Raw genomic sequence first — 115,343 nt, 5'->3', positions numbered from 1 at the left:
CGGATCTTAGCCCAGCCGGATTTGTACTTGTTGCGGTATTTGGCAATCTCTGACTCGGGAGCATGCAGTGGCCAGTGGGGCGCAGTATAGGCCAGGTAAAGGAAAAATGGAGCCGTGCTGTCTTTTTGCGCTGCGATAAAGTCTGTGGCATAATCCGAAATAGCATCGGTCATATAAAAGCCTTCACCGGGCGTGTAGGGCTCGCCATTCAGGGTCATTTCCAGTGGCGCTCTGCCTGGCCGGTAAGGGTCGAGATTGTAGTAACTCGAGGCACCATTAATAAAGGCAAAATACTGATCAAAGCCCCGGTCGCCCGGCCAGTGGGGGCGGTGTTCGCCTACGTGCCATTTGCCGGACAGGAGGGTGGTGTAGCCGGCATCTCCAAGCGCCTCTCCAAGGGTCACACAGTTTTGGTTTAGGTAGCCCTGATAAGCTGGCAGCTCGGGCAGATCGAAGGTCATGGAACCCATTCCTGCCTGATGCGGGTATAGCCCGGTGAGCAGGGAAGCCCGGGTGGGGCAGCAGCGCCCGGCATTGTAGAACTGCGTCATCAGCAGCCCATTGCCCGCCAAACGGTCGAGGGTAGGGGTATTGATTTCTGAACCCATACAGCCGAGGTCGGAATAGCCCATGTCATCGGCCAGGATGATGATGATGTTGGGACGCTCGTCGGTTTGTGTGGTGTCGGAGGCCTTCTCCTGACAACTGCCCAATAACAAGAAAAGGCCTGCAATCCAGCAAAATCTATAGTGCATCGGTTCCGGTTTTTAGTTTGTGGGCACCAGTAGGAGGGCATCAGCGGCAACGGGCCCGTTAGCGGTACCGGCATTTAGCGTAAGCTGGCATTGCCCGCCCTGCTCAAAGCTGTAGCTGCCTAAATCGACCCAGTCCCTTTCGTGTACCTGAAGATCAATCGTTTTTTGAGTTTGACTCTCCTGATGAGTGATGGTGACGGGCAGCGTGGTTGCCCATTCGGCTTCCATGCCACGTGGCCGGCTGGGAACATAGAGATACAATTGGTATTTCCCGGGCCTTTCCACAGGGGTCTGAAAGGAGAATTGAGATGCCTCACTCTCTTTCGGGTCCGTCATGGCGTAGTTCGTTTTGTATTGTCCCATCCACCGGCTTGTGTCCTGCCAGGTGCCTACTGCTTCCACCTGACCGGCATCAGTATTGTCCACCAGGATGTCCGGGCGGGTGCCGTTGAGCAAGGGATCGGTATTCATGAGGTCCACGATCTTTTGATGGTCGACTTCCTGCACGGTTTTTTGCCCTTCAATCGCGAGTTGGGCAGCAATAGCCGTGACCTGCCCCATCACCATGAAAACCGGTTCCATCCGGATAGAGCCATAGGCGATGTGGGAAGCAGACAGGGCAACCGGAACCAGCAGGTTGGTACATTCAGAGGCTTTCGGAGTCAGTGCGGAATAGCCGATGGGGAAGGGCGGAAAACCACCGACTTCCACATTGCCTTCATTCTTGACCATCGCCTTGCCATCTTTGTGGATGACTACGCGATCACAATTGTGGGAGTCCATGGTGTAGGCGGCCAGCCCGATAGGATCCTGAACGACTTCATCCCCCAGGCAGTGGTGTTCAGTCATAACTGTTTCTCCAATCATACGTCGCGCTTCACGCACGTACATCTGATGGGGGAAATTTCCGTTATCGGTAAACTCATCCTTGGCCCAGCCCCAGGTATTCAGGTCGTCCTGTACGCGTTTGGGTACACGTGGGTCAGTTGCTAAAAAGTAGCACAGGCCTTTGATGTAGTCCTCGTGGTCTTGCCGGATGGCTTCGCGCTCTTCGTAGGAGGCTTCGGGGTAGTCCCAGTTGGCACCGATATGGTCTGTGGAGAAAGCCCCCCGGTTATTGATGTCGGTTTTGTGGTTGGGCATACGGTTGATGATGAAATAGGTGCCGGCGTCATGCCGCTTTTTCCCTTTAGCTTCTCTCGATTCCAAAAGGCGAAGCAGCAGTGCGTATTTTTCCGGATTGTATCCTTCCGGTCGGGTCTCGGAAAAGGGCACCTGATTGTCGGGATCGTCCGACCAGCAGAGGCGGAAGTTATACGCCTGTACTTTTTTATCGCCGGTGCCATCGGGAGACAGGGGCTCGTCATTAATGCCCCAAAGCAACCCGCTTGTGGAGTCTCCGGCAACAACATATGGATCAATGCCATCCTCGAACTGATGGTATTTACGGAGTTGAACGCCATTCAGGGTCTCGTTGTAGGTGCTGTTGGCTTCTCTGCCAATCGTGTAGGAAACGCCCGCGGCTGCCAGTAGGTCACCCTCATAGGTGCAGTCAATGAACATCCTGGCGGAAACCTGCTTGCTTGCGCCACCGGCTGTCAGATCCTCCACGGTGATTCGTTGGATATTTGTCCCTTCTTTTTCAGCAGATTGCAGGCGGTGCTGCCGCCATACGTCCACTTCCACCTCAGCGATATATTCTTCAAAGGTTTTTTCAGCCAGAGAAGGCTCAAAGGTCCAGGCTTCAAAGATGCCGTAGTGGTCGCCCAGACGGCGGTAAAAATCACGGCTTAGGCCGGTGACGGCATGTTTGTTGCCAATATCTGTGGAGCCCAGACCGGAGGACGAGAGGCCTCCCAAATGAGTGCCGGGCTCAATGAGCAGGGTTTTGAGCCCGAGTTTGCCGGCAGCATGAGCGGCAATCACCCCGGCAGAAGTACCGCCGTAAATGCAGACGTCATATTCCGGAGATTCAGCGGTAGGCTCATTGCTACAGCCAAAGAGCAGCAGGCCCATAATTGGAAGGAGAAGAAGGAGTCGGTTCATCGCAATGGTTTTTTCTACTATCAAGTGGGTTGCCTGCGGGGCTTGTAACCTGAATAGCTGTAATTTACGGTTACCCTTTTGAGTTAGCATTAACCTGTAAAAAACAAGATCTATGTATAAAATAGGTATCGTTGGTGCCGGTGCAGTCGCCGACCTGCATGCACAAGCCATTGCCTCCCTGCCCAATGCACAACTAACGGGCTGCTGCGACGGAGGCTCCGGACGTGCTAAAGCGTTAGCAGATCAATATGGGGCTGTTGCCTTTGCCAATTACCAGGCACTGATCGAATCGCCGGAAGTTGATGTGGTGCTCATTGCCACCCCCAGCGGGCTTCACCTGCAACCAGCTATTTTGGCGGCAGAGGAGGGCAAGCCGGTTCTCTGTGAGAAGCCACTCGAAATCACCACCAACCGGATTGATGAGATGATTGCGGCTCATGATAGGGCGGGCACTGTCCTGGGCTGCATCTTCAATTACCGTTATGATGCAGTGGTTGGGCATATCCGGCAGGCTTTATCACAGCAACGCCTGGGTAAAGTTACCTACGCGGCCGTCCGGGTGCCCTGGTGGCGCGATGAGGCTTACTATGCCGGTTCCTGGAAGGGCACGCAGGCCCTCGATGGTGGTGGCGCGTTGATGAATCAGTCCATCCACATGGTAGACCTGCTGCAGCATTTGATGGGCCCGGTGCAGTCCTTGTTCGCCTACACCGATACGCTCGCGCACGACATTGAGGTGGAAGATACGGCCGTAGTGGCCCTGCGCTTCGCTAATGGCGCATTGGGGCAAATTTACGGCAGTACCGCTGCCTACCCCGGGCAGCCCCGCCAACTAGACCTGATGGGGACTAAGGGTACCATTCAACAGGTGGAAGACAGCTTATCAGTCTGGGCTTTCGCCGAACCTTTACCGGAGGATGAAGCTATCCGCTCCAATTTTGGTCAGGCCGGCACAAGTGGGGCTTCCAACCCGATGGCCATCCAATACGCGAATCATGCCCGCTGCATCGCTGAGTTTTTGACGGCGCTGGAAACAGGAACACCTTTTTCGGTTGATGGAAGGGAAGCCCGGAAGTCTGTGGAAATTTTGGAAGCGGTTTATCAGTCTCAGGAGGAAGGGCGGTCGATCCATTTATAAAGCTATAAGACGATATCAGATCTATGATTTGAAGAAGAACTTGAAATGCGCTAACTTGGTTTAAGATATTGGCAACGATCAAAAAAATTGAGAATGGTAGCTGATGAAAAAATAAGAAAAGAAATTAAGGATAGGGTAGAAAGAATGTCTTCGGATAAGCTTAATAACCTGCTTGAATATATAAAAGCATTGGAATTGCCAGGAAAAGAAACAGATACTAGGGTTCTCAAATATTTTGGTGTTTGGAGCGATATAGATGAAGACCTGTTTGAAGAGTTCACAGAACGTCTTCCAGAAAAGAGATTGCAGGAATCAAAAGGGAATCTTTGAGAATGGAAGAATCAATACTAGATACAGATACGCTATCCTATTTTTTGAAGGGGGACGAAACTGTTGCAAAAAAGGTAATCCAGTATTTAGAGGAATATGAAAAACTGTTGATTTCAATAATTACATACTGACCTTTCGCACGCGAAAGATTTGGAAAATTGATTAATAATGTTAGGGCAGTTATCTTGCAGCTCAAAGGAGCGCAAGATGAAAGACCCAAAGTTACTTGACTTGTATTCGGACTACCTGCTGGCATCGTTTCGCATGGCGACAGCCACCGGCTTGTCCGAGCTGACCGATCAGGCACTGAGCCATGACAAGATCAGCCGTTTTTTAGGGCAGGAAGCCTTCACGGCAAAGGACTATTGGCGTTGCATAAAGCCTTTGGTACGTAAAGTGGAGCACCCGGACGCGGTCATCAAGATAGATGACACGATCGAGGAGAAGCCGCACTCTACGGAGAATGAAGTGGTCACTTGGCACTGGGACCACTCCAAGAAGCCGAAAGCGGGGCACACCAAAGGGATCAACATCCTGAATTTCCTTTACCAGAGCCCACAGGGCATAGAGCTGCCTGTTGCTTTTGAGATCGTGCGCAAGTCGCAAGAATACGTGGATGCCAAAAGCGGGCAGGTAAAGAAGCGCAGCCCCCGCAGCAAGAACGAGATGCTGCGCGACCAGCTTTTTGCACTTGTCAAATACAACCGCGTGCCCTTCCGCTATGTGGTATGGGACACTTGGTTTGCTGCCAAGGAGAACTTCGAGTTCGTGCATTATGAGCTGGGCAAGCATTTCATCAGTGCCTTGAAGAGCAACCGCAAGGTCGCCCTTAGCATGGAAGACAAGCTGGAAGGCAAGTTCCACCGAGTCGACGGGCTAGAACTGCAAGCAGGCCAGGCCATTACTGTTTACCTCAAAGGGCTGGATTTCCAAGTCCAGTTGGTCAAGCAGGTCTTTATAAACCAAGACGGCTCAACTGGAGACTTGTACCTGGTCACCAACGATCTGGTGCTAAGCGGCCCAGCTATCTGCACAACCTACGGGACACGCTGGGGAGTGGAGGTATTCCACAAATCGCTCAAACAAAACGTGGGGCTGGAAAAGTCCCCCACAAGCACGAGACATCCCAGTGCAACCATGTTTTTGCTGCCATGATTGCCTGGACTAAACTCGAACTGCTGGCTGCAAAAGAGCAGACCAACCACTTTGCCCTAAAAACCAAAATTTATGTCAATGCCCTCAGGGCGGCTTTTCAAGAGGTGCAAAGGCTCAAAGCCTATGTCCCTAAAATTGGACCGCCGGATGGGCTAGCCACCCCTCTTTTGGGGTAAGGCCTTGATTAACTTGTTCATGCGAGTGCTTTTTCAGTGCCATGCACTGAGTGGGCTTGCTGTGCCAAGCACCCTGAGTACTGCTAATTTTTTCAATTATCATAACCTTTCGCGTGCGAAAGGTCAGTTACATACTATGAAATCAGAAGTGGACTGGAATATAAGGAGGCTAATAAGCAGCTTTTGAAGTTCAAAGCATTTGTAGACGAGAACTGTGAAGTCATAAACTTAACTGAAAAATCGGTTGAAATATCGTCCTTCGAGTATGGTGAACTTAGGAGAAACGGTGAAACAATAGGTACCTCTGATTTACTGATAGCCGGGATAGCGATCGAAAAAGGATTGACTCTGATTACCAATAATATGAAGCACTACATACCGATAAATAAGCTTAAAGTATCAAACTGGAAAGGTTAGGGGGTGTAAATCATTAGTGTCAAAAGAAGCCTAATAAGGATAGAAGATTAACGCCTTTACAGATTTCATTCCGGTCGCGGCACCACTTCATACAGCCCCACCTCCGGCCAACCTGCTTCCGTAATCGCCTTATAGTAGATGTCAAATGACTCCCGGTCGCGCTGCCAGCGCCACTGTCCGAGGGGCGTGTGGACGGGGTAATTGTCAATCTCTTCCAGCATGGAAGCAGTCTCCTCAAGACCGTCGTAAATCTGCCGCTGCAATTCCAGGGTACGGTATTTCGGTCCTTTGCACCAGAGCCGGTAACCGAAGACGGCCTGCGCTGCGCCCCTCCTTTCTTTGGCAACAATCAGGGTACGGTTGAAGGTGTGATAGAGCCGTTGTGCGGCGGTCGTATCGGGAATGAGCGGCAGCGCTTTTTCCACCCTTTTCAGGGCCTCTTCAGCCAGCCGAATGCTGTACGCTTTTTCCGTAAGGATATCCTGATAGTATTCGTGAGTGAGCGCTTCATTTGGCGAAAGCCATGCGCTGTCTACTACCCAGGAGAGGTCTTTCCGCATGCCGGCGGTATCGGTTTTGTAGGCGGGGAAGGACAGGGCGTTAAGGATGTCTTTGTAATGGTGCAATCGTTTGTTGACGTCATGCCCAATCCAGGTATACTGATCATCCGGCGCAAACCATTCTCCGGTGGTGTGGGTCTGATAATGCCCTTTTCGGTGGTAATTGAGGCGGGAGTGGTTGGCGGTGTGGGTGCCCAGGGTGTAAAAGGTGGAGAGGACGATGGACAGGGCGCTGTCAAAGGCGGGCTTAAGCAGTGGGGCTACTTCGGCTCCGTAAGTTTGGGTGATAAATGCGGTGGTCAGACTGTCGGTATCTTTGTTGAGATTTTGTGCCAATTGGGAAAGGACAAACAGATTGAGTTCGCCCGGCGTGCCCACGGCTGCTGTTTCTTCAAAACGGTCGGTACGGGCACAGTAGCCCACTACGTTTTCAAACTGCGCATAGTGCCGGAAAGCATCAGCGAAATAGTGGGAAAAAGTATTGGCAATCAGGTTTTCCCCGGCGTATTCCATACCGCAGTCGTATTCAATGACAACCGGAAAGGGAATATCCGTGACGTAATCCTGGTAAGGATAGGTCAGGAACCAATCATGAGGCGTCATTTTGATCATGACAGTGATGTCGTCGCGCTTGATCTGCTTCAAAGCATTTAGAATGATTTCGCGCTCAAACTGATTGTAAATGAAGGTGCGGATGGTCAGCTTTAGCCCGCGCTGATCGATGAAGTAGCCGCCCAGGGAGTCGACCAGGGCCGCCAGCTTTTCGCTTTTGGTTTTCAGCTTTTCGGAATGCTGGTAGATCACGTAGCTGCCGGTTTCGATGAAGGTCAGTACGATCCCATCCAGATTTGGGGACAGGTCGAGCAGGCTGTCATAATCCTGGTATACCCACTGCCAGAATTTGGGGTCGTCGAGGTTCAGTTGTTGCTGCAGCCCGCCCTCAAATTTGGTAGTGTGATGAGTGAAGTCTTCATTGGCCTGTGCCTCCACCTTGAACCGGTCGGGGTAGTAATCCAGGGGATAAAAAGCGTGGTCCCAAACGTAGACATTTTCAATGCCGCGTTCGTGGGCCGCATCAATGAAAAAGTTGGTGGCTTCCCGGTTTTCCGGCTTGCGAAAGTCCTTCAGGTCATGCACCAACTGGTAGTGGGACAGTTCGATGTGGTTGATGCCATATTCTACGGCTTTGTCCAGGGTCTTCAGCCCGTTCTCCCGGTGAGAAGAAAGGATGTTCCAGCCCCGGTAAGAAAAGCGCTCCCCGGACTGCCCGTTTTCCGGAGCGGGCTGACAGCTTTGGAGCAGAGTTAGAGCCAGTATGATCAAGCTAAAGAACAGGATTCTTGGATTCATTGCTTTTTCTTTTGAGCCATGCGTTGTTTTAGGGTGGCTTTGTCGTAGGCGCCTACACTATCCGCCCAGGTTTGGTACTGCCGGGCCATAGCTTCCACTTTTTCAGGGTGTTCTGTGGCGAGATTATTGATTTCTGTGGGGTCCGACGGGAGGTGGTAGAGTTCCCATTCCCCTTTTGAGTCTTGTCCGGGCAGCCGGCGGGCGGAGACAAGCTTCCAGTCGCCGTCCCGGACTGCCCGGTTGAATTGATGCTCCCAGAACAGGATTCTGCCAGAGTTATCTGGTATGCCTTTGAGTACTTTGGACAGGGAGTGCCCGGCAGTGGGCGTAATGTTGCGCTGACCAATCTGAGTAGGGTAGGGAGCCTCTGCGATATTCGCTAAGGTTGGCAACACATCAATAATATGCCCCACGAAAGTCCGGTCGATTTGACCTGCTTGTATCTGCTCCGGCCAATGCGCAATAAATGGCGTGCGCATTCCACCCTCATGGAGATAAGATTTAAACAAACGAAAAGGGGTATTACTGACATTCGCCCAAGGCAATTCATAGGCTGGGAAGGAAAAGGGGGCACCAGCCTCCCCGTCATTTGGGTAGGTGATCCACGGGCCCAGGGGGTCTTCCTGACAGGCGCCGTTATCGCTGAGGAAAAGAATTAGGGTGTTGTTGAGCTGGACGTTTTCGCGTAATGCCTGCACTACTTTCCCTACGCCGAGGTCGAGCCGGTGCATCACAGCCGCGTAGAGTTCCATTTTGTCTGACCATTCACTTCGGGCGGCTCTGGAAAGGGTATCCCAGTCCGGAACGGTAGAGTAGGGCTCGGTCAGTTCCACATCGGGCTCAATAATCCCTAATTCCTGCATCTTTTTTAGCCGGTTTTCGCGGATCGGCGCCCAGCCATCATCGTAAATTCCATCGTATAAATCCCGGTCTTCCGGACGCACGTGCAGGGGCCAGTGGGGGGCGTTGTAAGCCAGGTACATGAAAAAAGGTTGTGCCCTGTCGTGCCTTTGGATGAAAGCCGCTGCGGTATCTGAAAACGTATCTGTGGCGAAGAAGTCGGGTGAAGTCCGGTACGTGCTGCCGTTGTACCGCATTTCCAGCGTATCCTGATTTTTCGCCCAGGGCCAGTCATTGAAGTAGCTCATCGCGCCCTCAATGAGCGTGAGGTACTGATCGAAGCCCTTATTGCCGGGCCAAAAAGGTTCGGTATTGCCGACGTGCCATTTGCCAACCTGATAGGTGGCGTACCCCCGTTGTTGAAGCACTTCGGCTATAGTCGTGGCATTTTCAGTAATCCGCCCCCGGTAACTGGCCAGCCCTTTATCCTGGTTTTGATGCCCCATGCCCGCCTGATGCGGGTACAATCCGGTAAGGAGGGCAGCACGGGTAGGGCAGCAACGGGCGGCATTGTAAAATTGGGTAAGCCGCAGCCCGTTGTAAGCCAGGCTGTCGATATTTGGGGTGGCGATCTCACTACCGAAGCAACTGAGGTCGGAATACCCCATGTCATCCACCAGGATGAGCAGGATGTTGGGGGGAGAGGTTACCGTTTCTGTTGCCGGTGTGCAGGCATTTAGCAACAGCAAAATACTGCTGAATGCAAAAAGCCGGTTGGATCTTCGAAGTTTTTCATCCATGAATTTTGGTAGTTTTGATCAGGGCAACCCAGTTACTTTGACGGTGATACGACCCTTTTTCTTTTTGAAGGCTTGTGACTGCATGCGGACTTCAATGCGTTTGAGGTTAGGTACGACCTTGTCCAGTTTGGAGGGCGGCGGGTCGAGCGCTACCACCGCCAGTTCAAAATCCGCCGGCGCCGTCACTTCGAGCTGAATCTGTTTTCCATCAATGGTGAGGGTGGCGGTCTGATCGTCCAGTTGCACCTCAGCATCAGTTATCCATTGCCAGGTGAGGGATTGGGTGTTTTCGGAAAGTTCCACTTCATCCTGAATGAGCAGTTCTGAGTCACTTATCTTTTTGAAAGTCCGGATTGCACGCTTAAGTTGGTTGCCGTACAAGGGGGACAGGTCAAAGGCTACCTCAGGACTTTCGGGATTAAGGTCAGAATCGTGGATGAGGGCACGTCCGGTAGCCTGGTGCTTAGCCTCATTGATGGTTAGGGTGCTGTGACCGAAATTATTCTTGGTCAGGAGGTCCCAGCGGGGAGAATCCTGTGCCCGGTTCCAGAGTGCGCCCACCCCAATGGTACGCTCCAACTCGTAGTAGTCCTGATTGCCCAGGTCAATGGCAAAGCGGGTTCGTTTCCACTCCAGAATAAAGGAGCCGGCGTCCATATTGGCATGGTTGTCGTTGGCACTGCCGCCTTTGGCAGCCAGGTAGAGCCCATCGGGTTGCTTTGGGGCAAAAACGACCAGAGGGGCATCGCCCTGAGCCAGCCACACGGGCTCCCGCTTGATTTCGGGCGCATCTTCGGACAGGCGCAACAGATTGAGCAGGTAGAGGGTGGAAAACCGACCCTTTGATTGCTGCTCAGGTGGCGGGATGTCCGCTATCGCCTGGTCAAGGGCTTCTTCCGGAGGGCGGAAGCCTTTGCGTTGCCCAAACCAACTTAGCAGCCCGATATGCTGAAAGTTATGGTACCCTTTTGTACTGGCATCAAAGTAGTTGTAGTAATCACCAGAGGGCCCGGCGGTCATTTCGCTGAATTCGGCACTGCGGGCGACACCCGGCACTTCCAGAAAGTCGAACCCGGTGCCCACAGCTGATTCAAAAGCGGAAACCGTAAGCGTCAGGTAGTTAGTAGCGTAAAACCAATAACCGGGGCCTTCGTTGTAGGCACCATCGGGCTGATAGGGCAGGAGTCCAAGCGGAAAACGCTCCACGGTCCTGTTCAGGGTATAGGAAGCCAGGTCGGGTTCTTCTTCAAAAACAGCAAGCGCTGCTATAGCCAGTCCACCGTGGCAGACCAGGTTCCAGTTGTGTTCGGAGACCCACCACCAGTTTTCCCAGGTGATGCCTATGCCGGGCTTGATGGCTTTTTCGAGCAGGGTCTTTTTAGAGACCTTCAGAATATCCGGAGCCATATCTTTTCCGCACCAGTCTAGGGCGAGCCCCACGGCCGTGGCCATTTCGGCAGCATCCAGGAAATGGCTGGGGTTCCAGTCAGGGAAGTGGGCCACGGTCAGGAGTTCGGCTTCCAACCGGTGCAGATATTCTGGTTGCTGCTCCATACGGTAGACCATGGCGAGCGCGAGCATGCGCTGAAGTGCTTCCCGGGAGACACTGAGCAGCCTTCTGCCTCGTTTCTGATAAGTCAAAGGCGGCTGCTGAAGACAATAATCTGCATAGGCTTTGATGTGTTGGTAGAGTTGCTGAATGTGGGCATCGGTTGTTAGCTTTTCAGCGAGCAACTGCTGCGTTTCAATATCGAAAATGAGTCTTGGTGTCTGAGGTTGGAGGTGTTCCCGCAGCCACTCTTTGCTAATGGATTCATTGGTGACAACCTGCCCGTGAACGGCTGTCGTGGAAAGACTCAGTATCAGATACAGACCGATACCGAAAAGGTATTGGAAATTAATTCTTACAGCTTTGTGCATCATCTTTGGTAGAACTTCGGTTTACTAGAGTTTATTAACGCAAATTTTGTATGTCTCTGACTGGTCTTTTTCACCAGCCCTGCATCTCGTCCTCACCTTCGTAGCTTAGGCTACGAGGTTCCGGGCGTTCTTTGATCTGGCAAAAAATACTCATCCATACCCTATACAAAACCTACCTTAATAAACTCTACTGAATATTTTGGTTTTTGAACTTCGGGATGTGCTTCCGGATGACGTCCATTTTGTACTCTGGCGCCTCATCGTAGAATCCGTAGTAATAGTAGAGTAGCAGGTCTACGTCCATTTTTAGGATACCGGGCAGTGCCGCGTCCATTTTGTCGACTTCGGCTTTGCTCATGCGCTGATTTTCTACCAGCATCATGGTCTTAAGGTCATTTTCCCGCCCCGCTTTGATGTAGCGCTCTCCGTATTTGGGCAGCACTTTGGTGTCCCGGTTAGTGATGTTTTCGGTCTTGGTGAGGGGGTAGGGTTTGCCATCCGTGCCGAAGTAGTCGAGGTGGCGGATGGTCGCCGAAACGTTGATAACAGTATCGTCCCGGCAGGCCTCATCGAAGTGGACAATGGTGAGGCCGGGTTGCCGGGCTTTTAGTTCAGCATTGATATCAGAAAAGAAGTCCGCGAAGTCTTCCATGTATTTGACGTAGTCTCCTTCCGGATTGTCTTTTAGGGCCAGCTCGGAGTAGTCCTGCCATTCCCACCAAGTGGATTTGGGCTCGTCCCAGATGATGCCATCAAGATCGAACTGCTCCAGCATCTTTGAGGTCGTCTCAATAAAGTAGTTTTTGACCTCCGGGTGGTAAAAGCTGCTGAGGATCCCGTGGGTTTTACGCACAACCGGAGTGCCGTCTTTTCTGAGTACAGCCGTTTCCGGATGATGGTAGCCAAAGAGCGGCGGTTCGATCGGCTGACCGGCGGTGATGCCGGCCATGCGGGAGGGCACGGCAAAAACCTGCATGTCCCGCTGATGCGCTTCTTCAATGATAAAGCGGATATTGCCTTCATTGTACTTGATGTCACTTTCGGTGATGCCAATGCATACGATATCGGTGCCGAGGCCTTTCATTTCATCCAGATCGTGGCGTATATTTTTAGGTACAAGCGTGAAATAGCCTGCGCCGAAGTAGTAGGCGCCCAGAAGCCGGTCACTATCCTTTGAAGGGTTTGCCGGCACTGCGGTTTCCGCCCTGGGCTCAGTTGGGTTGCAGCTTTGTGTGAGCATTCCGGCAAACAGTGCTAAGCACAGCAAAAATGATTGCTTTAAAACGGAGTTGTCCATTCAGAAACGATTTTGTCCTTTACAACAGAAGGTCGTTTCAGTTATGGATTGTCATCAATAGAGATGCTATGTTAGAATCTCTAATCAAACCGGTCATGGTTACTCTATCAATTTGTAGCCTGGTACTGAATAGTAGCATTATTCAGTTCGATTTTTTGCACTGTAGGGGAAGAAGGTGCTGCTTCCGGGATGATCAATCTGCCACCGTTGAGGTTTTCGCCCCAAAAGACGCCAAGCTCGGTCTGTTTCGGTTGCTGATAATCATAGCGAAATTTCCGATTAAAGTCTCCATTAATGATGCGAACAGGTATCTGCCAGCCTTCGGGGACTTGATATTCAGGCCAGGTGATGGTAAGTCCTTCCAGTTGGAAGTTATCGATATTTTTAGCTACGATCGCGGCTTTGGCAGTGAGCACTTCCGGCAAAGTAGTTGGAAATTGGGCGCTTTTTATATCTGAGCCTGCCGCTGTAGGGTCTTCCACAAATGGATAGCGAAGGTGCAGGTTCCGGATGCGGACATCAGAAATGCGGTCCGGTTCAATGGAGGTAAGCAGGATGCGGCCATCGGTTTCGCAGCTCACTTGCTCAATGCTGACGTTACGGATGCGCCCTACCGGAGATTCGGGCGTTCTTTTGGCGATCATCAGCTGAATGGGGCGGTTCAGGACAAGTGGGGCTTTGGTACTCCCCGTGATATTGCTAACCAGCACATCTTCCACCGTGCCACCGTCCCGCACGTAAATAGCAAATAGTCGGGAAGCGGCACGTACAGCGCAGTTGCTAAAGGTGATCCGGCGATAGTCGGCGTAGGATTCGGTGCCAAGCTTCAATGCTGCACAGAGGGTTTCCAAAGTGCAGTTGGTTACGGTCACGTCCTCGCAGGGCTGCCCGTCTTTCCAGGTTTTCAATACAATTGCATCATCGCAGGTGGTAATGTCACAGTTGGTGACCCGTACCCTCTGACTGCCGGTAATGTCGATCCCATCGGCATTAGGGGCAAAGAGGTCATTGATGATCCGTATGCCGTCCACCACCACGTCCTGACTGTGCATAATATGGCAGGTCCAGTTGGGCGAATTGGTCAGGGTAATATCGCGAATGGTAATATTTTCAGAATCAGCAACCTCCAGCAGGGCATTGGGGCGGGGCGTTTTGGCTTTGATCCACTGCGGTGGTGGAGCGGCCGGGGTTTCCCAATAGAACTTCCCCTGTCCGTCGATGGTACCTTTGCCTTCGATGAGGACATTCTTTACCCCGGTTACGGAGACGAGGTAGCGCCTTTGTATGGCCTTCCCATGCTGATCAGTCCCTTCGTGGGTGGCGTAGGCATCGAGTTGGTCGGTACCAAGGAGGGTGGCACCACCCTGGAGTTCGAAGATGATATTGTCGCGCAGTTCTATCCCGCCAGTGAGGTATTTGCCAGGTGGTACGATCACCCTTCCGCCCCCGGCTTCTGCAGCTGCATCAATGGCAGATTGAATAGCCAGAGTGGTCAAAGTTATGCCATCGCCCACTGCGCCGTAATCGGTAATGCGGAAAGCACCATTTTGAGCCCCTGCCTGATTGAAAACCGTTGTAAGCAGCAGGGCAATGAAAAGGAATAAGTGGGATCCGGGGAAAGTATGGGGGCGCTGTCCATTACACGTTGGCATATTGTAAGTTTTTCTAAGGTATAATTCGTTACATCTTTAGTTGACCCGGTGGATAAGGTTTGATGAACACAGTTTACCTCAGAGTGACCTTTTTTAGCCTCCCTTGTAATGCCTGCCATGCCAGGCTGCCCTCTTCAATTCATAAACGAAACAAAGGGAATCCTCAAATTGCCGTTCTTCCAAAAACTCAAACCCAAGCCGCTCGTAGAACCGATGGGCCTGGGTATTCGATTTTAGGGGGTCAATCAGAATAGAAGTCACGTCAGGGTTGGCGAAGCATCGTTCTATAGCTAACTTCATCATGATCGTGCCATAGCCCTTGTTGAGGTTATACGCTTCGCCTATCCAAATATCTATTGCCCTTTTGTTTGGCTCTACCTGTCCCCAGTACTTAGTCTCCTCCTCCGCAGGGTCAATAATCTGAATTATGCCAATGGGCTTTGTATTGAATTCAGCCATCAGTTGTTCTCTCCAGGTAGGGCTCCGTTGTAGCTCCTTTTCCCATTCCCAATCGCTGTCAGGGTCGCAGGCAATGACGTGAGGTTTGGTATCCCAGTATTCAAGTAGGCCCTGGTCTTGTGGGGTGGCTAATCTTAGTGTTATCATGGGTCTCATTTTTCCAATTTACCGGGCTGGTTCCTGGAGCGTTATCTGTCACCAGGGGAGGCTTGGTAGAACCAGCATAGTTGGAAGACTTCGGATAACCGGTCTACCCGGTGAAGCCAGGCATAGTTGTACTTTCTGCTCAACCGGGGGGTACGACTTTGTCTGTACCTCTCAAGAAACGCTATAAACTAGTCCTCTACCACCTGACTTCCCCACCAATTCCCACCGTCAAAATCCGGGGAAAGGATTTGCAGCCGTTCCTCCTCCAAACGGGGCAGGAGCTCGTTTTCGATACTTTGCAGGTAAGCTTGCTCATTTTGGGCATCGTATAGCGGGTCTTTTCTGGGGAACAGTGCGCCTACGCTGTTTAAGTAATCAAACAACTCTTTGTGCAGGCGTTCTGCAATTTCAGGATGCTTCATCACCAGGTTGTGCTGTTCTTCCAAATCCGTCGATAAATTGAATAATTCCTGTTTGTCGCTTTCGTAGTATTGGATCAATTTCCAATCGCCTCTGCGGATGATAGAAGAAGGTTCTCCACCTTGATTCCCGTAGTGCGGATAATGCCAGATCAACGGGCGTTCTGGTAGCTCTTGGCCTTTCAGCGCAGGAACCAGGCTGATCCCATCCTGGTGTTGATGGGGTAGAGCTGAAAGCCCTGCCAGCTCTAGTAAAGTCGGGTAGAAATCAGTGCCGGTGGCAGGGGTGGTGATTTCAGTTGACTCTGCTTTCATCCAGGGAACTTTAATTAGGTAAGGCTCCCGTATGCCCCCTTCGTACTGATAACCTTTGCCGCCACGGAGGGGCAGGTTGGAGGTGGAAAAGGCATCTCCGGCAGCAACACCGCCGTTATCGGAAGTGAAGACTACGATGGTGTTTTCTGCAAGGCCCAGCTCATCCAGTCCTGTTAGCACTTTTCCAACCGCTTCATCCATGGTTTCCACCAGCCCGGCGTAGATGGGATTGTCCTGCACTTGCCGGATGGGCAGGAAGTGGCCCATTTTATAAGCGCTCGGCGCGATGCCCTGCCGTTCAGCTTTTGCGCGGTATTTCGCCCATTTTTCCTCCGTGGTTTGTATGGGGGAGTGGACGGCGTAAAAGGACAGAAAAGCGAAGAAAGGCTTACCAGTAGTATCGGGATGATGGCTGCTCATGAAGGCAACAGTCTCGTCTGCGAGGCGTATGGAGAGATTTTCACCATCCTTTTGGTTGTCAAGGTTAGGATTGGTCCAGGGCGAAAAGTACCCGCCGATGGGCGAGCCTTTTTCCCAGCCGCCTTTGTTGATGTCGAAACCGTGGTCTTCCGGCCAGGACCCCTTGCTGCCCAGGTGCCATTTGCCAGCGAAGAAAGTACGATAGCCTGCCGTTTGCAATACCTCTGCAAGGGTCGTATCTGCCGAATTTAGCGCCTGATCATATTTGGCCGGCAAAAGAGCAGTAAAACGCCCGGCGCCCCTCCATGTCGTATCTGACCACGCTCCTATATAATCAGTAATGCCATGCCGTGCCGGAAACTTCCCCGTCATGATACTGGCCCGGGAAGGGCTGCAGACCTGACAGGTAGCATAGCCATTGGTAAACTTGAACCCTTTCTTCGCAATCCGGTCAATATTTGGCGTGTCATAGTATTCAGAGCCATTGTAACTAGCGTCTTTCCAGCCAAAATCGTCGGCGAGGATGAAAACGATGTTGGGTGGCGTCTCTGATGTGTTGGTAGGGTTTTCCTGATTGCAGGCTACCAGGACGAGCCCTGCAAATACCAGGAGCCATAGGTGAGATCGTTGTTTCATGCCTGAGTAGTTTTGCTATGTTTGGTAAAAGGTACTTAGATTTTCTCAAAACGGCTCTTCAAAAGACGGACAATGAGCCGTTACTCTCAACAGGTGATGGAGTCCCGCCGCTCCCGCTGTACATATTCAAATTCAATGAAGTCTTCGAGGACCACCCGGGTGGGGTTCATGATGCGCCAGGTATTCTCGCCTCTTTCTTCCGGCACCCGGGCCACATCAATGTAAGTTTGACAAATGGCGTGGTCATCTGCGTGGGTGAGGCGTAGCCCCGGGCGCCAGTCGACGCGTTGGCCCATATCCAGCAGCGCCCGGAAAACAGCCTCGTTCCGGGTCGTCTCATAAGCGGCAAATACGCCGGCGTAGAACGCGCCATTGGTCCAGTCGTAATCCTTGTGTTTGGGATGGTCCAATTGCCAGAATGTGGCTTTTTCCATGGTGCGTTTGATGTGCTGCACGTCGAAAGAATTTTGGGCCGGCAGAGGGGGAGAGAAAAGGAGGAAAAAAAGATGGAATAGGTAAGTTTTGTCTTTCATAAGTAATGTTTCATCAAATTGGAAAGTGCTCTTGTGTTTCTATTTATACTCTAAAAATGCTGTGACTGAAGTATTTTGATCCGCCACAAACCGAATCCACCGCGCCTGGAAGTCTGCCGGAAAGGGATGGGTATACGCTTCGCCAGGAGGTACTGTGACCTGCTGATATTCCATCCACGGACCATGGCCAATGGGCTCCACTTCAATGGTAAAGGTAACAGGCTCAGCCGATTGATGCGAAAGCTCAAGGCTGCGGCGGTCGTAAAATCCGATGAGGTAAGGGTCGGAAGGTTCATCGGCCTGAACTGCTGTATTTTTCCAGGGGCCGCCTTGCCCTGTGGGCTTGCCGAGTTTCCAAAGGTCGTCAATGGCGCCCGCCCAAACGGCGGCTTGCTCATCATCCGAAACGATCACATGCTCATTGCCTTTCCCGGCTGCCGGGTCAATTCCTGTCATGACCAGCAATCCACGGTAACTGGCGTAATCATGGATGCGGAAGGGGTGGGAAGCCACTGGCCGTACCTTGGCAAAGCCATCAGCGTTTTCAGCCGGAAGCTCGTAGAAGGTACCGTGCAGGTTGAGCAGGTCACGTTCGGTGGCAACCTCCCGGGCGATCCTTAAGACTCCCGCATTCGTTAATTCGGAAAATTTGGGGTCTCCGAGTGGGAACCGCCATCGCCTTCCGGAATCGTCGACCACCAAAACGGAGCTTTCCTCCACCGTAACGACATTTTGGGGGATGGCAAATTGCCCGGTGATAAAGTCCAGCGTCTTCGGATCTTCTTTAGGTTGCAGCTCCAGCTTTTCGTTGAGCTCGTAGTAGCGGTAATCATCGGGCTGTGTGCCTGAAAAGTTGGTGGCGGCTACGCCCAGGCTCTTGCGGTTGTCGCCCAGCCCGTAGAGCAATCCGCCGAGCACCTTGGATTGGTCAGTGGTGGCCAAACCTTCAAACATGGTGGCTGCCTGTGTGCTGCGCTCTTCTTCATCTGCGTAGTAGAAATGGGCGGTGGCCATAGTTGCCCGATCTGCTTTCACCCGAATCCATTCTCCACTTTGATTCCGATCGAAAGTCACGCGGGTGTTTTCGCCCGGTTTTAGTGTATGAGAGATCAGAGGCTGCCATTGCCCTGTTCCATCGGCATCGGTTTCAAAGGTAAAGGTCGTTGCCTCATTGCCTGCATTGTGCAGCCAGCAGCTGCGCTTCGGCCAACCGGCAAAGAGGAAGGGCTCGGATGTTATGTTGGCGGCTACCGATTCGTCCAGCCATACGGCTCCGGCTGCGGTATTGGGGCCGAGTTGGTCGGGCGTATCAAAATCGGTGAACCAAAGGTTGGAATTGGATTGCCCGGGGCCTTCAATGCCACCCTTTACTTTTCGTTTGTTGAGAAACTCTTTTTTGGCCGAATCATCGCATCCAAAAACCAGTTGGCCTTTCCAGCGGGCAAAGTCGCCGATGACTTTCAGGTAGGCTGAACGCGGGCGTACTCCTGCACTGTTACCAGCCGTGAAGGTCTTCGGAAAGCGCCAGAACATCCCGTGCATAGTCATCAGATAGTCGGGCTGGTCTTTGGTACCCACATCGCGTATCCGGGGCCATTCGGTATTCCAGCCGTGCGCGCCATCGTAACTGTGGCTGGCTTTGGGCAGGCGGTAGAAGCTCCACCCGGTATCTGCATCGCGTGTACCGAGCAGGACAGACTTGTGGTCCCAGCCAGTGGCCCAAATAGGATCGGTCTCAGGGTTTTCATTGCCTTGAATTCCGCCCGGGCCGGTCACTTCCACAAATTGGGCTCTTCTAACGGTTTTCCAGTCTTTGCCATTCCATTCCGCTAGGACGCCTGAAGGGATGTCAAATTGCTTCAGCGCTTCCTCGGAGGGCTCCCCGTTGTTGGAGTAGACCAGGACGCCTTGTCCGGAGTACAGTCCTTTGCCGTGGGCACCGGGCAGTAAAGTGCTGTATTGGTCGCCTTTCAGCCCATTCGCATCTTCGTAGAGTTCTTTCACCTCCAGGGAGTGGACATCGACTTCGTAGAACCCCTCCTCCATAGTACCGTAGTAGATCTTATCTTCCGGTTGCTCCAGGTGACGCGCATTGCCGGTATGCCTTCCCGGCATTTGTGGGTAAGGGATAGTCCTGACCTGCCCTTGCTGGTCAATCGCATAGGGCCCGATGAACAGCTGCTGGCTTTCGGGATGGATCATACGGTTGGCGGGGGTACCGCCGATGCTTTCTTTGCGAACGATCTGCTCCAGGTCGGGCGTAATTTCGTAAAGTTGATCCGATGAGCCATTGGGCAGATGAGGGCCGTAGGTGATGACCCATAGCTGGTCGGCCCATGGGACAACTGCTCCGGTACCGCATTCGCCTTCCTGATTGTAGTAGGCGAGGTGGGGGTAGATGCCGCTGAGTTGAGGCAGTGGCTTGGCTGTTGATGCTTCCTCATTACAAGAACTAAGCAACAACAAAGAAGCCATAAAAAGTAAAATCCTTTGCATCATCATTATTTTGTTATCCGGTCGAAATCTTTTTTCCTGTCCATTGAGGTTGATTTTTGATCATGTCCGTAACGGATCAGTCTGTGCAAATCTGACGCTGCTGATTTGTTAACTGTCAGAAAGGAATTCGGGAAAGATCGACACCCAATACCTTTCTGGCTATCTGATGAATGGCTTTTGGGGCACCCTCGAAATGATAGGTAGCATGGATATGCGTCATAGCTTCCCCCGGCTGAAGGGCCTTCGCGCTGGAGGACGATTCCAACTCAAAAAACGGACCCAGCCAAAACCGATCTTCACCGCCCACCGCATTGATCTTTGGTTGGATTGCTCCGGAGGCAATCAGCTTGTGGTTGATCCAGCCGTAGCTCTTCCCTTTTTCACCCTGAGCAGTGCTTGTCATCACGCGCCCCTGATAGTCGGGTACAATGGCTATCTGAGATTGGCCATCGTTTTCTTTTAGGAGGACTGTTTTCTTATGGGCTTTCAGAAAATGGATATCGTATCCGAACGTACCTTCCCCAGGCTGTTCATCGCAAGCCACGATAGAAAGCAGAGACAGGAGCCAGATTAGGGTTTTTATTTGCTTCATGGATTTATTTTGTATAAAGTTCAAAGGTCAATCTATTGCCCTCACCAACGGTTTGAAGCTCCTTAAAGCGTTTCTTTAACCCTTCTCCTAACTGAAAGGACTTTAAGCTGGCCTCCCCATGCAATACTTTCAGGTCTACCACCCAGTTCCCATTCTCATTTGAAATAAGGCAAGTGCCCCAGGCAGACCCGTTCGACCAAAACCACTTACCGGTCTTGGGATGGAACTGCATAGACTGCTCCACCGCTGAGAACTGAAAACCACTCTGTGCCAAAACACCTGCCCAGGAAGCCATTGCCCGCGCATAATGATGCCCGCATTCTGCTTCATCAAAGGGGTTACGTTTGCTGCCGTCGTAACGGCTTCTGATATTCCGGATCACCTCTAGCCCTTCGGCTTCCATTCCTTCGTAAAGCATGCCAATAGCGGCCGTGTACTCAAAGCCGGTCATCACTTCCGACCAGTAGGGAAAGGGCACCTCAGGACGCCCGCCTTTCGGATAACTCACCATCAATAGGGCTTTTTCATCGCCCATAGCGTGGGACCGCATGTTGTTGAAATGCTCGAACAGGGTTTCCCGTTTGTTGTAGCGGTTGATACTTTGGAGGGTGGTTTTAAGATTTTCGGGCTTGGCCAGATAGCCCAGCCCCACCACATGCGCCATATACTGCCCCACGAGTTGGTCAATCAGACAGCCTTCCTCCAGTTGGTACTTTGGGTGCTCCAGATCTTCACTGCCCATGCCGCCCATCAATCCTTTGGCGATGTCATCGAGTGATTTCGGAACTTGTAGCTGGTGGATATAATATTCTCCGCTAAATAGGTTTTCATCCGTCCATTGGCGGCCGTATTCGAAAAGCGTTTGGCACTTCTTCGCCAGGTCCTTTTCACCTAAATACTTCGCCATCTCCTGCATGGCTTTGAGCGCACCGAGGTACCAGAACTGCATCTGCGGATTGGGGCCGAAGTACTCCACATCCATGGTGTTATGCTGTACCCCTTCCATCACACCGTCCTGATCGCCGTCCCAACCTCCTTTTATCCAGGCGAAGGTAAAGGCAGACTTCACCTGCGGCCAGTGCTTTTTCAGGAAGGCATCATCTCCGGAGAGTTGCCATTCCCGGTAAAACTTCATAATCGCACCCATTTGTCCGTCGGCAGCGGCTTTTCGGTAGAGGTGGGCACTGTCAAGGGGTAAATTCACCCGAAAGCTCATGAAGCCGTCTTCACGCGTGGCATGCCCGAATTCCACTTCCCGCATGCTGCGCGCCAAATCCGCAAAAGTAAAGGCAGTGGACTGTTCGTAATTCCAGACGTGCGTGCACGAACCGAAGCAGGAACCAAAGCGGTCGAACACCCCTTCCCAGCCAAACATCTTGCCGTCTTCCGTGCGGAAAACCGTTTGCGAGCGCAGGGTGCTGAGGTTAAATAGAGCAGCTTCCTTCACCACTTCGCTGTAATCGCTCGCCATCAGCGCCTCCACAAAAGCAAGGGTTTTGTTGGTGAGCTGTGGCAGTCGGGGCAGGGTTTGTTTGATAACGGCCCAGGCGTCCGCGTACTGCGTGGTGTAGTAATTTCCAACCCTGACCACGGGCTGCACCTCGCTCCAGCTGCCCCAGGACTGCCGGTTGGGGAAGTGCCAGGTGAGGTAAAAACGGTAAACTTTGGTTTGCCCGGCTGGCACTACCTGTTTTACGGCTAAGGAAGCCATGGGATCGGGGTCGGCAGATACTGTTTTTTCCGTTAGCATTCCATCAGCACTAAAGTCGTCCCAAAAGTCGAGGATGCCGCGGCTCCAGGCGTTCTTTTCGGAACTGGTCCGATAACTAACCTGATCCATTGGTGCGGATGTAGTCAGGGCTATTGTGCCCCATGCCGGATGGAGGGTGTCTACGTCATTGGAATGCATAAAAATACCTGAAAATCCATCAGCTGTCCGGTAAGTGTTGGCATTACTTTTAGCACCTGTCGGGATATAATCACCTTTCCAATCGGTAATGTACTCCCTTCCGTCTTTGCCGATAAAGTTGCGAATACTTCCTGCAATGGCCACTTCCATATCCTGTCCGGTGGGATTGTGTACTTCCATTTCAAAAACGGCCATTGGGATGCCCGAATCATCGGAATCGCCCGGGATGAAGGGATTGTAGCCCACGATTTTGACCGTGGCAGGAAAAACGCTGTCTTTAAGGTTGACGATGCCGAAGGGGTAGGTGGCTTCAAAGGAGGCTTCGCGGAAACGGGGCAAGCCGTGGTGGTTAACGGGTCGCCCTTCTGCATGTTGGTACTCCGAATCGTAGAGGGGCCCCATTAAGCCTTTGGTTATGGCTTTCCCTCCTTTGGGTTTGGCGTAAATAGCAAAAAAGGGTGCATCATTGCCATCGGTGACGGTGCTGTAGCCTTTCGCAGGTACGTTCATGATTTCCCAGTCGCGCAGTTCCCCGCGTCCGCCCAGGGATACCGTGCCGGTTCCAATACCACCTAGTGGCAGGGCTACCCTAAGCAGGTGGTCGGCATCGTAAGTTTTAAGTATTGGTATACGCTCACTAAGGAGGGTTTTTTGTGCCTGAGTTGGAGGGGGTAGAAGGCAGGCCAAAAAGCAGAGGAAAATCAGAGGGCTTAAGTTGTAATCTTTCATGGTTGAAGCTTATAGTGCCTTTGTGGTAAAGTGGTGCCCCCATTGTGCGGGACATTCCAGAACGGATTGATTGGGAACAGGGGTAAGCTGCTGCTCCTTTTGGTCAACCCGATTGGAGGCGCCAACAGTCAGTATGCCATACCGGGGCGTGTACATTCGGATGATTTCAAAGGTACCACCATATTCCAGGTGTGGTTCGCATTGCGGAATCCGCCCGGCCCATCGGCTGTAGCGGCAAACAGGTGGGTGGGCCTTCCGTTTTGTATGAGGAGCTGAGGGCGCTCGAAGGACCCCTGCACCGTTTGGGTGCCATCGGCCCACTTTACGGTCCGGGGGTAAGCTTTAGGATTTTTACCCAGCGTCCACTGCGTCAGGTCTTTGGCGGTTAGGAAAACGCCCGCGTGCTTCTCTCCGGTGATGGAGCCTTCCATATCCTTCGCCAAAATGTAGTAGGTACTGTCCTGTTTCCAGATGAAGGGATCTTCCACGATAGCAGTGGAAATGGGCGCTTGCAGGACTCTCCGGTAAGGGCCTAAGGGATGGTCTGCCCGGGCATAAGCCAGGCGGTTGCCGGTACCGCGGATATGAGTACGGTAAATGAGGTCAACACTACCGTCCTCGTTGATGTAGGGTGCAGGATTGGTGACGACTACACTGTCAAAACCGGTGGGCTGAGGTGCAAGTATAGGCGTATCTAACCGCTCCCAGGGGCCATCCAAAGAGGTGGATCGTGCGACACCAATGCGAATGTTCTTATAAGCGGGCTTCTTGTAGATTTGCCGGATTCTGCTCAGGGAGTCCCCATCCGGGCTCTCCCCTTCGTAAGTAGAGCCGATGTAAAAGAGATAATAGGTATCCTCCCATTGCTGTATAGTCGGATTGTGGGTCATCTTCCCATCCCAGTATCCGGGGCGGCGGGTCAGCGCCACATCCTTAAAGCGGTAAGGGCCTTCCGGCTTTTCACTCACGGCATGTACCACCTGAGAGTGGTACACATATCCCTGATTGAACGGATATTGTTTGGGCCAGCGGGAAGCAAAAAGATGGTATTGCCCGTCAGGCCCTTTGATGGCGGAAGCGCCCCAGATCCAATAGTTGTCCATGTTGAATCCACCGTCTTTAACCGCCGGCAGCAGCAGGTTGGAAAAATCAGTAATTTTTGGGCTTTGCTTCTCCGGATTACTGCAACTCGCCAATAAGCATATCAAGACCAGATTAAATAGGGGAAATCTACTCATTTTGGGGAATCTGTTAAGAGGACAAATAACAGACCTGTTCCTAAAGTCTGCTTATTAGGTTGAGAATCGTTAGGTTCGGTAACCTTGGCTTTGATATTATTTAGTCGATTATTCGATACATAGTACTGCTATTGTCACGGATCGTGTGATAAGCCCGATGAGAAAGATGAAGTAATTATTTGGCTTTTGATATCTTTAAGCAGTCGAAGACACCAAATTAACAAGCCATGAAGTTAACATTGAATGTGTTATGCTGCCTTCTTCTTTCTGCCCCGGTATATGGTCAGCAGAATGATGGTACGCTGCAGGAATTATTCGCAGAACTAAAGCAGAAAGATAGCCTGGTTTTCAATCTCGGTTTCAACGAATGTGATACGGCCCAGTTAAGGGCATTGATCAGTGATGATTTTGAGTTTTACCATGACCAAAGCGGACTCCTGGATTCAAAGGAAAACTTCATCCGGAACATCCCCAACCTGTGTAATATGAACTACAAGCCCACTCGGGTTTTGGTGGATGGAAGCATGGAGGTTTTTCCATTGTATTCCAAGGGGGAGCTGTACGGTGCCATACAAAAAGGGGTGCATGAGTTCTACGGAGAAGAGCCAGGCAAGCCTAAATATTTGACGAGTACGGCTAAATTTAGCCATGTTTGGATCCTTGAAAAGGACCAGTGGAAGTTGAAACGGGTACTGAGTTACGACCATAAATCCTCTGGGAAGTAAAAACAAGCAGATCATCTTGTAAATCGTAAACTATAACCTTTCCCTTTTATTTCACTTTTCAAATGAACCGTTAACGCTATGATTAAAACAGAGCACTTCGAAAAAGTGGAGGTCAAATCATCGGAGGAACTAAGGCAGTGGCTACTGAAAAACTACCCTCAAAGAGAAAGCGTTTGGCTCGTAACCTACAAAAAATCAGAAGTTGGGAAATACGTTTCCCGGGAAGAAGTGCTGGATGAGCTTTTATGCTTCGGCTGGATTGATGGCATCCGCAGAAAGCTCGATGAAACACGTACCATGCAGCTTATCGCGCCCAGGAAAGCGCAGCATTGGGCAAAAACATATAAAGATCGTGCGCAAAAGTTGATGGATCAAAACCGTATGCACGAGGCGGGGTTGCAGTCCATTCAAACGGGCAAAGAAAGCGGGCTATGGGATTTTATGGACGATGTGGATAATCTGGTTGTCCCGGATGATCTAAACGCAGCACTTCAAAAAATAAAGGGTGCTAAAGACTTTTTTGATCGAATCAATGATTCAAGCAAACGGTTCGTCCTGCGGTGGATCAAACTGGCCAAAACGGAAAAAACAAGGAAAAACAGGATCAACAAAATCGCACATCTATCCTCCATTGGAGAAAAACTGCCTGGGAGTTGATACGAAACAGTTTCGATTTACTTTTGGCGAGTAGTTTACTAACTCACGTACTTTACTTTTTCACAAAAGGCGCTGTCCCTAATATCTTCCCATTCTCTAACGAACGTATGTTTAGGTGATAAAGTCCCGGAGTAAGCCCGCTGACTACAATGCCATTGCCGGTAGTATCTCCGGTTTGCCAGAGCAAGAATCGACCATCTGTAGAATATATTTCTGCAACAGTATGTTCCCAACTCGTATTTGATGGCAAGTCCACAAAGATCTCTGAGGTAGCAGGATTGGGAAATACCGTTAATGGGGGGGTAATACCTATGCCGATCGTCTCACTTTCAACCAGTAGTCCCTCGGCATTAGTTCGGACAATCAAGCATTTGTTTCCTACCCCCTGCTCGAAGAACCATCCTGCAAAAGTAATATGATTAGCTGAGGCAAGGATGTCATTGCCGGCTCCATTAATGGTTAGCCCATCAGTGCCTTCAATAATTCGCGACCAAATACTATCCCCGTTTTGATCTATTTTGAGTAATACTGGACCGCCACCGGTTGCCCAACCGCAGAGCACCATCGCTCCATCAGGTGTCTCCGTAATGCCATACGCAATTGCTCTGCCGGGAAAGTCGTAAGAACGTGTCCATAATTCTTCACCCCCGTAGCTCACTTTTTTGATTACCATCTGTCCCTCGGCGATTCCAAATTGCCCTTTTCCACCAACCACTACAAGCCCATCAGGTAGCAAGAGTGCATCCTCAAAATACTCGTTATCTTGGTATTCTCTTGTCCAATATTCCTCCCCGGCAATGCTCATAGCTTTCAGGAAAGAACGGACATTACCCGATAAACTAGGGCCATAGCCGCCCACAAAAATTGTATCTCCCTGACCCTCTATAAAGCTGATCATGGTCTCATAGTGGATACTAGAATTCTGAAAGGTATGGGACCACATCATACTATCTGCCTCCATATTGTAACGCCAGACAAATCCTTTTTCGCGGAAGGAGTGTTCCCCATCCATCGTACCTCCCAGGATATAGTCGCCATCATCAATAACATGCAGCCCGGACTGCAATTGTAAATTTGGAATATTAAGAACAAATGAGTCTACTGTATTACCTTGCAGATCAGTTTCATACAACATTGTATAATGATAACCAATCAAAGTATCAGTAGGGTGGGTGACATTACTTAGGACAAACCCTTGTTGACCAGGGCGCTTCTCAAGGTTGTCAGTAGGCGAGCCATGACTATTGAGGTAGTCTTGTGGTCCGTACTGTTGCTGCCATTCATATTCACCTTCAGCGTTCACCTCGATTAGAAATGTACCGTTGAGCCCACCAAAGACTAAAAATTCCTCATTTTCCAGTGGAGCTAATTTATAGGCGACTCCGGGAAAATCTGATTTTACGAAAAGGGGTTGGCTAACTCCCTTGAAGGTGAGAGAAACAAAGAAAAGCGCAAGTGCAAGAACAAGAGATTTCATGGTGAGTGGGTTGAGTTACATACAATAGACTTGATTCGTCTGGATCATTGCAGGGTTAGAATGGCTATTTCCTTCCCACGCTATGCTTTTTTTTAGTCACTTAGCTCAGGATAAGCTCCTAAAAAAGCCAGCGCATGTTCGAAGATAGCTCGTTTTTCCTACTACACTGACCCGATGCATCAAGTCTAATCATCCTAAAATACAAATTTTCGATGAAAATAAGTTGTATTGACCAGCAATAGGTAAACTCCATTACGCTGAAAGACCTTAATCCTCCGGTTTTTAATTTTTAATCTTTAGCACGTATTTTTACCGATCCACCTTACGACTTCGCCGCCCGTTGTTAATCATCATGGCTTTCTAAAGCTTAAAATCTGCCCCGCTGTTTCTAATTCCTTTTTGATACCAGCATACTCCACATCCTGAACATCAATGTTGTTTTCAATCGCATGTTCAGCAATCACGGCAGCACTCTGACCCAGATATTTCTAAAGCTTACCAGATCGCCGTGATCCTGGAGCATGATAGGTGCTTCGCCATGAGGAATGTAATAGGGCGTGCCTTTGTACGCTGTGCTGCCATCAAGTTCAACGGCGTTCTGTACCACTATCCCGTTATGGATCACGGTCAGTTTAGCTTTGTTTTCAACAGCGCCGTTCTTTTTGAATGTGGGGGCGGTAAAGATAATATCGTACGTTTGCCATTCCCCTTTTGGGCGTGAAGCATTGACCATTGGAGGGTACTGTTTATAGACCGAAGCTGCCTGTCCATTGCTGTAGGTTCTGTTTTTGTGGGAATTCAGTACCTGTATTTCGTAGCGTTCCATAAGGAAGATGCCGCTGTTGCCACCTGCCTGACCTTCTTTATTATTGTCAGCTGGAGTGCGCCATTCAATATGTAGCTGAATACTGCCAAATTTCTTTTTGGTGGAAATGTAGCCTTTTCCGGGATTTACAGTCATTGCCCCTTCATCCAGCGCCCATTCTACTTCCCCACCATCTTTTGAATGCCATTCTGAAAAATCTGTTCCATCAAAAAGGATTAAGGCATCCGAAGGTGGAGCGCCGTATGTTTCTCCGGGAGTAATAACTTCGGGTTCATTGTCCCAGAATTCCGTCATTGCCGGATTTACATCCGATCTGTCGATTTTTTGGGCAATGGCAGCTACCGAAAAGAAAATGGTGGGAACGAGAAAAATAATAAACTTGATCCGCATGGTTTGCTACTATTTTAAATGGTGAATCGATAACCATATGGTTTCTAATCAATGATAACTTTAGGTTCTTTCAAGGGGGGCATGATTTAGCAAAGCTGTCAAAATACTATTTTTTTGAGCTTACCGCTTTTTTTCTCCCATAATTGGCCAAAAGGGACTTGGTTTATGCTCCTTCCTGATGATAGCCTCAAATTCCTCAACCAAATCCGCACGCTCGTAGTGCCAGTTGTACAACTCTTCGGGGTCTTCTTCGAGGTTGTAGATTTGCAAGGGGCCACCCATCCATTCCTTTACCCCTTTCCATTTGCCCATGCGCACCGCAAATTTAGCATTAGGCTGGTCCATATAGGGAAATTACCAATAGAGGTAGTCACGAGCCAGCGTATCGGCTTTGCCCGTAAGCAGGGGCACCCAACTTGTACCATCGGTTCTTTGGGGTGTATTTTCTGCCAATTCCCCCGCCGTAGCCATAAAGTCGTAGTAGGCCACAGGCTCTGCACTGACTTTTCCAGCCTCAATAACCCCTTCCCATTGGGCGATGAATGGCACCCGAATCCCGCCCTCAAACAAGTCGCGCTTCATACCCCGAAAAGGGCCATTGGAGTTGAAAAATGGCACATCGTGGCAGAAATGGCGCTGCCCGTTGTTGCTCATAAACACGATCAGTGTGTTTTTGGCAATGCCCAGGGAGTCCACTGAATTAAGCAATTGCCCCTGACTGATTGCCTTGTTGCCTGGAGCAGGCAATAGAAATGATTGAAAGTAAAAAAAAGAAATATCTCATTTGTTAATCGTCTATTTTCTCAAAAATCAAAGCATCAGCAAACACCAACCCCTGGCTCCCTTTTGTGCAGATATCGAGAAAGCTTTCCTGACCTCCTGCTAAATGAAATTCTCCTATTGTCCTTGACTCGGAGGGATGCCAGTCCAACTCCTGTAAGCCTTCATTGGTCATGATCCGCACCCGAAGCATTTCAGTGGCTTCCTCGCTGTAGGGCAAGGTAGGGTGAGCATCGGGATGCAGTGAGATAAGGTATCGCCCCGCTTGCAGATCGGGCTGGTAGCGGGCGAAACCTTGTACTGCTGTGCCTGCCCACATGCGGTAGCTGCCATGCCCTTGGAACCATGGTTGTCTTTAATGAAGTCCTCAATATCATTCACGGCATCGAAAAAGATAGTAACACCATTGATGTGATAAGGCTCGTAGTATGACTGCTGTGCCGAAACGATGCGGTGCAGGGTGAGGGGCTGACCTTCGCAGAGTAATGTAGCTTGCATGCGGTATATGCATCCGCTCCGCCACTGGTTCTCAGGAAGATCATAGATATAAACGGGTTCGGCTGCTGTCTTTTGCAGGACAAAAGTGCGCATCTGACCGCTTTTCAATTCGTACACGAGTGTATCCCCCCAGTCCATTTCCACAGCTTTTAGGTAGCCGTCTGATACGTAGGAATAGGTGTGAGCCACGGCCACGCAGGAAAAAGAACAGAAAAGTAAGATTAGGGTATAAGACCTGCTTTGTGTAAAAAGCATTTTGCTCATCTTTTCCAGGTTTAAAAGTTGCATATGGCTGATTTTTAAGGATTTCGAAGATTCAGTCTTTGGCTGCGAAGTACGGGCGACAGGCTATTAAAAGCTTCCTGTGCTGCTGCTTCGGAAAGGTCTGCTTCCTTTTCCTCCGGCAGGTTCCGGCAATCCACCAATCGCTCCCCCTTGTGGTGCAACCGCCACTGCCCATCAAAAATCGCAAAGTCATCTTTGATAGCGCCGGTTACCCATGACCGGTGCTGTTCCTGCTGCCCGTTAAGTACCGGATGCAAAGAGCGTCCATCCATTGTGAGCTGAGAGGGCAGAGGTACGCCTGCCAGAGCACAGATGGTTGGGAAAAGGTCGGTCATGTCGACCAGTGCCGCATTCGTAGTGCTATCGGACAGACCAGGCCCAGCAATCAGAAGCGGCACATGCATTCCCCCTTCGTTTAGATCCCATTTGCCACCGTGGACGAGCCCGGCGCGCGTGGAGCGAGGGGTCTGAGATTGAGTGCCATTGTCCCCGACAAAGATGATGTAGGTATTTTCAGTAATGCCCAGGCGGTCTACAGCGGCCATCAGTTCTCCTGTGATCTGATCAAGGTAGGTGATCATACCGTCCAGGGAAGGATCGGTTCCGTTAGCCCGGTCATCGGGCGTATCAATGATGGGGACATGTGGTAAAACCATATTGTGCTGTATGCAAAAGGGTTGTCCCCTGTTAGTGGCTTTGGTCATTTCTTCAATGACATATTGAGCCATAAGGTCAGGTCCAAATGAGATAGTGTCCACCGGAACGATAGCGCCGTCCTGATTGTACGTGGCGTTCCAGTATCGCTTGGTTTTGGCACCGTCTTTCCAGATTTGCCAGACGCACCAGGACTCAAAGCCGGCCTGCTTGCAGTGGTCAGGATGGTACTCCAGGGTGGCCAGCTGCCATTTGCCGGTAACGGCAGTATGGTAGCCTTGTGCCCGGAGCAATTGGGCATAGCTGGTAAACTGCTTAAAATCAACTGCTTCCCGGGTGCCCTTGTGCACAGGGAGTACCTCCGTGTAGCCATGCCGGTGGGCGTACTGCCCGGTGTAAATGCTCATGCGGCTCGGGGTGCATACCGGGCTGGTGTAGGCACGTTCAAAACGAACACCGGAAGCAGCGAGACGATCCAGATTTGGAGTATGGACTCCGATACCCCCGTAGCAGCCCAGCTTTTCATAGCCCAGATCATCGGCTACGATTAGCAGGATATTGGGCGGTAAGGTATCCTGGCTAATCCCCGCCTGGTAAAACATGACCAGGGCAGCTAACGCCAGTATTTGCTTTTTCATCGCAGGTTATTTTTGAAGGGGTGGAAGTGGAGCGATACTGGCTTCGAAGGCTGCCATCCTGGCTTTTAGCCCGGCTACTCTATCAGGGTACCGATCTGCAAGATTCCGCTGTTCACCGGGATCCTGAACCAGATTGAACAGGAGGTCATCTTCGTGTGGCATAGGCTCGCCGCGGGCGCGGTCCGGATTGGCCAGTTTGAGCTTCCAGGGGCCGGAACGAACGGCATTGAGCTGATCAAAGCGGTAAAAAAAGAAATCGCGCTCAGTAGTGGGTTTCAGCTTCAGCAGGTCTGTCCCATTTAGCTTGAGCTCCCTGGGCAGCGTGTAGCCGGTGATGGCCGCAAAAGTAGGCAGCCAGTCGCACATGATTCCAGGCATGGTGACAACCTCACCTCCTTCAAAATATCCTTTTCCGTAAGCAATAGCAGGTACTCGAATCCCGCCCTCAAAGGTGGTCTGCTTCCGCCCCCGCAACGGCGCATTGCTGCCACAGGCTTCCTTATTCCCCCAGCGCTGAGGCACCTGCCGGGCACCGTTATCACTGGAAAAGACAATGATAGTGTTGTCGGAAAGCCCGAAGTCTTCCAGTGCCTTTAGGAGTTCGCCCACGCTGTTATCCAGTTCCTGTACCACATCGCCATACAAGCCATACTGTGAGGAACCTTCAAACTCCGCAGAAACGAAGAGGGGCTCATGCGGGAAAGTATGCGGCCAGTACAGAAAAAACGGCTCTTCCTGGTGCTTCGCTACGAACTGAATAGCTTCGGCCGTATACCGCTGCGTGAGCGTAGGCTGATGCACCGGCTGATCGATGATAGTGGTGTCCCGGTACAGGGCGAGTAATTGTTTGGGCTTGTAGTTGGGCTTCCAGGGGCGGGGCCAGTCCATGTCATTGGAATACCGCAAGCCGAAAAAGTAGTCAAATCCATGCTGACTGGGATGGTACTGCGGCTGATGCCCCAGGTGCCATTTGCCGATACAAGCGGTAGCGTAGCCCTGCGCTTTGAAGAGCTCAGCCATAGTGAAGGTAGCTGTATCCAGCCCGCCTTTGCTCCAGGGGAAAAATACGGGCCCAATGCCATTCCGTATGGGGTACTGCCCGGTAAGCAGCCCGGCACGGGAGGGCGAACAAATAGGAGAAGTACTGTAAAAGTCAGTATAGCGTACGCCCTTTGCAGCGAGTTCGTCCAGGTGTGGGGTATGTATGCTGTCGGCACCATAGCAGCTGAGGTCTCCGTATCCCAGGTCATCAGCGTAGATGAAGATGACATTGGGCCGTTGCTCCCCATTGGGTTGAGCGAAGGCAGTGGCTGTAAGCAAAAGGAAAAAGAATACCGCGCCAGCTTTGTAAAAGGGTATATTATGATTCATAATTTGTTCTTTTTAGTATACTCACGCACAAAGTAAAACGCTTCACAATTTTTACGAATACATCCATCTACAGCCTATTGGTTCCTGTAGTAAGTTCGATGGCGCCCGTTTCCGTAATCAATTCACCGGTAGTGCCTGCTGGTAATTCGACAGTTCCGATTAACTTCCCGTTTTCCTTTTTGAGGGCTAGCTTTATATTCCCTTTAGGGTGGGGGTGCGTACATTGTAGCGTTTGGCCTTCTCCCAGCTGAGGCGCGACCCGTACGGCCTCAAACCCGGGCGCAGCTGGCTTTACACCCGCAGTAATGGTGTACAAATGGTAGTTTGGGCTCGCTCCCCAGGCGTGGCACTCTGAGCGGCTGCGCAAGGTGGTTTCCGGCCAGGTGGTGACCCCGGCGCGAAGCATCGTTTTCCAAATGCCCAGATTGTCAAGGTATTCCTGCCCTAATCCGGCAGCTTGCAGTGCTTCAAGCTGATAGAATTGCCAGTAGACTGTGGGCTGTGTCAGGGTGGTATCGGTCAGGGCGCGGCGCATGAGCTGAGCGGCGGCTTCCCCTTGTACAATACCGGTGAGTATAGCAAGATGGTTGGTATGGGTAGAGTAGTGGATGCCCTCCGGGGTGTCGGTATAGAGTTGACGACTGCTGTTCCAATAGTACTTCGGGATTGCTTCCATAAGGCCCTCGGCTGCACTCTGATACTGATTGTAATAGTGGAAGTCGCCGGCGTAAGTTTCCAGCTCCATCGCCCACTGCAAGGCAAGTAATAAATGGAGGTCAACCAGTGCCGAATAGCCGTTGTCATCAAAGGGCGCTTCGCCTCTTGGGAATGCCCAGTCCACGAAGTTGTGGTAATCAGGCCGCCGGACAGTACCATCCTCTCGCAGCCGGTCCAAAAAGTAGCCCAGTAAAATGCGGGCAACCGGCAGCTTCTGCCGGATGAATGACTTGTCGCCCGCGTACATCATATAGTCGTGCAGCATCCCAATCCAGTACAGGCTGTAGTTGGGGATGTAGTAGGTGGAATTGGTCGGGTAGCGGGCCGACAAAAAGCCCTCGCTGTTGAGCGACCAGGAAAATTGCTCGATGGCGTTTTTACCCAAACTGGCATCCCCAAACAGCACATAGCTGACCAGTGCCTGCACCCGGGTATCGCCTTCAAACTGACTCTCCTCGTAGTAGGGGCAATCCATATAGGTATCGTGAGCACAAAGGCGGATGGTCCGCTCCCCAACCTCAAGAATCTTGTCGAGTGTATCCTGCTCAGCTTCGGGAATTCCTTCTATACGGAAGGAGGCTTCTGTGGTAAAGGGGTAAGTGGAAAACCGGCTGTAAAAGTCTTCGATAACCAATGGCTCTTCCTGAGTTTCCACAGTCATTTCGATATACCGGAACGCCCGCCACCAAATCGGTTCGTAAAGGCGCTTTTTGCCGCCATCCGCTGTAAATTGATCGTAATAGCCGATCAGCTCTTTGCCCGCTATTTCGCCGCGGTGCCCCTTGTTACGGTCTTTTACAGGGCCGATGTTGGGAGCTTCCACATATTCCAGCCGGATGCTCGCGCCCTTGCCGCCACTGACTTGCAGTACCGGGTAGGCTGTGGTCATCACGCCCTGATCAAATACCAGTATAGTTCTTGTTTTGGCCGGGATGGTTACCGGGGCGGCTTTTTGAGGAAAGCTTTTCGGAATGACAACCCCTTCACTGCGCCTTACGCTTTGGAACCGCTGATCGGTTAGCGTTTCGTGCGGGAGGGTGCGCGGGGTCAATTTCCAGCGGCTTGCCCAAATACAGGTTTTGGCGAAAGCGCTCTCCACCCGCTGGGCTGCCGGCCATTGGCTATCGTTATAGTCCAGGTCGCTCCAGCCCCAGTAGAGCTGCTGCCCATCCACCATTTCCCGGGAGCCACCACCGTAGTAGCCCTGCACCTGACTGCCGTCCACCAGATTGGGGGAATAGGAGGGGTCGTAGATGGCTTTCCAGCCTTTGCCGGTATTCAGGAACCGGAAGGATTGGTCGTCGGCAGCCAGCACAAAGCCGGTCTGTACACTCATTTGAGCGTCCGGTGGATGGGAACCGTAGTTGAGCACTTGCACCGCCAAAACGTTCTTTCCGGGTTTCAGATAGGGGGCGATATCGGTAGACTCATAATACCAGTGATTGAGGTCGCCCCGCTGTGGCCCGTAGGTTACCCGCTCCCCGTTTACGAAGAGCTGATACCGGTTATCCCCGCTGCTGTGCACTATCAATCGTTCCGGGACGGTGTCCAGTTCAATGGTTTTGCGGAAACGGTGCATGGCGTAGCTTTTCCAGGGGGCATTTGCTGGTGCAATCCACTGTGCGGGCCATACCTGAGTAAGATCTTCCGGCTGCGCGGGTAAAAACGGGCTGCACGAAAAGTAGGCCAACGCCGTAAGCGCGAGGGTGGTTAGTGTGCTTTTCATAGCATCAGTTTTTTGCTTTAATCTTTTTTCATCCAGTCCAGCTGCTTCCTCGGGTATTCCCCATCGTTGGGTTGTGGCGGGCCGGGGGTGCTGCGCCCCTGTTCGATGTATCGAGTCAGAAGATGCTTTAATGAATCTGCCAGGGCGGCGTGCTGATTGATCAGATTGTTTTGCTCTACGGGATCAACAGACAGGTTGAAAAGCTGAAACGGAGGCAGGGTGTCTATACCGGCATCAAGGGGGGAGGGGACGGACCAACCACCCGAGCCCGGGCAAAGCGCCAGCTTCCAATCGCCCTGCCGGATGGCAAATTCTCCTTCGATGCTGTGATGAACGGTAGCCGTTCTTTGGTAGCCCGGTTGCTGTTCGAATAAAGGAACCAAACTATAGCTGTCCTCTCCGGCATTTTCCGGTAAAGCCTGTCCGGTAAGTTCAGCAGCGGTCGCCATCAGGTCGGTCAGGCAGATGGTGGTGCCGGAATGGCTTTTTGAAGGAATAACCGCAGGCCATTTGGCAATGAAGGGTACCCGGTGCCCGCCTTCGTAAATATCAGCTTTGTGCCCCCGGTAGATGTGGCTGGGTTGGTGCCTCTTTTCCGCCAGTTCTTCGAACTTTGCCCTCGGCGAACAGCCATTGTCGCTGGTGAAGATGAGCAAGGTGTTGTCGGATATACCGGTGGCTTGAAGGGTGGCGTTCAGCTGGCCCATATAGTGGTCGACCATCATCACAAAGTCGCCGTAAGGGTTAAGCCCGCTTTTGCCTTGCCACTCCGCCGAGGGTAGGATGGGCGTGTGTGGGGAAGGCAGTGCCAGGTAAAGAAAAAAAGGCTCCGGTTGTTCTGCCCGCTCCCGGATGTACTGCATGGAGCGCCGGAAGAAATTTGGCGTGACCTCTTCGTGCACAAAATCAGGAGCGGTAAGCCCGTCCCGCCAGAAGCCCTGATAGTCTTCGTTGGCTGTTCTTTCCATTGGCACGGCTGTGGGCATATGGTTCTCCACGTACACGTAAGGTGGAATGTCCAGTGAAGCGATGTGCCCGAATGAATAGTCAAAGCCAATGCTGTTGGGCCCATTTTGGATAGGCTTGGAAAAATCTATTGCACCATGCTCATCTTTTGCCCAGTCCCACCCCAAATGCCATTTGCCAATAAAGGCGGTATGATAGCCGGCGGAGTCCAGCAAAGCGGCCAGCGTCAACCGGTCTTTAGGGATGAGCGGGGGCGAATCGCCCCTGAGTACGCCTCTTTTTAAAGTGGACCGCCAGTTGTAACGCCCGGTCAGCAGGCTGTAGCGGGTAGGGGTGCAGACCGAAGAGGAGGTGTGAGCATCCGTAAAAATCATGCCTGCCCGCGCGATACTATCTAAAGCAGGCGTACGTATCTTGCTCTGAGGGTTGAAGGCTCCAACATCCCCGTAGCCGAGGTCATCTGCCAGTACGATGATGATGTTGGGAGGATCTGCATACTCTTTTGTTTCGGTTTGAGCGTTTTGGCAGCCCAGCGTTAGTATCACTAAAAAAGGAATAATGATCCATTGTGTTTTCATGGCTATTACGGCTTATGGACAATTTGTTTTTTCGCACCCTTCGGATCAAAATCCAGAAAGCGTAATCTTTCATTTTGGACATCCTCCATATAAACGGCGGGGCGTTCGTCCGGCTGATCTAAGGTAGTGGTAATATTATCCAGTGTTAGGTTTTTCACGTGCCGTAAGTAAAGAGCGTAGGCAGGATAGTTAGCATCTCTTTTAAACATGCCGGGCCAGGGATGGTGGCTGGAGTTTTCCGGCAAATCCGAAAACACATCGCTGGCTTTTATGCCTCCTTCATGTTCAATGTGTATATTTTGCAGTGTTAGGTTTTCGATGTAATGACCGGGAAATCCGGTTATTGTGCTGGTGTAGCGGTTACTGGTTTTCTTGCAGATGATGTTTTGGATTTTGATGTTTTTCATCTTCCCGGGTGGAGGTGTGTTAACGCCATCCTTATACAGCCTTCCACGGTCGCCCAGTTTAATGAAGAAGGGGGCATAGCATTCTTCCATCACAATATTGGAGATAATAACACCGTCCATAGTACCTCCATCGGTGATTTCCAAGGCAATCCCGGAGCCGTTCATCTGCTGCCGGAATTTGTCGAAGTGTTTGGGTTCGTAGGAAGAACGTACGACACAGTTATTAATAACAATATTTTTGAAGCCGCCCGACGATTCCGTACCGGTCTTAATAGCGGTGATTTTACTGGCAAAAATACAGTTCTGTACCGTGATATTGATACAATCCCGTGCGCCCCGCCCTTTCAAAATGAAGGCATTATCATCTGTATCCAGGATACAATCGCTCATCACCACATCCTGGCAGCCATCCAGGTCGATACCGTCTCCGTTGGCGTTATCATGAGCATGGATTTTTACGCCCCGGATATTCATGAAATCGCAGCCCAGATAGTGCTGTGCCCATTCCTGTGGCGCATAAGAAGTGATGTCTTCAATCCGGACATTGGTGCAGTAATAGAGCATAATGGTCTTAGGGCGTGGTGGTTTGTGCCATTTGCTCCCGTCATCGGTAAGCGGGTACGCCCGGAAATCCTCGCCTTTGCCACCCTGTCCGTTGATTATTCCACTGCCTGTAACTGAAATATTGTTGACCTGATTGCCCATGATGATGCCCGAGACTGCCGCTGCAGGCCCACCCTTAGCTCCATAAGCTTTTTCATCTGTAATCCATTGGTAGTCTTTTTTGCGTACGCTACCGAGCAGCGTTGCACCTGCCATCAGATGCAGTTCCACATTGTCTTTCAGGAAAAGCGATCCGGTCAGAAACTGACCCGGCGGGACGATGACTTTCCCACCACCTTCAGCGGCTGCGGTATCGATGGCAGCCTGAATGGCTTGAGTATTGAGGGTAATGGAATCCCCAACTGCTCCAAAAACCTCGATATGGTATTCGTGAGCCAATGCTGATGGAGTGGGTTGGGCCCTACAAACAGCAGAAGCCAAAAGTAAAAGCAGAAGAATTGGGATAGGTTTTTGTATACGCATTATTCAAGGTATTTTTCTGGTAGCGTGAAGGAATGAGTCCTGGCTTCCCATTCGGTATAAAGGGACATCAGCTCCTGGTACTTTTCAGGCTTTTCTGATGAAAGATCATTTTTTTCAAACGGATCAGTCGCCAGATGATAGAGGGCCCAGCCTTCCGACCAGGTGGTTTTCAGAAGCTTCCAATCTTCGGCTATGACTGCTTTGTTGCCCATGTGCTCCAGGAATAGTGGGCGCTGGGGCGAAAGCAGGGTGTCCGCCTGGGACTTCAAAACCGGGCTCAAATCAATGCCCTCTGGTTGATACTGCTCCGGAGCAGAGATGCCGGCCAGCGATATCGCAGTGGGCAGCAGGTCGATTACGTGCCCTTCCTGCCGGGAAATGGCGTGTAAGCCCTTCGTGAGGTCCGGGTAAGAAATAATACAGGGCGTGCGCATGCCACCCCAGTAGGAAGACTTTTTGTATTGCTGATAGGGAATGTTGCTGACCCAGGCCCAGGGCTCCAGATAGGAAGTGTAAGAGCCTCTTTGCCCAATTGGAACATCCGGGTCATTCAGTCCCCGGCGGGAGATATTGGCATCGGTAGCGCCATTATCAGATACAAAAACAATGACGGTGTTTTCGTAAAGCCCCTTATCCTTCAGTGCCTGCATCACCTGGCCAATACCAATATCCATACGGTAGATCATGGCTGCGTAGACTGCCATTCTTCTGGCCCATTCCTGTTGTTCGGTTTTAGAAAGCGTATCCCAGTCCGGTATGCTGCCGGGCTTTTGGGGCAGTGACAGGCCTTTTTCAATAAGCCCCTGAGACTGCATTTTAGCAAATCGGTCCCGGGCTATTTCATCCCACCCCGCCAGATAGCGCTCTTCAAATATCTTGACATCCTCTTCCAGCGCATGTATCGGCCAATGCGGAGCGGTATACGCCAGATAAAGAAAAAAGGGCACTTCCGGATTGTGCTGCCGGATATAACTTACAGCGGTATCCGAAAAGGCGGTGGTCATGTAAAAACCCTCAGCCGGGGGCTCCCAGCGGGTATTACCATTGACCATTTTTCGTTCCCTCTTCTGTTGTTTGATCAGCTCAAAGTAGCTCGATGCCCCGCTGATCAATCCGAAGTACCGGTCAAAACCATATTGCAGCGGCCAATACTCCGGTGCTTCCCCAAGGTGCCATTTGCCGACCATGTAATTTTGATAGCCGGCTGGCTTTAGCGCGGAGGCAATCGTCACCTGATCTTCAGACAAATAGCCCTGATATGGACCTGGCTCCGCATTTGGCGGCCAGTCAACCATACAACCCATTCCGGCCTGATGCGGATACTGTCCGGTCAGCAGAGCTGCTCTAGTCGGACAGCAGCGGGAGGCATTGTAAAACCGGTTGAAGCGAATGCCATCCCGGGCGAGCTGATCGAGGTTCGGCGTTTCAATTTCTCCGCCAAAGCAGCCTATATCCGAATAGCCCATATCATCTGCCAGAATATAGATGATGTTAGGAGAAGGATTAGATTTGTTTTCAGCAGATGGGCTACAGGTACTCATTAATGATATAAGAAGTATGAATAGGCAAGGCTTTATACTGCTGTTGAAAATTGCATTCATAATTGTCGGTGATTAGATGATCGCCCCCAGCGTATTCCAGTTTACAAATCCCGGGTGGGTAAGCCCTTTGCCTGTTTCCGGGTCATAATACTCATGCAGGTGGTTGTTCGTCCGAATATCATCGGCTAAAGTTTTGGTAATGCGGGAGGCAATGGTTGTTGCTGCTTCCTCAAAGCCGTAGGCGCGCAGGCCTTCGCAGACCATAAAGTTGTTCACCACCCAGACCGGTCCCCGCCAGCAGGATGGGTTGGAGCTGACCCTGACTTCATAGGCAGGCTCATTTTTGGCCAGGGAGCGCATGCCAGCAGGGGCGAGCAATTTGGATTCGTCTATGAGATGTCGCTCTACCATGATCCTGGCCCGCTCCGGAGCGGCAGCACCCGCCCAGATGGGCATCAGGGAAGTCCAGGATTTAAACTTCAACGGTGTAACCCAAGTCACTTCCTGATTGACTTTTCCAGGACGATGGTAGCCGACATCAAGGTTGTAATAGCATTGGTCTATGGGGTCCCAAAGGAGTTTTTCAATGTTTTCCTGAAGCGCGTGGGCTCTATCTTCCCAGAAGCTCACCTCCGTTGGCCGAACTTGCCTGGCAATAGTCTCCATAGTGCGGTACTCCCTGAACATCATGCTGTTGAGATAGACGTCAACTGAAGAATTTAGTGGGCGGCAGTAGACGCCGGGATGATCATCCACCCCACTGCCGCGGTGCGACCGAAAGGTGAGCAACCCCAATTCAGTCCCCTGGCTTTCCTCCCAGTGCAGGCAGTGCTTTTTCAGGCCCTCGTAGCTCTCAGCCAGCAAGCTTTCTTTCCCATTGTACTCAAAGGCCATCAAAGCGAATTGTGCCATCAGAGGTTTGGCGCTGTTTTTATCGCTATCAGGAGGGCGTGTGGCTCCGTTTTCTTTTTTGCTCCATTTGGTAATGGCATACGGAATGGAGCCATCAGCCCGCTGGAAGTCGAGAAAGTTACGGATACAGCCTTCGGCTACTCCACCGACTTTTTCTTTCCAGGGCTGAAGGCCGCGGAGGGAGAAGTAGGCATCCCAGTCCCATAAAATGCCCTTATAAGCGGCACCGGGATCGATAAAAGGGTGTTGCATAGCGCCAACCGGTGGGTGGATACGGTCGGGAAAAGATTGCTCGATAAAGTCACGGATAACTTTCCTGTTTTGGTTGTCTTCGATCTGACCGGGATCAGGCCATGGTAGCGGAAGCATGACGATACTACCTGCGGTGGCAGCTTTATTTAAAAAATTTCTTCTGGTCATATTGGATGGTGTTTATCGGTATGGGCCTTACTGACCTGCATGGATTGACCATTCAGAATAGCTTCCAGGTCACCGGCAGTCAATCAACACATGAATACTCTCGCGGTCTGATTTGTCATCCCGCAGTGTAAAAGCTTCTCCCACTTTTTCCAGCGGGAAGCGGTGGGTGACCATTTCCACGGTATTGACAAGCCCGTCTTCTACCAACTGAAGGCCTTCCTGCCAGAACCGGCGCATATCAATGTCCCGCTTGGGTTCGGTAGAGTAAATATCCACGCGCTTTTTGTGCATCTTAAAGAAGTCAAAGGGCTCCTCACAGGGGCCAATGCAGCCATACGTCACAATACGGCCCCCGAATGCACAAGCATTAAGCGCATCCACCATGCCCGCGCCTTCCAGGAGGCAGGGAATGACCACGTCGAAGCCATCGGGGAAGTCCTTCCCAACGATATCCATCGTGGGGGTGTCCTCGGACGGGATCTGATACGTATGGGTAGCACCGTACTTTTTTGCCAGTTCCAGCTTGGCCGGGTTGAGGTCGGTGACAGCCAGGTTTTTGGGGCTGAACAGGCTGATGACTTGTGTCATGACCAGCCCGCTAACGCCCTGACCAGTGATGAGCACACTGGTATTGGACTGAATGTTGGACAGCTCCGCAGCGTGCAGAATACCAGGGAGCACTTCCAGAGAACTGATTTCTTCGTCCGGAAAATTATCGGGTACGACCTTCACGTTGAAGGGCGTACAAACGATGTATTCCGCGAAAGCGCCCCACACATATCGGCAGGAAACCCGTTGCCCAACCTTTAAGGTATGCACATTTACCCCTACTTTATCAACTACACCGGAGACCTCATGCCCGAGCCTGCCCGGAAAGGACACAAACTCCGGTCGGCGGATGCCCCGGTAGGTTTCTATATCCGAACCACAAATACCCACATAGTGCATGCGGATACGTATTTCATCGGGCCCGGGTTCCGGGATTTCAGCGTACGCCATTTCTATCTGTCCGGGCTCTTGCAAAACGGCAACCCGTTGCGCATTGGGGTGGCTGGCCTCCACGAATGAAAGGTCCGCCAGTTGCATTTTAGATGCCATGGGTTCTTATTTTTTTACGGTAGTAGTGGTAGAAAATGGGCCGGCTTGTTTCGCGTAGTCAACTGCTCTCACCTTAAACTGCCAGCCATCGGCTTCTTCTGTAGGGTAGGCAAAGCCTTTGCCCAGCAGGTGGGTGGGGTTCACTTTTTTAAACCCGGATGCGCCCGGTGCCTTGCCATAGACCTCATAACTCAGCAGATTGCGGTGAGGCTGCTCGTCTTCCCACAGCAGCATAACCATGTCTTCGCCGTTGTTGCCTTTGTAGAGGTTGTAATTCAGTTGGTTGGGTGCATTGGGCCCGGTTTTGGATTCCGGGGCCAGAATGATGACACTAATGCCACTCGATGGGAAGTCAATGGACTTGGAGAATTTGCCGCCACTTGTTTTGACTTTTTCGTTTTCGGTAATTGCCGGCTCCATAGTGGCAGCCATTCCCAGGTACTGCTCAGTGGTGGGGTCCTCCGGGCTGCCCATTGCGGTCCAGGTGCCGTAGGGGTTGGTATGCTCATCATCTACCCGGTAATGAACCATTTGGTAGTCTTTTCCGGTGAGGCCTTCAAGTTGCAGGGTTAGCCGGGCACCCTGACTATTTAAGGCTTCCTGATGTTCCGGAGTGGGCTTCATGGTGGGCTTCCAGTTCAATGCTTTCAGGTCTAGCTCGGGTTTGTTGAACAGCATCGCAATGACGGTACCATCAGCTCGTTTAGTCACCATTCCACCAAGGTTGGGATATTGCTCATCATCAATGCCCTGCACATCGTAACGGGTGTCGCCCAGCAGCTGCATAAGGGTCATGACGGTAAGAGAGGGTTGCTTGATGAGAAAAAATTGCTTAACCGGCGTCCGCTCATCTTCTTCCTGTCCTACTACCCTGGCCCCGCCCTGACGGGCGCTGCCCCGGGTATCCTGATCGTTGTCGCCGGGCAGAAATCGGGCGAGTTGTGTGCGTTTGCCCCAGCTACCGAGGAAGCCATGGTCATTACTCAGTATTCGGTAATCGATATCCAGAGAGTCGATAATCAACCGGTTGTGGAGTTCCACAGATTGAGCGATAAAGGCACCGTACCATGGGCCCGTCCGCCAGTAGAAGGGGATGCCCCAGCCCGCAAGCGGGTCAGCTTCGTCATTAAAAACGGGAATACGCTCTCGGAATTGAGGGTAGTCGTTCTCAAAGTAGCGCCAGTTACCCAGCTCATCTTCAATCATTTTGTGGGGCGTATTCTTGCGGTGGGTCGACACAAAATCAATCCGCACGCCCTGCTCACCGGTGAAGTAGTTTTTGCCGTAAGCGCAGTGCTCCAGCAGAAGTTTGAACCAGGGCTTCACGCCTCTGGCATTGCCTGGACCACCGAACTTGATGTCTGGATCTGCTTCCCGCAGCCCTTCGCTGCAGGCATCATAATAATGCAGGAATTTGACGTACCCCTGATTCCAGAAGTGCCAGACATCGGGCTCATTTGTGTTTTCAAACCACCAGCTTTCCACCGTTTCTTCCCCGTAGCGGTCGATGAGGTGGCGGGCCAGATCACGCACAAAGTTTTTCCAGCCATACAAATCCTTGGGGTCACCAAAGTCCAGCTCCCGGTCAGTTGGGTTGCCCATGAGCTCAAAGATGAGGCGGAACCCCCGGTTGACCATAACATCCAGCTTACTGTCCAGCCCGCTCCAGTCGTACGTGGGCCTGGGCGTGCCAAAACCTTCGACCTTCACATGATCAAGCAAATAGTGGGGGCGCAGGAAGAGAATGGATTCCGAAGCTTGCAGGTAGTCCAGCGTCATATGCATATCCGGGTAGTCGAGCAAGTCAGAGGGTGAAAACCCCGTGCTGCGCCAGTACTTTTCAAAGGATTTACCCTCTGATCCGAGGTCAGCGGAGAAATTGATCTTGGGAAGGTCCTGAAGATGCGCACTTAGTGGCGTTAGTAAGAAAGCCAGCAGCGCCAAACGGCAAATGATAGTCATAATGGGTTACAGCTTTTTAATGTTCTGGTCTTTGCTTTGAAGATGAAATTCAAGACCTATTGTAATCGGAATTTTATGTCTAGAGTATTTTACTTAGTAGTTGCCCTGATTGGCTGGCCGTTACTGACCGGTGCTCAGGCTTCTGTCAGGACTGTGTTTTTGCCGGACAGTAAACCTTTGTATTTTCAGTACATCAGTGCAGGCCAGTTTACAATGGGTAGCCCGGAATCTGAGCCGGGGCGTGACCGGGATGAAGGGCCACAAAAGAAGGTGGATATAGAAACAGGTTTTTACCTGGGCACCTACGAGGTCACCCAGCAACAGTGGTTATCCGTAATGCATTATAACCCGGCTGTTTTTAAGCACCGGCCTAACCATCTGCAGTTTCCGGTAGAGTCGGTCTCCTGGTCAGAAGTACAGCTATTCCTGGAGCAGCTTAATTGTATGGGGCTGGGGCATTTCCGCCTGCCTACCGAAGCGGAGTGGGAGTACGCCTGCCGGGCGGGCACAGATACGCGTTTCTATTGGGGAGAGGAGGAGAACTGGACCGTCCACCGCAATGCCTGGGCCAACTCCCGGTCGATGGCAGAAATCCATCCGGTAGGAGAGAAGCCACCGAACCCCTGGGGATTGTATGATATGTCGGGTAATGTGTGGGAGTGGACTTCAGATAAGTATCAGCCCTACGACGAAAGCCGCCCACCGGTCGATAGCCTCCGGGTATTCCGGGGCGGCAGCTGGTTTGATTTTGAGAATGCCGTCCGTTGCGCTAATCGCCACAAGCATGGCACCGCGCAGGGGTATCCGGCCATTGGTTTACGATTAGTATATGAGCCTAATGAATAAATTGAAGTGGTTAATGCTCAGCCTGCTGCTGAGCAGTACTTTGCATGCACAGGGAATCCGCACCTTAGAGCTGGGAGAAGGCTTGGCCATAACTTTCGTCCGCATCCCGGCGGGCACCTTCGAGATGGGCAGCGAACCTGATGACCCCCACGCCCAAAAAGATGAATTCCCCCTCCATAAGGTCACGCTCACTAAAGATTACTTTATAGGGCAGTACGAAGTTACCCAAGCGCAGTGGGAAGCCGTTATGGGCTATAACCCTTCCACCTTTAGGCATCCGGATCGCCCGGTGGAGATGATATCCTGGAACGATGCTCAATTATTCATCAGGAAGCTGAACGCATTAGGGAAAGGAACCTTCCGCCTGCCCACCGAGGCAGAATGGGAACGGGCCTGTAAACTGGGCGGGTACTCATTTCGTGACGATGAAAGGCAAATCATCCCCTGGCAATTGCGGCAGTACGGCTGGTTCCATTCTCAGTCAGAAGGGCGCAGCCACCCGGTGGGGCGCAAGAAACCCGGAGCCTTCCAACTCTACGATATGATGGGCAACGTCTGGGAATGGTGCAGCGACTGGTACGGTCCCTACCCGGATTCAGCACAAACCAACCCTGCCGGGCCAGAAACGGGTGATATAAAAGTCTACCGGGGCGGCAGCTGGTTCAATGAGCCCGCAGCGCTCCGCCCGGCTAACCGCCACCGCCATCCGGTGGATGTACGGTTTACGAATGCGGGGTTGCGATTGGTTATGGAGCCTTAGGTGGAGGTTGGTTCCGGGTGCCGCCTAAGGGAAGGCTGAGGATGAGGTTGAGACCGCCCAGGGAGCGACAGCTTGCTGTCGCCGCCAGGAAGACCACGCTTAGCTTCTCAACCTCAACCTCAACCTCAGCCTCAACCTCAACGACGATCCCCATTATTCCACCCGGATCAGCGCCACACGGCTTTTTCCATCATCTTCATTGTTGATCTCCAAAGGCTTACCGGAGCCGGGTTGCCGCACTATGCTCCATTCTGATTGGTCAATGTCCAGCCACCGCAGCGTAATAGCATCTGAATCGGGTAAATTGAGGCGCACAGCCCCGGTTTCGGGGAAGTACACCGCATAAGTTTTTCCGGATATGCCAATAGCATATGCCTCATTAGGGCTGGCATTCATCAGGATTTCCGGCGTGGCGGTGGCTTCCCAAAAGGGTAGTGCATCGCAAAGCATACGCATGCTTTTGATATTAGCCTGAGCGACTGCTTCCAGCCCATGCCCGGAGTTGGGCCGGTGAAAGCGAACAGAAGCGGCGCCGAGAAAAGCGCTCCGCCAAAATCGCTGTACCCCGTCAATGGCGCTGCCGTGTTTGTCTTTTCCGTAAGTTTTAACGGTATTTAGTGGCTTGGGGTGGGAAAGGGCAGCTACTTTTTGGCGGTACGCCCGGCCGTTATCGTAGTGTTCCTGCCCCTTTTTGTGGTTGTTTTGGGAAATATCCAGGAAAGTAAAAATATCATCGTGGAACAGGTTGGTGAGGTGGTCCGGGTGGTCGAGGTCATGTGGGTCCCAAATTTCGGTAACGTGGACGGTGCGCCCGGCCAGTTTGGCTTTCGCCCGGATGTAGCGTGCCCAGAACAGCGGCCAGGTAGCGGTTACGGAAGTTTCATTATCGATGCAGTACAGGACGTTATCGTGCTTCAGGCTGATGTCCAGCAGCTGGTCCACAAAACGCTGCTGATAGGCAAGTAGCTGGGTGTTGTTGTCCATTTCCGGCACTGACCAGAAAAAAGGGTTCTCCCGAAATATAGGGTGGGTGGAAACCGTATCCGGCAGACGCGTACGCCTTTGGTTGAGGGTGCTGTTGTTTTTGGGGTTGAAAGGGTTATCCAACCAGGGCTCCCGGTAGAAGTCAAAGGTGGCCCAGACTTCCACCTGAACGATGATGCCCCGTTCATCTGCTGCTGCCAAAAAATCGGCAAAGCGCTGCCAGTATGCCGGGTTGAATTCGCGTAGGTTGTACAAGCCATCAGCTCCTTTTGCGAAGGCCCAAATATTGCCCTCGTCCCGGGAAGACATGGTGCAGCGGACGTAATTCCCGCCCAGGGATTGCAGCAGATCCAGTTGTTCCAGGTAGTCCGGGCTTTGAAAGAGGTTGTCTTCGTTGGAACCGCCAATGAGCATCACAGGCTTGCCCTTGTAAGTCCAGTACCAGGGATTATCCGGATTGATGTCGATGGGCTGAGCTTGTATATAAGACAGATATAGGCTGAACAGCGAAAGAAGTAGCAGATTTCTCATAGGGTAGGTTTTAATCCTCTAAAAGTAAGTTGGTGAGCAGTGCTGACTTTCCCGGACTGTCCTAACTGGTTTAAGGTTCCAAAATATGGTCTAGAGCAACTGCCCTGACCATCTCATGAGCACCTTCAAAAATGGTTAGCTGTAAGTTCTTAAACTGTTTCCTCAGGTGGATGAGGCGGTCGCCAAGGAAAAGGGGCGGCTGGGTTTGTGGCGGCTGATAAGTTCGCTGAGCTAAAAGGTGTACCAGTTGCCCTGCACTTACCTGATCGGCCGGTTGCCCGCCCCACTCTTCCACCAATTGATTGTAGAAGTGTACAGACTGCGTTACGGGCACTGAGCCCTTGTAGCCATCGTGAATGCCGGCATAAAGGTACAGTTGGCTCTGATGGCGTTCCGGGTGTTCGGTATCCATGAAAATAGGGGATCGCCGGTGGGCTTCCGTAGCATTGAAAGTCAGGGAGTCACTTTGTGTCACGGCTTCCAAATGCCCGGCATATTTCAGCTCCCGGCTTTTAGAAGACCAGTACCAGTCCTCCAGATTACTGATGGGTACCCAGGCCGAAAAGCTCCGGATGGGATGCCGGCTTTTTCGGTACATCAGGAGCGTAGCGTACCCGCCACCACTTGCGCCTATAATATGGATCGCATTTGTGTCCACCCCGCCCTGATCAATGGCATACTGAATGGCATCCTCCAGGTCAGCTATCACCAAAGAGCTGCCGCAGGCTTCCGGACGGGTATTTGGGCCACGAAAATCAGGATGGATGTAGTTCCAGTTTTTATTAATGATTTCCTCCACCAGCCGGTCACGCTGATTGTAATCGCCACTCCAGGTATGTAGGCTGACAATGAGTGGCTGAGGTTCTGGCAGGGCGCTTTTGAAGTAGTAGGCTTTCTGAAACGTACTGTCCGCCGTACTGGGAATAAATACCCGCTCTACCGATGCAGGCCAGCTGTCTCCTCTTGGGTCGTCCCACTCCGGCGGTGACTGCCCCTTCAGCAGGTTGATAGACAGCAGGAGTATTCCTAAACTGAGGAGCAATGAAATAGAACTGCTAGTCTTCATCAATATTCAGTCTTTTGACCTCAATAAATTCGAACTTTGGCCTCGGATCATCCTGCGTAGGGGTGACGTTGAAGTTGCGGATCACTAACCCTTCCACATGTCGCGCAAAAAGACCGTGGGTGGGCAGGTACTTCCGGGACTTCAGCCCCTTGGTAAACATGGTGATTTCCGGATAGCGTTTCTCGTTTTCAGGCACCTCATTGAACAGTTCATCCGCGCCCGGAGCTTCGTTGTACGCTATGTCGATGTTCTCCAGCGTTACATTCTGAATGTAGTGCCCGGGAAAGCCCGTGACCGAGGAACTAAACGGCCCGGCATTGGTAATCCTGAAGTTGGAAAGGTGGATATTGCGCATCTGCCCCGGTGGAGGTTCAGGGGCGTCATCCGTATGCTTGCGGGCCCGGTTGCCCAGCTTGACAAAAATGGGGGCATAAACGCTGTCTGCCCGAAGGTTATGAATCCGAATGTTTTCCATCGTTCCCCCATCGACCAACTCCAGGGCTACGCCTGTAATAACCCGCCAAAGCGTTCCGGTTTTGTAGTGGACGCTGTCACTGGCGGAGATGGTAATGTTGGCAATATCGATATTGCTAAACCCGCCGGTGGTTTCTGTGCCGAACTTCAGCCCGTGGCAGTGGGATTTGAGGTCGCAATTACGGACGGTAATGTTTTCGCAGGGCGCCGGGCCGGTACTTTTGAACACCAAAGCATCATCGTGGGAGTCGATGCGGATATTTTTAATACTGACATTCCGGCAACCATCCACATTCAGCCCATCGTTGGTAAAGTTGCCATGGTTGATGGCGGTAATGCCTTCGATGTGCAGGCCTTCGCAGTTGAGGTAGTGCTGTAGCCATAGCCCGGCGCTGGTCAGGGTTAGCCCTTCTATTTTGACGCGCTTGCAGGAAATGAGACGCATGCCCAGCGGTTTGTCCCGGCCATGTTCCGCGGCTTTGAACTCCGGAGCATAGCTATTGCCATGTATCATGCCTCGTCCGGTCAGGGCGATGTCGGTAGCGCTCTCAGCGTAGATAAAGGCTTTACGGCTGTAGCGCTCCGTATAGGAACGGATGGTGCGCTGTTCCATGTCCGGATAGTCGCTCAGATAGGGACTGCCGAGCAAAGTGTCCCCGGCAGTAATGTGGATTTCAACGCCACTTCTGAGGACAAGCGTCCCGCTTAAAAAGGTGCCGCCGCTGATGAGCACCTTCCCGCCACCGGCTTCGTGGGCTGCATCTATGGCCGCCTGAATGGGCTGGGTATTCACCGTGGCTCCGTCTCCTTTTGCACCATACTCCTGTACGGCAAAGATCGTCTGTGCCTGAGCCAAAAGGGAAAAGGGCAGGGCGAGGGTAGTAAGTAAAATCAGAGTTCTGAATCGCTTCATGATCAGGTGTTAAAGTCCGCGAATGGCAATCCCGCTCAGAAAAGTGGTGCCGATTTCCGGTTCCAGGTCAATCCTCAGTCCTTGTTGCCCGGTGGCTTTCGCCTGGAAGGTAATAGCGGTAGCCTGAACGTCTTCCAGTTGCACAGCAGAACGTACCCTTTCTCCGTTGGCGCTGATGTGGAACAGCCGGTCTGCAACTACTTCTGCTTCGTCTCCCTCTGCACCGAGATTGTAGGCCAGCTTCTCCCGGCCGGACTTGCTGTATATTTCCGCAAAGTGGAGGGTGACTTCGTACCAGCCATCCGGCACATCTGCCCGAAAAGTAGTGAAGGTATCGCGGTGCGTCTGGTAAATGGGCTCATTATCGGAACCGAAAACCTCCTTGTCACTGCCTACCCGGAACCCTTTCCAGCTCATCAGCGCAGTACCATCCACATACCCGAAGGACCCCGGCTGATAGGCACGCTCAGGGAGCCACGCTTCTTTGGTGAGCATATCTGTGTAGTGAAAGTGTGCCCCCAGGTTCATGCGCAGGTCAATTTCCTTGACGGAAAGATTGCTGAGGTTTGACGGGATGGCGTGTGCGTGAAATTCACTTTGCCGGGACAAGCCTTTGCCTGCGCTGACCTCAATAAGGTTGTTGCCTTCCCGGAAAGGGACCCCGACCACGGTGTGATAATTGTCGGTTTCGAAAGTGCCCAAGACATTACCATTCACCACCACTTCAACGGCCGGCTGATTGGAGAAGATCCAGACCGGTTGGGTGAAGGTGTTGGTTTCATCCGCAAAACCGACTCGGTAGCCCCAGTCCTGACTGCCAATTTGCAGGTAAGACTGTTGCGATAAAGCCGCCTGATAGTACAGGTAACTGTCCTTGGGCGTCCGGTCGTGGTGCAGTATGCCTTTGCTATTAATGTGGGGCACCGGGTCTTTTCTGCCCTCGGATCCAAAGTCGGCAAAGTTCCAGATTGCTCCGCCCATCACGTGCGGGCGGGCGACGATCTGCTGGTAATAGCTGGCGTGGATCATCGTTTGCCATTCCACGGTAAAGTCAAAGCGTTTGGGGTTCGCAGCGTGGATGCGTGGGTCACTGCCGCCCCCGTATTCGGCCACGATAATGCCCTTGTCCGGATGGTCTTCGTGAAAACGGTCGAGAAATTCACCAGCCTTTGGCATATTTTCGGAGTACCAGCCGTAGTAGAGGTTCCAGCCTACCACATCCGTGATGTCATTCATGCCCGCTTCTTCGTACAGCTCATAGTTGCCATGATGGGCGATGGTCGTCCATCGGGCGGGGTCTTCTGCTTTTGCGACATCGTTGAGATGGCGGGTGAGCTTTTCCACTGCTTTCAGGTAGTCGGCTTCACTAACACCAGGATTGTCCTTTAGCCCGTTTTTTAAGCGGAGCAGTACTTCATTCATGAAACCCCACATGATGACTGCCGTGTGGTTATGGTGCTGCCGGATCATCTCCTGCAGGTTGCGGGTGCTGACTTTAGTAAAGTCTTCGGAAACGGTGATGGAATTGACGATGGGGATTTCTTCCCAGACCAGAATGCCGAGTTCGTCACAAGCCTCAAGCAGGGCCGGGTCTTGCGGATAATGCGCAATACGAATAAAATTGCCGCCCATGGCTTTCAGGATTTCCATGTCCCGGCGGTGGAGCTGGTCTGGTAGGGCATTGGCCAGTCCGGGATAGTCCTGATGCCGGTTGACCCCGATGAGATCAAGCGGCTCCCCGTTGAGTAGAAAAGCCCGGTCCTCGTTCATTTCAAACCAGCGGAAACCGTATTTGCTGGTGTAAAGGTCAATGGTTTTCCCTTTTTCATCGAGGAGCGCGACTTCCACCCGGTACAAATTGGGCTGTGCCGGCGACCAAAGATCGGGCTGACTAACCATGACCTCCATTTCTGCAATGCCAGGGCTGTTGCTGACTAGTTTAATCGGTGTTTCTGCTTGCGCGACCTGTTCCCCGCTCTTATCGAAAACTAAGGTTTGGAGAGCGAGCTTGGCGCTTTTGGCTGACTTATTAAGGACACGGGCTTTTACCTTTAGGGAGGCCGATCGTTTAGATACCTTCGGAGCGCTTAGGTAAACGCCCTTTGTACTGCCATCGAGCCGGTCGAAGTGCCGCTCTCCTTTACGGATGAGGTAGACATCCCGGTAGATGCCCCCGTAGAAGGTGAAATCGCCCGACATCGGCGGAATAGCCGGGTCGTGCCGGCTGTCTACCCGCACGGTGATGGTGTTCTCTGCATTCAGTTGGACATAAGGCGTAATATCCACCGCAAAAGCCGTATACCCACCTTTGTGCTCGCCTGCCAGTTGATTGTTGACATAAACCTGGGCCCATTGATAAGCACCTTCAAACTTGAGCAATAGTTGATCCTGCCCGGTTTTCGGCAGAAAAATCCGCTTTTGGTACCAACCCACTGACCTCAGATAACCATCCGCATCGTCGAAGGCGTCGAGCCGGTTCCAGGTGTGGGGCTTGTTGACGGTCGTCCAGGTCTCGGAGCCTGGCAGGTCGTTGAGGTTTGTATCTTCCTCTAGCAGGAATTTCCAACCTGCATTGAAAGTGGATTCCTGCGTAAAAATTGTATTCGTAAAAAGCAGGCTGCTAAGGAGAAATAGCCAGGTAGGTTTCATATCAGATTGTTTTCGGTGCTTCCGTTTTAAATTGATCAGGCAGACTGTCTAATCCCTGGGAGCCGCTTTCCCCGCCGGCCAGTAAATGGAAGGGGAGCGGGCTTCCGCAAGATAGGTTTCTATGGTTTTGATAATTTTTTTGTTTTTCCGGCTGACATCGTTGGTCTCCGTTGGGTCATCGGTGAGGTTGTACAATTCCAGCTTGCCATCCAAACCGTGCCGTACCGCTTTCCAGTTTTTCCAACGTACCGCCTGATCGAAGCCTTTCTCATGAAACTCCCAGTATAGGAAGCGGTCGGAAACCGGCATGTTTTCTCCAAATAGAACCGGGGAGATATCCATACCATCAAGATCCTTAGGTGCTTCAGCGCCTGCGACAGCCGCCAGGGTAGGGAGTACATCCGGGAAATACCAGGGATAGTCGCTGACCTTGTTTGCAGGTACGCTTCCCGGCATCCAGGCAATCATTGGGGTCCGAATGCCGCCTTCGTACATGTCGCGTTTGCGCCCCCGCAGCGGGCCGGAGCTGTCGAACAACCCTTCGTACCGGTTGGCAGCTCCATTGTCAGAGCAGAAGAATACCAGGGTGTTTTCTGCAATACCATGCGCTTTGAGCAGGTTTAGCACGCGGCCCATATCGCTGTCGATCATGCTAATCATACCGGCAAAGTGTTGCTGTTTGTCTGTCCAGTTTTTGTCTCGGTAAAGATCAACGTATGGCTGTGTGGCGGCGATTTCGCTATGCGGCAGACAGTAGGGCAGGTAAAGGAAGAAAGTGGTATCATGATGCCGGTCGATAAAGTCCAGTGCATAGTCCGTGAACAACGGGTGCGTGTGCTGCTCCCGTTGCCCATTGATATTACCGGGCAGCTTCAGCGTGTCCTGATTTTCCCACATAAATTCCGGGTAATGGCTGTGCGCCCGGCGCTGATTTAGAAAGCCCATCCATTCATCAAAGCCCTGCCGGTTAGGTTCGCCGGTGGTGTTTGCCTCTCCCAGTCCCCATTTGCCAAACATCCCCGTGACGTAGCCGGCCTGTTTGAGCACTTCTGCGACCGTTGTGTCTTCAGGCCGTAGTGGAATCCGCCTGGGCTTGGGGAGCTCCGGGACTTCCACCGCTGAAAAGTTGCCCCGGATCAGCGTATGCCCGCTATGCTGACCGGTCATCAATACGGATCGGGAAGGCGCACATACCGGCGCACCGGCATAAGCCTGCGTAAAACGCGTACCTTCCCGTGCCATTTGATCCAGAAAGGGCGTGGGGATGACCTCCTGCCCGTAACTGCCCAGGTCCCCGTAGCCAAGGTCGTCGGTCATGACAAAAATAATGTTTGGGCGGGGCTTGTCCGGCTGAGCTGTAGCGGAAATGCCCAGCAAAACAAATAGTGGAAAGATCAGTCTGCTCAAAGCTTTCAGTTTTTTAGGAGGTAGATTACAAATGGCTGGTGTCATCTTCCTTTCTCCCAGCATTACAATTTCTTAGTATTTTGACCTCAAAATAAAAAAGTATGAAACAGGACTGGATAGCCGGTAAGGGCGCTATCGTTACCGGTGGTGCATCCGGCATTGGGCGGGGCATCGCACTGGAAGCTGGTAAAACGGGTGCAAAAGTGATTGTTGCCGACCTAAATGCCGAAATGGGGCAGGAAACAGTGGAAATGATTGAAGCCGAAGGTGGGCAGGCGCTTTTTATCCCCACTGATGTGACCGACAGCCGGTCACTGGCAACCTTTGCCACTCAGGCCGCTGCCTACGCACCGGTCTGCTACCTGGCGAACTCGGTGGGGCTGCAAACGTACGGCACGGTGGACACGACTTCGGAAGCCGATTGGGACCGCACTATAGCTGTCAATCTGAAGGGGATGTTCCTGGCCACCAAAGCTATCCTTCCGCTCATTCGGGCAAACGGGGGCGGGGGCGTCGTCCACATCAGCTCCATACAGGGCAAGCGCTGCCAGAAAAATGTGCTGGCGTATTCCACATCCAAAGGTGCTGTGATCGCTATGACCCGCTCGATGGGCATTGACCACGCCGCTGAGGGGATTTACATTAATTGTATTTGCCCGGGCTCCATTGATACGCCTATGCTGAGGTATGGTGCCGGTGAGCACGGCCCGGCAGACGAGGTCATCGCTGAATGGGGACGCAATCATCCCATCGGGCGGGTAGGGCAGCCGGAGGAGGTGGCCAAAACCACGCTTTTCCTGTGGAGCCCGGATTCTAACTTTATTGTCGGGCAGGCCCTGAACATAGACGGTGGTTTGGGTAGTATTATTTTTTAGCTTTTCATTCACTTTGTCTGAGCGTTGATCATTAATAACGGGCAGGCCCTAAATCATAGATGGTGGTTTGGGTAGTGTAATATTTTGATTTTTCATTCACTTTATTTGAAGCATAGTCTTTAATAACGGGCAGGCCCTAAATATAGATGGTGGTTTGGGTAGTGTGATTTTTTAGCTTTTCATTCACTTTGTCTGAGGGTTGATCATTAATAACGGGCAGGCCCTAAATCATAGATGGTGGTTTGGGTAGTGTAATATTTTGATTTTTCATTCACTTTATTTGAAGCATAGTCTTTAATAACGGGCAGGCCCTAAATATAGATGGTGGTTTGGGTAGTGTGATTTTTTAGCTTTTCATTCACTTTGTCTGAGGGTTGATCATTAATAACGGGCAGGCCCTAAATATAGACGGTGGGCTGGGTAGTGTGATTTTTTAAGCCTTCAGGAACTTCCGCCGGGGATCGTTAGTTTGGTAGAAAAAATTAACTTTGCGCCAAACGAATCCAAGCTCAAATGGACTTTCTGAAAGAACTGGAATGGAGGGGGATGTTACACGATGCGACCCCCGGCATCGAAGAGGTATTACAATCGGGTAAAGTTGCCGGCTATATTGGCTTTGACCCCACCGCCCCTTCACTGACTATCGGCAATTATGTGCAGTTGATGCTGCTGACCCTGTTTCAGCGCTCCGGGCATCAGCCGGTTGTGCTTATGGGGGGCGCTACGGGGCGGATTGGCGACCCTTCCGGAAAAGATAAGGAACGCGAGCTGAAGTCTTACGATGAGCTGGACAACAACCTGCAGCATCAGGTACGGCAGATGGAAAAATTTATCAACTTCACAGAAGGCGATAATAAGGCAATTCTGGTCAACAACCTGGACTTCTACAAGGATATGAACATCCTGGATTTTCTACGCGATGTGGGGAAGACCCTGACCGTGAATTACATGAGCTCTAAGGAGTCCGTAAAGAAACGCCTGGAGACCGGGCTGTCCTTTACCGAATTCAGCTACCAATTGCTGCAGGCTTACGATTTTCAGCTGTTGTTCAATAAGCACAACTGCATTCTGCAAATGGGCGGTTCTGATCAGTGGGGCAACATCACAAGCGGCACGGAGTTCATCCGCCGTAATCTCAATGAAAAAGCCTACGCTGTCACTACGCCACTGCTGACCAAAGCCGATGGCAGTAAGTTTGGCAAGTCCGCCGAGGGCAATATCTGGCTGGATGAAGAACTTACCACGCCTTACCAGTTCTACCAGTTCTGGATCAACGCTGCGGATACTGATGTCCCTAAGTTTACCCGCTACTTCACCTTGCATACGCGGGAAGAGATCGAAGCCCGTGAAGCCGAGCATGCAGAGAATCCACAGGAACTCAAGCGCCTGCTGGCTGAAGAGCTGACCATCCGCATCCACTCTGAGGAGGCCTACCGCTCGGTGCTCAAGGTGACGGAATTGCTCTTCAACCGAAAGGCAGGCAAGGAGCAACTGCTTGATTTGTCGGAAAGCGAACTGAAGACCGTAGCCGCAGAGATTCCAAGCTTTACCTTACCGAAGGAGGCTTTGGCAGGCGGTGCCAATATCGTAGACTTACTGGCAGAGCACACCCAGGTGGTGGCTTCCAAAGGAGATGCCCGCCGCGCGATTAAAGGCAATGCCATCAGTGTGAACAAGGAGAAGGTGAGCGACCACGATGCGGTTATTACCCATGAGGCACTGCTGCATGGCAAATACCTCATGGTCGAAAACGGTAAAAAGAATAAATTTATTCTTGAAGCAGAGTAATGGAAAGCACTGGGGTTGAGTAGGTTAGCTTGACCCCGGTTTTGCCTTCGCTCTAATCCTGAAATCCCAAATTCATATGCTATGCCCGGTCCACGGAAAATTCCGATTTATCAGATTGATGCTTTCGCCAGCCAACGTTTCAAAGGAAACCCCGCTGCCGTTTGCCCACTGCATTCCTGGCTGCCGGATGCTACCCTGCAGGCTATTGCTGCTGAGAATAACCTATCGGAAACGGCTTTTTTCATTCCCGGAGGAGAAGCGGACTATGAACTGCGTTGGTTTACCCCGGCAATTGAAGTGGACCTGTGCGGGCATGCGACCCTGGCTGCCGCACACTGTTTGTTTACCCACTTAGGGCACCCGCATAAAAGTATCACCTTCGGTTCCCGCAGCGGCTTGCTCACGGTGACCAGGGAAGGGAAGGAGTACATGCTCGACTTCCCGGCAGATAATATTGAAACCGTGGTAGCCCCCCGAGCCCTCAAAGACGCACTGGGCACGGAGCCCGTGGAGGTGCTAATGGGGCGGGACGATTTTCTGGTCGTCCTCGAATCAGAAGCAGATGTCGCTCAGCTTGCTCCCGACCTGCGGTTGCTCAAAGAAGTCCGCTGCCGCGGCGTAATTGTGACGGCACCCGGCAGTACCACCGATTTTGTTTCCCGCTGTTTTTACCCGGCTGCGGGCGTTGACGAAGACCCGGTTACCGGTTCTGCACATACGACGATGACCCCATACTGGGCAGAACGCCTTTCGAAGCAGGAGCTCACTGCCCGTCAGCTGAGCAAAAGAGGCGGTCATCTGCGCTGTACTATGCTGGGAGAGCGGGTGGCCATTTCCGGTCCGGCTGTTACCTATATGGAAGGTGAAATTTTTATTTAGAAAACCGCTGATGCTATGCACCTGAGCGAAATCCTTATGCACCTTGGCGAGGACCGCCACAACTACTTTAACGCGGTTTCTCCGCCGGTCATGCAGACCAGCAATTTCGCGTTTAATACACTGGATGATTTTCGGCAGGCTATTGCTCAGGAGGCTCAGCAACCGGTCTACTCCAGAGGGGTTAATCCTACTGTTGCCATTTTGCGCAAAAAGCTGGCTGCCCTGGAGCACGCTGAGGATGCGCTGGTTTTCGGCAGCGGAATGGCTGCCATTTCGGCTGCAATTCTGGCACATTGCAAGGCAGACGGGCACGTTGTATGTGTAGCCAAGCCCTATTCCTGGACCCACAGTATACTGGTGAACTATCTGCCCCGGTTCGGAGTGTCCCACACCTTTGTGGATGGTACTGGCCCGGAGCAAATCGAAGCCGCTATTCAAAGCAATACCACTTTGCTTTACCTGGAAAGCCCCAATTCCATGACTTTCGAGCTGCAGGATCTTGAGGCTTGTGCGGCTATCGCCAAAAAGCATGGCATTCCTACCTGCATCGACAACAGCTATGCTTCGCCGGTATTTCAAAACCCCATCGACTTTGGTATCGATATGGTCGTCCACTCCGGCACCAAATACCTCAACGGGCATAGCGATGTCGTATTTGGAGTGCTCTGCGGCAGCTATGAAACCATTGGGCGAGTCTTCGCCGGAGAATACATGACCCTGGGCGGCATTCTTTCCCCACACGATGCGAGCCTGGTCATCCGCGGGCTGCGGACCCTTGAGCTTCGCATGCAGCGTACCCACGAGAGTGCTTTGGAAATCGCCCGTCAGCTGGAAGGCCACCCTGCCGTAGGCAAGGTCCTGCATCCCTGGCTGTCCTCATTTCCTCAGTACGAACTGGCCCGGAGGCAGATGACCGGAGCCGGAGGCTTGTTTTCCTTTTATCTGGATGCTGATACTTTCGGTCAGGCGGAGCGCTTTTTTGAAGGCCTGGAGCGTTTCCTGCTGGCGGTTTCCTGGGGCGGGCACGAGTCGCTTGTCATGCCAGCTACTGCCTTCTACGGCGTGCCGGGACGAGAAGACTCCACCACGCCCTGGAACCTGGTCCGTTTATACATCGGATTGGAAGACCCAGCCTGGCTGTGGGAGGGGCTTGAAAAAGGCTTTCAGCATATGAGAGGGTAAGCCTGTAACATTTTGGCAGGTTTATGCGTAAACCTTTGCGGTGGGGTCATTACCTTTAGATGACCCAAGCAAAGAAAATACTATGAAAAATCTACCCTCTATCTGGTTAGCCCTCCTTGTGGCTGGACTGGCCAGTTGTTTCCCGGACCGATTTGAAGTGGCTGAGCCCGACGACTGGAATCCTGCCTTTGGTGTGCCACTCATTAATACCTCCTTTAGTATCAATGACTTGCTCGATGATCTTGATGATGGTAGCCTGATCCAAACCGACTTTGGCAACCATCTCACCATTGTCTATCAAGACCGTATTGAAGTGAAGCCAGAGTTTGAGTTAGACCCACTTCCAACCATTCCTGTACCCATCGCAGAAAAACAACAAACGGTAGAGTACCAGGCACCTGGCAACTACCGGTATGAAATCATCCGGTTGAAAGCAGGTCAGTTTGCCTATACTGTGCTTAATCCATTCCCTGAATCAATTGCGTTTACCCTCACTTTCTCAAATTTACGGCTGGACGGCAACAGCTTGTCTGTCGCTGCCACCCTGCCTCCCGCAGATATGAATGGCGCTTCGGAAACAGTTGGCACGCTGGATTTGACAGGCTACGAACTGATTCTGGATGAAGACATTGAGACCACGTATACCGCCAACCGCATCAGCGATAACAGCCCGGTTGACCTTCCGCCTTTTCTGACCTCCATCAGCGGGATGGACTATAGCTACATTCAGGGGTACTTTGGAAAATTTGATGTAAGCCTGCCCGGGGATTCTCTGGAGTTTGCCTTTCTGGACAACTGGGAAGCGGGTGAACTCGAGTTTCTTGAGCCGGTTATCAGCCTGACGTTTTACAACACTATGGGCATCCCTCTGGAGCTGCGGTCAGACACTTTCGACCTGCATACTTACCGGAACGGCATTGTTGCGCTGGATAACCCCCTGCTCAATAGCGGTTTGCTGTTTGCCTTTCCCTCTGTTGACGAGGTAGGAGAAGCCAGGCCTACGATGCTCCGTCTGGACGCTGAAAACTCCAACATCGTATCTGCCATATCCGGCGTGCCTTATCAGCTGGACTATGCCTTTAGCGCAGTGGCCAACCCTTATGAAAACAACCTCATTACCAATCACCTTACGGATTCCGTCAAGGTAGGTATTGATGTCGAAGTGGACATTCCGCTGTACGCCCGAGCGAGTGGCTTCCGGATTGTTGACACCTTTGAGGTTGACCTTTCCGACCTGGAAGATTTGGACCGTCTCGGCTTCAAGATGGTGGCTGACAATGGCTTTCCGCTTGAGTTAGGTATGCAGTTACAGTTTATGGATGGCAGCGGAATGGTATTTGATTCCCTTTTCCAGGAAGGCCCGCGCCTGGTGGCAAGTGGCAACCTGCGCCCCGATGGCACTGTCTCCACGAGTAAAGAATCTATCCTGGAAAGTGACCTCAGCGGCACTCAGCTGGAGCAAATCCTGAGGCGGACCACCGATGCCCGGATCATTGCTACACTCGAAAGCCCCAATGAAGGCGCTGATGCTGCCCGTATGCTGAATACTTATATCCTTGGCATCAGGCTGGGTATCCTTGCCGGGCTTTAACCTCAAAAACCCCTCGTTATGTATCGTATAATTATCACGGCATTACTGCTTTTGATGGGTTGGGTACTTCCTGCCCAGGAATACGGGCTGTACCAAATGCGCGATGTTTGGAATGCCAGCCATCTCAATCCCGGCTTTTTCCCCCGCCAGGAATTCATTGTATCACTGCCGTCTGTGCATACCAGTTTGAATGCGATTGGCATTAATCAGGAGCGGCTATTTGAATACAACAGTGCAGAAAATACCAATTATCTGAACCTGGATGGTGTGGTAGGCGAGCTGGAGCGCGATTTGGTCCTGAAGAACTCCACTATAATTGATGGATTGGGCGTAGGCGGCAGGGTTGGCAAATTATTCGTCAGCCTGTCCACGAGTAGTGTGCTGGACGCTGAGTTTACCCTTCCGGAAGCCCTGCTGCAAACCGTATGGGAAGGGACTGAGCAATACCTCGATCAGCCCCTCAATATCGGTCCATCAGTTGATATGATCGCGTATCAGAAAATCGGACTGGGGCTAAATTATGAAGTTAACCCCCGCCTGGCTATAGGCCTGCGTATCAACCGTTTGATGGGTGCTGGAAGTTTTGTGACTAATCGAAGCGGTCTGACTCTTACGCAGAGCAGCGATATTTACCAAACTACAGCAGAGTTGGACTATGAAGCCTTTTACTATGGTGCCGGGCAATTCAACCTGCTCGATCAGACCATAGAAGGATTTGAAAACTTCGGTGATGCGCTGGACACGGATGGCGTGGAGCCGGAAGGCGGTGCCGGGCTGCGGCGATTTACCAATGGGAACACTGGCTGGTCATTCGACCTGGGCGCTGAGTATCTCATGGGCGACCGGCTGACCCTGTCTGCATCCTTGCTCAACCTGGGCAGTATCCGGTGGGAAAATGCCACACAACAAGTTAACCTGACCGGCACTGTCAACTTTGAAGGCGTAGATGCGGCTAACCTGGACGAGGGAGAAGACTTTGAAGTGGTGCCCGGCATTGATACGGTGGGCACCTTTGAAGCCACCTCAAATGTCGCTTACACGCAGGCGCTTGCACCCCGCACTTACCTGGGCGCGAATTATCAGCTTTTTCCTTTTTGGGATGTCGGTGGGTTATTGTACAACGAGTTTTTTACCGGTGGCACCTTTACGGCATTGTCCCTGAGCACCCGGTTCTCCTTAGGGCGTATACTCAGCGTAGGCGGCGTTTACACTATGCAAAACGGTACTTTTAACAGCCTGGGCGCCAATGCAGCCCTTAAACTGGGACCGCTTCAGGTTTATGCCATTGCTGACAACCTGTCTGCTGTGACCAACGAGGAGCGCCTCGACGGGGCAAACTTCCGGGCAGGGCTCAATCTGACGTTCGGCCGCAAGCAATCAGATTTAAAACTGGCTGCTGCCCGTGGTTTGGATTCAGAAATGCCTGATCCTGTCCATGTACCTGCCGCCACTCCGCCGGCTGAAGCACCCGTAGCCGCTGAATCTGAATCGCCCGCCAAGGCAATAGTCGACGAGACACCGGAAGAGGTCTCTGCGGTTAATGGTAATCAAGTCGCTTCGGAAGAAGGAGCCACACCTGCGGAGCCTGAGCCCGCTACAACCGAGATTATAGCCACCGATAACCCTGAGCCATCCGCACAGTCACCGTTGCTCACCTACCCTGATGAAGAAGACAACTACCCGGAGAACCACCCCGCTAACGCAGACGGGCTAAAGCTCTTCCCCTTCAGGCTTGAACTACGGGACAATCAGGACCTGGGGCTGGTCGAAGCGGCAAGCGTAGATGTTTACCGGATAGAACAAGGTGGCTACTACAAACTCATACAAACAGAAGAAGCCTTTGGTGGACGGGTGAATATGCAGCTCTCTGCCGAACGGGCACCTTATCAGGCCGTAGTGAAATCTGCCGGCTACGATAGCCTGATTGTCGACTTTCAGCCGGAGCGGAAATCCTCTTTGAACCAGGTCGTTTTCCTGATTGCCGCCGAAGAAGAGACCGCAAATGATGCAGCAGCCTCAGAGGCACCTGACTCATCGGAAAGCCCGGAAACCCCTGATCAGCCAAAGCCTGAAGCAGAATCACAGGCGCCTGCTCCCGCAACTGAACTCAGCGAATCAGCGCCCGGGACCCTTGTTCCTGAAGAGATGGAAACCCCGGCACCCGAACCGATGCCCGAACAGGCACCGCTAATGGAAACAGTGCCTGAGCCCGAAATGCCAGCAAATGCACCGGAACCTGCCGTTGATAGTGGACCAGAAGCAGCTGATACTGCCTCTGATGGAGCAGAGAGCGGGTACCCCATCGCCTACGAGCCACCCTACGCTACTTACCTGCTGACACAGCGGACGAGTCTGCGGGAAGCCCCCAACTCCAGTTCGGGAGTGATTTCCCGTATGCCGGTATACACCGAGCTGAAATTGCTGGAAAAAACAAATGAATGGTGGTGGAAAGTTTCTATGGGTGGTTGGGATGGTTATGTAAAGGCGGCCCTGCTTAAGTTACGGGATTAGTTTTTACAGTCTGCACCGATTGTGTATCTTTAGGAACATAATTTTCAGTGCAAACGATATGGACAAACTAGTAATATTGACCGGCGCAGGCATGAGCGCCGAAAGCGGCATAAAAACCTTTCGGGACGATGACGGTCTTTGGGAAGGGTATGATGTCATGGAAGTGGCTTCCCCTCAGGGCTGGCGCAAGAATCCTGAGCTGGTACTTGACTTTTACAATCAGCGCCGGCGGCAACTCCATGAAGTGGAACCTAATTCCGGACACGAAGCCCTCTCTGCTTTGGAGGATATTTTCAACACCACTGTGGTGACCCAAAACGTAGACGATTTGCACGAGCGGGGCGGCAGCAGCAACGTACTTCATTTGCATGGAGAACTTTTCAAGGTGCGCAGCACACAGCATCCGGAATTGGTCTACGACTGGAAAGAAGACCTGAATATTGGCGACACCTGTGAAAAAGGCCATCAGCTCCGCCCACATATTGTTTGGTTTGGAGAAGCTGTTCCTATGCTGGAGGAGGCTGCGCTGGAAGTTCTGGATGCAGATATCATTATGATCATTGGCAGCTCCATGCAGGTTTATCCTGCTGCCGGACTGGTCGGTTTCGCTCAGAAAGCCCGGAAAATCTACTACGTTGACCCTAACCCTTCCATCAATTATGAACTGAGCCTGATTGCCGATCTGAAGGTGATTGATGCGCCCGCTACACAGGGGGTGCCTGCTGTGGTGGAAGATTTGATGAGGGTATAATCTATTGAGTTTACCGACGAAATCCAACTAAATATATGAAATCCTATTGGTGCCTTCCCCTACTGGCTTTGGCTCTGCTGGCCGGCTGCTCAAAAGACAAAGAAATGGACAAGATATTGGAAATCTCTTCTCCAGGTGGCGACCTTCAGTTACAGTTTACGCTTACTGAAGAAGGGGAGCCGGTCTACTGGGCCCGGTATAAAGACACCGCCATTTTGGACACCTCTGCTTTGGGATTTGAGCTGGTAGATGCACCAAGCCTGCGGGCTGGTTTTGAAATGACAGACTACTCCACCCGTGCGCTGAATGATGTGTGGGAAATGCCCTGGGGCGAACAGCGGGAAGTGTCCAACAACTACAATGAGCTTACCGTGGAGGTCCGTGAAATTCCGCCGCCCAATCGCAGGATGCGTCTCATCTTCCGGATTTATGATGATGGCTTTGGATTCCGGTATGAATTTCCGGAACAGGAAGGGCTGGAAACGCTGGAGATTGCCGAGGAGCGAACCGAGTTTCAGCTCACTGGTAACCACACTGCCTGGTGGATTCCCGGCGACTGGGATATTTACGAACATTTGTACAATGAAACCTCTGTCTCCGGTATTGATGCGCTGAGCAAGCGGGACCATCCCAATCTGGCGCAAACCGCCATACCCGTCAATGCGGTGAATACTCCGGTGACGATGCGGACAGCAAACGGGCTGCACCTGAGCTTCCATGAAGCTGCTCTGACCGACTACTCAGGGATGACTCTTTTGGTGGATAATGATACCTATAAGCTCACCAGTAATTTAGTAGGTTCTGAGCGCACGCCTTATAAAGTCAAGCGGAAACTGCCCTTCCATACCCCCTGGCGTACCGTACAGGTAAGCCCCGATGCCGCCGGCCTGATTGAATCCAACCTGATTGTAAACCTCAACGAGCCCAATCAACTGGGCGATGTGGAGTGGTTCAAGCCCACCAAGTACGTCGGGATCTGGTGGGAAATGCACCTCGGCAAGTCCTCCTGGGACATGGCCAGTGGTAAGCACGGTGCAACGACCGAAAATGCTAAGCGGTACATTGATTTTGCTGCTGAAAACAATATCGGAGCCGTCTTGGTGGAAGGCTGGAATACTGGCTGGGAACACTGGATCGGATTTGAAGACCGGGAGGGTGTATTCGACTTTGTGACGCCTTACGAAGACTATGACCTGGAGGAGGTGGTGCGCTACGCTAATGAGAAAGGCGTGGAAATGATTATGCACCACGAAACCTCAGCTGCCCCGCGTACCTACGAGCAGCAGCTCGATACTGCCTACGCCCTTATGCAACGCCTGGGCATCCACAGCGTAAAAACCGGCTACGTGGGTAAAATCATCCCGGCCGGAGAATACCACCATGGCCAGTGGATGGTCAACCATTACCGCAAGGTGCTGGAAACGGCAGCCGAATATGAAGTGGCCGTCAATGCCCATGAGCCGATCAAAGCTACTGGCATACGGCGTACTTTTCCGAATGCGATTTCCCGGGAAGGCTTACGTGGGCAGGAATTCAATGCCTGGTCGGTGGAAGGCGGTAACCCTCCGGATCATCTGCCCACGGTTGCTTTCACCCGGATGCTGGCTGGTCCAATAGATTTTACGCCGGGGATTTTTAATATGAAACTGGCACCTTACAAGGAAGAAAGCCAGGTCAACACCACCCTGGCCCATCAGTTGGCGCTCTATGTGGTGATCTACAGCCCGGTACAGATGGCGGCTGACTTGCCGGAGCATTACGAAGACCATCCGGCATTCGAGTTCATCCGGGAGGTTGGCGTAGATTGGGAACAGAGCAAAGTGCTCAACGGTGAGGTTGGCGACTACGTGACTATCGCCCGTCAGGAGCGCGGGACTGATCGCTGGTTTCTGGGCAGCATTACCGATGAGCAGGAGCGTTCCCTTGAAGCTTCACTGGACTTCCTGCCCGCAGGGGCCAATTACAAAGCTACTATCTACCGGGATGGAGAGGGCGCTCACTGGGATGAGAACCCCTCTGCTTTCCTCATCGAGTCCTTTCTGGTAGACCGGAGCACAACCCTGAAGCTGGACCTGGCGCCGGGTGGTGGGACAGCCGTTATACTGGAACCCGCTACGGCGGAAGACGAAGAGCGTTTGCAGACTTACCGCTAAAGGGCCCGGCTCCGCAAGGAGTAATCTCTTCGTGCCCCGGCAATTACATTTCGTACTGTATTTGTCAAAGAATCGGTTATCTTTGGCCGTATATGAATTTCCCGTATTTCATAGCAAAGCGTGTTGCCGGCTCCGGTCAGGCATCCTTCTCCCGATTGATTATTCGGATCGCAGTAGTGGCTATCGCCCTGAGCGTAACGGTCATGATTTGCTCTAATGCCCTGATTGCTGGTTTCAAGCAGGAAATCCGGGCTAAAATCTTCGGCTTCTGGGGGCATATCCATATCACCGATACGGACATTAACCGGTCCATGCTCGAAGCTTTTCCTATCAAAAAAGATCAGGATTTTTATCCGCATCTGGATACAATCAAAGGCGTTTCCTACCGCATGCAGGAACCCTTCATGGGCAAACGGGTGGAACGGACGTACACCACAAAGGGTGGTATCCGGCACATTCAGGTGTTCGCCATCAAGCCAGGGATCATCGAGGCGGGCAAGGGAGAAGATCAGGATATCGAAGGCATTATCCTTAAAGGAGTGGGGGAGGACTTTGACTGGGCTTTTATGGACCAGTACATTAAACGAGGGAAACGGTTGTCGCTCCCTGAGGATGAAATGTCGCGGGACATCCTGATTTCTGCCCAAACGGCCAAACGCCTGCAGATCGATACCGGGGATACCTTTATTGTACACTTTGTGGAGAAGGGCGAGCAGTTGCAGCGCCGTTTTTACGTTAGCGGGGTTTACCGGACCGGGCTGGAAGAGTACGATCAGAAGTTTGCTCTGGTGGACATCCGGCAGATACAGCGCCTGCTGGGCTGGACAGAAGATCAGGTTAGTGGCTTTGAAGTCTTTATTGATGATATTGATGACCTGGAGGCCTATACCGATTACATTTACTACGAAGAACTGCCACCTGACCTATACGCCGAAAGCATTCGCCGGAAACTACCGGAGATATTCGACTGGCTGGACCTGCAGGACATCAACGAGGTCGTCATCTTATCACTGATGGTAATTGTAGCGATCATCAATATGGTCACAGCGCTTATGATCCTGATTCTGGAGCGTACCAATATGATTGGCACCCTTAAGGCGCTGGGGACTTCCAACTGGAGCATTCGTAAAGTTTTCCTGTATTATGCTGCCTACATTATCATAGTGGGGCTTTTTTGGGGCAACCTCTTCGGCATAGGCCTGTGCGTATTGCAGGATCAGTTTGAGCTCATCCGGCTTTCAGAAGAAAACTACTACCTGAGCACGGCTCCGATTGCACTGCAGGCACTGCCGATTTTGCTCATCAATTTAGGGACGCTCATCATCACCCTGGTCTTTTTGCTGTTGCCGTCTTATCTGGTCAGCAATATAAGCCCTGTTAAAGCCATTAGGTTTAAGTGATGAGAAATTGTATGTTTGTGGATGAAGTCCGATTCCTCAAATTGACCAAGAGCAGCCATGATCCGGTACTATACCAAAGAGGACAGAACGCTACGGGAGCTTGAAGAGCCGCAGTATGGCTGCTGGGTGAACATCTCCCCGCCATTCAGCCACGAGGAACTGGAAGAGCTTTCCCAGCAATTTGATATTCCACTCGACTTCCTGACTGACTCCCTTGATATTGACGAACGGTCGCGCTACGAGCGGGAGGATGACATCCGCCTTATTGTGGTGAATACCCCTATCCTCAATGAGATAGAGGAAGAGAACGACGCCATTTATATTACTGTACCGATCGGTATCATTCTGACACCGGATCAGTTTATCACCATTACGGCCTACGAAAATCCGGTCCTGCAGTTGTTCCTGGACGGAAAGGTCCGCGGCTTCAACCCCAATGATGAAAGTGCGTTTGTGCTTCAGATCATGGAGCAAAATGTCTACCGCTTTCTTACCTGCCTGAAAAAACTCAACCTTAAGCGGAATCTTATTGAGAAAGAACTGTACGACTCCAGCCGAAACAAAGAACTCAAGCAGCTCCTCAGCATCGAAAAAAGCCTGGTCTACTTCGTGAACTCCCTCAGCGCCAACGAACTCCTGAAAATGAAGATGAAGCGCACGGACTTCCTCAAAATCCGGGATGACGAGGACAAATCAGACCTCTTTGAAGATATTATCATCGATAACAGTCAGGCCCTTGAAATGGCAAACATCTACACCAATATCCTGAATGGGACGATGGATGCCTATGGATCGATTATCTCCAACAATCTCAATATCACCATCCGGCGGCTCACGCTGATTACCATTATCCTGATGGTGCCTACGCTGGTTGCTTCCTTTTACGGGATGAACATCCCCCTGCCTCTGGAGGGAAAACCCTACGCCCTCCCCATCATAGTCGCCGTTTCGATCAGCCTTAGCCTGCTTGTCACCTGGTACTTTCAACGCAAGCGGCTGTTTTAGTGCCCGATAGAATCTTGTTAATTCTTATTCGTTTTTTTGGTATGTGATGCATTAGCCGTACCTTGTGTGGTAGATTTATCCCCCCTTCACAGAAAGAACACCCAGATACCCCATTTCGGGGGCACATCCATCCATTCGACCAGCATAAACAGCATTAAGGCCGTTGCAAATGTGACGGGAAAACGAGGTATAAGCCGGAGGGAGCTTTCCGGTATATTGAATTCGATAAACAATGAGGCTACACACGATTTACTTCACAGCCCTGGCTGTTCTGTTGCTGGGGCAGATGCAGGCACAACCTGCAAAATGGGAAGGTGGTTTCCTGGCTGGCCTTTCGGGCTATCAGGGAGAGCTCACCGAAACGATGTTCCCGGAACTGGACGAAACGGGAGGACTGTATGGATTCCTTGCGCGGTACCATCTGCATCCGGAGTGGGCCATCCGCACTCATCTTACCTATACTGAACTCAGCGGGGTAGATCTGCCCCGTTTCACCAACAGAAACTATAGCTTTCAATCCTCAATAGGCACCGCAGCCCTCGCGGTAGAGTGGGAGCCCTTTGGGCAACGCCGGTATCCGGGGCCACGGCAGTTCAAACGGATTTTTTCTCCCTATCTGTACATCGGCGGCGGCTGGGCAGGATATACGGCAGAAGCGGAATTTGACCGTGCCAACACGGAGTTTAAATCAGAGGAGATTGCCAAAGATCAGGCTGAGGACTATCCGAAACATGCTTTCCTGCTTCCTGTGGGCGTAGGGCTTAAAGCCGATGTGACCCGCAGTATGGTGGTGGGCTTTGAATTTGGCACGGCCACGGCATTCTCTGACTATTTAGATGGTATTAGTGAAGCCGGGAACCCTGCCACTCCGGACTGGTTGCCTACCGGGGCGCTTACCGTTACCTTCCGGCTGTTGCCCAAAGATCAGGATAAGGACGGGATTGCCGATGAAGAAGACAATTGCCCAAAGATCAAAGGCAACTGGTCGGCATTCGGTTGTCCGGATGAAGATGGAGATGGCGTGGAAGACCTTGAAGACCTCTGCCTGGGCGAGCCCGGCCCACGCAGCCTCAATGGCTGCCCGGACACGGACCTCGATGGTATAGCAGACCGGGAGGACCGGTGCCCTAATACCCAGGGCAGCAAACAAACCCAAGGCTGCCCGGACTCAGACAGCGATGGGTTAGCAGATTTGGATGACCACTGCCCAAAGTTATCAGGTTCTTTGGGGCGTTTTGGTTGCCCAGTGCTGGATACGGATGCGGATGGCGAACTAACCGATGAACCGGTGGTTTGTCAGGGCAGCGTTGAAACTGAACACCTTAAAAGCCTGGACGAAGCCTACAAGCCACTTTTCGAATGGCTAAAGCAACTGCGTATTCCCGCCAAAAAGCCTCTGCCTGAAAACCTTACCGTACCTGCAATTACACCCTCACCGGCTACCGGAGTGTTCAACTTTTGAATAATTTTTCAAAAGAATTTGTACCTTTCCCGTGACAGAAATATGCCCGGAGCAGTTTTCCTTGACCAAGTATTAACCAAAACGCATATGTCTTCCAGAAGAAAATTCATAGAAAAAGCGCTAGGGGGCGCCATTGGGCTAACCGTTGCCCCTTCCTTGCTTCGGGCTGAAAGTGAGAAAAATGCCGAAGCTCCGGTTGTAATCTCTACCTGGAATAATATCAATGCGAACCGGGCAGCCTGGGCGGCCCTGACTGCCGGGAAGTCAGCTTTGGATGCGGTGGAAACAGGCGTGATGACCGTAGAAGCGGACCCTGAAGACATGTCTGTGGGGTATGGAGGACGGCCGGACCGTGACGGGCGCGTTACACTCGATGCGAGTATTATGAACGCTGCGGGAGATTGCGGTTCGGTTTGCTTTTTGCAGGATATCAAGCATCCCATTTCAGTAGCGCGCAAGGTCATGGAGGAGACGCCGCATGTCATGCTTGCAGGCGCAGGTGCCCGTCAGTTTGCACTGGAGAATGGCTTTCAGGAAGAAAATCTGCTCACACCGGAAGCGGAGCAAGCCTGGAAAGACTGGCAAAAAGAAGCTAAATACAAACCCATTATCAATATTGAAAACCACGATACGATTGGTATGCTTGCTATGGACAAGCAGGGAGATATCTCCGGAGCCTGTACCACTTCCGGGCTCGCCTTCAAAATGCATGGCAGGGTAGGAGACTCGCCGATTATCGGCGCAGGCTTATTCGTCGATAATGAAATTGGTGGTGCGGTGGCTACGGGTATGGGAGAAGCAATTGTCAAGGTGTGTGGCTCTTTTCTTGTCGTGGAACTGATGCGGCAGGGCCGTACAGCAGAAGAAGCCTGCAGGGCAGCGGTGGAACGCGTGGTGAAAAAGCAGAAAAACTACGAAGAATTCCAGGTGTGTTTTCTCGCCTTGCGGAAAGACGGCTCTTATGGAGGCTATGCTTTGCATAAGGGCTTTACCTATGCGGTCTCCAATGAGCCCGATCCAAAGATTACCAAAAGTTCTTCTTACTTATCCCGTTAAACGTAGTTCAGGATTTGTTTTCGGGGCTGCTTGTTTCCATGCAGCCTCTCGCTGCTTTATGCCATGTCGTCGCTTACTTCAATCATTGCACACTTCGGGGAGATTCGTGGATTCTTTAGGTATGACCAATTTTCAATGTTGTATATAAGGCTGATTAATAGTGAATTGTGTTGAGTTGTGTTGACCAGGGTGATAAAAGGCACCCTAATGTCAGCTAAAATTATCATAGATAAAATACACTAATCTAAAACCAAACGCCTAAATTTGGTCTCGCTTGGAAAACCTGGACATTTGCTGTGCGCAAAGGTGATGGTCTGGGAGTAAAAATCTCCTCAGTGGATGTTTTTCTTTCAAGCGTTAGTGGTTGTGCAGAACTGCAGGAAATAAGAAGGCGTACTTTACGTTTTGGATTATGTCCTGCTGTTGACGTTCAGCCACCAAGAGCTTTAGAGGTACAGAACTACATATTGTTGGATTGAGGTTGGAATACCGGGGCTCCCGCCATTCCTTTATGACCTTATATGTGCGCTGCTTATTCACCGTTATTAGTGAATAGCACGCTACCCTCACCTGTTCAATTGTTTGTACTGCACTTCCTTACGCATCTTGGACTTTATTATATGTTATTTTTTATAATTAATGACGGATCATTCGTTTTTCGAGCGTATAAATTTTCTAAATTTGCGCATCTCAAAAACTCATCCCATGACGCGACTTAAGTACAAGCTATTGTTCCTGGTTCTCACAGCGGCTGCCAGCCTTAATGCTCAGCAGCTTTCCTTATTTACGCAGTACCGTGAGAATGCCACGGTGATCAATCCTGCTGCTGTTGAGAGCGACTTCCTCGCCTTTGGCCAAAACATTTCCTTCGGCGCTTCCTATCGTGCCCAGTGGGTGGGTCTGGAAAATGCGCCCACCACTCAGACCCTGCGAGGTTCCTATATACATACACGCGGATCAGGCGTTACGTTCATGGCCGGCGGCCACGTGATCAATGACCAAACCGGGCCAACCGGGTTTACCGGGGCTTATGGCCGTATTGCCGGTATTGTTTCCGGTGATCCGGAGACAGGCGGTTTTGTTGTTGGGCTTAGCGCCGGCGCGGTGAATTTCCGCGTTGATGCTTCCCAGATTCGCTTGCGCGAACAGGGAGATATCGTGGGCACGACTGATCAGTCCCAGTTCTTCCCGGACGTTGGCGTTGGCCTTTATTACTACCGGATGGTAGGCCGTAATGACAATATGATCTACGGTGGATTGTCTGTCCCTCAGGTGTTCGGTCTCGACCTGACCTTTCAGAATGAAGAAGGGGAGTACAGTACGAAGCGGGTGCAGCACTATTATGGTATGTTCGGCTTTTATGCCTTCCTGAATGACAATAGCTTCCTTGAGCCTTCGGTATGGATTAAATACACTGAGGGTGCGCCGACAAACGTAGACTTTAACCTGCGCTACTTTACCCCGGTCAACTTTTGGGTAGGCGCTGGCGCTTCAACAGCGGGTAATGCTCACCTCGAAACAGGTGTGATGCTGGGTGACCTTGCTGGTTACGAGAATACCTTCAGAATCGGCTATGGTTTTGACTATTCCTTCAGCTCCTTTGGCCCCTCGGCAGGTGCTACCCATGAAATCAACCTGACGATGTCGCTTTATCGCTAGACCTAATGGCCGAACAACAACAAACACTTATACTGCTATACTCTAACGGATCAACACCAGGTATGGTGGCCCACTAAAAATTGTGAAAGTCCCATGAATTTTCAGATCATACTTCCCAATTTCCATATCCTCATGAAAAAAAGACTTCTTTCCCTTGCTTTGTTTTTCTTTTTCGGGGGAGTACTTGCGTTGCAGGCCCAAAATGTGGCTTACACGATGTACTTTGAACAGCCGGAAAATCCGCCATGTCTTGATGAAGAGATTTGCATTGATGTCACGGTGCAAAACTTCTCCAACATCGCTACAACGGATTTCAACATTCTCTGGGACTCCACCGCTTTCGAATTTGTCCAGGTCACAGGGTTTAACCTGCCCGGTCTGAGTGCGGCCAACTTCACCGAAACCAGCGCCGGTTCCCTCAATATGATGTGGGAAGTTGAGGATTGCAGTACGATTAACGATGGCGAAGGGGTGACTCTCGACGATTGTGACAATACCTGCCGGCCGGTTATCTTTCAACTTTGCCTCCGGGCAATTGGCACCTACGGCAGCTCTACAACAGTAACCGTTGGCCCCAACCGCTACACTACTAAAGACAACAGTAACTGTGTCAATACACAAACTTTTGTGGAGCCGGCATTCGTATCTACATGCGTTCGCCCCTTTATCATTGATATAGGCAGCGGGCAGGGTAATGAGGGCGACCTCGTCTGTATTGACTTCTCCGTAACTGGTCTCGACAGCTTGTCTTCCTTCCAGTTCCCGGTGGTGTGGGACTCCACGCTGGCTGCTTTTGAAAGCGTGATTATCCCGCAAAACCTGCCTAACTTCGGGCCAGGCAATATTGGCAATCCGGAATCGGCTATGGGGGTACAGGAAGGCAGCATTACAGTTTCATGGGGGGCTCCACCTCCCGCCAACCTGCTTTCCCTGGCAGACTCCACACTGATATTCCAACTGTGCCTCCGGCTTAAACCGGGGTCCTGCTCCAGAGATATTGATGTGTCCATTGCTGACGTGCAGCCCGGGCAGCCTTTCTTCCGCCCGGAAGCAACGAATGATTTTATGAACGGCTTCTCCAATATCCAGGTTGGCCAAAATCCTGGAATTATCGAGGTGGGGACCTGCAATCCTGAGGGTGTGCAGGTGGTCGCTAACTGCGGCGCACCGGTAACCGTTAATGATCAGATTTGTGTAGCCGTAGAAGCAGGCAGCAACTTTCAAAACGTAACCGACCTGGGCTTCCTGATGCAGTGGAACACCAGCATTCTGGAATATACCGGCGTACAGGGCTTTAACCTCCCTGGGCTTAACGCTACGGGCTTTAATGAACTGAATACTCAGAATGGTATTTTAGGCTTTGAGTGGGATGGCTCTGCTCAAACCCGTAATGAGGGTGATGTCATTTTCGAGGTTTGCTTTGATGTGATCGGACTCGGTGGCAACAGCCCTTTCCAGTTTATCAATAATAATGCGGATGTTGGGCAAATCAGCAACGGCCCCAATATCGGGATCAACCCTACCAACTGCGAAGTAACCGTTAATCAGCCTCCGGGCATAGTGATGGAACTTACCGGTGGGCTGGAAGGACAGCCAGGGGATACACTTTGCTTTGACTTCACTGTAACTAATTTCACAGATGTGGAGGACATGCGGTTCAGCATCGTGTGGGAACCTGAAAACCTGGAATATCTGATTGGAGTTGGCCCTCAGAATGTTAACCTACCCAGCGGTGCTGCGGCACTGAATGCCCTCGGCTTCGGTAATGGCCAGATTCTGTTTGACAACTGGAACCCTCCTTCGCCTGTAACCCTGGCAGATGGGACCTCTATTTTTACCCTTTGTTTCCAAATTCCGGATGATGAAAACCTGGCTGGTACTTGTGACCTGGTTCAAATTGCCAGTGATCCGCTTGTGGCCGAGGTTATCACTTCCAGTTCCAATAACGAAGATGTCGGATTGACTGGCATCGGCGGCGACTACTGTATTCTCAGCCCTGATGGTTTCTGGCTGGTGGGAGGCCAGGTAGAAGGGGACCTTCGGGATACCGTTTGTGTACCCTTCCAGGTCGGGCAGTTTGAAGATATTACGGGGGCAAGCTTCTGTGTCAACTGGGCGCCAGGCTCCCTCAACTTTACTGAATTTATTGATCCCGGGCTCATCCCCAACCTGAACTTTGATCTGGATGCTGAGCCGGTAGGTGCTGCCTGTATAGACTTTATGAGTGCAGAGCCATTGTTTGCAGTAGATTCAGCCATTATCTTTGAAATGTGCTTTGAACTGCTTGGGCCTGCCGACACCTGCTACTCCATAGCTGTCAATGAGATTCCCAACCCAACGGTGACCACCGCCAATGGGCCAGGCAGCCTGCTGGATTTACCCGCAGAACTCTGCATCAATGATAAACTTTTCCTCGATACCACAATCATTACGGCAGTAAGCTGTCCTGGTGTTTGTGACGGAGAAGTACAACTTGTCGTTTCCGGTGGCGTGCCTCCGTACACCTTCAGCTGGGAAACGGTGCCTCCGCAATTTGGCAATACCGCACGATTCCTTTGTGCAGGTGATGTGGTGGTGACCATCCTCGATAATTCCGGGCTCTCGCTTACCGACACCATTACTGTACCGGTGGGAGGAGCCGATCTTTTTGTAGATGTTGGCCCTGACCGTATTGCAAATTGCGGGGATTGCAGCACTGCCAACTTCATCAGTGCCATGGCTACACAGGTATCTGAAAACCCCAACGTGGTGTACGAATGGACCGCTTCTCAGGGCGGGCAAATCTGCGGTGCCACAGATAGCCGCTTCCTGCTGGCCATCGGGCCGGGGGTATTTACGTTTGAGGTTCGGGATGACAGCAGCGGCTGTTTTATTACTGATACGCTGGAACTGCTGGCACCTGCACTGCCATTAGTCGAGTTTGAGCAGGCAGATCCAGGACAAATTGACTGTAACAACCCCTCCATTATGCTCTCCGTAGTAGAGGAGGACAACGTGGATTATAGCTGGACCGGGCCAAATAGTTTCACTGCAGATACCAGGGAAATTATGGCCTCGGATTCCGGTACTTACGTGATTACGACTTCATTTATTGATAGCGGGTGTAGTGCTACGGATTCCATTACCATAGATATTGATACCACGCCTCCGTTCATTTTGGCCAGCCCTGGTACAGATTCTGTATTCGTCGGCTGTAATGATGCGGCCAACCTGAACGGCTTTGTAGCAGAAGATATCGCTGATTATACAGCCCGATGGCTGGATGATACCGGTATGGAAGTGGCCAGTGGAGAGACTTTCTCTACCACCACGCCTGGTACGTACTTCTTTGAAGTTATCAATAATCAAAACGGCTGTACCGCACTGGATTCCACGGTGGTCTCAGCAGAGGCGGAGCTGCCTATGGTTATGATAGATCAGGACGCAGCCATCAACTGTAATGGAGATGAGGTGCAATTGAATGCGGTTGTCACCAACGCCAACCCCAATGCTGTGTTAGCCGACTGGAGTTCTCCCGATGGTGGTCAGTTGGCCCCTGGAACGGAAGACCTGCTCACGCCAACGGTCACCGTACCGGGTACTTTTAACCTCACCATTACCGATGAGGCAACCGGCTGCACGGCTACAGATATGGTTACCGTAGTTTACGATACCATCCCCCCTGCCGCTGTTGCTACAGTGGATGGCCTGATCAGTTGCGACAGTGAGACAGCTTTGCTGGATGGCTCTGCTTCCGGACAGGGGCCAAACGTGACTTACAACTGGAGAAGCTTGTCCCTGGGTGATGTGAGCGATAATATCACAGAGCCGGTTGGCGCACCAGGGCTTTATGTGCTAACAGTACGCGACACACTTTCGGGCTGTGTAGCCACCGATACCGTCCTCGTTGTACAGGATACGATGCCTCCGCTGGTGACCCTGACCCCGGCTCAGAACCTGAATTGTAACAGGGATACGGTAACCTTTGCGGCAAGTGTGGACCTGGATCCGGGTACATTCACCATAGATTGGGGGAACAGTATTTCCATTATCGAGGGCGATACCATCGCCCGGGTAACAGAACCCGGAGTGTACACCATAACCGTCACCAATGATATCACCGGTTGTGAAACCGTTCTCACCCGAGAGGTCGATGACCTGGATGATGCGCCCGAAATCGTACTGGCCGAGGATGTGTTGTCTCTGGATTGCAACAACCTGCAGGTCATGCTGGATGCCACCGGCTCCACAGTTAGCGATAGTACAGTGACGGTGCAGTATCAGTGGTCTGCGATTGAAGGTAGCCTGATTTCTCCATTGAACGGGCAAACTGTACAGACGGATGAGCCCGGTATCTACGTGCTGACCCTCACAAATGTGGTTTCTAATTGTGCGGTGACAGATACCGTGGTGGTGGAAGACAATCAGGATACGCCAACGGCGGTGGTGGTTGAGAACCAAATCTTACTAGACTGTCTTAACCCGATAGATACACTGGATGGAACGGGCTCTGATACCGGCAATAACTTGATTTATATTTGGCAGGTAATTGATCAGGGTACTGTTGTCGACACGCTGGCCATCGGTCCGGATGCATTGACAGCCCAAGTCACCAATGAAGGGATATATCGTTTGCGTATCCTTAATTCTGAATCTGGCTGTTCCGCTGGTTCTTCACCTGTTCAGGTGACCGTAGAGGGAGAGACCCCAACAATTGTATTCGGCGAACCAACCGATATTGGTGTGATAGACTACGATTGCAATGTGCCTGATACCATTAATGTGGAGATAAGCCTTGCTAATCCTGAACTGTTTGAGGAAACTGATTTGGTTTACGAATGGTCTCCGGGCGTATTTTTTGATGGCGATGTTACCACAGTTGGTATTTTGGCGCCAGGTACTTATAACCTGATGGTTACAGATACGACTACAGGCTGTGTTGGTGAAAGTGATTTAATCGTGAACGACATCCGCGAATTCCCCGATATCGAATTTGCCGATGAATCCCCGTCACTGACTTGTACCGCGTCCACCATCGCCCTTGACGCTTCTGGTTCTACTTTCCAGCCTGACACAACCGTTTACAGCTGGATGGATATCGATGGTATGGAGCTGGGCACGGACCCAACGCTTGAAGTCACCACACCGGGCCAGTACCAGTTTATGGTGACAAATACGATAAATGGCTGCTCAACGGTAGATACGCTTACAGTTAGTGAGGACACGAATCCGCCGGCTGTACAGCTGGAAGTACCTGAAGACTTGACCTGTATCACAGAGAATGTCCTGCTGAGTGCAGCACCAACAGGTGATGCGAATGATTTCACAACAGCCTGGAGTGTTGACAACGGTGGGACCATCGTGCCTAATGACGGCACCCTGACTGCCAATGTAGATGCCCCGGGTACCTATCAGTTGACGCTGACTTCGAATATGAATGGTTGTGATTCCACTGTGATCTTTGAAGTCGCTGCCGATACTACTGCACCGGAAGGCGAAATTGCCATGCCTGACTTCCTGGGCTGTCCTGGTCAAACCGTTACACTTGATGCCTCTTTATACGGTAACAACGGTGAGTTTGACATCGAATGGACAAGCATGGCGGGCAATATTACCCCGGCTACCGGTTCCTTCCTGGTGGATGTAGACGCTGCGGGCACCTACTTCCTGTCCGTAACAGACCCTACCAATGGTTGCGAAGCTATGGATACGGTAGCGGTGGAGCTTGATCCCGAAACGCCAATTGCTGTGGGCGCGGCTCCGGACAACATCCTGGGCTGTGGCGATACCCTTACCCTGGATGGTACCGGTTCTTCTGAAGGTATGATCTACGATTACGAATGGGTAGCAGTGGGCGGCATGGGGCTGCCTCCGGTGCCCGTTACCAACCTGACGGCTACGGTCGATGCAGTTGGCGATTACCTATTTATCGTGACGAATACGAATACCGGTTGTTCTGATACATCTGAAGTGGTTTCCATCCTGCCTGATGACAGTCTGCCGGACGCACTGGCACAAGTCGATAGCGTGTCTTGTGATGGCAATGCCTTCATCAGTGCAAATCTGCCGGATGGGGTGACCGGGCAATGGACCCTCAATAGCGGTATTGGCACACTACAGTCAGACTCCCTGAGTGCTACGGTGGTTACCGGACTGGGCAAGGAATTGGTAGAACTGACCTGGAGCCTTTCACAGGATGGCTGCCCTGACTTTAGCTCAAGCACTATTACGGTTGAACCGCAATTGGCACCGGATGCCGCAAATGATATCATGACGGTGGATCAGGGCTCAAATCAGGCACAGGCAATTCTGCTGGCTAACGATATCCTGACCGGTGTTCCAGGTGTCACTTTTGAATTCACCAGTGAGCCAACACTGGGCGATGTGACGGATCAGGGAGACGGTGATGTAACCTACACCCTCACCACCAACCTCTTCGGTCCTGCACAAGATGCCTTCGGCTACGTCATCTGCAATGCGGATTGTCCGACCCTTTGCGATAGCGCTTCCGTTGAGGTAAGCATACAGCGCGACAGCATGGAAATCGAAACGCCTAATGGTATCACACCAAATGGTGACGGTTTGAATGATGCACTGATCTTTGACCAGCTGATTTTGAACCCAGATGAATATCCGAATAACGAATTGATCGTCTTTAACCGCTGGGGAGACATCGTATTCCAGGCTCAGCCATACGGTAACGACTGGCAGGGCGAGAATATGGATGGCACCAACCTTCCAGACGGTACCTACTACTTTATCCTTCGATTGGATATTGGTGGTGGAGAGATCATCAAAGGCGACGTGACAATCCTAAGGTAGCATCCTGTTCCTAACTAAAGCAAAGCCCGCCCTTCGCAACAGTGTGAAGGGCGGGCTTCTTCATTTTCCTAGCGTTTGATGAACTTCAAATGTACCCAGGGCAACCCTTCCCGCTTGATACTAATAAAATAAGGCCCTGCCGCCCATTGGCCTGTCGGAAGCGGCCCGGTATACACCGAGGACTGTAAAACCCGCTGCCCCTGTGCATTAAAAACCTGAATCCCCTCAATCCTCACCGGGCTTTCGAGGAAGAGCTCCCCGTACGCCGGGTTAGGGAAAATCCGGAGTTGCTGAAGTTGCGCATCCTCAGTACTGCTAAGCATCACCTCAATTGGTTCAGAATACCCCCAGCAGAATGCCTCATTTTGAGCGCCCACCTGATAAGTACCCTCCTCGTTCGGCAGGAAATACGGCACTGTAGTGGTATCTACCGGTACGCCTTCGTACAGCCAGATAAATAAGCCACTGCTCGTCAGGTCGCAAAACAGCGAGTCCTCTACTTGTGTAATACCGGGCACAGGCAATGGCGCTGGTATTTCACCTAATACGAATGCTGTGTCGCACTGTCCGTTACTGGTAGTAATTTCATATACATCAGCGGGCACAAATAACAGGCTCGTATCCGTAAAGCTGAGCCCAAGGTCAGTAATGGTGTAGACGTAACCCGGGCTTTGCTCCACACTAATGACCAGGCTGTCTCCCTCGCAAAGTGGCGGGATGAAAGGCTGAAACTCCGGTGCGGGCGCAGCGGGCAACCGAGTAGCTTCCAGGACAGCAGACTCGGTTGTACAATCATTCAGAATGCCCAGGAAGCTGTAATTGCCAGGTGCGGGAAGGAGGAAGGACTCCATATCGGTATTTTCAATCAATACGCTGCCAGGTTGTTGCAAAAGGAGGACAGAATCAAAGTCCGGCTCTGCATCAAAGGCAATTTCCATGGGTACGCCGGGACAGAAAGTATAGGTTGCTTCCAGCCCTGTAAAGGCAGGCAGCTCAGTGATGCTGACCGTGAGGGTATCGGAATAAGCCGGGAAGGTCCCGGTATTGTTGACCAGATAGTACTGCCCGGGCTCCTGAATGGTCAGGCTTTCCGTTGGGGCGTCCGGCAGTGGGGTGCCGCTGTTTTCCCACACCCATCCCTGCCCGGCGATGGTGGCAGAGAGGGTGAGTGTTTCCTCTTCGCAAAGCTGCACGCTCCCGCTTTGGCTTAGGCTGGCTGAGAAGACCGGCTCGCTTTCAAAGCTCCAGCCCTCCGGTTGAAGGACGTACAACCCATTTTCAGTATCAGAGGCGATAATCGTACCGGAAGGGAAAAACGGATAAACGCCCCAGCAGCCATCGTAACCCTGATAGTTGGTATTTTGTGGATGGGTGTCGTAGTAGGCAAATGAGGTCACATTCAGCGGGTCACTAATATCAAAAACCTGCACCCCTTCGTGGTAGTAGGAAATGATGGCATAATCTCCCCTGATAAAGGGGTTGTGGGCTATCGATCCGGTCGCCTGTGGTGCCAGCAATTCTGATTTGAAAAGATCAACGACTTCCATTTCCAGTGGGTCGCTCACATCAACCATTTTCAGGCTGCGCCCAAAAGTTTCGTCTGCGAAAACCAGGTAATCTCCATCTCCATGAAGCCAGCTGGAATGGTTGTACCCTTGCTCAGGATAGTTGCTTAGGGTGCCGAGTGTCACCGGGGTTGTGGGGTCGGAAAGGTCATAAATAGAAAAGCCACTTGTGCCATGGGAGCAAAAAGCGATGTTGTCGCGGACGAAGATATCATGAATGTACCCTCCGGCGGGCAGCACCGGGTTACCCAAAAGTGTAGGTGCTGCCGGGTTTTGTGTCAGATCCAGTATGGTGACGCCATTGGAGGGATTATTGCCGCCAGCCACGTACAGCCGTCCGTTCGCCTCATCAATAAAGATATTGTGGGCCCGTGTGAAGAATTCAGTACTCTGGGAGACCTGAATCACCGTATCCGGCAGTTGGCTCAGGTCGAAGATGGTCAGCCCTTCGGAGCCCTGGTCTGCGCACATGTAGGCGTATGCACCATAGGTTTTGTAATCCCGCCAAATGGAGTTGAGCTGGCCGGGGAAGCGGCCGACTTCCACGATCGCTTCCGGGCTGGTAATGTCAAAAAATACGGTGGTGCCCACATTGCCTAAAATGGCGTACTCCCGGCCATCCGGGGCGGTATATCCCCAGATATCATTGTAGCTCAGCGATCCAAGGGAGGGGAGGCTGTTGTCATCCCACACGGAAAGGGCGGTCATATTGAGGCTGTCCTGAGCCCGGGAGAAAAAAGGTCCGCTGCAAACAAGCAGCAGGATAAGCAGTCGTTGCATGATGATTTTTTTTATTTTGCAATTTGTTTAGGCTGTGTTGAGAATTCGTTTTTGGAGCGAATGCACCCAAAGGGTGAAATCTCAATATAGACTTAAGGAAGGAAAATGAACGCATGACTAAAGATAAGCTTTTAGCGGTAAATAATCTGCGAACCTCGTTTTTTACAGATGCTGGGGAAGTCTGCGCCGTGGATGGGATCAGTTTTGACCTGTACCGGGGAGAAACGCTGGGCATCGTAGGAGAATCTGGCTCGGGCAAATCTGTCACAGCGCTATCGCTGATGCGGCTGATTCCTTCACCGGGCCGGATTCTGGATGGGAGCGTGGAGTACTTTCCCGAGGAAGCGCCTGCTGGTGTGAATTTACGGGAGCTGCCGAGGAAAGCGATGCGGCACTACCGCGGCAGCGAGCTTGCTATGATCTTTCAGGAGCCCATGTCTTCCCTAAACCCGGTTTTCCGTTGTGGCGAGCAGGTTGCTGAAGGGATGCGCCACCACCTGAAGCTTTCCAAAAGCGAAGCCAAAACCCGCGCCCTGGCCTTATTTGAAGAAGTACAGTTGCCCGACCCCGCCCGGATTTATCAGGCCTACCCTCACCAATTGTCCGGGGGGCAGAAGCAGAGGGTCATGATTGCCATGGCCATGAGTTGTAAGCCGGGCGTGCTTATTGCCGACGAGCCCACTACTGCCCTCGATGTGACGGTACAGAAAGCGATTCTGGAGCTTATGGCAAAGGTGAAAACCGAGCTGGGGTCTTCTGTCATTTTTATCACCCATGACCTGGGAGTGATTTCCGAAATTGCGGACCGGGTGCTGGTCATGTACAAAGGCAAAATTGTTGAAGAGGGCAGGGTAGAGGCGCTCTTTTCCAACCCCAAGCATCCTTACACCAAAAGCTTGCTGGCCTGCCGCCCGCCGCTCAACTACCGGCTCAAGCGCCTGCCTGTGGTCAGTGACTTTATGGAAGTGAAAAAATCGGATGACGGTGCAGTGGAAATCCTGGAAAAAGCCGTCACCCTTGAGTCCGTAATCCGTGGGCAGCGCGTACCGGCTATGGAGCAGCTTCGCCGGAGCCGGATGCTCAAACAGCAAACGCCTATTCTGAAAGTCAGTAACCTGCAAACATGGTTCCCTGCTAAACATAACTTTTGGGGCAAGCCCAAAGACTTCATCCGCGCCGTGGACGACGTGAGCTTTGAAGTTTACCCCGGTGAAACCCTCGGGCTGGTTGGAGAGTCGGGCTGCGGGAAGACGACTCTCGGGCGGAGCCTTCTTGGCCTGGCGCCGGTACGCAGTGGCCGCGTGGAGTATAAAGGGCAATCCCTGCTCGATCTTTCAGAAAAAGACTGGAAGCCGTTGCGGCAGGATATGCAGATTATTTTTCAGGACCCCTATGCTTCCCTCAACCCCCGTATGACCATCGGTAAGGCGATTATGGAGCCAATGCAGGTACACGGGCTGTACAGCTCAGACGCTGAACGGCGGGACCGGGTGCTGCAATTGCTGGAAACGGTAAGCATGCCGCCTCAGTACTTCGATCGTTATCCGCACGAGTTTTCCGGCGGGCAGCGGCAGCGTATCGCTATTGCCCGAGCGCTGGCATTGAACCCCAAGTTCATTATTTGTGATGAGTCCGTTTCCGCTTTGGATGTCTCCGTACAGGCGCAGGTGCTGAACCTGTTGATGGAGCTCCGGGAGAAGTACAAATTCACCTACATCTTTATTTCGCACGATTTGTCGGTAGTTAAGTTCATGTCTGACCGCATGATCGTCATGAATGCCGGTAAGATTGTAGAGCAAGGCTACAGTGATGAAATCTATGAAAACCCTCAGAACGAATACACGAAGAAGTTGATTCAGGCGATTCCGCAGGGGCGGAGCCGGCTGGTCTAAAACTGTATCTGAAAGTACTGTTCGAAAAGAAAACGGGCTCAGCCGGTACGTGACCAGCTGAGCCCATTGTTTTTCAGGAACGGGAGTCGTTCACTTAGTGGATGACCACAATACGCTTAGTCGCTTGTCCTTCCGGGGTTTGAACGCCCAGGAAGTAAGTGCCAGCGGCGAGGTTAGCGGTGTTGAACGTGTAAGTACCGCCCTTTACGCCTTCGTAGACATTGCGCTCGATCACTCTGCCGAACATATCTACCAGTGCTACGCGTACCTCATCTGCATATTCGTCAAGCTGCAGCTCCAGTTGGAAGGTCTCGTTAGCGGGGTTAGGGAAAACCGTCGCTTTGTTGTCCGCCAGAGTAATGTCTTCTGCGTCCACGCTGAAGCCTTCCAGGTGCAGGCGTACCACCGCGCGGAAGTCGCCAGCCCAGCCACCAGTGTAAAGCTGATCTGTGAAAGTCATAGTGCTTAAGCCAGGGTAAGCTTCATTGCCAGCGTAAGTATACCATGGTGGAATACCGAGTGCGGCATTTACACCATTATACTGTGCCATGAGCAGGTAGCCGGTATTGGCTTTCAGCTCGACCGGCTCAGGGAATTCCACGGTAAGCAGGTCATAAGGCTCTTCGTTACCGTTCAGGATGTAAACCGCCTGTCCTACAATCTCGAAGGTAGAGTAGTCGATTTCATTACCGGTAGCGCTTTGGCCATCTCCATCGGGATCTGTGTCAAACAGCGTCAGGAAGAAAATGTCAGCATCGTTGAAGCCCGTTCGGATAGAATCCGGATTGCCGAGGGAGAAAGTGGCATGCGTAGCCATTGCGCCCTGATCATTGGTCTCAAAGTAGTTGCCAAAGTCATAAGTCAGCAAGTCTTCGACGAAGCCCTCGCTGGTTGTGGCAATCCAGCTGTCCACCGGCCATTCCGGGATATTGCCATTGTCCATTTGGAAGGTGAAGTCCGTAACAGCGAACTGACGCCGCAGGGTATCCGCGGTCAAAGAGTTGGTGTACAACATCTCGTAAGTCCCTACTTCAGCGGGCGTGTAAGGCTCAAACTCAAAGGTGTGAATGACATCAGGATTAATGGTGTCCACCTCAGCCGTCAGCTTGGTTTCTGTGCCATCCGGAGCGATGATGTCAACGCTGGCAGAGACATCAAGGACCGGTTCCATCGGGTCCAGGTTCAGAAGGTCTACCGAGATGTTCTCAAAAGGAGTCACCTGCGACAGCGGCGTTCCGTAGCGGTCAGGCCCCAGGTCACCAAAGAACCCGCGCACCTGGAAAGTACCGATTACAGTCTCTCCAGCATCCAGCGCAGCAATAAAGCCTGCCGCTTCGCCCGGATCATTCAGGAAAACGGACGGAATTGTTACGTCCAGCCCTTTCTCATCACCCGCAGCCATACCACCAGTGGGGTCACTACCATCTGCATTAACGATGACCACTGCAATGGCACCTGCTTGCTGAGCATAGTAGACTTTATCACTAAAAAAGCATCCCCCCCGGCGAACCAGTACCATTTTGTCTGTGTAGTCGACCATGGTAGAGGTGTCGCAACCTAAGGTATCCATACCATCGCCTGCGATATCATCATCATCGACCCACATCACTTCTGCGGATACGGTGGTTCGCAGTGGTTGAGTACCCCATTCTGTAGAATTGCTTACAGAAGTGTAATCACCAATAACACGGGTCAGACCCGTACCAGGGACCTCAAAGAAAACATCCACAGGAATCGGAGAATCGTTTGGAATCTGTGCCATCAGCGGGTTGGCAGCCAAACTTACAAGGCAGCATACTGCCAGCAGTTGGTAAAGTTTTTTCATACTAAATGGTGTTTTATTTAATTTCTGGAATGAAAATAGGGATATGTTAGCTTACTGACAAAGTGTGGAGGTGTTAAATTTTAAATAGTGTGCAACTTTTTGCTCGGGGCATCCGTCATTGATGCAGAAATGTGTCTGAAAAACAGGCACTTTCGTCGATTCTACTGGATATGCTGGTAGAAAATCTGTATTATTGCAGTGACTTATTAGAAATCTAGGAAATGAAAAAGCCAAACACCCGTACTGTACTCGTTTCGCTGGCACTGGCAGCTAGTCTTTCCGCTTACACTTTTCTCAATGTAGCCTCCCATCAGTTGAATATTGGAGAGGATACGGCTGTTGAGGAACTGGATTACGAAGACCGCATTGAATCAGAATCTGGTTCTGTGGTTCTGCCCGATGTGCGCCTGATCAAAAAGGCGTTTGAAGTAGGAAAGCGTTTTCTGCCTGCGAGCTAGCCTTTATTTTATTTCACCACCCGACTAAAAAACGGATGCCCGACTTAACGAGCATCCGTTTTTTTATTGCTTGTTTCGAGCTTTAGCGCTTGCGCTTCGCCCGGCGACGGGCTATACCGCCCATTTTTTTGCCACGCTTGCCGGCTGTACCACCTTTGCCGCCCGGAGCACCCATGCCCATTCCAGGCATCTTGCTCATCTTGTGCATCATCTTCCGCATTTGGTCGAACTGTTTCAGGAACATGTTTATTTCCTCAATCGACTGTCCGCAGCCATCGGCGATACGGCGCTTACGGCTCGTATTCATCAGCTCAGGATTAGCGCGCTCCTGAGGCGTCATACTGAAGATGATCGCTTCCACCTTATTAAAGGCATTATTGTCAATATCGAGGTTCTTGGTCATTTTGCTCATGCCCGGAATCATGCTCATCAGGCTTTTGAGGTCGCCCATCTTCCGGATTTGCCCAATCTGCTCCAGGAAGTCATTGAAGTCAAACTTATTCTTCTTGATCTTCTTCTCCAGCTTCTTGGCCTGCTCCTCGTCGAACTGCTGCTCGGCACGTTCCACAAAGGAGATGATATCACCCATGCCCAAAATACGGCTGGCCATACGGTCGGGGTGGAAGACATCAAGCGTGTCCATCTTTTCACCGGTGGAAACAAACTTGATCGGCTTGCCCACGGTGTATTTGATGGAAAGCGCTGCACCACCGCGCGTATCGCCATCGAGCTTGGTCAGCACCACACCGTCGTAGTCGATGCGGTCGTTAAAGGCTTTGGCTGTATTCACCGCATCCTGCCCGGTCATAGAGTCCACCACAAAGAGCGTCTCATTAGGCTGCACGGCTTCTTTGATATTGGAGATTTCCTCCATCATCTCTTCGTCAACCGACAAACGCCCGGCCGTATCAATGATCACCACATCGTGGCTATGCGCCTGTGCGTGCGCAATGCCCTTGAGCGCGATCTCTACCGGATTTTTGTTCTCCATTTCCTTGTACACCGGCACCTTGATCTGATCGCCAATCACCCCAAGCTGATTGATCGCCGCCGGACGGTATACGTCACAGGCTACAAGCAGGGGGCTTTTCTTATTGTTGACTTTCAGGTGGCGCGCCAGTTTTCCGGAGAAAGTGGTTTTGCCAGACCCCTGCAGGCCGGCAATAAGGATGACTGATGGTTTGCCTTTCAGGTCGAAGGAAGCCGCTTCGCCACCCATTAGGCTGACGAGCTCGTCGTTGACGATCTTGACCATCAGCTCACCGGGCTTCACCGAACTCAGGACATTTTCCTGGCCAAGGGCTTTTTCCTTGACGGTATCCGTAAAATCTTTGGCAATTTTATAGTTCACGTCGGCCGCTACAAGGGCACGGCGGATTTCCTTTACGGACTGCGCGATGTTAATCTCCGTAAGCTTGCTCTCTCCTTTCAGGGTTTTGAAGGCACCCTCCAAACGTTCGCTCAGGCTGTCAAACATAGATATGGACTAATTTTAGTAAAGGGCGGGCTGCCGGGTATTCAATTGCTTGTTAGGCATGGCACGCTTTTCCGCCGGGCTTTTAGAGCGTGTTGAGACTTTAGTAATCGGTCTGCAAACTGCACTTTTTCGCTTATACTTCGCCCCGAAAATCCTCATTTAGCTTAGGCTAAACTCCGGTTTTCGGGTCTCGTCTAACCAAAAAATTGCTAGTCTTCGACTAGAAGGTCAAAATCCTAACACGCTCTTAATCGTGCAAAAGTAACAAAAATTTACTTCAACCTATCAGATAACACGGCGAAGGATAAGAGGTTGGAAGGAGATGGGGAAAACTTGACCGTAGATTTCCTTAAATATTTGTCGGTCGTAAGTGGAAATCAGGTGCAGGATTCATTGAAAAAGCTTATTTTGGGTAAGTTTCCTTTCGGAAATGATATTCCCATACAAATAAAGCACAGACAATCTGGAAAGTCCGGCAGGTACGCCTGTGGTTTGATGAAGAGCTGGCAGGGGATAAATCTTTTGCCCGCAAACTCTTTTTACGCAGGGCTGCGCTTCCGGCATACTTAAACAAAACGAACGCTGGAACGATGTCAACCTTCTTCAAATTCCTGGTCGCTGCCCTTGTTTGGCTGCTTTTCTACCTGGCTACCTTTCGGGGGTGTCAGGAGGAGCTTTGCCTGGCTTGCGACCCGCCTCCGTCCGTGACCGTAGCTGATACCCTTCCTGAAGAAGCCGGGCTGCCCGTTTATTTCAAATGGTCGGATGCAGAAGCCTATATTGGAAAAGGTGTGGAAGCTTTTTTGCAGAAGCAGGTAACGGAAGGCGATTCCCTGCAATTGCTGGTAATCACAGGGCTTTACTTCGAGGGTGAGAAAGCCGTAGCTGGTGCTGAAAATCTCGGCCTGGCGCGTGCCAGAGAAGTCGCCCGCTTATTTGACGGCTTGCTGGACAGTACGCGCCTGCAATTGCGTGCCCGTCAGGTGGAGACCCCGGAAGACGCCCAATCCGCGCCTTTTGAGGGGGCATTATTTGAGTGGGTGGACCCCAAATCCCAAAGTGCGGTAGATCAGCTTGCCGATCGTATTTCCATCCGTTTTCCCACGGGGTCTGCTGACCGGGTCTATGCGCCCGAAGTAGATTCCTTCCTGATTGAGCTGGCTACGCAGCTCCGGTCGTCTGGGCAACGGGTGCGGATTACCGGACATACGGACAACACGGGTTCGGCAGAGAAGAATGTTGGTTTGGGTCTGGCCAGAGCAGAAGCGGTAAAGCAGTTTCTGGTAAAAGCCGGCGTATCTGCCTCACAGGTTACCACGGATTCCAAAGGCGATGCCCAGCCGGTTGCCTCTAACGCTACGGAGGAGGGGCGTTATCAGAACCGCCGGGTGGAAGTCCGTATTGAACCGCAATAAAAAACCTCAGCAAAACGAAATCAACCATGGAATTCGGAACACTATTTCTTGCCACGCTTGAGCCTTGCTGGCTATGGTGGCTCATTTTATCTGCCCTGGCTTTTATACTGGGCGCTATCGTTGGCTGTTTGCTTTGTAGTAATAAAAAGAAGCTCCGGGAGCTGGAAGTTGACAATGCTGCACTACAGGCCCGGAGCACCAACTGGGAAAAGGACTACATGGGGCTGAAGTATCAGCACGAGCAGTTGGAGGGTACCCTTAAGGAAATCCGTGCAAAACTGAACAGCTGCGAAGCAGACAAACGGATCTTGGAATCCAAATTAGCGCAGGCCGGTGAAGGAGAGGGAAGGGTAGAGCTGTCAGCGGGCTCTACGTCAGTAGTGGGCATGGGGCGCTCGTCCAACCCGGATGACCTCACAAAAATCGAGGGCATCGGCCCAAAAATCGAGGGGCTGCTTAATGCCGGTGGAATTCACACCTGGAAGGAGTTAGCAAATACGACCGTAGAGCGGCTGCAGGAAATCCTGGATGAGGCTGGCAAACGGTTTGGCCTGGCAAAGCCGGATTCCTGGCCCCGGCAGGCCGCATTGGCCGCAGCCGGGGAATGGGAAGCTTTACAAAAGCTACAGGATGAGCTGCAGGGTGGCATAGACAAAAGCTGAGGGAGACTAAAAAGCTGAAAATCATGAACCCTTACTTTTCCGGCCTGTTGTGGTGAAAAACAAAAAATCATGCGAATTGCCTACTTACTTTCACTCCTGATTTTGGCCGGGCTGTCAGCCTGCACTCCTTCCGGAGAAACGGACGATACACTAACGACAGCACCGCAGGTGTACCCTAATCCGGCCGCCCCGGGTTTCAGGGCAGATGCCTCAGATGAAAAGGCGATAGCCATCGCAGATTCGGTAATGGAGGCAATGGGAAGCCGGCGCACCTGGGACCAGTCCCGCTACTTCCACTGGAATTTTTTCAACCGGCGTACCCTGCTCTGGGATAAGAAAACCGGCAATGTTCGGATCACGATGCTGCCGGACAGCAGTACCGTCATGGCTTTCAACCTGAATACCGGAGAGGGGCAGGCCCGGGTGGATGGAGCGCTCGTTACGGAGCCGGACAGCCTGGAAAATCTCTTGCAACAAGGCAAAAGTATCTGGATCAATGACGCCTACTGGGTTTTTATGCCTTTCAAGCTCAAGGACTCTGGCGTAACCTTAAAATATCAGGGCGTTGATACCACGCAGTCTGGACAGGTGTCAGATGTCCTGCAGCTGACCTTCGAGGAAGTCGGGGATACCCCACAGAATAAATACCTGGTGTGGGTAGATCAGGACGAGCATCTGGTGCGGCAGTGGGCTTACTTCCGCGATGCGGCGGATGAAGCGCCGGGCTTTGTAGTTCCGTGGCAAAATTATCAGGAATACAATGGGCTGAAACTGAGTGGCGACCGGGGCGAGCGAAAAATCACCGGGATTGAAGTACTGGGGAATTTGCCTGACGAAGCCTTCCGCCTGGAGTAGGCATCGTACAAAAAGGCGGATTTAACATACCTGGGGTTTACCCCTGCCTCAAATTAGTCTATATTTGGCGCTAATTTTATCAGAAACATTAGCGCTATGCCTTCTATTTCCAGCCGGGGCAAAAATGTTCCCATGTCGCCTTTCCGAAAACTGGTCCCCTTTGCCGACAAAGCCAAAGAGGCCGGTAAGCATGTGTACCACCTGAATATTGGTCAGCCCGATATAGAAACGCCATTGTACGCCCTGCAGAAGGTGCGTGAAAATCAGCTAAAAGTACTGGCTTACAGCCCGGCAGTGGGGCAATTGAGCTACCGTAAAAAGCTGGTGGAGTACTATCGTAAATTTGAGATCGCGCTTACGCCTGACGATATCATTGTGACGACCGGAGGTTCTGAAGCCATTCAGTTCGCTATGCTGTCTTGTTTTGACATAGGGGACGAAGTTATCGTTCCCGAACCGTTCTATGCCAATTACAATGGCTTTGCGCAGATTGGCAGCCTGAATATCCGGCCTATTACCTGTGATATTGAAGATGGCTTCGCCTTACCCCCGGTAGAAGCCTTTGAAGCCGTCATCACGGACAAGACCCGGGGCATTTTTATTACCAACCCGAATAACCCTACCGGTTGCTTTTACAGCCGGGAAGATTTAACACAGCTGGGGCGCTTATGCAAAGCCTATGATCTGTTCCTGTTTGTAGACGAGGTGTACCGGGAGTTTTGTTACGATGGAAAGGAATTCTATTCGGCCCTTCGCCTGGAGGGGCTGGAAGATCATGTTATCGTGGTCGACTCTATTTCCAAGCGCTACAGTGCCTGCGGAGCGCGCATCGGAGCATTGGTTACCCGCAATCAGGGTGTTTTGGAAGCCGCTACCCGCTATGCCAAACTTCGCCTGAGCCCTCCGGGGCTGGCACAGATTTTGGCGGAAGCCACCCTTGACATGGACGACAGCTATCTCGGTCAGGTCACTGAAGCCTACGATCGCCGCCGGCAGGTGGTCTACAACCGCCTGCAAGCTATGCCCGGTGTGGTGAGTTATCTGCCCGGTGGTGCCTTTTACTGCTTTGCAAAGTTCCCACTGCGCAGCGCTGAGCATTTCTGTCAGTGGCTGCTGGAGTCCTTTGAGCACGAAGGGGCAACGGTCATGCTTTCTCCGGGCGAAGGGTTCTATGCTACGCCCGGGCTGGGCCGCGATGAAGTCCGGATTGCCTACATTCTGAATGAGCAAGACCTCGAAAAAGCGATGGATTGCCTGGAGGTGGCGCTGGAAACTTACAAAGCTGTGGAAGCAGCCATGGAAGCCACTCCTGCCTCATAAATCGCCGGGCTGGCCGAACAATTCTGAATAAACATCTATTGTGTTTACCGCAAGCACCCTGAAAGTTGTACTTTTGCGGTGCTCTAGAAGCGCTGTGCGCATGCCGGAACATGATTTTTTGGCCTAATTTTTTGACTTTCAGTTATTTAATAGCACAGCATTGGTGAAAAAAGTTCAAGATCTGAATGGATAGGAATACGATAATCGGACTCACGCTCATCTTTATCCTGCTGATGGCATGGCAACAGTTTATGGCGCCCACTGAAGCGGAGATACAGGAACAACAAGCCCGTCAGGACTCTATTGTGCAGGTACAGGCGCGGGTAGACAGCCTCAAAGCAGTAGCTAAGGACACCGTGGAAGCCGTACAACTGGTGGAAACTGTGGATGACTCCCTGGCGCTCCTTCGTCAGCAGGCGGCGTTTGGCCCCTTTGCTGCCGCAGCGGATGGTGAAGAACAAACCCTGGTGCTGGAAAATGACCTGATGAAGGTGAATCTTTCTTCAAAGGGTGGCCGCATCACTTCTGTGCTCATCAAGAACCACAAAAAACTCCGCTACCTGGAGGACGGTTCTACGGAAGAAGTGCCGCTCTACCTTCTGGAAGATGAAAAAAATAAGTTTGAATACTTGCTGCCCATTGCCAACCTGCCTTCCGGCGGTGTGAGCACCGGAGGCTTGTATTTCGATGTGGCAGAGCAAAACGAGCAGTCCATTGTACTGCGTGCGCCAACGACTACCGGTGGCTACTTCGAACAGTCCTATTCCATCGCCGATGGGTCCTATAATATTGATTACGACATCAAGCTGGAGCAGCTGAATAACGTGGTGTCTCAGGGCGTGGATCAAATTAAGCTGAGCTGGGTAAACTACCTGGATAAGCTGGAGCACAACGAAGACTACGAGCGCCGTTATTCCACCGTTTACTTCAAACCGATGGATGACGACCCGGACTACTGTAGCTGTACCGGAGACGATACAGAGGAGATTGACGGGCAACGCCTGAAGTGGGTGTCCAACGCCAATCAGTTCTTCAACACGTCCCTGATTGCCGAGAACGGTTTCGATGGCGGCACCTTTGAAACGAAAATGCTGCCTGAAGAAGGTGAAGACCTAAAGCTGTTGGTCTCAGAAATAGAAATCCCCTACGGACGCTCAGGCAGTGAGTCCTTTGCCATGCACATGTACATCGGGCCCAATGAGTTCGACCGCCTCTACAATATGGGGCATGGGCTGCAGGATGTGATCCCCTTTGGCTGGAGCATTTTCGGTTCCATCAACCGCTGGATTATCCGTCCGGTTTTCAACTTCCTGTCTGGCTTTATAGGAAGCGCCGGTATTGTGATCCTTGTGCTGACCTTTGTGGTGAAGCTGGTACTGTATCCGCTGACTTACAAAATGCTTTACTCCCAGTCGAAAATGGCCGCCCTGAAGCCCCGAATGGCAGGCGTGAAGGAGAAGTTCAAAGATGATCAGCAGGCGCAGCAAATGGAGACCATGAAGATGTACCGGGAGTTCGGAGTAAATCCCCTTGGCGGCTGTATGCCCATGGTGCTTCAGATGCCGATCTGGTTTGCCCTGTACCGCTTCTTTCCGGCCTCCATTGAGTTCCGGCAGGCAGGCTTCCTTTGGGCCAATGACTTGTCTTCCTATGATATCTTCTGGAAACTGCCCTTTGAAATCCCATTCGGCTTCGGTGCACACATCAGCCTGTTTACGCTGCTCTGGGCGGTGACCACACTGATCTACACCTACTACAATACCCGCCACATGGACATGGGCGCCAACCCGGCGATGAAGTACATGCAGTACATCATGCCGATCATGTTTATGGGCTTCTTCAATAGCTTTGCTGCCGGGCTGACCTGCTACCTGCTGTTCAGTAACCTGATCAATATTACGCAGACCATTGTCACCAAGAATTACATCATTGACAATGAGAAGATCAACCGGGAACTGGAAGCCTACAAACAGAAGCCGAAGAAGAAAAAAGGCTTTCAGCAGCGATTGGAAAAAGCCCTGAAAGAACAACAAGCTATTCAGGAGCAGCAAAAGAAAAAGCGGAAGAAGTAGCCCTTGCCTTGCTGTTGAACCTTCCTGCTTACTTAAACCTGGCGGGCCAATGACGGATTGTTATTGGCCCGTCTTGATTAGGACAGGAGGAGAAAAGCTATCGTATCCTGCTTGATAATGGTTGGATGTGGGGTGCTATACGGGTAGCCACTTTCGGTACTGTAATACCAGGATTACTATTGCAGGCAGGGTCAATCGGTTGTCGACAGGAACTTATGCTGCACCAGTAAGCAAGCCCCCAGCACACCAGCCCGGTTGCCCAGGTCCGACACTTTCAGTTCGGTATCATTACTCACCAGGCTAAGGGAGTATTTGTTAAGCGCGCTAAGCAGTGGGAGCCGGATGTAATCACCGGTTGCGGCGAGGCTGCCGCCCAGTACCACAAGTTCGGGGTTGAAGACATTGATCAATGCAGCGATGCCACGGCCAAGTTGTTCGCCAATCTCCGCGATGAGTTCGATGGCAAGCACATCATCTGACTGTGCTGCCTGAATGATAGCTTCCAGGTCAATGTCCTCCAGGTGCTCCGGATTTTGCACGAGTTGGGTAGTTGCACCGTTCCGGACCCGGGTTTTAAATCGTTCCAGCAGTGCCCATCCGGAGGCTTCTGTCTCCAGGCAGCCTTTTTTCCCGCACTGGCAGATAATGTTGTTATCAAAGACGGGCATGTGCCCGGCCTCACCGGAGTAGCCTGATTTACCGTAATAGAGCTGCCCGTCGAGCACCATGCCCATGCCGATGCCGTAATCCAGGTTCAGGAAAAGCACATTGCGCTCCCTTTCCACCACCCCGGCTGCGAACTCTCCGTAAGCCATAGCCCGGGAGTCGTTTTCCACTACCACCGGGATACCAATTTCATCACCAATGATTTGGCTCAGGGGCTGATCCTGGAAATGGAAGAAGCTGTAGCTGTAGCCAGTTGCGGAATTCACGCGACCGGTCAGATTGATGCCCGCCCCCATGATTTTTTCCCGGGGCGTTTGGAGCTGACTGATAAAGCCCTCGATAAGCTGGCAAAGGGCACTCAGGCTTTCGGGGGTATTAGCGAGAGTATAAGGCACATACTCTTTGATTTCCACGATATTTTTTTGGAAATCGGTCAGCGCAATGTGCATGAAAGTTCGGTGAACGTCGACCCCAACAAAATAAGCCGATTCAGCAGCCAGGCCATAAAGGTTAGGCGGGCGCCCGCCGGTGGAGTTGTCCTTGCCATAGTCTTTGACAAACTGCTCGTCCATGAGCTCGTTGAGCAATGCTGTGACCTTGGGGACCGAAAGGTGAAGTGCCTGGCGAAGATCGCCAATAGCGGTAGGGCCGTGTTCTGCGAAGTAGGCCAGCAGGCGTTTTTTTTGCTGGATTGTTTTATAGGCAACGCCGCTTATCGAATCATTGAATTGCTCCGTGAGAAACAGCTTGTTCATACCAGGGTTCCTGTTTGATCGTATTGGCAAGTTGAAGTGGTAAAGAATTAGCATTTTCAGCAACAGAACGCCTTCCTCAACTTTCATCACTCCATTTTGCGCACCTGAAGGGTCAGGTATTTATGGGCTCAGCCAGCCCAAAGGTAAATATCGCAGCTTGTTTTTTAAAAATATCAAAAAGAAGGGTTTTGTTTTCGTGATTTTTAATTTTCCTACCCTTTTTTGAAAATTTTACTCCAAAGGCTGTAAGCCTGTAGCTGTAATGGGTAGCCATTGACCCTATTTCGTTTGTCCAAAGCTCTAAATACAATAGCGCCACCGGAATCTGTGGTCCCGATGGCGCCATTGAGTTGGAAAAGGGGCAGTCGTTATTCCGCCGCCACAAACCCTTTAGGGTGCATGTAGCCACGGAACCCATAGAAGGCCACAAATAGGAAGGACACCACCGGGATCCAGAAGCTGGCCTGAATACTAAAGGACTCGGAGAGGATACCCATAATTGGAGGGAACACCGCTCCGCCTACAATAGCCATAATGATAAAGGACGAGCCCAACTTGGTGTGTTTGCCTAAATCGCGGACGCCCAGTCCAAAAATTGTGGGGAACATAATCGACATAAAGAAGTTAACTGCAAGGATAGCGTAAACTGCCGCTGTGCCACCCAGCATAATACCCATCAGGCAAAGGCCGGCGGCAATCAATCCGTAAACGCCCAGCAGGGTGCTGTCCTTGATGTAAGACATCAGGAAGGTACCAATGAAGCGGCCGATTACGAACAGCAGGGTGCCTGCTACCAGGTACGCTCCGGAGGCTACTTCCTTGCTCACGCCCGGCATCATTTCTGTAACAAAGTCGATGGTAATGCCCCAAAGCCCGGCCTGTGCCCCAACATACAGCAACTGCGCAAGCACAGCGAGCATGAGGTGGCGGAACTTGAAAATGACAGGGTCAAACTTCAGCTTGTCGCCCTTGTCTGGCTCCGGCATTTGGGTACGCCAAATCAGGAAGGCTACAATGAGTACAGCAATGGCAATTCCTACGTAAGGCACAACCACGGCATTAGCGGCCTGCAATTTAGCTTCCTGCGTGGCCATATCGCCTTCATTGCCGGAGAAAATGAGCATGCCCGCCAGATAGGGGCCGACCACCAGGGCAACGCCATTAAAGGACTGTGCAAAGTTGAGGCGCTGAGTGGCGTTTTCTTTGGGCCCCAGGATGGTCACATAAGGATTGGCTGCCGTTTCCAGAAAAGCAAGCCCACTGGCAATGACGTAAAGTGCCAGCAGGAAGAAGGCAAAAGTGAGCATCTTGGCTGCCGGTATGAAAAGCAGGGCACCTATGGCGTACAGCAGCAGGCCCAAAATGATCCCTTTTTTATAAGTGTACTTTTCCATGTAGAGCCCGGCAGGCACCGCAATCGTAAAATAGCCCAGGTAAAAGGCCGTCTCTACCAACAGGGCCTGCGCCCGGCTGATGTCAAAGACCGGCTGAAAGTGCGAAATGAGTGCCGAATTAAGAATATTGGCGAGCCCCCAAAGGAAGAACAGACTGGTGACCAGTATGAAGGGGATTAAGTGCGGATTCTTTTTCATGTACGCTAGGTTTTTTCGTTTCGTTAGTTTGATGACCGGCCATTACAGCGGTTTGTAATGCGATGATAGGATAATTTTTGGATTCTGGTGTAAAAAAATGGTGTACTACTAGCGAAACGAAAGAAGAACCGCATCAGGGCTTTGAATGGATGACTTTGGTATGCAGTTGGTTTTTGGAGGATGTCCAGCGAAGGAAATAAAGGCCTTCCGGGTAACTGGAAAGATCAAGCATGATCTGCTTTTTCCTGCCCTGCAATTTTCGTGTCAACAAGGTTTGTCCGTTACTGCTTATCAGGCGCAGCGTACCGGTAGAACTGAGGGCGTCTTCCACAAAACACTGAAGGATTGCTGAAGTGGGGTTTGGAAAAGCTATCAGGCGCGCTTCGGGTATGCCAGTATCTAAGACTTTCACTGCATCTGTTATGGTGTGGGTGGTGTTTACAACGTGTTGTACCGGCGTATATCCCAGGTGCAAATTTGCGGAAAGCTCGAATTGTTGACCGATCTCAAGATCAGTTATTGGAGTAACTGCTAGCTGGAAGAAGCCAGTCCCTCCAAGAGTTTGAACATTAGAAAGCCAACATTGAAACTTACCATTCGGCTCCAACTCTAAAGCAAGAGGATGGCTACTTATGACCTCCTCGATGCTGATCCAATCCAGCCCTCCACTCATCTGACCGGAAAAACGAATAAAGTCACTATCTAAGGAGTCTGGAATACTGAAATAGAAGGTATAGCGGACTGGAAACTGAGTGAGTAATGAATCTTTCGGGTAGTAAGTACCGGGTTGGGCTTCCAGAGATGCCAAAGCGTTCACTGGGTTATTAAATGCTGTTGCCGTTGAGAAGTTATTACCAGGAGTGGGATCAGAAGGCGCAACAGCAGTCCATATATTTATCGTAGTGGCAGTAGCGTTGAAGTTCAATTCCAGTACTTTGTTTTTGCGCCGATCAGGCTGTATTGAACTGGTATTCCAAATTATAGTATCAGCATCCCATTCCAGGTCATCGGGTAAGGCTCCGGGAAAGTCGGGTGTTGGATCGATAAAAAGCTTGATGGGTTTCTCAAAGGCTGTGCTGCCCATATTCCTGGCCTGCAGATGTACCTTGGAAAGCCCCCCAATGTAGGGAGGATGCTGGACAGTAAGTCCTACAGCAGCGTCTTCTATGTTTCCCTGGGTAGTGTATGCAAAAGTGTAAACACTATCTGTACCTGGCACTACAAGGTGATACTCTGGATCAAAAGCAGCAAGAGGATGGAGACTGTAAGGCTGGAGTTGTTCAGGCTCCTCTGATTTGGAGTAGAGTTTAAATTTACCATCTGATTCGGATTGGCCTACTGCTGTGCCTTCTGAAAGTCTTAGTATAATGCCAGGCAGTGTTTGCTCGCCTTCATCCTGAATACCATTTCCATTCAGGTCGGAGAAAATCACGCCACTAATCGCTCCTAATCCCTGGATTTCTTCAAGGGGGCGACGCCAAAGACCATTACCGTAAGAGTTGATGTAAAGGTAATCATCTGTCACTGTTAGATCGCTTTGTAGGGTTTGGACAGGTAAACCTTCGTCAGTAGGGTGCCATCTCCAGGGGTGATCATTGTCTTTCTGAAACAATCCCCAGCTGCTAATGAGAAAGTATTGATCTGCGATATCTGCCATAAATATATTCACAGGATCTATGTAAATACTATCCGGTGACAAGGGGTGGGGAATGGGATGAAAGTCGTAATCAGGTGCGGTTGCACGTTGCCAATGATTTTTTTCCCCGTCCATACCAGGCGAATGAGTGATAAGAGAAAGGTAGAGGGTATCGTGGATGGCATAAAATTGAATATTGGTTATACCTGTAGAAGGGGGAAGATCCATAGGGCCGTGATCCAGGATTTGCCAGTTTGTCCCATAGTCATCAGAATATATAAAGGTTAAAGAGGAGGATAAAATGTCTTCCTTCATGCCATAAATGGTGGTGTCACTGAACGCAAAGGAGAAACATCTGTGGCTAGTCTGGTCCTCAGCTACGGCAGTGAGGTTTTCCCAATGCTGAGTGAGTGTATCCAATTTGTACAGAGGGGCAGAGATTTCATCGCTGTATAGATATAGCAACCCATTCCAGGTTTTGAATTGCGATAAATTACCGCTTTCAGTAGTGTCGGTGATGCTCCAGGGCTGGTCGAAAGTCGGGGCCTTTGCTATAGCCGGGTATGTACCTATCCCTTGCCTGACAAGACTATACAAGCTTTCCTGATAGCTGTGGACATCAACAAAACTCTCAAAATATAATTGATTTTCCAGCTCAATAGGCGAGTGGGCCCAGTCGCTCTGAAAAGGTCCAAATGTTTGGATAAAGTCTTGCCCTGTACCTACGATTTGCCCAAAGTGGTTGGTGATACCATAAAAAACACCAGTTTGAATACCCTTATGAGTAGTAGTCCAGGTGGATTCCAAACCAGGGGCTGTTAGGATTTCATGCGTTCCAAGCGAAAATAACTCGTTATCAAATCTAAGCGGGCGGTTCACGGGCCTAAAGCCGCTAATTGCCTCCCAGTCGCCGAGGCCAAAATTCGCCCTGTAGAACATGCTGTCGCTGGGGATATACATGTCCCCGCCAATCCGATATAGCCCTTTTCCCTGCTGTACAACTGATTGCTCAATCCATGATTGATTAAGTCCGGGAAGAACATAGAGTGCAGTTGTAAAAAAGTTTTTCTGCAAAATCCAAATGAAGTCATTCTCTCTCCAGATGTGATTAACCCGGTGACCTGGAAGAGGGGCATCTATATAAATGGTGGTATCAGGTGCCAGGATAGCTAAATTTCCTACTGATCCCACTAAGATTTGATCTTGATACTTGATTGCTGAAGAAGGGTATTCAAACCCTTCAGCCATTTGCTCGGCAGTCCAGCTCTGCCCCAGATCATGGCTTCTGAATAGTGTCCCTTCCACGCTCAGCAAATACAAAACACTATGATTTATCCATGCTTTACTATACCAAACCTCCTGATCCGGCCATTCAAGGTCAATAATGGTATCATTACGGATAAGGAAGTACTGGGTGAACGATTCGTATAAAGTGTCTGTCAAATAGGCCTCTGTAAGCAGGTAACCGGAAGCAGTGTCATAATCCATTTTTAGTATGATGGAATGTTTCAACCGTTCATCCGGAGCATATTGCACCCATGAGCTGTCCGTTCTTTGGTATATCCCATCATCTGTACTGACGAGGAGCTTTTCTCCGGCCAGTATCATGTCAGTGGTGCGAACTTTATGGTACTGAGAAGGAACCTGTTCCCATTGACCAAATAGGTTTTTGGGAGCTATCAGAGAAACCAAAGAGTAGAAAACAAACAGAAGAAAGATTAGAGAAGGCGCTTTCATAAGAGGCTGGAGTTTAAATGTGCAAGCAAGATAAGAAAATGGATATAAACGAAGTAGGCCCTGAATTGTATAAAGAAAGGTTTGCTGTTGAGCGAATCAATGCGCTGATCAATGGCTTCGAATCTCTTTTAGTCCGGTACGGGGTATCTGCTCGAAATTAGATGAATGCTAACCTCCTGGCATTCGCAATCTTTTTATTGAGAAAGACTAAAAGCACCACAAATCATTTTTAGACAACTTCGAAAAATATGTTTGTCAGAATTGAGTTTTTCTGCATTAAAGCTATATTTGATCTCATGATGACGAATCTGAAATCCTTTCTGAAGAAGTGGTTCACCACAGATGGCGATAAAACCTCAGCAGTGCCGAATTCCGTGATTCTGACCGGATTGCCCAGAGCAGGTACGACCCTGACTTGCAAATTGCTAAGCGAGCAAGAGAATATCATTGGATTAAATGAACCCATCGCCTGGCGCGGGCTGCGTACCTATCAGGAGGGCTTGGAGCGTTTAAATGATCGCCTGGGTCGATTCCGCCATACCCTCTTGACCGAGGGCAAGGCTCCGGTAAGAGGGAAAGACGGGAAGATTACAGATAATCACTTTGAACGGACCGAAGGGGCTCGTAAAAGAGTGATCCGTCGTGCAGAGGTCTATTTTGATAAGCCATTGACCGCTGACTTTAAGCTGTTTGTCAAGCACAATTCGGTATTCACACAGCTGCTGCCCGACCTGATGAAGACTTATCCCTGCTATGCCATTATCCGCAACCCACTTGCGGTATTAGGGTCCTGGAGTACCGTTACCATTCCGGTTTCCAGAGGGACGATGCGGCACCTGGATGTGTTGAACCCCAAAATGCAACAGCAGCTGGACCAAATGGATGATCTGCTGGAGCGACAGCTGTTTTTGCTGGATTTTTATTTTATGCGTTATGCGGAGCTTGAGCCTGATCAGGTGGTCCGATATGAGTCTGTCATCGACACACAGGGGAAGGTGTTGGAAGGCATGATAGGACAGCCCTACGTGGCGCATACCATTTTGGAGAGCAAAAACGTGGGGAAAGTTTATAATCGGGATCAGATGCTGAAGATGGGAGAAGCGCTCTTGAAGTCAAAGGATCACCATTGCTGGTCTTTTTACCAAAAGGAAGAGGTAGAGCAGCTGTATCAACTATATGAGCAGCAGCCTGGTTAACCTGAGCAGCCGTTAAAATAAGGTTCCATACCAAACGAATTTCCAATGAGACTTTGGCCTAAAAAAACAAAAGTCTGCCTGGTAACCATAACAAGCCCAAATTTTGTACCGGGCACCCTGGTCATGTTATATTCTTTCCTGAAATATAACGACTGGTTTAAAGGCGACATTCTCATCTATGCCTATGATTTATCAGATAAAGATCGCGCCTACCTGCAACGGTTTCCAAATGTAAAGTTTATAGAGCCATTTCCAGAGGTCGTAGAGCGGGTGGAGGCGATACTAAAAGTCCGCCCAGGGCTCGCCTATAAAAAGATGGTTTTTTACTCCCTGAACCTCTTTAACCTAAAGGGATATGACAAGTACTTCTACATAGATAGTGACGTTTTCTTTCAGGATAGCATTGAAGAGTTGGTTGACATGGACCATACCCTAATGTGCTGTAAGGATTCTGTTTCTTATAAAGGTTTTGCCAAGGATGGGGATACGTTTGAGATGGTACAAGATATTGACCGGGGTGGCAATTTGTGGTTCCGGACATTCAATGCCGGTATTTTCTTTCTTGATAAAGCACTGGTTAACCGGAAAGTATACCAGTCACTTCTTGATTTGCTGGACCCCAAACTTTATGAAGGGCTTGGAAGGCCAACAACAGATCAGTTTCTGCTCAATCATTTTTTTAGAAATGATTATCATATCTTACCTGGCATTTACAACTATCGGGTCAACCTTGCGGAGCATATAAAAACGCAGGAAGGTTTTAGCTTTGAAGATGTAAAAATCTTCCATTTTCCGGGTCAAAAAAACCCGTGGATGGCGGACCAAGTCTTAAGAATGGTACTTAAGAATAAGGTGTATTGGCGCGCCTTTCAGTTGTGGAATAAGCTGTATATGGAAATGTTGGAGGAATGGAGTGAAGGGTAGGGTTATTCAGGTAAAACCCGGCAGCTGTTTCAGGAAAATTTTGCTAATTAGACGTGTCTCAATCATGATGAGCAGGAATGAACGAACCCGTTCCTAGCATGATGGTCTTAACAGCGCCATGGGAACATCATTTTGAAACATTGCAGAACCCTTCCACTTTAAAAGATCGAGAATTTTGAAAAATGATAATAAGCCATACCTACAAATACTGTTTTTTTAGTGTGCCCCGAACTGCTTCGTCTGCCATCTCCAATTACCTGACCATCCATTTCAATGGAGAGAGAAGAGGCAAAAGGCATAACTCCTACCTGCAGTTTTGTGAAACAGCTACGCCAGAAGAAAGACTGTATTTTACTTTTGCAGGCGTTCGGCACCCAATGGATTCCGCTGTTAGCGAGTACTTTAAGAAAAAGAACGACCATAAAGGGAAGTTTTCCCGGGGGCGGCTCAGGACCGGGCGACCAATCCATCCCGAAGCGATGGAGCGCTACCATTATTTGGAAAAAACAAACGCTGACTTTTCTGATTATTTCCTGAAGTTCTATACCAAGCCTTACGGAATAGGCTTTCATGAGCAGACCCTGAAGTACATGGACTTCATTATCAAGTACGAATCTCTGGAGCCTGACCTGAAGCATGCTTTTTCCCTGACAGGTATTCCAACGGAAAGCATAGAACTGCCCAAAGTGAACACTACTCGTAAAAGTGATCAGGGCTTCCAATCATTCTACAGCCCTGAGGCCCTGGAACGAGCGAGGGAAGTTTTTGGTTTTTTTATGGAGCAATACGGGTATGATATGTCAGTGGACCAATAAAGTATACTATCTTTGTTTAGAGCCTGTTCCTTGAAGTGCGTTTAGTAACCGGAAAGTAAATTGCGATGTGGAAGTTTTTTGGGAGCGTTAAATCCTGGTGGTACCTGGTCAAACAACTGACGCAGGTGGAAATCATAGGGATGTACAAAAAATCCTTTTTGGGGATGGCATGGATGTTCATACTGCCCATTCTTGCTGTTATTATTTGGGTGGTCCTAAACGGAGCTGGAGTCGTTAACCCTGGAGAAACAGATATTCCTTACCCGGCCTATGTTTTGCTCAGCACGTCGATTTGGGGCTTTTTCCTGGAGGCCTACAAGTCCACGAGCAATTTATTGACGAAAAACGGGCGTATGTTAATTATGTCCGAGGTGCCTTTCGAGCCATTGCTCATGCAAAAAATAGTGGTACATCTGATTAATTTCATCATCCCTTTTGTAGTCAATATTATAGTCTTACTGGCATTTGGGGTACGTTTTTCTGCACTGGCACTGCTTTTCCCGATTTCCTTGTTGCCGCTCCTATTGCTCGGTATGGCCTTAGGGATGGTGGTCGCTATTTTTCGGGTTATTATGGTAGATGTGGCCAACCTTATTGATGAGGGGATGAAATTGCTAATGTTTTTAACCCCAATTGTGTATACCCCCAAAATTACGGCAAGCTGGCTTGAGGTAATTGTTAATTATAACCCACTAACCTATCTCATTGGTTTTAGCCGGGACTTGCTCACCAGCGGTACTTTTTATATGCCCCTGCATTATCTGATTTTCTCCGGGGTGAGCTTAATCGCGGTAGCGGTTTCATTCCGGTTCCTGTTGAAATCAAGCTCAATTGTTCTTGAACGCCTTATCAGTAATTAACCGGACCAGAACTTATGGATGAGCATCTGTTAGAAATAAACCAAGTCTCTAAAAAGTTTTGCCGCAGGCTAAAGCGGAGCCTCTTTTATGGCATAAAAGATGTTGCCCGCCAAACTGTTGGCTTGCCGATAACGACGCAGTTGCGCCCGGAAGAATTTTGGGCCACCCATGAGGTCTCCTTTAAGGTCAAGCCAGGTGAGATTATTGCAGTAATTGGGGCGAACGGCTCAGGCAAGACCACCCTGATGCGGATGATTGCCGGGATTTACCAGCCAACATCCGGAGAGATTAAGTACAGGCAAGGATTAAAAGTAACGCCCATTTTTGCACTCAATGTTGGCTTGCGTAATGAGTTTACGGGTCTTGAAAATATGAAGCTGAAAGCAGCTATTTTCGGTATGACGGAAGCAGAACTGAAGCGAAAGCTGGACTTTATTATCGACTTTTCTGAATTGGAGTATGCACTTGATACGCCGGTGGGGAACTACTCTTCCGGTATGCGGGCCCGGCTTTCTTATTCGGTTGCTATCGCTACGGAGCCGGATCTGTTTATTATTGATGAAGCCCTGGCAGTGGGGGACAGCCTCTTTAAAACCAAGTGTTACGAGCATTTAGGAGAATATGTGCAAGAAAAAGAGCGTGCCGTCCTCTACGTTACGAACCGTATCCGTAAGGTAATGGCACTTGCTAATCGAGTCTTAGTCATGCGGAGCGGGGAATTGATACAGGACTCTCAGGACACCACAGGTGCACTGGAGTATTACATCAATGATATCGTCGGTGATAATATGACTGAGCGGGTCAAGGAGATGAAGCTAAAAAAGATTCGGCACTTCGAAATGTAACTAATACTTTCCGGTCGGAATAACTCTTCAAAACAAAATCGAAATGGCATTTTGGTCAAAGCCTGAGAAAAAGCCTCACTGTCTGATTACCATTACCACATCAGATTTCATTCCCGGGACATTGGTCATGTTGTATACTTTCTTCAAGTACAATAAGTGGTTCGACGGAGATATCATCATCTATGGCTATGGTTTATCCGATTCAGAAAAAAGCCTTTTGGAGCGTTTCCCTAATGTGCAATTTGCGGCGGATCTGCTTCAGGCTATCGACAAAGTTGTTGCTGTTCGGGGAGATTTAGCGCATAAAAAAATGGTTTTTTATTCTTTAAACCTGTTTATGCTCGAAGGGTATAAACGCTACATGTATATTGATAGCGATGTCCTGATCCAGGGGGATTTTGGGGAGCTTATGGACCTTGAATATCCCATGATGTGTGTGCCGGACCGGGCAACTTATCTGGGGAAAGCTAAAGATGGCACTACCTTTCAGGTGGCACAGGCCCCAACAGAGGAAGACCACTTCTGGTACCGCACCTTCAATGCCGGTATCATGTTCTTTACGGATGAATGGGTGAATAAAAAGACCTATAAAGAATTGCTGAAGCTGGTCAACCCTGATTTGTATAAAAGCCTAAAGCGCCCCTCAACGGACCAGTACCTGCTCAACATGTATTTCCGAAAGAATTATCATGCGCTGCCTGGCACTTATAACTTCAGGTTAGGATTGGCGGATATCATTAAGGAGCGCGAGGGAGACACGCTGGATACTGCCAAACTGGTGCATTATTCAGGTAAGAAAAACCCCTGGAAGCATATGCAAATGGAAAACAATCTTACCAAACAGCCGCTTTTTTACGAAGCTATGCTCAAATGGATGGACGCCTACCAAGACTACTTCACATTTGTTAAGCAGATGGAGGAAGGACTAATCGATGTTTCTTTCTTCGGCAAGGTTACGCAGCGTTGAGCGCAGTTGCTCTGACTCCACCAGTGCCTGATAAAGTGCTTCACCAACCATACCGTGTGCCAACGGGCTAAAGTGCCGGTCCCATTCCGCCAGGCATAAATCAATGGGACTGACGCCTTCTGCATTTTGAAACACTTGCGAGAGGTCAAGTGTGATGATACCTACTTCTCTGGCCATTGCCATCAGTTCATTTTTCTCCTCCAGGTCAAGATTGCGGTTTAATACCGGAATATATACCCAAACAGGGATAGCCCCCATTGCCTGGCAGGAGTCCCGGAAGGTCTCCAGCCCCCATTTGATGACAGCATCTGCCAACTCTTGAGCCTGTTGCTGTTTCGGCTCGGGTGTATTCGACAGCTCCTGCAGTATTTCTTGCAGGTAGGGATATCCGGTTTCTACGTTCCTGGTTCCCAGAATCTTAAGGTTTCGTATGAGGCGCAGGCGCTCCCGGTGGTGAGCCGTATAAATCACAATATCTGGCTGGTATCTGGGGATGAGCCGGTCTGTGGTCCCAATTTGCTGGGGCATGTGGTTATCTGGCATGGAAAAATTAAGAAGGTCGGCAGTGTCCCATCCCAAATCAGCAAATGGCTTTTCAGTATTCAGTTTGGATTCCACAATGGAAGCGAAAATCTGTTCATTCGGTACGCCTGCCCCCATTTCGATAGAGCCTCCGTTCAAAGCTATTCTAAGGTTCCCGGGACTTTGGTCCACGGTAAATTCATCATCACGGAATCCTGCGCTATTCGTTTTAAAGGGGGCCATTTTGAGCGTAGTATCCAGATTGGGTGTGATTCGCTTCAGGAAAATATCATTAGTAGGGGTATAAAAAGTGGTCTCAGAAAGATTTTTCCAGTTATCAGGTTTCTCCCGGTTGATTTCATTCAGCGGGCTTCCCATGAGGCTTTGATTTGGCAGTAGTGTTTCGTAATACCCTTTGAACATGTTTTCCTGGTCTGCAGCATTGAGCCTGGTTTCCAGCACGGGCGCCATGTCGAAGTTTAGCGTGCCCTGTATGTGCTGATTGATTTCCGGAAGAGCAAATATACATCCCAGCACCAGCATTGCCGTGATAAACTGAAGCTTGAATCGGGGTGGCCAGTAAAACCAGGAAGCCCCCTTCGGGGTTTTGAAATAAAGGTATTGGATGCCAATGCCTATTGCGATTAGTACCAAAACCCCGAGTAGAATAGTTATGGCTTGTCTGACCGTAACAGTCGTGAATACAAGCATCATCTCAGCCCACTGCTGAATGTCATTGGTGGTCCAAAAAGACCACAGCAGTGCAATGAACATAAAAGTCCCAATTACTGACAGAGCTACTTTTGCTGCATTTACAGGCGAGAAAATGAGATGATTAACTCTTTTCGGTCGGCGTACTACTTGCATGGCTGCATTGATCGCCACAACAATACCGAAAACACCCCAGAAAACAGCATCCTGAATCGTGAGGGGGAAACTTCCCCGAATCCAGAACCACTGATACCCGTGCAAGAACCAATTGATAAAGAAAACAATAAGAATGGTCACAATAATTGCAGGAGCCGTCCCTATGTGCTTGATTTTAAAAAAAATAGGGTAGTAAAAAACTTTCATGACGAAATCCCGCCAGTAAATATTGATTCTACGCCAAAGGTCGCTAAAGTTTTGGGCAAAAAAGTAGTGTTGGAAAGTAGGCGGCAGGTCAAACCCAAAAAGGCAAATTACACCAGCCGAAAAGTGAAATATTCCGGCAAGGCGTACAATCAGGGCATAACTCGCTACCAAAAACAAGAGCAGATCATAGACTGTGGTTATTGAAGAAGGAGCCGGTATGAGGTAATAGTAGATGATGCGGTAAAGAAACAAATGCAACAACCCGTTGGCGATCCATATCAGGCCTTTTTGGTAGGTGGCATAAGCCGGCTTTCGGTAGTAACTACTAGTGAACACTTTGTAATCGACTACCGGGAAGATAAAGAAGATCAGGTTCGGCAGCAGAAAAAAGTAACTGAGTTGCATCCATATGCCCTCCGGTTGTTTCTGATGCTGCATTTCATGGAGATAGGCAATCATGCGAAACATAAAAATCCCACCAAGTACAGGAATAACCTTATTGGGAAATGCTCCATTCAAAAACAATATCGCGATTAGAGCAGTGGACGCAAGAATGATGTACTTTTTGGTGCTCAGGGCTACCGGCATCTGCGTGACCCCAAAAAGTCCCATGCCAAGCGCTAAAATCCAAACGCTTGTCTCCATTCCCAAGATAACGAACAACGCTACGATGCACAGAGAAAAGAAAAATGGCAATTTGTAACGTATGGGAAGAACGATATGGATCGCAAAACCACCGATAATAAACGGCATTAAATTAGAAAGCCCGGTAGAAGCCTCTAGTTTGAATAAATAGACGGCAAGACCAGATGCAATAAGGGGTATCAGGATATTAAAAAACTCAGATAGGTTGAGATCTGCCGTAATGGCATTGTTTGCTTTCCGGAGATGAGTTGCCGTCTTATTGAGCATCACAAAGATTCGTTTAGTTGGATTCCGCTACGACAAAAATAAAGAGAAAAAAACATATCAGCTGGGTCACTGCACGGCATCCTGCATCTGCCTGCCAGGATTGCCCGGTATAATTTTGGCATGACAGTTTTAAAGCGAACGGGTCAACTCCGCCTCATTGTAGTGGTCCAGATAACAGCCTCCGAACCGAATCAGCCGCTCTAAAATAGCAGACCTTAAGCTTTCGTCATACAGCTTATTTCGGTTTTTACTTTCCAGCGGGTGATCAATCGCCGCAGGTCCAGGTGCAATTTTATTCAACTCTGCTCCATTGCTTTCGACAATATCTTCGTAGCGAATGATCTGTTCTTCCCGCAGCAGGCGGTAGGGAAGGTAAAGTTCATGCAGCAGGCGTACCTGCCGGTCCAGCAAGTCCGGAATGCGCTCTAAGGCTTCGAATAGTGCCGGGCGCAGCCCTTTAAGCACAGTCAGGTTGCCTTTGGATACCGGCGCCTGAATGGTATTCCAGGAGGCAATGGTGGAGACCGGATTGCGTATGATGGTGTACAGCGGATAGAGAAGGTTGAGGGGCTCCAGCAAAAAGGTAAAGTGCGCATTTTGCTTAATCACCAGCGTGAAGTCTTCCTGCAGGGGTTTCTCAAAGTGTATCCAATCTTTTTTTACCAGGCTGGCTCGTTTTCCCTCCTCCGCTTTCCCGAAAGGGTTAGAAGGAATGGCGCCGGCTTTGACTTTGGACAAAGCCTTACCCTCTGTGAGCAGGCTCTGCCGCATGGCTGCGAAAAACTGCTGGGTTTCCTCAAGTCCCTGTTCCTGGCTTTGGAACATACCCAGGTTCATAGGCTCGTGCAGCGCGATAGTGTTGGGCAACTGATTAAGCAGGAAGCAGCTTAGCGTTGTGCCGGAGCGTGGTGGCCCCGTGAGGATGATATTTTTACCTGTGCTATTGTCCATATTGGAAAAGCGATTGATCTGCCCAGAGCTCATCGGCCTGATGCAGGAGGTTCAACATGGATTGTTTCTCCTTTTTGATATCGTGGTTGGCGGTGATGGCTTTGCCTTGCTGTAGGAAAGGCTGCCGCTCGCTATCCGGCATTTGGAGTGCCCGCAGTATGGCTTCCATGAGGGCTTCTTCATTGTAATCCGGTTGTATGCAGGTCTTTTCGGGAATGCAAAAATCAATATTCCCAACAGCATAGGGACAGATGACGAGCTTTTCCAGGTACATACCTTCCAGGGCCGGCAGGTAGAACCCTTCTGCGCCCCGGCTGGCATCCAGCGGCAGATAAGCGACGATCTTTGCCCGGTTGAGCAGTTGGAGGAAATCCTGTCGGGTAGGCAGCAGGGGAGGGGTTTGCACTTTGATCTTCCACTTGCGCCACCGCCAGCGGTTTTTGCGTTTGAGGCGCTGTTCCAGCCGTTTGGCCAGCCCCGGGTTTTTTAACCCTACGATGAGGAGGTCCAGATCCGGGTTGGGGTTAGGCTTAGGGAGTAAAGTGAAGTCGATGCTGTCCGGTATCAGGAAAACAGGTCCGTTTACGCCATGGTCTTCCAGTATTTTTTTACCAACAGAACTTTTGGCGATGCGTATAGCGGGGTGCCTTAGAAACGCATGGCGTTTGTCTTCGGGGTTGGTATGCCGTGGTTGGGCGATGTTGAGAATGGGCACAGGCGGGCGTTGCCGTTCTGCCTCACTGAGAATATTCCAATCATGGCCGGAGAAGAAGAGTACATCGTCCGGAAGGATAGACCACTCTCCGATGCCCCGTTGGCGGAAAGGGCGCCAGACGTTGCCAGGGTTATCAACCCAAAGCGTTGAGGGCGGAAAGTAAACCTTGGGCTCAAACCGCTCTGAAGCCTGGAAATGAACGAACGCATCACGTACCTTCATCTGACCACCGCTCGTGCCGCCATTGGGCTTCGTCCAGGTCCGGTGAAACAGTACTCTGCGTTTGTCAGCCATAGATTTATCAGATTTTTCAGGGCATAAATTTAACTTTTTTAACTTAGGGCTCAGAAATAGATTTGCTTAATATGATATGGCTGGCTTCATTCCCTCGTTCGGGCAATACCTTTTTTAGAAATATTCTGTTTGAAGTTTACGGGTTGGAATCAAGTACGTTCCATCGGGAAGACAACTATCCGATGGACGAGAACTATGCCGCCTATCCCTTTGTGAAAACCCACCTGCTGCCTGATCAGTTGCCGGAGGAACACCGTGCTGCACCCAAGGTATATCTTGTTCGTGACGGACGGGATGCACTTGTTTCTTTGGCCCACCACCGAAAAGATATCATTGAACCAGGCACGGATTTCTACACCAACCTTCTGGAAGCAACGCTCGCGCTAGGTGGCAGTTACTTCGGTGGCTGGTCCGAAAATGTGCAGCAGTGGACGGCTGAGGCCGATGTTGTTATTCGTTATGAAGACTTAATCGAAGACCCGCTTCGCGAAGTGGAAAAACTCCGCAAAGTAATGGACCTTCCTGACCCCAACCGGGAGCGACTGCCAACCTTTGAGAAGCTGAAGTTTGGTCAGCCGCAGTATGGAAGTGGGACTACGTTCCTGGCCCGGGAAGAGGAGGTCGCAGCCCTTGCCCGGAAGAACTTTCGCAAGGGCAAAGCTGGTTCATGGAAGGAGGAGATGCCCGAAGACCTGCAGTCCCTGTTTGGCGAACTGCATGGAACGACGCTACAGGAGTTTGGCTACGGTAGGGGGGCTAATGAGGCTCCTGCCATGCAGCCGGTACGTGTACTTATGGAGGCCAATAAATTAGCGGATACGACTATGGATGGGGTCCGCAGGTATCAGGTAGAGCTTTTGCAGGCTTTGAATGCTTTACAATCGCAATTGCCCGAAAAGCTATTAGTCGATTGCCTCATTGGGGATAGCATTAAGCCGCTGCGTTCTGTTATAGACCTGATTAACACCGAAGCCAAAAGGGAAGGTGAATCGGAAAAAAAGCTATCCGATGAAGCTTTGCACCGTAGCGATCAGCCTTCAGGATATGAGCATATCCTGCTGCGGCTTAAAGCATGGCTGGCTGACAACCTCCCGCTTTTCATATATCAACCGCTCAGGCGGATATATACCCGGTTGCCCGCCCGTTCTTTTTTGAGCTGGGTGAGGGGGGCGGTGGGGCGGTATAAGGCAAGAGCGAGCCAACAGCGGATTATGCAGAACTATGACCTTATACATCTCCCTTTACCCCAGAATTACTTTTTCATCAAACCCTATGCACTGCCGGTTATTGGTACAGTTCACGATTTGACCCATCTTATTTATCCTGCGTTTCACGAAAAACACAACATAAAACTGTCAGAAGCAGGCATGCGCTTTCTGGAGAAAAAAGCGGCTTGCCTGATTGCTGTTTCTGAAGCGACCAGTCGGGATGTCCAGGCCAGCTATGCCATCCCACAAGACAGGATAAAGGTTATATACGAAGCTGCTAATGGTGATTTGTTCCACCCCGTGAGAACGGAACAGCGTTTACATCAGGTGCGGGAGCGGTATCAAATCCCTGAAGGGCCCTACCTGGTGAGCCTTTCAACCATAGAGCCACGAAAAAACCTTGCTAACACCCTCGCCGCTTTCCTGCAGCTTAAATCTACAGGAGCCTATGAAGACCTGACCTTTGTGGTGTGCGGAAAACGCGGATGGAAGGTAAGCACCCTTTACGATAAGGCGCACCCTTATGCCTCTTCCATTCACTTCACAGGTTATGTGGCAGATGAGGACCTTGCAACGGTGTATTCCGGTGCGGTAGCCCTGTGTTATGTAGCTCATTATGAAGGTTTTGGCCTGCCTCCTTTGGAAGCCATGCTTTGTGGCACCCCTGTACTTTTTGGAAACAACAGCTCTATGCCTGAAGTAGTGAGAGACGGTGGGGTCGGCGTGGATGCCGGCAGCGTAGGGGCAATCCGGGCAGGTATGGAAGAGGTTTTGATTGCTGATGGAGCTGATCTGGGAAAGGCGGCATTGCGCCGGGCTAGGGCGTTTTCCTGGCTGCGGACGGCCTATGAAACTTTTTTAACCTACCAGCAGGTAAGTAAATAAAAATCAACGAAAAGCCTCATTAACATTAAACAAGTATGAAAACTCCAGTGTCACAAAACCTCAACCGCATTCTAATCAGCGCATTTAGTATTTTCTGGGTGCTTTTAGTACTTATCGCATACTTTGGGTTCCATCCCTATTACTTCACCAGTCTGCTCATGATGCCCAATGCAGACCTTTTTGCTGCTAATACCATTATTGCAGCAGGCGCCTGGGCATGGTGGGTTTTCAGTGGGAAATCTGGCCGGACCCGTAAGGTGAATGGACTTCAGGTCTACGGATTGTTTTTACTCTTTCAGGTGGTCACGATGCTTGTATTCAACAACCGGTACAGCATTTTTGATACCCCGGCCGGGCTTTGGCGCTTTTTGGGGATAAATGTTCTGGTACACGGCGGTTTGTTTTTGCTTTACACCCTGGCCTACGTAGCCGGTCAGCCAGGAGTATCTTTCCTGTCCAACCGTCTCTCAAAAGGCACCACAAGCCTGCTCCGGGTTGCTATCGGTACTAGTTTTATCGGGATAGTGGTATTTTTACTGGGGGCTGTTCATCAACTCACTACTATGGTTGCCGGAATTATGGCCCTTGGGGTTTTAGGGTGGCGTTACCGGGAGGTTTGGAGTCTCTGGCAGGGTACTTTACTAAAACGGCAAGCCTATAAATACAAAAATCGGTGGATGCAGCTGCCAATATTCTTTCTGCTGAGTACGCTTGCAGTCAATGGGATTGGAGCGGTCAAGCCCTTTCCCACTGGCTTTGATGGTGCAGCTTTGTATATGAATACCACTCAGCTAATCATTAATTACAAAGGGCTGATCGAAGGCGGGCAGGCCTACTACTGGCAACTCATCCTTAGTCTTGGAGAGTTGCTGTTCGGGAAAGCGGTATTTTCAATCGGCATTGCGCATTTTTCCTTCCTACTGGTGCTGTTGGCTGCATTTAGGTTAGCCCGGCTCCTCTTGAGCAGAAGCTGGTCCTGGGCAGCTGTTGGGCTGCTGGCCTTAAACCCCAGCCTCAGTTTTCACTACCTTTACGATGAGAAAGTGGACCTGGGTTTTACCTTCATCACCCTGGCGGCAGTCCTTATGCTGATTGAGTTCTGGACGGGGACTGCCAAGCCTGATACTACGGATGGACCTCCCGCCAAGCTGCCCTTCGGCCTTTCGGCAACTCAGTGGATGCTGCTACTCACAGGGTGGCTGCTGGGCTTCGCCTTTGGCATTAAGTACACCGGCTTACTCGGTATTGTCGCCATTTTCACCGTGATCGGTTACCGGTTTGGGAATTATTGGCTGGCGATGAGCCTGGTCACTGGTTTCTCCGGAGTACTGTTCTTATTTGGAGGCAATAATTTCGGCTATTTTCCTTTTGGGAATACAGCACCTTATGTGGTAGGGCTGATCGGTATTGGCGCTGCTGTTGCCTTGTTAGTCCCTGCCTGGATGAGAGGGATAGACCTCAAATCCCTGCTAATGGCTTACCTGCTTTCCGGAGGAGCTGCACTACTGTGCTTCGCCCCATGGGGTATTCGCAATCTGGCTGCCAATGGAGAAGTAGGCGTTCAGGCTCTTTTAGAAGCGCCTTTCCCCACACCCGTAATAAGGACGCAGGCGCAAGCCCCTGAAGTAGACTATCCGGCAAGGCTGATGGAAAATATAAAAAAACGCACCGTTGAACTGGACATACCGCTTTCCGCTGCCCAACTGGAGCAGATTAGCAACTACCTGGAGCAGGAAGATATCACTGCCCCGGACAAATTGAATCGCGGTAAGCTTCTGCGTTTCATAACAGATCAGGTACTTTCACCGGAACAGCAGGAAAAAGCTATAGCGTTTAAGTTTCGTGAAGATGGTATTGACAATGTAAAGTCAGTGGTTGTAGAGACAAACGAAGAAACAACAGATGACCTTTTGTTCTCAGCCGGCGCTCTTGCAAAGCGAGAGGAGATTCAGCGATATTTGGGTTATGAATCAGGTTTGCCCCTTTATGCCTCCCTGCCTTACGATTTGACCATTAATACCAATATTTTGAAGTCACAATACATCGATATTGGAATTTTATTTCTGGTTTTGTTCCCCATTTTGTTGTTTTCAGAAGGGAAAAACAAGCTCATTCCGAATTTAGCCCTCTTTGTGCTATCCATATTCCTGTTTTTGCTTGGAGTATGGACGGTAGACCATCAAGAAGGGTTGGCAGTAGTGCAGGAACAATTATTACGGAGTGCCCCGCCTGCTTACGAAAGTTTTGTGAATGGTATATGGGACCCCTTTAACAATACTTTATTGCTTGCTGCAAGGCCATTAGCGTCATTATTTGAGGCCGCATCAGACATGGCTTTCTCCGGTGTTTTTGCCATACTGCTTTTGCTGGGCGGTTTAACAGGTTGGCTGCTTAAAATCCGCTGGGAAGGCAGTGCTGAGAAAGTCCGCTATCTGCTTTTATTCACGATCGCTTTTGGTGGACTTTGGCTGCTTATTGGCAGCGGCATTACCTGGTACGGCTTTCCAATGCTGGTTACCTTAATGATTTTCCTCGTTTATGGAGCGCAGTCTACGGGCTTTGAGTACAGAAACGTTCGGTCATGGGCAGTAGGCGCGACGCTGGCTGCTTATATTTTAATGAGTTATGCTTTAGTTTTTATATCTGCTTTGCAGCCTCCCAAAAATGCAGGCCTAATCTATCAGGAACCGGTCCTGCGGTCTTTTGGAGAAGGTTTAAACGCCACGGAAACCTTGTCATCTTTTAAGCCATATCTTGGTGAAGCCATTGATTACATCAATCAAAACGAAGAAGACAAAGTATACCGGGTAGGCACTTTCTTCAACTATCACATCAATTTCAATGATCGCCGCGTACTGGAGGACAATCAGCTTGGCAAATATGACGAGATAATGCGGGCGCTGGATGGAGAAGAAGATGCTTTTATCGATGTACTCAAAGCAGAGAGGTTCCGCTATATCCTGTTCGATATGAATACGGCTAGTCTGGACCGTACCCCTGAAAAGTCGCTAACAGAAAAAACCCGGCGTTTTTCCCAAATGCTGTTCACCTCCCCCAAAGTCAGGCTAATCTTTACGGATAATGTGGTGAAGGGCGAACCCGGCGAAACCGTACCGCTGGGGAAACATCGTATTCCCGGGCGGGCGGGTATTAGAGGGGAAACAGTTTACAGAGGGAGTTATCTGCTGTTTGAAATCAATTAGATGCAGACGGCTGTGGTGGATAGAGAGGGAAAAGCAAAAGTGAGTATATACGCAATATGAAGTGGTCACCTACTGGCGCTGACGGCCAGCACGGGGAACGATAAATATCGGGGCGTTGATCCAGACATCATCGTCTGGGGCTTACAGTCCAGACATTCATCGTCTGGGATCTTGGATTTGCGACATCGGCCACTGACGAAGCATAGCTTGTCAGGGCAGGCGCAAGCCACTTCCCAGCGCAAATGCAAGCATTGAGTAGGTTTGCTGTGGCAAACCACTTAATCGTCAGTATAAGAGCTTTTCCCTCTCTGCCGCATTGTCTTACTTCTTTATAGAAGCCTTTTGCTCAGCCGTTAGGATTTCCGCCTGTACTTTCTGGAGGATATCTGCCCTTTTTGCTTTAAGGTTTTCTGGGGTAAGGCCGTTTTCGCTGATCAGTTGCTTTAAGGCAGTTTCCTGATCTGAAGAAAGCTCTATGC

81 protein-coding genes and 1 pseudogene (2 of these 82 only partly in view) are annotated in these 115,343 nt (G+C 50.9%); 38 read left to right on the top strand and 44 right to left on the bottom strand.

Going from position 1 to position 115,343, the window contains the following annotated elements; all coding sequences use genetic code 11:
• Both ACO08I_RS03640 and ACO08I_RS03635 read right to left on the bottom strand, forming a co-directional pair.
• A protein-coding gene (locus tag ACO08I_RS03640; RefSeq protein WP_282777878.1) for an arylsulfatase crosses the window boundary here: on the bottom strand, positions 1–755 show its start. It extends 871 nt beyond the left edge of the window; the window shows 755 of its 1,626 coding nt (coding positions 1–755); the start codon lies at positions 753–755; its stop codon lies beyond the left edge, outside the window.
• 12 nt (positions 756–767) lie between these two features.
• Entirely contained in the window at positions 768–2,801 is a 2,034-nt protein-coding gene (locus ACO08I_RS03635) for an FAD-dependent oxidoreductase (RefSeq protein ID WP_421948518.1), read from the bottom strand.
• 112 nt (positions 2,802–2,913) lie between these two features.
• On the opposite strand from ACO08I_RS03635, the gene ACO08I_RS03630 reads away from it, so the two are divergent.
• From ACO08I_RS03630 to ACO08I_RS03610, 5 genes and pseudogenes are all read left to right on the top strand, one after another.
• On the top strand, positions 2,914–3,939 hold the full coding sequence (locus ACO08I_RS03630; RefSeq protein ID WP_421948517.1) for a Gfo/Idh/MocA family protein: 1,026 nt from the start codon (positions 2,914–2,916) through the stop codon (positions 3,937–3,939).
• 93 nt (positions 3,940–4,032) lie between these two features.
• Positions 4,033–4,269, top strand: coding sequence for a hypothetical protein (locus ACO08I_RS03625; RefSeq protein WP_282777884.1), 237 nt, complete (start codon positions 4,033–4,035; stop codon positions 4,267–4,269).
• 207 nt (positions 4,270–4,476) lie between these two features.
• Entirely contained in the window at positions 4,477–5,424 is a 948-nt protein-coding gene (locus ACO08I_RS03620) for an IS701 family transposase (RefSeq protein ID WP_421948516.1), read from the top strand.
• Positions 5,421–5,600 carry a hypothetical protein gene (locus ACO08I_RS03615; protein ID WP_421948515.1) on the top strand — a complete coding sequence of 60 codons (180 nt, stop codon included), beginning with the start codon at positions 5,421–5,423 and terminating at the stop codon, positions 5,598–5,600. Before ACO08I_RS03620 ends, ACO08I_RS03615 begins: the two co-directional genes overlap by 4 nt.
• Before the next feature lie 138 nt (positions 5,601–5,738).
• Positions 5,739–6,017 (top strand): annotated as a pseudogene (locus ACO08I_RS03610) (type II toxin-antitoxin system VapC family toxin); the annotation flags it as partial.
• Positions 6,018–6,082: 65 nt separating this feature from the next.
• On the opposite strand, the gene ACO08I_RS03605 reads toward ACO08I_RS03610, so the two are convergent.
• The 12 genes from ACO08I_RS03605 to ACO08I_RS03550 all read right to left on the bottom strand — a co-directional run bounded on the left by ACO08I_RS03605 (position 6,083) and on the right by ACO08I_RS03550 (position 24,329).
• On the bottom strand, positions 6,083–7,927 hold the full coding sequence (locus tag ACO08I_RS03605; protein ID WP_421948514.1) for a hypothetical protein: 1,845 nt from the start codon (positions 7,925–7,927) through the stop codon (positions 6,083–6,085).
• On the bottom strand, positions 7,924–9,567 hold the full coding sequence (locus ACO08I_RS03600; protein ID WP_421948513.1) for an arylsulfatase: 1,644 nt from the start codon (positions 9,565–9,567) through the stop codon (positions 7,924–7,926). Before ACO08I_RS03600 ends, ACO08I_RS03605 begins: the two co-directional genes overlap by 4 nt.
• An 18-nt stretch (positions 9,568–9,585) precedes the next feature.
• Positions 9,586–11,490 (bottom strand): heparinase II/III domain-containing protein, encoded by a 1,905-nt coding sequence (locus tag ACO08I_RS03595; RefSeq protein ID WP_421948512.1) that lies wholly within the window; start codon positions 11,488–11,490, stop codon positions 9,586–9,588.
• Between the two features lie 184 nt (positions 11,491–11,674).
• Positions 11,675–12,784, bottom strand: coding sequence for a hypothetical protein (locus ACO08I_RS03590; protein ID WP_421948511.1), 1,110 nt, complete (start codon positions 12,782–12,784; stop codon positions 11,675–11,677).
• A gap of 107 nt (positions 12,785–12,891) precedes the next feature.
• Positions 12,892–14,436, bottom strand: a complete 1,545-nt coding sequence (locus ACO08I_RS03585) for a glycoside hydrolase family 28 protein (protein WP_421948510.1) — start codon at positions 14,434–14,436, stop codon at positions 12,892–12,894.
• 93 nt (positions 14,437–14,529) lie between these two features.
• Entirely contained in the window at positions 14,530–15,042 is a 513-nt protein-coding gene (locus tag ACO08I_RS03580; RefSeq protein WP_282784523.1) for a GNAT family N-acetyltransferase, read from the bottom strand.
• Positions 15,043–15,230: 188 nt separating this feature from the next.
• Positions 15,231–16,832 (bottom strand): sulfatase, encoded by a 1,602-nt coding sequence (locus tag ACO08I_RS03575; protein WP_421948509.1) that lies wholly within the window; start codon positions 16,830–16,832, stop codon positions 15,231–15,233.
• A gap of 86 nt (positions 16,833–16,918) precedes the next feature.
• The gene (locus tag ACO08I_RS03570) at positions 16,919–17,365 is read right to left on the bottom strand and encodes a glycoside hydrolase family 88 protein (RefSeq protein ID WP_421948508.1); all 447 of its coding nucleotides are present in this window, start codon (positions 17,363–17,365) and stop codon (positions 16,919–16,921) included.
• 39 nt (positions 17,366–17,404) lie between these two features.
• The gene (locus tag ACO08I_RS03565) at positions 17,405–19,840 is read right to left on the bottom strand and encodes a hypothetical protein (protein ID WP_421948507.1); all 2,436 of its coding nucleotides are present in this window, start codon (positions 19,838–19,840) and stop codon (positions 17,405–17,407) included.
• Between the two features lie 136 nt (positions 19,841–19,976).
• Positions 19,977–20,453, bottom strand: a complete 477-nt coding sequence (locus ACO08I_RS03560) for a DUF6786 family protein (RefSeq protein ID WP_421948506.1) — start codon at positions 20,451–20,453, stop codon at positions 19,977–19,979.
• 4 nt (positions 20,454–20,457) lie between these two features.
• Complete coding sequence (locus ACO08I_RS03555) at positions 20,458–23,091, bottom strand: GH116 family glycosyl-hydrolase (protein ID WP_421948505.1); 2,634 nt, start codon at positions 23,089–23,091, stop codon at positions 20,458–20,460.
• Positions 23,092–23,219: 128 nt separating this feature from the next.
• Complete coding sequence (locus ACO08I_RS03550; RefSeq protein WP_421948504.1) at positions 23,220–24,329, bottom strand: glycoside hydrolase family protein; 1,110 nt, start codon at positions 24,327–24,329, stop codon at positions 23,220–23,222.
• 227 nt (positions 24,330–24,556) lie between these two features.
• On the opposite strand from ACO08I_RS03550, the gene ACO08I_RS03545 reads away from it, so the two are divergent.
• Positions 24,557–25,054: a nuclear transport factor 2 family protein gene (locus tag ACO08I_RS03545; RefSeq protein WP_282775417.1), complete on the top strand. Its 498-nt coding sequence runs from the start codon at positions 24,557–24,559 to the stop codon at positions 25,052–25,054.
• A gap of 78 nt (positions 25,055–25,132) precedes the next feature.
• Positions 25,133–25,711, top strand: coding sequence for a YdeI/OmpD-associated family protein (locus tag ACO08I_RS03540; protein ID WP_421948503.1), 579 nt, complete (start codon positions 25,133–25,135; stop codon positions 25,709–25,711).
• Between the two features lie 52 nt (positions 25,712–25,763).
• Here the strand turns inward: ACO08I_RS03540 and ACO08I_RS03535 are convergent, their stop codons facing one another.
• The 14 genes from ACO08I_RS03535 to ACO08I_RS03470 form a co-directional block, all read right to left on the bottom strand.
• Positions 25,764–27,188 (bottom strand): T9SS type A sorting domain-containing protein, encoded by a 1,425-nt coding sequence (locus ACO08I_RS03535; RefSeq protein ID WP_421948502.1) that lies wholly within the window; start codon positions 27,186–27,188, stop codon positions 25,764–25,766.
• A gap of 460 nt (positions 27,189–27,648) precedes the next feature.
• On the bottom strand, positions 27,649–28,404 hold the full coding sequence (locus ACO08I_RS03530; protein WP_421948501.1) for a 3-keto-disaccharide hydrolase: 756 nt from the start codon (positions 28,402–28,404) through the stop codon (positions 27,649–27,651).
• A 120-nt stretch (positions 28,405–28,524) separates the two neighbouring features.
• Complete coding sequence (locus tag ACO08I_RS03525) at positions 28,525–28,749, bottom strand: hypothetical protein (protein ID WP_421948500.1); 225 nt, start codon at positions 28,747–28,749, stop codon at positions 28,525–28,527.
• Between the two features lie 9 nt (positions 28,750–28,758).
• The gene (locus ACO08I_RS03520) at positions 28,759–29,151 is read right to left on the bottom strand and encodes a sulfatase-like hydrolase/transferase (protein WP_421948499.1); all 393 of its coding nucleotides are present in this window, start codon (positions 29,149–29,151) and stop codon (positions 28,759–28,761) included.
• Between the two features lie 204 nt (positions 29,152–29,355).
• A complete protein-coding gene (locus ACO08I_RS03515) occupies positions 29,356–29,970 on the bottom strand; it encodes a hypothetical protein (protein ID WP_421948498.1) in 615 nt (204 codons plus the stop codon).
• Positions 29,971–29,981: 11 nt separating this feature from the next.
• A complete protein-coding gene (locus ACO08I_RS03510; RefSeq protein WP_421948497.1) occupies positions 29,982–31,259 on the bottom strand; it encodes a sulfatase-like hydrolase/transferase in 1,278 nt (425 codons plus the stop codon).
• Between the two features lie 6 nt (positions 31,260–31,265).
• Positions 31,266–32,630, bottom strand: a complete 1,365-nt coding sequence (locus tag ACO08I_RS03505; protein ID WP_421948496.1) for a sulfatase — start codon at positions 32,628–32,630, stop codon at positions 31,266–31,268.
• A 67-nt stretch (positions 32,631–32,697) separates the two neighbouring features.
• Complete coding sequence (locus ACO08I_RS03500; protein WP_421948495.1) at positions 32,698–35,073, bottom strand: alpha-L-rhamnosidase C-terminal domain-containing protein; 2,376 nt, start codon at positions 35,071–35,073, stop codon at positions 32,698–32,700.
• 17 nt (positions 35,074–35,090) lie between these two features.
• Complete coding sequence (locus tag ACO08I_RS03495) at positions 35,091–36,617, bottom strand: sulfatase family protein (protein WP_421948494.1); 1,527 nt, start codon at positions 36,615–36,617, stop codon at positions 35,091–35,093.
• Positions 36,618–36,622: 5 nt separating this feature from the next.
• Complete coding sequence (locus tag ACO08I_RS03490; RefSeq protein ID WP_421948493.1) at positions 36,623–38,026, bottom strand: glycoside hydrolase family 28 protein; 1,404 nt, start codon at positions 38,024–38,026, stop codon at positions 36,623–36,625.
• Between the two features lie 83 nt (positions 38,027–38,109).
• Positions 38,110–39,651: an arylsulfatase gene (locus ACO08I_RS03485; RefSeq protein ID WP_421948492.1), complete on the bottom strand. Its 1,542-nt coding sequence runs from the start codon at positions 39,649–39,651 to the stop codon at positions 38,110–38,112.
• Positions 39,652–39,723: 72 nt separating this feature from the next.
• Positions 39,724–40,983, bottom strand: coding sequence for an MGH1-like glycoside hydrolase domain-containing protein (locus ACO08I_RS03480; protein WP_421948491.1), 1,260 nt, complete (start codon positions 40,981–40,983; stop codon positions 39,724–39,726).
• A gap of 69 nt (positions 40,984–41,052) precedes the next feature.
• Complete coding sequence (locus ACO08I_RS03475) at positions 41,053–42,081, bottom strand: zinc-dependent alcohol dehydrogenase (protein ID WP_421948490.1); 1,029 nt, start codon at positions 42,079–42,081, stop codon at positions 41,053–41,055.
• 6 nt (positions 42,082–42,087) lie between these two features.
• Positions 42,088–44,043, bottom strand: coding sequence for a GH39 family glycosyl hydrolase (locus tag ACO08I_RS03470; RefSeq protein ID WP_421948489.1), 1,956 nt, complete (start codon positions 44,041–44,043; stop codon positions 42,088–42,090).
• A gap of 75 nt (positions 44,044–44,118) precedes the next feature.
• On the opposite strand from ACO08I_RS03470, the gene ACO08I_RS03465 reads away from it, so the two are divergent.
• Positions 44,119–44,889 (top strand): formylglycine-generating enzyme family protein, encoded by a 771-nt coding sequence (locus ACO08I_RS03465; protein ID WP_421948488.1) that lies wholly within the window; start codon positions 44,119–44,121, stop codon positions 44,887–44,889.
• A 13-nt stretch (positions 44,890–44,902) separates the two neighbouring features.
• Positions 44,903–45,649 carry a formylglycine-generating enzyme family protein gene (locus ACO08I_RS03460; protein WP_421948487.1) on the top strand — a complete coding sequence of 249 codons (747 nt, stop codon included), beginning with the start codon at positions 44,903–44,905 and terminating at the stop codon, positions 45,647–45,649.
• A 153-nt stretch (positions 45,650–45,802) separates the two neighbouring features.
• Here ACO08I_RS03460 and ACO08I_RS03455 read toward each other — a convergent pair whose 3' ends face one another.
• The 5 genes from ACO08I_RS03455 to ACO08I_RS03435 all read right to left on the bottom strand — a co-directional run bounded on the left by ACO08I_RS03455 (position 45,803) and on the right by ACO08I_RS03435 (position 53,673).
• A complete protein-coding gene (locus ACO08I_RS03455) occupies positions 45,803–47,164 on the bottom strand; it encodes a hypothetical protein (RefSeq protein WP_421948486.1) in 1,362 nt (453 codons plus the stop codon).
• Between the two features lie 70 nt (positions 47,165–47,234).
• On the bottom strand, positions 47,235–48,230 hold the full coding sequence (locus ACO08I_RS03450) for an alpha/beta hydrolase family protein (RefSeq protein ID WP_421948485.1): 996 nt from the start codon (positions 48,228–48,230) through the stop codon (positions 47,235–47,237).
• A complete protein-coding gene (locus ACO08I_RS03445) occupies positions 48,220–49,617 on the bottom strand; it encodes a glycoside hydrolase family 28 protein (RefSeq protein WP_421948484.1) in 1,398 nt (465 codons plus the stop codon). The genes ACO08I_RS03450 and ACO08I_RS03445 overlap by 11 nt, the downstream gene beginning before the upstream one ends.
• Before the next feature lie 9 nt (positions 49,618–49,626).
• The gene (locus ACO08I_RS03440) at positions 49,627–52,266 is read right to left on the bottom strand and encodes a glycoside hydrolase family 2 TIM barrel-domain containing protein (RefSeq protein WP_421948483.1); all 2,640 of its coding nucleotides are present in this window, start codon (positions 52,264–52,266) and stop codon (positions 49,627–49,629) included.
• A gap of 48 nt (positions 52,267–52,314) precedes the next feature.
• Positions 52,315–53,673, bottom strand: a complete 1,359-nt coding sequence (locus tag ACO08I_RS03435; protein ID WP_421948482.1) for an arylsulfatase — start codon at positions 53,671–53,673, stop codon at positions 52,315–52,317.
• 101 nt (positions 53,674–53,774) lie between these two features.
• Between ACO08I_RS03435 and ACO08I_RS03430 the strand changes: the two genes are divergently transcribed.
• From ACO08I_RS03430 to ACO08I_RS03365, 14 genes are all read left to right on the top strand, one after another.
• Positions 53,775–54,548 carry an SDR family NAD(P)-dependent oxidoreductase gene (locus ACO08I_RS03430; RefSeq protein ID WP_282784326.1) on the top strand — a complete coding sequence of 258 codons (774 nt, stop codon included), beginning with the start codon at positions 53,775–53,777 and terminating at the stop codon, positions 54,546–54,548.
• A gap of 513 nt (positions 54,549–55,061) precedes the next feature.
• The gene (gene tyrS, locus ACO08I_RS03425) at positions 55,062–56,336 is read left to right on the top strand and encodes a tyrosine--tRNA ligase (protein WP_421948481.1); all 1,275 of its coding nucleotides are present in this window, start codon (positions 55,062–55,064) and stop codon (positions 56,334–56,336) included.
• An 81-nt stretch (positions 56,337–56,417) separates the two neighbouring features.
• Positions 56,418–57,215, top strand: coding sequence for a PhzF family phenazine biosynthesis protein (locus ACO08I_RS03420; RefSeq protein WP_282784330.1), 798 nt, complete (start codon positions 56,418–56,420; stop codon positions 57,213–57,215).
• Between the two features lie 15 nt (positions 57,216–57,230).
• Complete coding sequence (locus tag ACO08I_RS03415) at positions 57,231–58,397, top strand: trans-sulfuration enzyme family protein (protein WP_282784332.1); 1,167 nt, start codon at positions 57,231–57,233, stop codon at positions 58,395–58,397.
• Positions 58,398–58,479: 82 nt separating this feature from the next.
• Complete coding sequence (locus ACO08I_RS03410) at positions 58,480–59,988, top strand: hypothetical protein (RefSeq protein ID WP_282784333.1); 1,509 nt, start codon at positions 58,480–58,482, stop codon at positions 59,986–59,988.
• Between the two features lie 18 nt (positions 59,989–60,006).
• The gene (locus ACO08I_RS03405; RefSeq protein ID WP_421948480.1) at positions 60,007–62,499 is read left to right on the top strand and encodes a DUF5723 family protein; all 2,493 of its coding nucleotides are present in this window, start codon (positions 60,007–60,009) and stop codon (positions 62,497–62,499) included.
• Positions 62,500–62,557: 58 nt separating this feature from the next.
• Positions 62,558–63,250, top strand: a complete 693-nt coding sequence (locus ACO08I_RS03400; protein ID WP_421948479.1) for an SIR2 family NAD-dependent protein deacylase — start codon at positions 62,558–62,560, stop codon at positions 63,248–63,250.
• A gap of 104 nt (positions 63,251–63,354) precedes the next feature.
• A complete protein-coding gene (locus tag ACO08I_RS03395; RefSeq protein WP_421948478.1) occupies positions 63,355–65,403 on the top strand; it encodes a glycoside hydrolase family 97 protein in 2,049 nt (682 codons plus the stop codon).
• A gap of 92 nt (positions 65,404–65,495) precedes the next feature.
• The gene (locus ACO08I_RS03390; RefSeq protein WP_044227477.1) at positions 65,496–66,803 is read left to right on the top strand and encodes an ABC transporter permease; all 1,308 of its coding nucleotides are present in this window, start codon (positions 65,496–65,498) and stop codon (positions 66,801–66,803) included.
• A gap of 57 nt (positions 66,804–66,860) precedes the next feature.
• Positions 66,861–67,808, top strand: coding sequence for a magnesium transporter CorA family protein (locus ACO08I_RS03385; RefSeq protein WP_282784340.1), 948 nt, complete (start codon positions 66,861–66,863; stop codon positions 67,806–67,808).
• A 232-nt stretch (positions 67,809–68,040) separates the two neighbouring features.
• Positions 68,041–69,270: a DUF6089 family protein gene (locus tag ACO08I_RS03380; RefSeq protein WP_282784341.1), complete on the top strand. Its 1,230-nt coding sequence runs from the start codon at positions 68,041–68,043 to the stop codon at positions 69,268–69,270.
• 87 nt (positions 69,271–69,357) lie between these two features.
• The gene (locus ACO08I_RS03375) at positions 69,358–70,326 is read left to right on the top strand and encodes a N(4)-(beta-N-acetylglucosaminyl)-L-asparaginase (protein WP_421948477.1); all 969 of its coding nucleotides are present in this window, start codon (positions 69,358–69,360) and stop codon (positions 70,324–70,326) included.
• Between the two features lie 705 nt (positions 70,327–71,031).
• Positions 71,032–71,985: a PorP/SprF family type IX secretion system membrane protein gene (locus ACO08I_RS03370; protein WP_282784345.1), complete on the top strand. Its 954-nt coding sequence runs from the start codon at positions 71,032–71,034 to the stop codon at positions 71,983–71,985.
• Positions 71,986–72,117: 132 nt separating this feature from the next.
• Entirely contained in the window at positions 72,118–78,786 is a 6,669-nt protein-coding gene (locus ACO08I_RS03365) for a gliding motility-associated C-terminal domain-containing protein (protein ID WP_421948476.1), read from the top strand.
• A gap of 68 nt (positions 78,787–78,854) precedes the next feature.
• Here the strand turns inward: ACO08I_RS03365 and ACO08I_RS03360 are convergent, their stop codons facing one another.
• Positions 78,855–81,131, bottom strand: a complete 2,277-nt coding sequence (locus ACO08I_RS03360; RefSeq protein ID WP_421948475.1) for a choice-of-anchor B family protein — start codon at positions 81,129–81,131, stop codon at positions 78,855–78,857.
• 113 nt (positions 81,132–81,244) lie between these two features.
• Here ACO08I_RS03360 and ACO08I_RS03355 point away from each other — a divergent pair, with 113 nt between their 5' ends.
• Positions 81,245–83,023, top strand: a complete 1,779-nt coding sequence (locus tag ACO08I_RS03355; RefSeq protein WP_282783758.1) for an ABC transporter ATP-binding protein — start codon at positions 81,245–81,247, stop codon at positions 83,021–83,023.
• A gap of 94 nt (positions 83,024–83,117) precedes the next feature.
• Here ACO08I_RS03355 and ACO08I_RS03350 read toward each other — a convergent pair whose 3' ends face one another.
• Entirely contained in the window at positions 83,118–84,848 is a 1,731-nt protein-coding gene (locus ACO08I_RS03350; protein WP_282783756.1) for a PA domain-containing protein, read from the bottom strand.
• Positions 84,849–85,069: 221 nt separating this feature from the next.
• Here ACO08I_RS03350 and ACO08I_RS03345 point away from each other — a divergent pair, with 221 nt between their 5' ends.
• On the top strand, positions 85,070–85,306 hold the full coding sequence (locus ACO08I_RS03345; protein ID WP_044227451.1) for a hypothetical protein: 237 nt from the start codon (positions 85,070–85,072) through the stop codon (positions 85,304–85,306).
• A gap of 82 nt (positions 85,307–85,388) precedes the next feature.
• On the opposite strand, the gene ffh is transcribed toward ACO08I_RS03345, so the two are convergent.
• A complete protein-coding gene (ffh, locus tag ACO08I_RS03340) occupies positions 85,389–86,783 on the bottom strand; it encodes a signal recognition particle protein (RefSeq protein ID WP_282775735.1) in 1,395 nt (464 codons plus the stop codon).
• A gap of 590 nt (positions 86,784–87,373) precedes the next feature.
• On the opposite strand from ffh, the gene ACO08I_RS03335 reads away from it, so the two are divergent.
• From ACO08I_RS03335 to yidC, 5 genes are all read left to right on the top strand, one after another.
• Complete coding sequence (locus ACO08I_RS03335; RefSeq protein ID WP_282775734.1) at positions 87,374–88,198, top strand: OmpA family protein; 825 nt, start codon at positions 87,374–87,376, stop codon at positions 88,196–88,198.
• Positions 88,199–88,224: 26 nt separating this feature from the next.
• On the top strand, positions 88,225–88,860 hold the full coding sequence (locus ACO08I_RS03330; RefSeq protein ID WP_421948474.1) for a helix-hairpin-helix domain-containing protein: 636 nt from the start codon (positions 88,225–88,227) through the stop codon (positions 88,858–88,860).
• 69 nt (positions 88,861–88,929) lie between these two features.
• Positions 88,930–89,715 (top strand): hypothetical protein, encoded by a 786-nt coding sequence (locus ACO08I_RS03325; RefSeq protein ID WP_421948473.1) that lies wholly within the window; start codon positions 88,930–88,932, stop codon positions 89,713–89,715.
• A gap of 96 nt (positions 89,716–89,811) precedes the next feature.
• Positions 89,812–91,035 (top strand): pyridoxal phosphate-dependent aminotransferase, encoded by a 1,224-nt coding sequence (locus tag ACO08I_RS03320; protein ID WP_282775731.1) that lies wholly within the window; start codon positions 89,812–89,814, stop codon positions 91,033–91,035.
• A gap of 185 nt (positions 91,036–91,220) precedes the next feature.
• Positions 91,221–93,107, top strand: coding sequence for a membrane protein insertase YidC (gene yidC, locus ACO08I_RS03315; RefSeq protein ID WP_421948472.1), 1,887 nt, complete (start codon positions 91,221–91,223; stop codon positions 93,105–93,107).
• A 191-nt stretch (positions 93,108–93,298) separates the two neighbouring features.
• Here yidC and ACO08I_RS03310 read toward each other — a convergent pair whose 3' ends face one another.
• The 4 genes from ACO08I_RS03310 to ACO08I_RS03295 form a co-directional block, all read right to left on the bottom strand.
• Complete coding sequence (locus ACO08I_RS03310; RefSeq protein WP_282775729.1) at positions 93,299–94,528, bottom strand: ROK family protein; 1,230 nt, start codon at positions 94,526–94,528, stop codon at positions 93,299–93,301.
• A 112-nt stretch (positions 94,529–94,640) separates the two neighbouring features.
• Positions 94,641–94,802: a hypothetical protein gene (locus ACO08I_RS03305; protein WP_282775728.1), complete on the bottom strand. Its 162-nt coding sequence runs from the start codon at positions 94,800–94,802 to the stop codon at positions 94,641–94,643.
• 94 nt (positions 94,803–94,896) lie between these two features.
• Complete coding sequence (gene fucP, locus ACO08I_RS03300; protein ID WP_421948471.1) at positions 94,897–96,120, bottom strand: L-fucose:H+ symporter permease; 1,224 nt, start codon at positions 96,118–96,120, stop codon at positions 94,897–94,899.
• Positions 96,121–96,253: 133 nt separating this feature from the next.
• A complete protein-coding gene (locus ACO08I_RS03295; protein WP_421948470.1) occupies positions 96,254–99,493 on the bottom strand; it encodes a T9SS type A sorting domain-containing protein in 3,240 nt (1,079 codons plus the stop codon).
• A gap of 296 nt (positions 99,494–99,789) precedes the next feature.
• Between ACO08I_RS03295 and ACO08I_RS03290 the strand changes: the two genes are divergently transcribed.
• The 6 genes from ACO08I_RS03290 (at position 99,790) to ACO08I_RS03265 (ending at position 105,100) form a co-directional block, all read left to right on the top strand.
• A complete protein-coding gene (locus ACO08I_RS03290; RefSeq protein WP_282776380.1) occupies positions 99,790–100,689 on the top strand; it encodes a sulfotransferase in 900 nt (299 codons plus the stop codon).
• A 45-nt stretch (positions 100,690–100,734) separates the two neighbouring features.
• Entirely contained in the window at positions 100,735–101,613 is an 879-nt protein-coding gene (locus ACO08I_RS03285) for a glycosyltransferase family 8 protein (RefSeq protein ID WP_282776382.1), read from the top strand.
• Positions 101,614–101,795: 182 nt separating this feature from the next.
• Entirely contained in the window at positions 101,796–102,428 is a 633-nt protein-coding gene (locus tag ACO08I_RS03280) for a sulfotransferase family 2 domain-containing protein (RefSeq protein ID WP_282776384.1), read from the top strand.
• A gap of 65 nt (positions 102,429–102,493) precedes the next feature.
• Positions 102,494–103,288: an ABC transporter permease gene (locus ACO08I_RS03275; protein WP_421948469.1), complete on the top strand. Its 795-nt coding sequence runs from the start codon at positions 102,494–102,496 to the stop codon at positions 103,286–103,288.
• Positions 103,289–103,410: 122 nt separating this feature from the next.
• Positions 103,411–104,133, top strand: coding sequence for an ABC transporter ATP-binding protein (locus tag ACO08I_RS03270; RefSeq protein WP_421948468.1), 723 nt, complete (start codon positions 103,411–103,413; stop codon positions 104,131–104,133).
• A 43-nt stretch (positions 104,134–104,176) separates the two neighbouring features.
• Positions 104,177–105,100, top strand: a complete 924-nt coding sequence (locus ACO08I_RS03265) for a glycosyltransferase (protein WP_421948467.1) — start codon at positions 104,177–104,179, stop codon at positions 105,098–105,100.
• Here the strand turns inward: ACO08I_RS03265 and ACO08I_RS03260 are convergent.
• From ACO08I_RS03260 to ACO08I_RS03250, 3 genes are all read right to left on the bottom strand, one after another.
• Entirely contained in the window at positions 105,059–107,608 is a 2,550-nt protein-coding gene (locus tag ACO08I_RS03260; protein WP_421948466.1) for a hypothetical protein, read from the bottom strand. The genes ACO08I_RS03265 and ACO08I_RS03260 overlap by 42 nt on opposite strands.
• Positions 107,609–107,737: 129 nt before the next feature.
• Entirely contained in the window at positions 107,738–108,559 is an 822-nt protein-coding gene (locus ACO08I_RS03255; protein ID WP_421948465.1) for a hypothetical protein, read from the bottom strand.
• Complete coding sequence (locus ACO08I_RS03250) at positions 108,549–109,568, bottom strand: glycosyltransferase (RefSeq protein WP_282777593.1); 1,020 nt, start codon at positions 109,566–109,568, stop codon at positions 108,549–108,551. Before ACO08I_RS03250 ends, ACO08I_RS03255 begins: the two co-directional genes overlap by 11 nt.
• Before the next feature lie 71 nt (positions 109,569–109,639).
• On the opposite strand from ACO08I_RS03250, the gene ACO08I_RS03245 reads away from it, so the two are divergent.
• Both ACO08I_RS03245 and ACO08I_RS03240 read left to right on the top strand, forming a co-directional pair.
• On the top strand, positions 109,640–111,661 hold the full coding sequence (locus tag ACO08I_RS03245; protein WP_282777594.1) for a glycosyltransferase: 2,022 nt from the start codon (positions 109,640–109,642) through the stop codon (positions 111,659–111,661).
• 35 nt (positions 111,662–111,696) lie between these two features.
• Entirely contained in the window at positions 111,697–114,864 is a 3,168-nt protein-coding gene (locus tag ACO08I_RS03240) for a hypothetical protein (RefSeq protein WP_421948464.1), read from the top strand.
• 321 nt (positions 114,865–115,185) lie between these two features.
• Here the strand turns inward: ACO08I_RS03240 and ACO08I_RS03235 are convergent, their stop codons facing one another.
• Positions 115,186–115,343, bottom strand: partial view of a hypothetical protein gene (locus ACO08I_RS03235; RefSeq protein ID WP_421948463.1) — the 3' portion only. Its footprint extends 223 nt past the window's final position; only the last 158 of its 381 coding nucleotides appear in the window; its start codon lies off the right edge, out of view; it ends in the stop codon at positions 115,186–115,188.

Source organism: Phaeodactylibacter xiamenensis (assembly GCF_965229835.1).
Taxonomy (GTDB): domain Bacteria; phylum Bacteroidota; class Bacteroidia; order Chitinophagales; family Saprospiraceae; genus Phaeodactylibacter; species Phaeodactylibacter xiamenensis.
Note: the sequence above shows the minus strand (reverse complement) of the source record. Positions and strands in the feature narration are given on the sequence as shown.

What these genes read in the sequence shown, in the direction of transcription:
- ACO08I_RS03635 (WP_421948518.1), bottom strand. Translation starts at nt 2,801, where the DNA reads ATGAACCGACTCCTTCTTCTCCTTCCAATTATGGGCCTGCTGCTCTTT.
- ACO08I_RS03630 (WP_421948517.1), top strand. Translation starts at nt 2,914, where the DNA reads ATGTATAAAATAGGTATCGTTGGTGCCGGTGCAGTCGCCGACCTGCAT.
- ACO08I_RS03625 (WP_282777884.1), top strand. Translation starts at nt 4,033, where the DNA reads ATGGTAGCTGATGAAAAAATAAGAAAAGAAATTAAGGATAGGGTAGAA.
- ACO08I_RS03620 (WP_421948516.1), top strand. Translation starts at nt 4,477, where the DNA reads ATGAAAGACCCAAAGTTACTTGACTTGTATTCGGACTACCTGCTGGCA.
- ACO08I_RS03615 (WP_421948515.1), top strand. Translation starts at nt 5,421, where the DNA reads ATGATTGCCTGGACTAAACTCGAACTGCTGGCTGCAAAAGAGCAGACC.
- ACO08I_RS03605 (WP_421948514.1), bottom strand. Translation starts at nt 7,927, where the DNA reads ATGAATCCAAGAATCCTGTTCTTTAGCTTGATCATACTGGCTCTAACT.
- ACO08I_RS03600 (WP_421948513.1), bottom strand. Translation starts at nt 9,567, where the DNA reads ATGGATGAAAAACTTCGAAGATCCAACCGGCTTTTTGCATTCAGCAGT.
- ACO08I_RS03595 (WP_421948512.1), bottom strand. Translation starts at nt 11,490, where the DNA reads ATGATGCACAAAGCTGTAAGAATTAATTTCCAATACCTTTTCGGTATC.
- ACO08I_RS03590 (WP_421948511.1), bottom strand. Translation starts at nt 12,784, where the DNA reads ATGGACAACTCCGTTTTAAAGCAATCATTTTTGCTGTGCTTAGCACTG.
- ACO08I_RS03585 (WP_421948510.1), bottom strand. Translation starts at nt 14,436, where the DNA reads ATGCCAACGTGTAATGGACAGCGCCCCCATACTTTCCCCGGATCCCAC.
- ACO08I_RS03580 (WP_282784523.1), bottom strand. Translation starts at nt 15,042, where the DNA reads ATGATAACACTAAGATTAGCCACCCCACAAGACCAGGGCCTACTTGAA.
- ACO08I_RS03575 (WP_421948509.1), bottom strand. Translation starts at nt 16,832, where the DNA reads ATGAAACAACGATCTCACCTATGGCTCCTGGTATTTGCAGGGCTCGTC.
- ACO08I_RS03570 (WP_421948508.1), bottom strand. Translation starts at nt 17,365, where the DNA reads ATGAAAGACAAAACTTACCTATTCCATCTTTTTTTCCTCCTTTTCTCT.
- ACO08I_RS03565 (WP_421948507.1), bottom strand. Translation starts at nt 19,840, where the DNA reads ATGGCTTCTTTGTTGTTGCTTAGTTCTTGTAATGAGGAAGCATCAACA.
- ACO08I_RS03560 (WP_421948506.1), bottom strand. Translation starts at nt 20,453, where the DNA reads ATGAAGCAAATAAAAACCCTAATCTGGCTCCTGTCTCTGCTTTCTATC.
- ACO08I_RS03555 (WP_421948505.1), bottom strand. Translation starts at nt 23,091, where the DNA reads ATGAAAGATTACAACTTAAGCCCTCTGATTTTCCTCTGCTTTTTGGCC.
- ACO08I_RS03550 (WP_421948504.1), bottom strand. Translation starts at nt 24,329, where the DNA reads ATGAGTAGATTTCCCCTATTTAATCTGGTCTTGATATGCTTATTGGCG.
- ACO08I_RS03545 (WP_282775417.1), top strand. Translation starts at nt 24,557, where the DNA reads ATGAAGTTAACATTGAATGTGTTATGCTGCCTTCTTCTTTCTGCCCCG.
- ACO08I_RS03540 (WP_421948503.1), top strand. Translation starts at nt 25,133, where the DNA reads ATGATTAAAACAGAGCACTTCGAAAAAGTGGAGGTCAAATCATCGGAG.
- ACO08I_RS03535 (WP_421948502.1), bottom strand. Translation starts at nt 27,188, where the DNA reads ATGAAATCTCTTGTTCTTGCACTTGCGCTTTTCTTTGTTTCTCTCACC.
- ACO08I_RS03530 (WP_421948501.1), bottom strand. Translation starts at nt 28,404, where the DNA reads ATGCGGATCAAGTTTATTATTTTTCTCGTTCCCACCATTTTCTTTTCG.
- ACO08I_RS03525 (WP_421948500.1), bottom strand. Translation starts at nt 28,749, where the DNA reads ATGGACCAGCCTAATGCTAAATTTGCGGTGCGCATGGGCAAATGGAAA.
- ACO08I_RS03515 (WP_421948498.1), bottom strand. Translation starts at nt 29,970, where the DNA reads ATGCAACTTTTAAACCTGGAAAAGATGAGCAAAATGCTTTTTACACAA.
- ACO08I_RS03510 (WP_421948497.1), bottom strand. Translation starts at nt 31,259, where the DNA reads ATGAAAAAGCAAATACTGGCGTTAGCTGCCCTGGTCATGTTTTACCAG.
- ACO08I_RS03505 (WP_421948496.1), bottom strand. Translation starts at nt 32,630, where the DNA reads ATGAATCATAATATACCCTTTTACAAAGCTGGCGCGGTATTCTTTTTC.
- ACO08I_RS03500 (WP_421948495.1), bottom strand. Translation starts at nt 35,073, where the DNA reads ATGAAAAGCACACTAACCACCCTCGCGCTTACGGCGTTGGCCTACTTT.
- ACO08I_RS03495 (WP_421948494.1), bottom strand. Translation starts at nt 36,617, where the DNA reads ATGAAAACACAATGGATCATTATTCCTTTTTTAGTGATACTAACGCTG.
- ACO08I_RS03485 (WP_421948492.1), bottom strand. Translation starts at nt 39,651, where the DNA reads ATGAGTACCTGTAGCCCATCTGCTGAAAACAAATCTAATCCTTCTCCT.
- ACO08I_RS03480 (WP_421948491.1), bottom strand. Translation starts at nt 40,983, where the DNA reads ATGACCAGAAGAAATTTTTTAAATAAAGCTGCCACCGCAGGTAGTATC.
- ACO08I_RS03475 (WP_421948490.1), bottom strand. Translation starts at nt 42,081, where the DNA reads ATGGCATCTAAAATGCAACTGGCGGACCTTTCATTCGTGGAGGCCAGC.
- ACO08I_RS03470 (WP_421948489.1), bottom strand. Translation starts at nt 44,043, where the DNA reads ATGACTATCATTTGCCGTTTGGCGCTGCTGGCTTTCTTACTAACGCCA.
- ACO08I_RS03465 (WP_421948488.1), top strand. Translation starts at nt 44,119, where the DNA reads ATGTCTAGAGTATTTTACTTAGTAGTTGCCCTGATTGGCTGGCCGTTA.
- ACO08I_RS03460 (WP_421948487.1), top strand. Translation starts at nt 44,903, where the DNA reads ATGCTCAGCCTGCTGCTGAGCAGTACTTTGCATGCACAGGGAATCCGC.
- ACO08I_RS03455 (WP_421948486.1), bottom strand. Translation starts at nt 47,164, where the DNA reads ATGAGAAATCTGCTACTTCTTTCGCTGTTCAGCCTATATCTGTCTTAT.
- ACO08I_RS03450 (WP_421948485.1), bottom strand. Translation starts at nt 48,230, where the DNA reads ATGAAGACTAGCAGTTCTATTTCATTGCTCCTCAGTTTAGGAATACTC.
- ACO08I_RS03445 (WP_421948484.1), bottom strand. Translation starts at nt 49,617, where the DNA reads ATGAAGCGATTCAGAACTCTGATTTTACTTACTACCCTCGCCCTGCCC.
- ACO08I_RS03440 (WP_421948483.1), bottom strand. Translation starts at nt 52,266, where the DNA reads ATGAAACCTACCTGGCTATTTCTCCTTAGCAGCCTGCTTTTTACGAAT.
- ACO08I_RS03430 (WP_282784326.1), top strand. Translation starts at nt 53,775, where the DNA reads ATGAAACAGGACTGGATAGCCGGTAAGGGCGCTATCGTTACCGGTGGT.
- tyrS (WP_421948481.1), top strand. Translation starts at nt 55,062, where the DNA reads ATGGACTTTCTGAAAGAACTGGAATGGAGGGGGATGTTACACGATGCG.
- ACO08I_RS03420 (WP_282784330.1), top strand. Translation starts at nt 56,418, where the DNA reads ATGCCCGGTCCACGGAAAATTCCGATTTATCAGATTGATGCTTTCGCC.
- ACO08I_RS03415 (WP_282784332.1), top strand. Translation starts at nt 57,231, where the DNA reads ATGCACCTGAGCGAAATCCTTATGCACCTTGGCGAGGACCGCCACAAC.
- ACO08I_RS03410 (WP_282784333.1), top strand. Translation starts at nt 58,480, where the DNA reads ATGAAAAATCTACCCTCTATCTGGTTAGCCCTCCTTGTGGCTGGACTG.
- ACO08I_RS03405 (WP_421948480.1), top strand. Translation starts at nt 60,007, where the DNA reads ATGTATCGTATAATTATCACGGCATTACTGCTTTTGATGGGTTGGGTA.
- ACO08I_RS03400 (WP_421948479.1), top strand. Translation starts at nt 62,558, where the DNA reads ATGGACAAACTAGTAATATTGACCGGCGCAGGCATGAGCGCCGAAAGC.
- ACO08I_RS03395 (WP_421948478.1), top strand. Translation starts at nt 63,355, where the DNA reads ATGGACAAGATATTGGAAATCTCTTCTCCAGGTGGCGACCTTCAGTTA.
- ACO08I_RS03390 (WP_044227477.1), top strand. Translation starts at nt 65,496, where the DNA reads ATGAATTTCCCGTATTTCATAGCAAAGCGTGTTGCCGGCTCCGGTCAG.
- ACO08I_RS03385 (WP_282784340.1), top strand. Translation starts at nt 66,861, where the DNA reads ATGATCCGGTACTATACCAAAGAGGACAGAACGCTACGGGAGCTTGAA.
- ACO08I_RS03380 (WP_282784341.1), top strand. Translation starts at nt 68,041, where the DNA reads ATGAGGCTACACACGATTTACTTCACAGCCCTGGCTGTTCTGTTGCTG.
- ACO08I_RS03375 (WP_421948477.1), top strand. Translation starts at nt 69,358, where the DNA reads ATGTCTTCCAGAAGAAAATTCATAGAAAAAGCGCTAGGGGGCGCCATT.
- ACO08I_RS03370 (WP_282784345.1), top strand. Translation starts at nt 71,032, where the DNA reads ATGACGCGACTTAAGTACAAGCTATTGTTCCTGGTTCTCACAGCGGCT.
- ACO08I_RS03365 (WP_421948476.1), top strand. Translation starts at nt 72,118, where the DNA reads ATGAAAAAAAGACTTCTTTCCCTTGCTTTGTTTTTCTTTTTCGGGGGA.
- ACO08I_RS03360 (WP_421948475.1), bottom strand. Translation starts at nt 81,131, where the DNA reads ATGCAACGACTGCTTATCCTGCTGCTTGTTTGCAGCGGACCTTTTTTC.
- ACO08I_RS03355 (WP_282783758.1), top strand. Translation starts at nt 81,245, where the DNA reads ATGACTAAAGATAAGCTTTTAGCGGTAAATAATCTGCGAACCTCGTTT.
- ACO08I_RS03350 (WP_282783756.1), bottom strand. Translation starts at nt 84,848, where the DNA reads ATGAAAAAACTTTACCAACTGCTGGCAGTATGCTGCCTTGTAAGTTTG.
- ACO08I_RS03345 (WP_044227451.1), top strand. Translation starts at nt 85,070, where the DNA reads ATGAAAAAGCCAAACACCCGTACTGTACTCGTTTCGCTGGCACTGGCA.
- ffh (WP_282775735.1), bottom strand. Translation starts at nt 86,783, where the DNA reads ATGTTTGACAGCCTGAGCGAACGTTTGGAGGGTGCCTTCAAAACCCTG.
- ACO08I_RS03335 (WP_282775734.1), top strand. Translation starts at nt 87,374, where the DNA reads ATGTCAACCTTCTTCAAATTCCTGGTCGCTGCCCTTGTTTGGCTGCTT.
- ACO08I_RS03330 (WP_421948474.1), top strand. Translation starts at nt 88,225, where the DNA reads ATGGAATTCGGAACACTATTTCTTGCCACGCTTGAGCCTTGCTGGCTA.
- ACO08I_RS03325 (WP_421948473.1), top strand. Translation starts at nt 88,930, where the DNA reads ATGCGAATTGCCTACTTACTTTCACTCCTGATTTTGGCCGGGCTGTCA.
- ACO08I_RS03320 (WP_282775731.1), top strand. Translation starts at nt 89,812, where the DNA reads ATGCCTTCTATTTCCAGCCGGGGCAAAAATGTTCCCATGTCGCCTTTC.
- yidC (WP_421948472.1), top strand. Translation starts at nt 91,221, where the DNA reads ATGGATAGGAATACGATAATCGGACTCACGCTCATCTTTATCCTGCTG.
- ACO08I_RS03310 (WP_282775729.1), bottom strand. Translation starts at nt 94,528, where the DNA reads ATGAACAAGCTGTTTCTCACGGAGCAATTCAATGATTCGATAAGCGGC.
- ACO08I_RS03305 (WP_282775728.1), bottom strand. Translation starts at nt 94,802, where the DNA reads ATGGCTACCCATTACAGCTACAGGCTTACAGCCTTTGGAGTAAAATTT.
- fucP (WP_421948471.1), bottom strand. Translation starts at nt 96,120, where the DNA reads ATGAAAAAGAATCCGCACTTAATCCCCTTCATACTGGTCACCAGTCTG.
- ACO08I_RS03295 (WP_421948470.1), bottom strand. Translation starts at nt 99,493, where the DNA reads ATGAAAGCGCCTTCTCTAATCTTTCTTCTGTTTGTTTTCTACTCTTTG.
- ACO08I_RS03290 (WP_282776380.1), top strand. Translation starts at nt 99,790, where the DNA reads ATGATGACGAATCTGAAATCCTTTCTGAAGAAGTGGTTCACCACAGAT.
- ACO08I_RS03285 (WP_282776382.1), top strand. Translation starts at nt 100,735, where the DNA reads ATGAGACTTTGGCCTAAAAAAACAAAAGTCTGCCTGGTAACCATAACA.
- ACO08I_RS03280 (WP_282776384.1), top strand. Translation starts at nt 101,796, where the DNA reads ATGATAATAAGCCATACCTACAAATACTGTTTTTTTAGTGTGCCCCGA.
- ACO08I_RS03275 (WP_421948469.1), top strand. Translation starts at nt 102,494, where the DNA reads ATGTGGAAGTTTTTTGGGAGCGTTAAATCCTGGTGGTACCTGGTCAAA.
- ACO08I_RS03265 (WP_421948467.1), top strand. Translation starts at nt 104,177, where the DNA reads ATGGCATTTTGGTCAAAGCCTGAGAAAAAGCCTCACTGTCTGATTACC.
- ACO08I_RS03260 (WP_421948466.1), bottom strand. Translation starts at nt 107,608, where the DNA reads ATGCTCAATAAGACGGCAACTCATCTCCGGAAAGCAAACAATGCCATT.
- ACO08I_RS03255 (WP_421948465.1), bottom strand. Translation starts at nt 108,559, where the DNA reads ATGGACAATAGCACAGGTAAAAATATCATCCTCACGGGGCCACCACGC.
- ACO08I_RS03250 (WP_282777593.1), bottom strand. Translation starts at nt 109,568, where the DNA reads ATGGCTGACAAACGCAGAGTACTGTTTCACCGGACCTGGACGAAGCCC.
- ACO08I_RS03245 (WP_282777594.1), top strand. Translation starts at nt 109,640, where the DNA reads ATGATATGGCTGGCTTCATTCCCTCGTTCGGGCAATACCTTTTTTAGA.
- ACO08I_RS03240 (WP_421948464.1), top strand. Translation starts at nt 111,697, where the DNA reads ATGAAAACTCCAGTGTCACAAAACCTCAACCGCATTCTAATCAGCGCA.